The organism is Variovorax sp. EBFNA2 (assembly GCF_033802765.1).
Classification (GTDB): Bacteria; Pseudomonadota; Gammaproteobacteria; order Burkholderiales; family Burkholderiaceae_C; genus Variovorax; species Variovorax paradoxus_H.
Genome location: NZ_CP138496.1, coordinates 1 through 110,063, shown reverse-complemented (window position 1 = coordinate 110,063; position 110,063 = coordinate 1). Strand labels below are relative to the sequence as shown.

Below are 110,063 nucleotides of genomic sequence, written 5' to 3'. Positions count from 1 at the left end.
GAGCTACCCGTGGTATCGCCTCTTTGCCTCGGCCGCCTGCATCGTGCTGGCCGTGGGCCTGTACTACGTGGTGAACCGCACGCGCCTGGGCATGATGATCCGCGCCGGCGCCAGCAACCGCGACATGGTGCGCGGCTTGGGCATCGACGTGAAGCGGCTGTACCGCATCGTGTTCGCGGCCGGTGTGGCGCTGGCGGCCCTCGCCGGCATGATCGCCGCGCCGATGTCCTCGGTGTACCCGAACATGGGCGCGAGCGTGCTCATCATCTGCTTCGTGCTGGTGGTGATCGGCGGCATCGGCTCGATCACCGGGGCGCTCGTGGCCTCGCTGCTGGTGGGCTTCGTCGACACCTTCGGCAAGGTGTTCTTCGCCGACCTGGCGGGCATCGGCATCTACCTGCTGATGGCCATCGTGCTGATCTGGAAGCCCGAAGGCTTGATGGGGAGGCGGCCATGAGCCCCGTGGTTGCGTCTGTGTCTGCACCTTCGTCGCCGCGGCGTGGTGCCTTCGTCGTGCCCGTGGGGTGCGCCATCGCCCTCGCCGTGGCCGGTCCGCTGCTGGGCAACTACGCGTCGGACTTCATCGTCAAGGTGATGATTTTGTCGATCTTTGCGCTCAGCCTGGAGCTGCTGGTGGGCATGACCGGGCTCGTGAGCCTGGGCCATGCGGCCTTCTACGGCATCGGTGCGTACGTCACCGTGCTGGCCTCGGGCAACGAGGGCGGCAACTTCGCGGTGCTGCTGGTGCTGTCGATGGGCGCGGCGGCGCTGTATGCGCTGTTCGTCGGTGCGCTGAGCCTGCGCACGCGCGGCGTGTACTTCATCATGGTCACGCTGGCCTTTGCGCAGATGGCGTTCTTCGTGTTCCACGACACCAAGGTCGGCGGCGGCAGCGACGGCATCTACCTGTACGTGCGCCCGGCCCTCGGCGCGCTCGACATGGAGAACCGCCGCGTGCTGTTCTACGTGGTGCTGGCCTCGCTGGTGTTCACCTACGGCCTGCTCGCGCTGGTGCGCCGCTCGCGCTTCGGCGCGGCGCTCGCGGGCATCCGCGTGAACGAGCAGCGCATGCGCGCCGCGGGCTTTCCGGTGTACGGCTACAAGCTCGCGGCCTTCGTGCTCGCGGGCGCGCTGGCCGGGCTTGCAGGCTTTCTGCTGGCCTCGCGCGATGGCGTGGTCAACCCCGAGCTGATGGCCTGGCACAACTCGGGCGAGGTGCTGCTGATGGTGATCCTGGGCGGCCTCGGCCACCTGCGCGGCGCGGTGATCGGCGCCGTGGCCTTCACGCTGCTGAAGGAAATCTTCTCGACGCATGCGGTGATGGGGCCGCTGGCCGATCACTGGCAGCTCACGCTGGGCATTGCCATCATCGTGTTCGTGGCGCTGCTGCCGAAGGGCCTGATCGGGCTGGTGCAGCGGCTGTCGCCGAAGGGAGCTCCATGACTGTTCCCGCGTTCGGGATTTGTCCCCTCTCCCGCTTGCGGGAGAGGGTTAGGGTGAGGGCTGCGGGCCTGTCCACCGACCCGCGCTTTCAACCGCCCCATGCCCTCACCCCAACCCTCTCCCCGAGGGGAGAGGGAGCAAGACAATGAACACCTCGGCTCTTCTTTCCGTCGCCGGCCTCACCCGCCGCTTCGGCGGCCTCACCGCTGTCAACGCCGTCACGCTCGACCTGCACATCGGCGAAGTGCATGCGGTGATCGGCACCAACGGCGCCGGCAAGTCGACGCTGATCAACATGCTCTCGGGCGAGATCGAGGCCTCCGAAGGCCGCATCGCGCTCGACGGCGTGGACATCACCGCGCGTGCGCAGTCGCGCCGCGCCCGCGACGGCGTGGGCCGCAGCTACCAGCGCACGACCATCTTTCCGGAGTTCAGCGTGCACGAAAACTGCCGCCTCGCTGCGCAGGCCGCCACGGCCAAACCGTGGGCGATCTGGCAGTCGTCGCAGCGCTGCGCCACCAGCAACGCATCGGCCGACGCCGCGCTCGAAGCCGCCGGCCTCACGGCCGAGGCGCGGCGCATCGCCGGCACGCTGAGCCACGGCGCGCAACGCCAGCTCGAAGTCGCGATGTGCCTGGCCACCCACCCGCGCGTGCTGCTGCTCGACGAGCCGCTCGCCGGCATGGGCGCCGAAGAAACCGACCGCATGCTCACGCTGCTCGCACGGCTGAAGGCCACGCACGCCATCCTGCTGGTGGAGCACGACATGGACGCCGTGTTCCGCATCGCCGACCGCATCACGGTGATGGTGAACGGCACTGTCATCGCGACCGGCGACCCGAAGTCGATCCGCGAGAACCCCGAGGTCCGCACCGCCTACCTCGGCGAGGAGCAACACTGAAAATGCTGATCGTTCGCGACCTCAACACGTATTACGGCAACAGCCACATCCTGCGCGGCGTGCACGCCGGCATTCCGGCGGCGACCTCGGTCGGCCTGCTCGGGCGCAACGGCATGGGCAAGACCACGCTGATCCGCACGGTCATGGGCTACGTGCGCCCGGCCTCGGGCGAAGTGCAGGTCGACGGCCGCACCGTCACCGGCCTGCCGCCCGAGAAGATGGCGCGCCTGGGCATCGGCTACGTGCCCGAGGGGCGCGGCATCTTTCCGAACCTGTCGGTGCGCGAGAACCTTGTGATGAGCGAACGCGCCGGCGTCGACGGCCTGCGCGCCTGGACCTTCGACCGCGTGATGGCCACGTTTCCGCGCCTGTCGGAACGGCTCTCGCACGGCGGCCAGCAGCTGTCGGGCGGCGAGCAGCAGATGCTGTCGATCGGCCGCGCGCTCATGACCAACCCGCGCCTCTTGATCCTCGACGAGGCGACCGAAGGCCTCGCGCCGCTGATCGTGGCCGAGATCTGGCGCGTGATCAGCGAGATCCGCAGCACGGGCATCGCCACGCTGATCGTCGATCGCGACTACCGCAAGGTGCTCGCGCACACGGACCTGGCGGTGGTGATGGAGAAGGGGCAGATCGTGCGGCATGGCGCGTCGGCGGACCTGCTGGCGCAGCCGAAGGTGCTGGAAGAACTGCTGGGCGTGTGAGCTTGCGTGGCGGGACTCACCCGGTCCGCTGCGCCATCAGGAAATCGATGAACACCCGCATGCGCAGCGGCACGTGGCGCCCGTCCGGGTACAGCAGCGTGTAAGGCCGCGAACGGCCGGCGAAGGGTTTCAGCACCTCGACGAGCGAGCCGTCCGCCAGTTCCTTTTCCACGACGAAGCGGTAGGTCTGGAACAACCCGGCGCCGCTTTTCGCGAGCGTGACGCCGCCGAGCACGTCGTCGGAACAGCTGTAGGCGCTGTCCGCAAACACTTCACGGTCCTTGCCGTTCTCCTTGAAGAGCCATGAGATGCGGCGCCCGCTGCTGGGCAGCTCGAACTGGATGCACTCGTGCGCGGCGAGATCGTCCAGCGTGCGCGGCGTGCCGGCCTTCCTCAGGTATTTGCGCGTGGCGACCACGACCAGGTCCGCATCCTCGAGGTGCCGCGCGATCAGCGTGGAATCGGGCTGGGCCCGCACGCGCACGGCCATGTCGTAGCCCTCTTCCACGAAATCGATGTTGCGGTTGCTCAGGTGCACGTGCAGCCGGATGTCGGGAAAGCGTTCGCGAAACGCCGGCAGCATCGGCAGGATGCGGTGGTGGCCGTAGGTGGTCGGCACGCTGATGCGCAGCGTGCCCGAAGGCAGCGCCTGCTGGCCCATCACCTCGCGCTCGGCCTCGGCGAGCTGCGCCAGCGCCTGTCGGCACTGCGCGAAGTAGACACGGCCCGCGTCGGTGAGCCGCACGCTGCGCGTGGTGCGCACGAACAGCCGCAGCCCCAGCCGCTTCTCGAGCCGCGAGATCGACCGGCTCACGGCCGCAGGTGTCACGCCGGCCGCGAGTGCCGCCGAGGTGAAGCCGCCGCTCTCCGCAGCGAGGCAGAACAACTCGATGCTGCCCAGGAGGATGTCGCCGAACTGCCGCTGCATGGATTGATTACCTCACGTATCAAGTGAAGTGCGAGTCTAGTGATTTATCTATCGATGCGTCATCAATACAGTTCTCCTCACGTCATCAACTTCCCTGGAGAACCGACATGCAGGACAACTCTTCCCTCACCGTGGTCATCACCGGTGCTTCGAGCGGCATCGGCCTGGGCCTTGCGCAGGCGTACCTCGCGCGCGGCTTCAACGTGGTCGCGAACGCGCGCACCGAAGAGCGGCTCGCAGCCGCCGCGAAGCAGCTCGGCAACCCGGCGCGCCTTCTCGGCGTGGCGGGCGACATCGGCCGCCGCGACACGGCGCAGCAGCTCGTCGACCGCGCCGTGGCGCGCTTCGGCCAGGTCGACGTGCTCATCAACAACGCGGGCATCTTCAACGCGAAGCCTTTCGTCGACTACACCGAAGACGACCTCGAGCACATGGTGGCCACCAACCTCAAGGGCTTCGTCTACGCCTCGCAGGCCGCGGCGAAGCACATGGTCGCGCGCCGCCGGGGACACATCGTGAACATCACCGCGAGCATCGCGCTGCAGCCGAACCAGCAGGTGCCGGCCGTGTTGCCGGTGCTGATCAAGGGCGGCATCAATGCCGCGACGCGCGCGCTGGCGCTCGAACTCGCACCGCACAACGTCAAGGTGAATGCGGTGGCGCCCGGCATCGTGGACACGCCGCTGTACACGCCCGAGCAGCACGGTTTTCTCAACGGCCTGGCACCCGCCGGGCGCATCGCGACCGTGCAGGAGATCGCCGATGCGGTGCTCTACCTCACGAGCGCCGATTTCACGACCGGCGTCGTGCTGCCCGTGGACGGCGGCATGAGCACCGGCAAGTGGTAACCACCTCAGTCATTCACCCCAGGAGCACACCATGCCTTTCATCAACCTGAAGATCACCCGTGACGGCGTCACGCGCGAACAGAAGACCCAGGTCATCGCCGAGTTCACGGAAACGCTTGAGCGGGTGCTGAAGAAGCCGCCCGAATGGACGCACATCGTGATCGAGGAGATCGACACCGACGACTGGGGCTTCGCAGGCCTGACGACCACCGAGTACCGCAAGCGGCTGGCCGAGCGCGCGAAGCCGCCGCAGTGAAGCCACGGCGGCGGATCGGGCGGCATGGCCCGCGCTGTGAGCGGGAGTAACACGTCCGTTCCACCGGGTTTCACCTCTGTCCTGCGACAGTGCGACAGCCGAATCATGTCCGGCTGCGCAGCCTCTCCCCGAGCCGCGCCCACCCACGCACGAGGCTGCGCATGACGTCCCTGCAATCGCGCCACATCGACAACGTCTATTCGATCGCCACCGGCACGGCGTTGCTGGCCGATCCGGCGGCGAGCCTGGTGCACAAGTCGTGGGCGCGCTGCGTGCGCGACCACGGGCTCGACCCGTCGCGGCCGACGCCCGCGCGCATCCTGCCGGCGCAGGAGGTGCGCGTGCACCAGCAGCAGCTCGAGCACTTCCTGCGCGCGGCGCGGGCGGGCATGGAAGACATCTACCGCCGCGTGGCCGAGCTGGGCTACATGGTGCTGCTGACCGATGCCGAGGGCATCACGGTCGACTACATCGGCAACCCGGCCTGGGACGACCAACTGCGGCGCGCCGGCCTGTACCTGGGCGCGGACTGGAACGAGGCGCACGCCGGCACCTGCGGCGTGGGCACCTGTCTCGTCGAGCGGCAGCCGATGACCTGCCACCAGACCGAGCACTTCGACGCCACGCACATCGCGCTCACCTGCACGACGGCGCCGCTGTTCGACCACAGCGGCAAGCTCACGGCCATCCTCGACGTGTCGGCCCTGCGCTCGCCCGAGGCGCGCGAGAGCCAGCACCTGGTGCGGCACCTGGTGTCGATGTACGCGCGGATGATCGAGGACGCCGACTTTCTGCGGCACTTTCGCGGCCACTGGATCCTGCGGCTGGGCAGTGCCTTCGGGCTGGTCGACGTGGCGGGCGAAGTGATGCTGGCCTTCGACGATGGCGGCACGCTGGTGGGCGCCAACGGCGGCGCGCGCGAGGTCTTCTCGGGGCTTCGGCAGCCCCTGCTGGGCGGTGCGGTGTCGGAGCTGCTGCACCTGCCGATGGACGCGATCTGGCGCCTGGGCAATGGCGGCGCGTCGGCGCTGCCGTTTGCGCACACGGTGCTGCTGCCCGGCGGCGGCGAATACCACGCCTCGCTGATCGCGCCACGCCTGCGGCGCTCGCCAGTCACTGCGCCCGCCTCGCCGGCGCCCCAACCTTCGGACCACCTGCCGCCGCTCGAGCGCATCGCGGGCGACGACGACCCCGCCATGCAGCAGCTGATTGCGCAGGCACGCCGTCTGGTGGACCGCGGCATCCATGTGCTGGTCGAGGGCGAGACCGGCAGCGGCAAGGAGGTGCTGGCGCGCGCGCTGCATGGCGCGAGCCGGCGCGCGGCCCTGCCCTTCGTGGCGGTGAACTGCGCGGCCATTCCCGATTCGCTGATCGAGAGCGAGCTCTTCGGCTACACGCCCGGCAGTTTCACGGGCGGACGCGCCAAGGGCATGAAGGGGCTGATCGCGCAGGCCGACCGCGGCACGCTGTTTCTCGACGAGATCGGCGACATGCCGATGGCGCTGCAGACGCGGCTGCTGCGCGTGCTGTCCGAAGGCGAGGTGCTGCCGCTGGGCGCCGAGTCGCCGCAGCGCGTGGACCTTGCGGTGGTGGCGGCCACGCACCGCGACCTGTCGGCACTGGTCGCGGCCGGGCGCTTTCGCGAGGACCTGTACTACCGGCTGTGCGGCGCGGTGCTGAAGCTGCCGCCGCTGCGCGCGCGGCGCGACCGGCGCTACCTGATCGAAGCGATGTTCCGCGAAGAAGCGGCGGCGATGGGCTCGACCGCGCGGCTGTCGGAGGCCGCGATGCTGCGGCTGATGGCGCATGACTGGCCGGGCAATCTGCGCGAGTTGCGCAATGTGCTGCGGTTGGCGCTGGCGCTCTGCACGGGCGCGTGCATCACGCCCGAGGAGCTGCGCCTGGCGCCGCATCGTCCGTCGCTCGACCACCATCGCGATGCCACGCCTGCGCCGGTCGACGACGAAGACAGCGCCGCCGATGCCACGCGCCTGCTCGACGCACTGCAGCGCCACCGCTGGCATGTGGCACGGGCCGCGCAGGCGCTCGGCATCAGCCGCGCCACGGCGTACCGCCACATGAAGCGCTTCGGCATCGTGGCGCCGCAGCGCGGCTAACGCCTCAGGATCTGCTCGATGGCGCGCACGGCCGTGCCCAGGCCGTCTTCCGCGCGCATGCGTTCGCCCAACGCCCGGGCCCGCGCGCGCACCTGCGGGTCGTGCGCGAACGCGATGCCGCGCGCCAGGTCGTCGGCGCCGAACCGGGCACCCGCCACCGCGGGCGGTGCCACGCCCGCCTGCGCGAGGTGGTGGGCCCAGAACGCCTGGTCGCCCGCGAAAGGCACGACCACCGAGGGCACGCCCGCGCGCGCGGCCGAGTGGCTGGTGCCCGAGCCGCCGTGGTGCACCACCAGCGCCATCTGCGGAAACAGCCAGTCGTGTGGCGTGTCGCCGATGGCGTGGAAGTTCGGCGGCAGCTGCTGCACATCGAGACCGCTCCATCCGGGATGCAGCACCGCGCGCCGGCCGGCCACGCCGTCGACGAGGGCCGCGAGCAGCCGCGCCTTGTCGAAGCCCGTCATGCTGCCGAAGCCGATGTAGACGGGTGCCTCGCCGGCCGCGAGAAAGTCGCGCAGCGCGGGCGGCGGCTGCCAGTCGGGCGCGGGCGCAAGCCACTGGCCGCACACGGCGGCGTTGGCGGGCCAGTCGACGGGACGCGGCAGCAGGCTCGGCGAATAGCCGTAGAGCACGGGGTGCGTGGTCCACAGGCGCCGCCGCGGCGGCAGGCCACAGACCTCGGCGCGCGCGGCATTCACCGCCGGCCGGAACGCGCGCCAGAGCAGCCCGTTGACAAGGTGATGGCTCGCGCGGTTCAAAAAGCGCGGCACGCGGGCGGGCGGCAGAAAGGGCGAGGCGAACGCAGCCGTCGGCGTGAGCGGGAACATGCCCGCGCCGATGGCGGGCACGCCCAGCGCCTCGGCCGCCGACAGGCCCACGAAGGCCGCGAGCCCCGCACAGACGACCGCGTCGCAGCCCTGCGCGGTCTCGACGGTCTGGCGCAGCCAGGGCGTGGCGTTGGCATTGGCGATGTCCGCGAGCGCCTTCGCGGCGGCGGCCGGCTTGTCGCCCTGCGCGATGACGCCGCCGAGCGCCTGCCGGATGTCGCCGGCCAGCGCCTGCGAGCGCACGCCGAGCCGTTCGGCCGCGCCGAGCGTGGTCGCGTCCGCCAGCAGCACCGACGCATGGCCCGCGTCGTCCAGTGCGCGGCACAGCGCGGCGAGCGGACGCGCATCGCCCTCGGTGCCGTAGGTGAGCACGGCGATCTTCATGAGGTGCGCCTCCTCGCAGCGGGTTTGGGGGCTGGCCGTGCGCCGCCGACGAAAAGGTCGACGACCACGGCGAACTCGTCGCGCAGCACGAGGCCGGGCAGCGTGAGCCAGCGCATCAGCGCGCCGAAGTACAGGTGGTGCAGCAGGCTCGCGAGGTGCGCGGCCGACACGTCGGTGCGCAGCGTGCCGGCTTGCTGGGCGGCTGCGATGAGCGCCTCGAACAGCCCCGACAGGTCGCGCGGCGTGCTGCGGTCGCCACCGCCGCCGAGTTCGCTCTCGATGTTGAGAAAGCGAAAGCGGAAGTAGTCGAGCAGGTAGACCCGGTAGCGCTCGGACCATTCGGCCGAGGCATCGAGCAGGCCGGTGAGCTGCGCCGTGAAACCCGCCTTCGGGTCGATCGACGCGTGCAGGCGCTGCGCATCGACCACGAGCTCGAGGTGCACCCAGTGCGCCAGGATCGCTTCCTTGGTCGGGAAGTGGTTGTAGAGCGTGCCCTTGGCCACGTCGGACTGCTGCGCGATCTGCTCCATGGTGGTCGCGTCGTAGCCCTGGGCTTCGAACAGGCGCATGGCGGTGGACGCGACGTGGTCGAGCGTGTGGGTGCGGCGGCGCTCGCGGCGGCCGGGGGGATCGGGTTCGGTCACGGTACGGGCCCTTGAATTTGAACGTCGTGCAATTTTATACGTCGTTCAAATTTTCATGCTCCAGCTTTTTCCGTAGCCCATGAAAAAGCCCGCGGCGCCGGTCTCGGCGCGCGGGCTTTGGAGGTCAGCGCGGGGTTACTGGACCACGCCGATGTGCAGGTAGCCGCGCGTCGGCGACGAAGGACCCCGGTTGCCGATCAGAACATCGAGCTTGGTCGAACGCATGGCGAAATACTGATGCGATGCATCCGCACGATCGAAGGCCATCCGCATGCCGTCAGGGGTGTCGGCGATGATGCTCAACGTCAACGACTTGGTGATCACCGGCCCAGCGGGCGCCGTCAGCGAATACAGCCCGGTCGACACGGTCGAGAGATTGATGTCCCCGTCCGTGGCCCAACCCGAGGCGTTGAAGTTCGCATAGGTCGCGGCAGCGGGCACACCGATGGCCATCACCTGGTTGGCCAAGGCTGTCGAGGTGCCGGCGCTCAGGTAGATCTTTTCGCCTTCCACCATGGCGATGCCGAACTTGCCGATGACCGCGCCACTGGCGTCCTTCAGCGTCCACAGACCGGCTTCCGTGTCGGCCGCGACCACCGAGGTCACCACGCTGCCGCTCGGGCAGTTCTCGATGCGATAGATCTTCTGGTCGACGCACTGCTTCATCACCGTGCCGCCATCGGAAATCCGGATCTGTGCGGTCGCGGAGTTGCGGTCTGCGCTTGTGTACTCGACGCGCGCGCGGTCGTACGTGCCGTCCAGCTTGGCCTGCGTGGTGACGAAGGCGCGCGTCGCGATGAACGGCGCATTCTTGTAGGTCACCGGTGACGAGAAGGGCACGGCGAACGGGAACCCGCCGGCGAAGCTGTCCTTCAGTGGCAGGAAGGTCGCGTTGTTGGGAATGCCGGGAACGCGGCTGTTGGAAAAGACCCAGCCGGTGCCGTTCGCACCGAAGGTGCCCGAGGTCTTGTCGCCCGCCGCATCGGTCACGTCGTAGGTCTTCGCATCGAAGTCGATGTGCAGCTTCTGGCGCGAGCCGTTGGCGGCGAACACCATGTAGTCGCCGTTGTCGTAGCTGCCGGTCTGGACCGCGAAGTTCACCTGCTTCGTGCGGCCTTCCGAAGCGGAGGCTTCGAGCTTGTAGCTGGCGGCGTCCGTCTTGCTGCTGTTCGCGAAGCGCGAGACCCACTGCGTGGCGCCGGTGTCGACGTCGTTGGTGAGGGTGGCCGTGCCGCCGCCACCGCTGGCGGCCCAGCCGACGCTGTCGCTCGCCTTGACCACCACTTCCTGGCCCGGCCGCACGCTGTACGTGCCCGCGCCGTCGGGGGTGGCCACGCTGCCTGCGATTTCGACGGTGAGCTTCAGCTCTGCCGCCGGGGGCGGCGTGGGTGCGGGCGCCGGAACGAATCCGATCGGCAACCCGCCGCCACCGCCTCCTCCTCCTCCACCGCCGCATCCGGCCAGTCCCAAGACCACTGCCGCGGCAAGCGCGGTTCTGATGTTTTCCCTCATGTGTCCCTCGTCCTTTGTATGGATTTTTTGTGCGCTCCCGGCGGCGCCGAAAGGCTTCACGAATGTATCGAAAGCTTTGGATTCATAACCAAAAGTTCACGCGGGAGTGGTCGCTGCACCACAGCTTTCGCGGCGCGGCGGACATCGGCACAGAAAAGTTAATTCAAAAGTTTTCTTCTTCTGTTCACTGGGATCGCCGGGCCGTCGCAACCACGTCTCAGGTGCGTCGCACGGCGCATGCGACGCGCCCGCCCATTGCGACAAAACCTCCGCCAACCCCTTGATCCTTCGTCGCGTCCCGCACGGCACGAAAGCTGCGCCACGAACTCCGCGTGCGCCTTGCCGCGCCGCGATTCGTTCAACGACACAACGGAGACATGCAATGACAGACCCGACCACCGGCCCCACCCAGGCCGCCGCCCAATGGCTGGCCGACTTCGCCGCCGCGCTCGCACGCGGCGACATCGACGCGGCCGTTTCGCGGTTCGAGGCCGACAGCTACTGGCGCGACCTCGTCGCCTTCACCTGGAACATCCGCACGCAGGAGGGTGGCGATGCCATCCGCGCGATGCTGCAGGCGCGCCTGGCCGACACGCAGCCCACGGCCTTTGCGCTCGAAGGCGAGGCGACCGAGGCCGACGGCGTGGTCGATGCATGGTTCACCTTCGAGACGCGCGTGGCACGCGGGCGCGGCCACCTTCGCTTGCGCAACGGCAAGGCCTGGACGCTGCTCACCACCATGACCGAGCTGAAAGGCTTCGAGGAAAAGACGGGCGAGAACCGCATCAAGGGCGCGGAGCACGGCGTGCACAAGGGCCGCAAGAACTGGCTCGAGAAGCGCCGCGACGAAGAGGCTGCGCTGGGCTACACCGAGCAGCCCGAGGTGGTGATCATCGGCGGCGGCCAGGGCGGCATCGGGCTGGGCGCGCGGCTGCGGCGGCTGGGCGTGCCGACGATCATCGTGGAGCGCAATGCCAAGGCCGGCGACTCCTGGCGCAAGCGCTACAAGTCGCTGTGCCTGCACGACCCGGTCTGGTACGACCACCTGCCCTACATGCCCTTCCCCGACGACTGGCCGGTGTTCGCGCCCAAGGACAAGATCGGCGACTGGCTCGAGATGTACACGAAGATCATGGAGCTCAACTACTGGAGCTCCACGAACGCGACCAAGGCGCGCTTCGACGAGGCCACGCAACGCTGGGAGGTGCAGGTGGAGCGCGAAGGCAAGCCCGTGACGCTGCGCCCCAAGCAGCTGGTGTTTGCGCTCGGCGTGTCGGGCTACCCGAACGTGCCGAAGGTGGCAGGTGCCGAGAACTTCCTGGGCGACCAGCACCACTCCAGCCAGCACCCCGGGCCCGAGGCCTATGCGGGCAAGAAGTGCGTGGTGCTGGGCTCGAACAACTCGGCGCACGACATCTGCGCGGCGCTGTGGGAGCACGGCGCCGACGTGACGATGGTGCAGCGCTCGTCCACGCACATCGCACCCTCGCAGTCGCTCATGGAGCTGGCGCTGGGCGGCCTGTACTCCGAGCAGGCGCTCAGGAACGGCATCGACCACCACAAGGGCGACCTGATCTTCGCCTCGGTGCCCTACAAGATCATGCACACCTTCCACATCCCGGTGTACGAGGAGATGAAGAAGCGCGACGCCGACCTGTACGCGCGGCTCGAGAAGGCCGGCTTCCTGCTCGACTTCGGCGTGGACGGTTCGGGCCTGTTCATGAAGTACCTGCGGCGCGGCTCGGGCTACTACATCGACGTGGGCGCCTCGGAGCTGGTGGCCAACGGCAGCATCCACCTGAAAAGCGGCGTGAACATCGAGCGCGTGAACGCGCGCTCGGTCACGCTCACCGACGGCACCGAGCTGCCGGCCGACCTGCTGGTGTATGCCACGGGCTACGGCTCGATGAACGGCTGGCTCGCCGACCTGATCTCGCCCGAGATCGCCGACAAGGTCGGCAAGTGCTGGGGCCTGGGCTCCGACACGCCGAAGGACCCGGGTCCGTGGGAAGGCGAACTGCGCAACATGTGGAAGCCGACGCAGGTCGAGAACCTGTGGTTCCACGGCGGCAACCTGCACCAGTCGCGCCACTACTCGCAGTTTCTGGCGCTGCAGCTGAAGGCGCGCATGGAAGGGATTGATACGCCGGTGTACGAGCTGGCGGCATCGCACCACAAGCGCTGAGCGGGCGTTGCCCTCTTGCTCCCTCTCCCGCTTGCGGGAGAGGGTTGGGGTGAGGGCAGGTGCGATTGATGAGGCGCGGCGCTTGACCTAAGGCCGCCACCCTCACCCCAACCCTCTCCCCAAAGGGAGAGGGAGTGGCTCCTTCATTCCTGGATGAAGCGCCGCAAGCCTTCGAGATCGGTCACCGTGATCCCGCCGTATTCGATGTGCAGGAAGCCCGCCTCCTTCAACCGGTTCAACGCCGCATTGCACCGCTGCCGCGACACACCCGACAGGTTCGCGATCTCTTCCTGCGAAGTCTGCAGGTGCGACTCGCTGCCCGGATGCAGCCACGGGTGGAACAGCCCGGCCAGCGCGCGCGCCACCTGGCTGTCGGCGTCGAGCAGGCGGTGCGCGGCGTAGCTGCCCATGAACCAATGCAGCCGCTCGTTGATCTGCTGCAGCAGAAAGTGATCGAAGCCGCGCTGCGTGCGGTGCAGCCACTCGAAAGTCTCCAGCGGCAGCTGCGCCACGCGGCTGGGGCGCAGCGCAATGATGTCGGCCGAGCGCGGCACGGCGCGCAGCAGCGTGCCTTCGCCGAACCAGCTGCCCACCGACAGCCCGCCCAGCGTGACCGAGCGGCCGTCGCTGGAGGTGATCGACCACTTGAGCAGCCCTTCGAGCGCGCCGTACCAGTGCAGCGGCGTGTCGCCGCGCCGGCACAGCGCGGCGCCGGCCGCCACCTCGACCTCGCGCATCTCGTCGAGCACGCGCTCGCCCGCGCCCACGTCGAGCAGCGGGAACCAGGCCGAGCCTTGCAGCAGCTGGGCAATGGTCAGGGAGGCTGCGGAAATCGGCGGCTTCGTCGGGGGCATGCGGTCTTCTTTGCTTGTTACTGCGCGGCCTTGCGCTGCTGCAGCCCGGCCTGCGCCTCGTGCAGCTTCTTCTCGCGATCGGCGACCCACACGAGAGGCAGTAGTTTCATGGCGTGAACCTGGGTGCGCAGGAGGTGCAAAGGGCAACTTTAGCGCCTGCGCCGCGTAAACCCTGCCCCCGAATGTCGTCGCGATGACTGAGTCCAAACGCACGCCAAAAAATAATGGCGCGCCCCCATGAAAGACACCAGGAGTTCCCGAGCATGTCGAAGCGCAAAGTGATCGTGACCATCGCCCCCACCGGCGGCATGGCGCACAAGTCGCAGAACCCCCACCTCCCCACCCAGCCCGCCGAGATTGCCGCCGACGTGCTGCGCTGCTGGAACGCCGGCGCCAGCGTGGTCGCCATCCACGCGCGCCGCCCCGACGACGGCGCCACCTGCAATGCCGAGGTGTATCGCGACATCAACAGCCGCATCCGCGCGGCCGGCTGCGACATCGTGCTCAACAACTCCACCGGCGGCGGCGTGCACGGCGACATGGTGAAGCCGCTCGCAGGCGACCGCTGGGAAATTGCATGGGAAGAACGCATCAAGGGCATGGACGCCGGCGCCGAGATGTGCACGCTCGACGCCACCACGCTCAACCTGAGCTTCGAGGGCAAGCAGATCCTCATGGACACGCCCATCACCCGCGGGCGCGAGCTGGCCGCCGGCATGAAGGCGCGCGGCATCAAGCCCGAGTGGGAGGTGTTCAGCCCCACGCACATCCTGCAGGACACGACCACGCTGATCGAGGAAGGCCACGACGACGCGCCGTACTTCATCAACCTGGTGATGAACGTGCACCGCAACTTCCAGAACGCGATGCCGTATTCGCCGCGCAACCTGCAGATGATGGTCGACACGCTGCCCCAGGGCGCCATCTTCGGCGTGAGCGGCATCGGCATGTCGCAGCTCGAGGCCAACGTGGCGGCGCTGCTGCTGGGCGGCCATGCGCGCGTGGGCCTGGAAGACAACCTCTACTTCCGCCACGGCGAGCTGGCCACCAACGTGCAGCTCACCGAGCGCATCGTGCGCGTGATCCGCGAGCTCGATATGGAAGTGGCCACACCGGCCGAGGCGCGGCAAATCATGGGCCTGCCGCGTGTGGGCGGTCCGCGGCCCGAGTTCGCACTCGGCTGACAAGACAACAACGACAACGAACGGAGACACGACACATGAACACTTCCCGCACAGCACTGGCCCTCGCGCTGGTCGCAGCCTTCTCGGCCAATGCCTTCGCCCAGGTGTCCGACGACACCATCCGCATCGGCTTCATCAGCGACATGTCGGGCATCTACCGCGACTACGACGGCCCGGCCGGCGCCGAGGCGATCCGCATGGCCATCGCCGACATGGGCGGCGCCATCGACGGCAAGAAGATCGAGCTGGTCACGGCCGACCACCAGAACAAGCCCGACATCGCCGCCGCCAAGGCGCGCGAATGGTTCGACGTGACCAAGGTCGACATGCTGATCGGCGGCGTCAACTCGGGCGCGGCCATTGCCATGGCAGGCGTGGCGGCCGACAAGAAGAAGCCGTACTTCGTGGTCGGCTCGGGCGCATCGAGCCTCACCAACGAGTACTGCTCGCCCTACACGGTGCACTACGCCTACGACACGGTGGCGATGGCACGCGGCACCGCAAGCGCGGTGGTCAAGGCCGGCGGCAAGAGCTGGTACTTCGTGGCGGCCGACTACGCCTTCGGCGCCGCGCTGCAGAGCGACGCCACCAAGACCGTGCAGGCCGGCGGCGGCACGGTCGCGGGCTCGGTGAAGCACCCGCTGGGCGCGAGCGATTTCTCGTCGTTCATGCTGCAGGCGCAAAGCTCGAAGGCGCAGGTGCTGGCTTTGGCCAATGCGGGCGGCGACACGGTGAACGCCATCAAGTCGGCGGCGGAGTTCGGCATCAGCAAGAACATGAAACTCGCCGGCATGATCATCACCATCAACGACGTGCATGCGCTGGGCCTGAAGGCCTCGCAGGGCATGTACCTCACCGACAGCTGGTACTGGAACCAGAGCCCCGAGTCGCGCGCCTGGGCGCGGCGCTTCTTCGACAAGCACAAGCGCATGCCTTCTTCTTTCCATGCCGGCGACTACTCCGCCACGCTGCAGTACCTGCAGGCCGTGAAGGCCGCGGGCAGCGACGATGCCGACAAGGTGATGGCGCAGCTGCGCAAGACCAAGTTCAACGACATGTTCGTCAAGGGCGGCTGGCTGCGCGACGACGGCCTCATGGTGCACGACATGCACCTCATGCAGGTCAAGACGCCGGCCGAGTCGAAGGAGCCGTGGGACTATTACAAGGTGATCGAGAACATCCCCGGCGAAGCCGCCTGGACCACCAAGACGGAGAGCCGCTGCGCGCGGTGGAAACAAGCATGAACCCCACCACCACCAACGTGAAGCGCGTCGCCGTCGTCGGCACCGGCGTGATCGGCGCGAGCTGGGCCGCGTACTTCCTCGCGCAAGGGCTCGACGTGAACGCGACCGACCCCTCGCCCGGCGCCGAAGACCGCCTGCGCGCCGCCGTGGCGCAGCACTGGCCGACGCTGGAACGCTTCGGCCTCGCCGAGGGCGCCTCGGTCGATCGCCTGCGCTTTCACGACAGCCTGGAAGACGCGGTGGCCGTGGCCGACTTCGTGCAGGAGAACGGCCCCGAGCGCATGGATTTCAAGATCGACCTGTTCCGCCGCATGGACGCGGCGGCGCCGCCCGAGACGGTCCTTGCGTCGAGTTCGTCGGGCTTGGCGATCAGCGGCGTGCAGTCGGGCTGCGCGCACCCGCAGCGCGTGGTGCTGGGCCATCCGTTCAACCCGCCGCACCTGATCCCGCTGGTCGAAGTGATCGGCGGCGAGCAGACCTCGGCCGAGGTCATCGCCCGCACGATGGCGTTCTATGCCGCCATCGGCAAGCGTCCGATCCACGTGAAGCGCGAGGTGAAAGGCCACATCGCGAACCGGCTGCAGGCTGCCCTGTGGCGCGAGGCTTTCCACCTCGTCAACGAAGGCGTGGCGAGCGTGGCCGACATCGACACCGCCATCGCGCACGGCCCCGGCCTGCGCTGGGCCGTGATGGGGCCGTTCATGAACCTGCACCTCTCGGGCGGCGCGGGCGGCATCGCGCACCTGCTCGCGCACCTGGGCGGGCCGATCGAAGACTGGTGGAAGGACCTGGGCGCACCGTCGATGACGGACGCGTTGAAGCAGCAGGTGGTGCAAGGCGTGGCGGAAGCACTCGGCACGCGCCAGACGGCCGACCTCGAAGCCGCGCGCGACACCCTGCTGTTGAACCTGATTCGCGCCAAGGCCGAGACGGGCACGCTGGATTGACATGACCGACTTTCTTCTCGACGACACGCTGATCGCTCCGCCCCGCACGACGCGCATCGATTTCGACGACGGCTCGTTCGTGCTGCGCTCGCCGACGGTGCTGCAGCCGTATGCACGCTGCATCGGCGAATGGATCGAGCGCTGGGCGCGCGAGACGCCCGATGCGCTGGCTTTTGCCGAGCGCGATGACAGCGGCGAAGGCTGGCGCCAACTCGACTACCGCGCACTGCGCGCGGCCGTCGGCGCGGTGGCGCAGGGCCTGCTCGACCTGAAGCTGCCCGCAGGCAAGCCGGTCGTGATCCTCTCGGACAACGCCATCGACCACGCCGTGCTGATGCTCGCGACGATGCACATCGGCCGCACGGCGTGTTCGCTGTCGAGCGCCTACTCGCGCATGACCAAAGATCCGTCGCGGCTGCACGGCATGCTGCAGGCGCTGCAACCGGCGCTGGTCTACGCGTCCGACGCGAAGGTGTACGGCGCATCGCTTACCGGCTGCGGCATCGACGCGGTCACGGTGTTCAGCCACAACGCCGACACGCATCCCGGCGCGATGGCTTTCGACCGATTGCTCGCGACGAAAGAAACGCCCGCCGTCATGCAGGCCTTCGCCGCCGTGGGCCCCGACACGCACGCCAAGTACCTGCTGACCTCGGGCTCCACCGGCAAGCCCAAGGTGGTCATCAACACGCACCGCATGCTGTGCGCCAACCAGCAGATGATGGCGCAGACCTGGCGCTTCCTCGCGCAAGAGAAGCCGGTGCTGGTCGACTGGCTGCCATGGAGCCACACCTTCGGCGCGAACCACAACCTGCACATGGTGCTGTGCCATGGCGGCGCGCTCTACATCGACGAAGGACGGCCCGCACCGGGGCTCATCGAGAAGACCGCGCGCAACCTGCGCGAGGTGAAACCCACGCTGCTGTTCAACGTGCCGCGCGGCTTCGACATGCTGCTGCCCTTTCTCGAGGCCGACGACGCACTCGCGACCGAGGTGTTCTCGCGTCTGCGTCTCGCGTTCTACGCAGCCGCCGCGCTCGCGCCTTCGACCTGGCAGCGTCTCGAAGCGGTGGCGCGGCGCGTGCGCCCCACGCGCCCGCTGTGGCTCACGACCTCGTGGGGTGCGACCGAGACCTCGCCCGCCATCACTTCCGCGCACTGGCAGCTCGACGGCGCCGGCTGCATCGGCGCACCGCTGCCGGGGCTGGAACTGAAGTTCGTGCCCAACGGCGAGAAGCTGGAGATGCGCGTCAAGGGCGTCTCGGTGTTCCCCGGCTACCGCGACGCACCGCGTGAAACCGCCGAGGCTTTCGACGCCGAGGGCTACTACCGCATCGGCGACGCCGGCTTTCTGGCGAACCCCGGCGACCCCGCGCAGGGCGTGATCTTCAACGGCCGCGTGGCGGAAGACTTCAAGCTCTCGACCGGCACCTGGGTGTCGGTGGGCACGCTGCGCGTGAAGCTGGTGTCGCTGCTGGCGCCGCATGTGCAGGACATCGTGCTCACGGGCCACGACCGCGACGCGATCGGCATGCTGGTGTTCGCCAGCCCGCAAGGCACGGCGCTCGCGCCCGACGCACTGGCCGCGCGCATCGCCGGGGTGCTGCGTGCCCTGCGCGACGAGGGCGCGGGCTCGTCGCAATGCCCGGCCTGCGCGCTGGTGCTGGCCGAGCCGCCCAGCCTCGATGCGGGCGAGATCACCGACAAGGGCTACATCAACCAGCGCGCCGTACTCACGCGGCGCGCCACCGAGGTGGCGCGGCTGCATGCATCGGACGAAGGCGACACGGACGTGATCCGCGCCACGTGAACACCGCGGGGTTGGAGAACCTGGGAATGTTTTCTACGATGGCCGGATCGCCCCGCCACCTCACCTTCCCGGAGACTCTGTCATGACCACCCCGCCCTGCGTGACCTTCGATGTGGACGGCCCCGTCTGCACGCTCACGCTGAACCGGCCCGACAAACGCAATGCCGTGGACGGCGTGGTCGCCGCGGCACTGCGCGCGGCCTTCGAGCGCTTCGAGGCCGACGACGCGCTGCGCGTGGCCGTGCTGACGGGCGCGGGCGGCCATTTCTGCGCGGGCGCCGACCTGGGCGCGGTCGGCGATGCGGCGCGCCGCAACGAGCTCGACCCCGAGGGCGGCGGCGCCGGCCCGATGGGCCCGACGCGCATGGCGCTGTCCAAGCCGCTGATCGCGGCGGTGAACGGCTACGCGGTCGCGGGCGGGCTCGAACTCGCGCTGCTCGCCGATCTGCGCGTGGCCGACGACGACGCGGTGTTCGGCGTGTTCTGCCGCCGCTGGGGCGTGCCGCTGATCGACGGCGGCACCGTGCGGCTGCCGCGCCTCATCGGCATGGGGCGCGCGCTCGACCTGATCCTCACGGGCCGTCCCGTTTCCGCCGCCGAGGCGCTGGCGATGGGCCTGGTGAACCGCACCACGCCGCCGGGTGGTGCGCTCGCCGCTGCGCAAGAACTGGCGCGGCAGATCGCCGCCTTCCCTCAGCAATGCATGCTGGCCGACCGCCGCTCCGCCTTCGAGCAGTGGGACCTGCCGCTGGCCGAGGCGCTGCGCCGCGAAGGCGCGCAGGGCGTGCCGATCGTTGCGGCCGAAGGCGAGGCCGGTGCCGCGCGCTTTGCCGGCGGCGCGGGGCGGCACGGCACCTTCAAGGGCTAGTCAAGATCGCCGCCGCAGCGCGGTGCGCAGCCCCTTCGCAAAGCGCGGGTCGGCCATGGCGCCGACATTGAAGCGCGACCAGCGCGAGACCTGCGTCGAGTCGACGCTGAAGATGCGCCCCGGCGCCATCACGATCTTGCGCGGCAGCAGCTCTTTCGCGAAGGCCAGCGAGTCGTCCACGCCGGGCAGCGCGGCCCAGATGTAGAGCGACTGCGGGCTGCGCGCGAAGACCTCGGCGTCCACGGCGTCGAACAGCTTCAGCGCGTCGCGCGTGGCCTCGCCCAGCCGCTGCTGCAACCGCTTGAGGTGCCGCTGGTAGTGGCCCTCGCTCAGGATGACGTCGACGGTGCGCTCGCTGTACTCCGAACTGCTCACATGGATCAGCGCCTTCAGGTCGGCGAGGTCGCTCGCCAGGTCGGCACCGCAGGCGATGAAGCCCACGCGCAGCGCGGCCGAGAACGATTTCGAAAAACTGCCGATGTAGATCGTGCGTTCGAGCTGGTCGAGCGCCGAGAGCCGTGGCAACGCGGTCGGCTTGAAGTCGGCCAGCGGATCGTTCTCGACGATCAGCAGGTCGTACTTCTGCGCCAGCTGCAGCACGCGAAAGGCCTTGGCCGGCGAGATGTCGGAGCCCGTGGGGTTGTGCGCCAGCGACTGCGTGAAGAACAGGCGCGGCCGTTCGGCGATGAGCAGTTGCTCGAGCACCTCGAGGTCAGGCCCATCCGCCAGGCGCGGCACGGCCAGCATCTGCGCGCCCGCGAGCTTGAGCTTGCCGAACAGCGGGTAGTAGCCCGGGTCGTCCACCAGCACCTTGCCGCCGGGCGGCACGAAGTAGCGGATGACGATGTCCATCGCCTCGTTGGCGCCGTGCGTGAGCACGATCTGTCGCGGCTCCGCGCCGATGCCGAAGTCGGCGAGCTTGCGCACGAGGTGGTCGCGCAATGGCGCGTAACCGAAGCGGCTGCCGTAGCGGAACAGCGCGCCGAGCCCCGTGCGCACGACCTTCGGGTGGTACTTGTCCAGGCGCACATCGGCGAGCCACTCGACGGGCGGAAAGCCGTCGCCCACGGCCACCGCATCGGGCTGCGTCTTGAGCTGCTCGCGCATGAGCCACACGATGTCCATCGCACGGCCGAGGCTGCCGGCGTCGTCTTCGGCGGGCTTGGGGGTGGTGGTGGCCTGCGCGAGCACGTAGTAGCCCGAACCGCGTCGCGGTTCGACGAGGCCGCGCGACACCAGCAGCTCGAAGGCGGCCACCACGGTGTTCTTGGCGTAGCTGTGAAGTTGCGCGAGTTCACGCAGCGAGGGCAGCTTGTCGCCGGCCTTGTAGGCGCCGCTCGCGATCTGGCGCGCGAGGGTGTCGGCGAGCGAATCGGCGATCGTGGTCATGGGCCGAGACTTTGACACAGCAAGCGACGGCGGCGCACCACTGTCCGCACTGTCCCGCCAAACTGTGCCTTCCGCGGGCGGTACAGCCGGCCTAAATTGCCTGCTCCCGAATTCACCTTCCGAAGAGACACGCACCGATGGCCGCCGATTCCCGCATTCCCAATTTCCGCGCACTCACGCCCGCCCAACGCCTGGCCCACATCGCACAGGCCGCCTCGCTCACAGACGACGAAGTCGCGCTGCTCGCCCAACCCGGCGCGCTGAGTTTGGACCGCGCCAACGGCATGGTCGAGAACGTGATCGGCACCTTCGAGCTGCCACTGGGCGTGGCCGGCAACTTCACCGTGAACGGACGCGACTACCTCGTGCCGATGGCGGTGGAAGAACCTTCGGTGGTTGCCGCCGCCTCCTTCATGGCCAAGCTGGCGCGCGAAGGCGGCGGCTTCGAGGCCTCGAGCACCGGACCGCTGATGCGCGCGCAGGTGCAGGTGATCGGCATCACCGACCCGTACGGCGCGCGGCTCGCGTTGCTGCGTGCGCGCGAAGAAATCCTGGCCGTGGCGAACAGCCGCGACAAGGTGCTGATCGATCTCGGCGGCGGCTGCCGCGACATCGAGGTGCATGTGTTCGGCGACACGCCGCGCGGCGCGATGGTGGTGATGCATTTGATCGTCGACGTGCGCGACGCGATGGGTGCGAACACGGTCAACACGATGGCCGAGGCGGTGTCGCCGCTGGTCGAAAAGCTCACGGGCGGCACGGTGCGCCTGCGCATCCTGTCGAACCTGGCGGACCTGCGGCTGGCGCGTGCGCGCGTGCGGCTCGCACCTTCTGTGCTGGCCACCCGCGAGCGCAGCGGCGAAGAGGTGGTCGAGGGCGTGATCGACGCCTACACCTTCGCGGCCATCGACCCCTACCGCGCGGCGACGCACAACAAGGGGATCATGAACGGCATCGACCCGGTGATCGTCGCGACCGGCAACGACTGGCGCGCGGTGGAAGCCGGCGCGCATGCCTACGCCTGTCGCAGCGGACGCTATTCCTCGCTGACCACGTGGGAGAAGGACACGAGCGGCGCGCTGGTCGGCACCATCGAGATGCCGATGCCCGTGGGCCTCGTTGGCGGCGCCACGAAGACGCATCCGCTCGCGCGGCTCGCGCTGAAAATTCTCGACGTGAAGTCGGCACAGGAACTCGGCGAAGTCGCCGTGGCCGTGGGCCTCGCGCAGAACCTCGGCGCCTTGCGCGCGCTCGCCACCGAAGGCATCCAGCGCGGCCACATGGCGCTGCATGCCCGCAACATCGCGCTCGTCGCGGGCGCGACCGGCGACGAGATCGATCACATCGCCAAGCAGATGGCAGCGGAGCACGACGTGCGCACCGACCGCGCTGTGGCACTGCTCGACGCACTGCGCAAGAAATAAACAACGCGGGAGGAGCCCGCACCACGGTCCGCGGCCGACACCGCGGCGGCTGCGCACGCGGCTGTCACACAACCACAGACGGAGACACACGACTTATGAACGCAGACAGTGCAACGCCCGCCCGCTGGCGGCTGGTGGAGATATGGGGCGACACGGCCGACCTGGGCCACCTCGCGTGGTCGATCGTGATCGGCGTCGCGGTGAGCCTCACGGGCTACCTCGTCGCGAGCCGCGTGCTCGCGAGCGTCGTGAGCACGCCTGAATTGGCGCGCGCCTACGCGATGCTCGCGGGCCTCGGCGGCTGCGTCGTCTCGGGGCTGATCTGCGCGAAGCTCTTCACGCCGAAGCGTGAGGTGGTCGAAGGCACGGACCCCGATCCGCGCTGGCGCGAAGAAGTGCTGGCCGAACTGGCCGGCGAGCACGGCGACCTGGGCTCGGTGGACGACCTGCCGCCGTCGGTGGTGCGCGAGATGAAGGAGCTGGAAATCTACGACCTGTTCGCGTCGTACAAGCCCCGCGCTCGCAGCACTGAAGGAGCCGCATCGTGATCGAAGCCGCCCTGTTCAACCAGATCCTCGTCGCCACCGGCATGGGCCTCGTGGGCGCCATCGTGTTCGCGGCCATCGGCCTCGTCTCGGGCACCGACGAAACCACCACGCTCGCACCGCTCACGCTGCTGGTCGTGCTGCTCGGCGTGCCGCCCGAAGGCGTGTTCACCTTCTTCCTGGCCGCCGCCGTGGCCAAGCACATGACACACGCGGTGCCCACCGCGCTGCTGGGAATTCCGGGCGACACCATGGCCACGCCGCTGCTGCAGGACGCGAACGTGCTGCGCAACCTGGGCGTGCCGCACATCGCGCTGCGCAAGATGGTGTCGGGCGCGATCATCGCGGCCTTTCTGGCGGTGCCGCTGGCCGTGCTGTTCGCGGTGCTGCTGGCGCCGTATGGCGCGGCCATCACCAAGGCGGCGCCGTGGATCTTCGTGGTCGCGGCCGTGGCCATTGCCTACTTCTCGAGCGGACGCTGGGCCTCGGTGGCGACGCTGGTGCCGTTCGTGATGGTGATCGTGGCGCTGCAGGCGCTCACCGGCAAGTACGGCGTGAAGCTCAGCATCAGCTACTTCCTGGGCATCGCGATCGGGCCGCTGGTGGCCGACTTGTTCTCGGTGATCTCGCCCGCGGCGCGGGCGCGCATGAAGCGCGACAAGGTCCGCACCTTCTCGCTCGCGCCCGACGTGAAGGGCTGGACGGGCTACTTCCCGAACCCGTTCAAGGTGCTCGACCGCGCGCAGGTGAAGTGGACTTTTGCCACCGCCGCGATCTCCAGCGCCACCTTCGTGTTCAGCCCGGTCGCGATGACCGTGGTGCTCGGCGAACTGGTCGGCTCGCGCATCAAGCACGCGTACCACCGCCTCACGACCACGCTGGCCGCGCGCAACGGCGTGACCGAGGCCACGTACATCGCCGAAGCATTGATTCCGCTGATCGCCATCGGCCTGCCGCTGAGCCCCGTGGCCGCAGGCCCGGCTGCGCCGCTGTTCAATGCGCCGCCGGTGTTCACGATCGATTCGGCCACGGGCCAGACCCACAACCTGCACAACCTGCTGAACCACTGGGAGTTCCTCGGCTACGGCATGCTGGCCGTGGTACTCGCCGCGCTGGTGGCCTATCCGTTCACGATGAACTTCGCGCGCCGCGCGGCGCTGTTCGTCTCGCGCAAGGTGAGCCACGAAGCGATCATCGCGACCTTCGTCGGGTTGATCGTGGTGATCAGCGTGTGGGAAGGCCAGCTGCTCGGGCTGCTGGTGATCCTGACGATGGGTCTGCTCGGTGGGCTGCTGTCGCGTGCGATCGGCTTCAACACGGGCGTGCAGTTCATGGGGTACTACACGGCGGTGCTGACGGTGCCTGCGGTGATCAAAGCCTTCTCTTGATCGGTTGACGGGGCGTTCAGGGCGACGCTCCCGCCGACGGGGAACCTTGCTCCGCGAATGTCCCCCGCCTTCGGCTCCTCCTTTATTTCGCTGCGCAAGGCACCCCATCGACGTGAGCGTCATCAGAGCCTTGGTTGATCGACCAGAACAACGACCGCGCTCGGTGTGCGCAGGACACTGGGTGCTTCCCGCAGCGAAATAAAGGAGGAGCGAAGCGGGGGACATTCGCGGAGGGAAGTACCCGGTGGCCTGCGCACGCGCCCTGAACACGACGGGAGCCCGTCAACGCTGCGATGCAGGCGGCTTCGGCGCCTTCTTCTTCGCGGGCTCGTCCCCACCAAACAGCTTCTCGACCTGCTGCCCCACGCGCGCCCCGATCGCCGTGCCCACACCCGGCAGCACTGCACTGCCAACGGCCGCCCCCGCAAGCGCGCCGCCTGTCATCGACACCTCGGGCTCGGCCACGCTGCCGCTGATCTTGAGCGGCACGCCGACCACGCCGTCGACCAGATCGACCGCCATTTCGCCCGTCATCTGGCGGTTGAAGAGTCGCAGGTTGCCGCTCGCGGTGAGCACGCCCGAGCGCGCCTTGAGGTTCGTGTAGCGCATCACGATGCCGTCTTCGGTGCCTTGGGTGTCGAGCGTGCCGGTGAGTTCGTCCAGCGCCGTGGTGCCGCCGCGGCTGATGCCGACGGTGGTCACGGCCTTGGCGAGGTCGAGGCGGGTCAGCGTGGCGGGCTGCACCGAGAAGGTGGTGCGGGTGTGCAGGCCGCGGATCAGCGCGCCCAACTCGCGGGCCTCGGCCACCAGCGAGGTGTGGCCCGAGACCTTGCCGGCCACCGCCGAGCGGCGCCCGAAGGCCTGCACCAGCCCTTCGATGTCGACCTGCCGCGGGTCGAGCTCGGCCGACACGCGCAAGCCCCGCCCCTCGGGCAGCACCTCGAGCCGCGATTCGCCGTTCCACGTGCCGCCGCCGGCGTCGATGCGGGTGCGCCAGCGGTCCTCGCCGCCCTCGCGGTCCAGCCGCAGCCGCACGGGCGACGCGGCGCCGGCGCGCTCCAGGCGCAGGTTGCGCGGGCGCCAGTTGTCGTCGAAGGTCACGTCGCCGTCGTAGGCCAGCGCGATCTCGCGGCGGTCGATCCAGACCACGTCGCGCCAGCGCACGCGCTCCACCGGCACGGGCGCCAGCGCCCAGGGCGCCGGCAGCACCATGATGCGGTCACCCTCCTGCGGCTCGGGGCCCTTGCCGCGGAAGGCGCGCACCGAGGCGCGCGGCAGCACCAGGCTCTCCAGTTCGATCTCGTCGATGGCCACCACGCGGTGCAGCAGCAGCGGCCACAGGTGCAGCCGCACGCTCAGGCGGCGCAGGGTGATGGGCTGGGGCTGGTCGGTGGCCAGCTCGGACAGCGCCAGCACAGGCACCGGCCACAGCGACCAGTGGGCGCCGCCCACGGTCAGGTCGACGCCGTAGCGCTGCGAGAAGCCGGCGGCGATGCGGGCGGCCACCTCCTCGTCGTCGGGCAGGCGCGCGGCCACCACGAGCACCAGCGCGCCGAAGCCCAGCAGCAGCACCGCCACCGTGCCCAGGAGCCAGCGTCGCACCGAAGGGAAGGTCATCGGGCCAAGGTAGCACGCAAAGGCGACTGTCCCTGTCAGCCGTCGTCGCTATAGTGCCCTCGCACCCCCTGTATCTCGGAGACTCCCGCATGCGTATCTGGAAGAAAGACATCTCGGTCGAATCGCTGACCGCCAACCACGTGGGCACGGCCGTGGCCGCGCTGGGCATCGAATTCCTGGAGGTGGGCGACGACTTCATCCGCGCCCGCGTGCCGGTGGACGAGCGCACCCGCCAGCCCTACGGCATCCTGCACGGCGGCGTGTCGGTGGTGCTGGCCGAGACGCTGGGCTCCTGCGGCGCGCACTACTCGGCCCCCGAAGGCGACCGGGCCGTGGGCCTGGACATCAACGCCAACCACATCCGCTCGGCCACCAGCGGCTGGGTCATCGGCACGGCGCGCCCGGTGCACCGCGGGCGCACCACGCAGGTCTGGCAGATCGACCTGACGAACGAGGCGGGCGAGCTGACCTGCGTGTCGCGCATCACCATGGCGGTGCTGCAGCCGCGCTGAGCGCGGGCGCCCCCTTCGGGCCGTTTTCTTCCCCTCGTTTTCTTTCTCCCGCTGGTACGTCTCTTGCGGGTGGAACCCGTGTTCAGCACGGGGTGGATCGACCACAATCTCGCCCCAGGGAGCGCGTCGACCCCCCACACACACCAACCGAGGAGAAGAAAACACATGTTCAACTGGACTGAAAAGCCGGTGTCCACACTGGCCAATGGCGCCGTCATCGCGCCCGACGAGCGGCTGCCCTGGCTGCAGACCGGCGCCATGGGCATCCAGCACGTGATCGCCATGTTCGGCGCCACGGTGCTGGCGCCGATCCTGATGGGCTTCAATCCCAACATCGCGATCCTGATGAGCGGCATCGGCACGCTCATCTTCTACTTCGTGACCGGCGGCAAGGTTCCCAGCTACCTGGGCTCGAGCTTCGCCTTCATCGGCGTGGTGATCGCGGCCAGCGGCTATGCGGGCAAGGGGCCCAACGCCAACATCGCGGTGGCGCTGGGCGGCATCGTGGCCTGCGGGGTGGTCTACATCCTGATCGGGGCCATCGTGCAGGCGGTGGGCACGGGCTGGATCGAGCGCTTCATGCCGCCCGTGGTCACGGGCGCCGTGGTGGCAGTCATCGGGCTGAACCTGGCCAGCATTCCCATCAAGAACATGGCGCCCACCAACTTCGACGCATGGATGCAGGCCGTGACCTTCCTGTGCGTGGGCCTGGTGGCGGTGTTCACGCGCGGCATGGTGCAGCGCCTCTTGATCCTCATCGGCCTGATCCTGGCCACGCTGGTGTACGCCGCGCTCACCAACGGCATGGGCCTGGGCAAGCCGGTCGACCTGAGCGGCATCGCCAACGCGGCCTGGTTCGGCCTGCCGACCTTCACGGCGCCGGTGTTCACGACCAACGCGATGCTGCTGATTGCGCCCGTGGCGATCATCCTGGTGGCGGAAAACCTCGGCCACCTGAAGGCGGTGACGGCCATGACCGGCCGCAACCTCGACCCCTACATGGGCCGCGCCTTCATCGGCGACGGCATCGCCACGGTCATCAGCGGCGCCGCGGGCGGCACGGGCGTGACCACCTACGCCGAGAACATCGGCGTGATGGCGGCCACGCGCATCTACTCGACGGCAGTGTTCGTGGTGGCGGCGGTGATTGCGCTGGTGCTGGGCTTCAGCCCCAAGTTCGGCGCGCTGATCCAGGCGATTCCGCTGCCGGTGATGGGCGGCGTGAGCATCGTGGTGTTCGGCCTGATCGCCATTGCGGGCGCCAAGATCTGGGTCGACAACAAGGTCGATTTCTCGCAGAACAAGAACCTGATCGTGGCCGCGATCACGCTGATCATCGGCACCGGCGACTTCACGCTGAAGTTCGGCGACTTCGCGCTGGGCGGCATCGGAACCGCCACTTTCGGGGCCATCATCCTCTACGCCCTGCTCGGCCGTTCGCGCAACGCCTGAGGGCAGACAAAGTGAAACCTCGTGCAATAACTGTTGTGCGGGGTCAGTGAACACGGCGCCGGCCATCGGGCTTTGGCCGGCGCCCGTTAGACTCCAACGCTTTTCGCACCGACGTTCACACACGTTTTCCAATGGCCGATGTTTCCGCCGCTCGTACCAAGGCGGTTTTCGAATTCAAGAGCGCCACACTGCCGCTGATCGCAGTGATCCTCAAGACAGCCGACCTCGACGTGCTGGCCGAGGCGCTCGACGCCCAGTTGGCGGATTCGCCCGACTTCTTCGAGCAGGAGCCGGTGGTGATCGACCTCTCGATGCTGCAGGAGCTGGCGGCCGAGGCCGACACTCCCGCCCCCGAGATCGACTTTGCCGCCCTGCGCAGCCTGCTGGCGCGCCACCAGACCCAGCCGATCGCCGTGCGCGGCGGCAGCCCCGGGCAGCATGCCGCGGCCCGTGAAGCCGGCCTGTCGGTGGCCGCCATGCCCTCGGCCCCTGCGCCCCGGTCGCCGGCCCCGCCCGCCGAGGCGCCTGCGGCCTCCGAGGCCCCGCAGATCGTGCGCGAGCTGCCGGTGCCGGCCAACGGCACGCTGCTGATCGACAAGCCGCTGCGCTCGGGCCAGCAGATTTATGCGCGTGGCGGCGACGTGGTGGTGACGGCCATCGTGAGCTTCGGCGCCGAAGTGATCGCCGACGGCAACGTGCATGTGTACGCGCCGCTGCGCGGCAAGGCCATTGCCGGCGCGCGCGGGAACACCGAGGCGCGGATCTTCTCGACCTGCATGGAAGCGCAGCTGGTGGCCATTGCCGGCATCTATCGCACGAACGAAGTGCCGCTGCCCGAGCCCGTGCTGGGCAAGCCCGCCCAAGTTCGCCTGGACGGCAAAAAGATAGCGATCGACGCGATTCCCTGATGAAAAACCAGGAACGCGGCAGCGCTGAGCATCAATCGACAACTGAATCGAAACAAGAAGGAATGGCGATGGCCAAAATTGTGGTGGTGACCTCGGGCAAGGGCGGCGTCGGCAAGACGACCACGAGCGCCAGCTTCGCGTCGGGCCTTGCGCTCGCCGGCAAGAAGACGGCCGTGATCGACTTCGACGTGGGCCTGCGCAATCTCGACCTGATCATGGGCTGCGAACGCCGTGTGGTGTACGACCTGATCAACGTGATCCAGGGCGAGGCCAACCTGAGCCAGGCGCTCATCAAGGACAAGCAGTGCGACAACCTGTTCGTGCTGGCCGCCTCGCAGACGCGCGACAAGGAAGCCCTGTCGCAGGAAGGCGTCGAGAAAATCCTGAACGACCTGTCGGCCATGGAGTTCGACTACATCATCTGCGACTCGCCCGCGGGCATCGAGACCGGCGCCATGATGGCCATGCACTTCGCCGACGAAGCGCTGATCGTCACCAACCCCGAAGTCTCTTCGGTGCGCGACTCGGACCGCATCCTGGGCATGCTCAGCAGCAAGACCAAGCGCGCCAAGGACGGCGGCGAGCCGATCAAGGAACACCTGCTGATCACCCGCTACAACCCGAACCGGGTGGCCGGCGGCCAGATGCTCTCGCTGGAAGACATCCAGGACATCCTGCGCATCAAGCTGATCGGCGTGATCCCGGAGTCGGAAAGCGTGCTGCACGCCTCCAACCAGGGCGTGCCCGCCATCCACGACAAGGACACCGACGTGGCCCAGGCGTACAGCGACGTGGTCGCGCGCTTCCTTGGCGAAGACAAGCCGATGCGCTTTGTCGACGCCGAGAAGCCCGGCTTCTTCAAACGGATCTTCGGGAGCAAGTAGGCATGTCGTTTCTTTCGTTCCTGCTTGGTGAGAAGAAGAAGACTGCGAGCGTCGCCAAGGAGCGCCTGCAGATCATCCTCGCTCACGAGCGCTCCAGCCTCAGCGGCAAGAAGCGCCCCGATTACCTGCCCGAGCTCCAGCGCGAGCTGGTGGCAGTGATTTCCAAGTACGTGTCGATCAACGCCGACGACATCAAGGTGCACCTGGAAACCCAGGACAACCTCGAAGTGCTGGACATCAAGATCGAACTGCCCGATCCGGTTCCGGCGCGCTGAGCGCCAGCACCCGGCAGCCGCCCTGAAGCCTCAGGGCGGACCCGCTCACTCCGGTTGGGCCGCGGGCAACGCCTCCAGCCGCTGCGCCCACTCACGGGCCTTGTCCTCGTCGAAGAGCGGGCTGTCGGGGTCACCGTAGAACGTCTGCGCCAGAACCTCCGTGCAGGCACGCTGGCTCTCCAGGTTCTCTTCGCAGTCATCGAGCGCGGCGCCGGTGAGCAGCCAGCGCTCGGCGGCCGCCGCGTCTTCCGGCGCGCCCTGGCCCTGAAAGCGCATCCAGCCCAGCTCGTAGCAGGCCCAGCCCTGCTGGCGCTTGGCGCTGTCTTCCGCCACCTTCTGCAGCGCGTAGAGGGCCTCGGCGTACAGGACGTTCACTTCCGCTTCTGCGTGGCCTTGTTCGGCCAGCGCCCCTGCGTGCAGGCACAGCGTGCGGCCGAGCTGCATCGTGGCGCTGGTGTCGCCGGCTTCATGGCCGCGGCGGAAATAGCCGATTGCGCGCGCCAGGTCGGGCTCTCCGGGTTCGCCGAGCTTGTGCGCCAGGCCGAGGTTGTAGAGCGCCATCGTCTGGTTGTGCTCGGCGGCCCGTTCGTAGTGCCGCATGCCGCCTTCCAGGTCGCGCTCGCCCCCCTCGCCTTCGCACAGCATGTAGCCGAGATGGCCGTGCGTGGCGGCATCGGCGCCGTCTTCACCGCCATGGGCGATGGCGTGCAGCAGCCATGCGCGCGCCAGGGCGGGTTCGGCGCCGAGGCCGGCTGTGTCCCAGCGCAGCATCTTCGAGAGCTCGCACATGGCCACGGGCAGGCCGTCAGGTGACGCGGTCGCGGGGGCGTCGCCGGGCGCGCGAACGCCGGCGGCGCGCGCCATCCAGCGCAGGGCTTCGCGCGGATCGGCCTCGACGCCTTCGCCGTCGCGCAGGTGGCAGGCCAGCTCGTAGGCCGCCTGCAGGTCACCGGCGGCATGGCGCGCGGCCATGTGCTCGGTGTGCGCCTGCTCGCGGCCGTCGGCGTGCAGCCAGACGTACAGGCCGGTGTCGTTGCGCACGGCCTTCACCGGCTCGCCCGCGCTCCAGCGCTTGCACAGGTCCGAGCGGACCACCGTGGACATCCAGCCGTCAGCGACGGACACCGCGGCGCTGATCCACGGATAGGCCTGCGGATGCAGCACGGCGCCATCGGCGCGCAGCACGCCCACGGCGAGTTGCCCCTTCTCCGCCTTCGCGCTGCGCGGCACCGGATCGGCGACCAGCCAGCCGATGTCCTGCGTGCCCCAGGCCAGCGGCTGGAGCGTGCGGTGCCGGCACGGCACCAGCTCGCGGCCGGCGGCCACGTCGTAGATGCCGCGCAGCCACGGCGCGTTCTTCGCCGTGCGCCCGCCCTTGGACGCCACGCGCACCAGGTCGCGCCGGACCATGGCGTGCGCGCGCTCCTCCCCGGTCAGCGGCTCCAGCGTTTCGAAGCGGCCGTAGTCGAAGGGCACGAGCACGCGGCCCTGCCCGTCGATGAGGCCGCACAGGCCGTCGGCGCGTTCCACGGCGAAGCGCTTCGGCCGGGCCGGCGCGCCGCGCTCGTTCGACGGATCGTTGTCTTCGCTCGTCAGGCTGTCGATCGGGTATTCCTCGAGCAGGTCGACCTGTTCGTACACCGGCTCGATCACGACGCGGCCTTGCGGATCGAGCAGCCCGGCCTTGCCGTCGCGCGTGGCTTCGAAGCCCTCCCAGTCGTGGCGCCACTGAAGGCTTTCGAAGTCCGGCGGCACGGCCCATTCGCCGTCCGCGCGCACCAGCCCCCAGCCGCCCGCGTCGGCGCGCGCGGGCGCGAGGCCGAAAGGCGTGAAGTCTTCGGCCTCTTCGAACCGCGGCGCAATCGTCCATTGGCCCTGCAGGTCGACGTACCCGATGCGTTCGCCCACGCGGGCGCGCACCCGGCCTTCGACAAAGCTCCAGACCTCGTCGACCGAGGGCGGGAGCAGCCAGCTGCCGTCGGTGCGCAGCAGGCCGACGTGGTCGCCGACCAGGGCCGTGGCGATGTCGTCCTCGAAGGCCCAGACCTCGTCGAGCTGCGGTTCGAGCAGCACGCGCGGTGCCTCGGCGTCGGCGAGCAGCAGGCCGGATTGCTCACCTTGCGAGATCCAGAGCAGGCGCGGATCGCTCCCGCCGGCGTAGCGGATGTCGTCCCACGCGGGCTCGACCACGGTGGTGCGCTGGCTGGCGCCCTCGTCGTCGTACACCAGGCGCATCACGCCCCAACGGCCGTCGACCTCGAAGCGCCAGAGGTCGCCGCCCAGGTGGTTGTCGTAGTCCGGACGCTCGTCGTCGTCCTCGTCTTCTTCGGGCTCGAAGTCGGCAAAGCGCTCGTCGCGCGGCGCTTCGTAGCCGTCAAAGTAGGGATGCGACAGGCTGCCGAAGCCGAACTGCCAGGCCCAGGCCTCCCAGTCGGCGAAACGCTGGATGCCCAGCGCCGCATCCACGCCCGGGTGGTTGCCGCTGTCGATGCAGCGCCGCACCTCGGCCCACAGTTCATTGCACTCGCGGCGGTTGCGTTCGATGAAGCCTTCGCCTTCCGTGTCCCCGCCCAGCCAGGACAGTTCGTCGAGGTTGGCAGAGAAGCGCGGCGCACTGTCGTCCGGCGTTTCGTCGATCAGTTCGGCCAGATGCAGCGCCACCGCCTCGAACTGCAGTGCGATCTGCGGCAGCGTGTGCAGCATCGGATGCCGTTCGACAAAGGCCTGCAGCTGCCGGATGCGCGCGAGCGCGGCATGCGCGTCGCTCGCGAGGTTGTCGGTGCCCGCGTCGCCGAAGACGCGCTGGTGGTCGATAGCGTCGCCTGCCGCGCCATCGGCCAGCAGGAGCTGCCAGAGCACGGGGAAGTTGTTGTTGGCTTCGGCGATTTCGTCGGCCGAAGTTTCTTCGGGGTCAGCGCCGTCGTCGTCGCCGGAAAGTCTGTGTTCGAGATAGAGCCAGGAACGATTGCCCATGTGTGGTCGCGTGTGTCGTCCACGGCGAAGGCCATGGGTGGCGCCCAGTTTAGAGGCGCCGTTTCACGCGCATGCGACCGTCGCAGGCTATGCCAGAAACTGCGTGACCTGCGCGAGCACGGCCTGCTCTTTCAGGATGCGGCGGTGGCCCCAGCCCTGCGTGGGAAAGAGCCGCGCGCCGGCGATCGCATCGCGAAACGCCTCGGCGTCGGCGAAGCGATTCACGCGGTCGTCGCGGTCATGCACGATGAGCGTCGGCTGTGCGATGCGCGGGCCCACCGCGGCAGGCTCGAGCTGCTGCATCAGGATGCCCTCGCGCGCTTCGATCAGGCGCTGCATGCCCGCGCGCGTGCGCTCGCTGAGGCCGAACACCTGCGCGAAGTAGCGCGTGTACTCGCGCGGCGAGGCCGGCGGTGCGAGCAGCACCAGCCTCTCGGCCGGCAGCCCGCGTCCCGCCGCATAGGCCAGCGCATTGGCGCCCAGCGAATGCGCGACCGCCGCGCGCAGCACATGCCCGTCGGCGCCGAGCCGCGCTGTCACGTAGTCGATGGCGCGCGCGAACTGCGGCAGGTTGCTGGCGGTGCCCGCGCTGCGGCCGTGGGCCGGCATCTCGAGCAGCACCGGCCGCAGGCCTTCGGCGGCGATGGCCTGCGCGAGCGGCAGCATCTGGCCCGCGTGGCCGCCCCAGCCATGCACCAGCAGCACGACCGGTGCCGACTCGGCGCCCGAGTCCTGCGCGGCGAGGTGATAGATGCCGAGGTTCGCGTCCTCGAATGACCAGGCCTCGCGGTGCCAGTCGGTGCCGGGGTGCTGGCCGCGGTACAGCCATTTGGGCGGCAGCGGCGTGCCGAACACACGGTACGCGGCGCGCACGCCGAGCGCGGGCCACAGGCGCTGCGAGGCGCCGAGGCCGAAGCGCATCGCGCGCATCAGCGGGCTGGCGCTGTAGTAGCCCACGGGGGCGGTGGTGGGGGCGGTGGTCGTCATGAGGAAGGCTTCTTTCAGAGGCTCAATACCAGACCCAGTCCCGGTTGCTGCGCGGCAGGCTGTGCAGCGTGTCCCGCACGCCGCGCACACCGAGAAGGGCCGCGTAGGCGGCGAGAAAGAGGGCAATGATCAGCATGGTGCTTCTCCTTTTTTATCGCACGATGGTGCGAAATTAAGGCAGACGAAGAGGCAAAGGTCGTCGTCTGCGGGCGCGCTCAAGCGCGGTAGCTGGAAAGAAGGCGCTGCCAGGTCTGGCCCGCGCGCTCGGCCGCATGCCCGTCGCGCAGGAAGCGCGCGTCGTGCAGCTGGTTCATCATGATGCCGTTGATCTCGCTCACGAGCTGGGCGGGATCGGTGTCGGCCTGGAGTTCGCCGGTCTCGACCGCCTGCAGCACCGTGCGGCGCAGCGCGGCGCGCCAGCGCGTGATCTCGTCGAACAGCAGGTCACGCAGCTCGCCTTCTCGGTCGTCGAACTCGAAGGCGCCGGCCACGTAGAGGCAGCCGGTTTGCGCTTCCACGTCGCGTGTGCGGGCGATCCAGCGCGCGACGATGTCGTTCAGGCGGTGCAGGCCCTTGGGCTTCTGCATGGCGGGCACGAACACCTCGGCCAGGAAGCCGCGGCCGTACTCCTCGATGACGGCCTTCTGCAGCGCCTCGCGCGACCCCACGCGCGAGAACACGCCGCTCTTGGACAGCCCGAGCCGGCTCGCCACGGCCTGCAGCGAAATGGCTTCCAGCCCTTCGGCCAGCGCGAGGTGCATCGCCGCGCCGACGATGGCGGCGCGGGTGAGTTCGCTTTTCTGGGTCTTGGCGTCCATTCGGCAGACTTTAGCACAGCCGTGCGAAACATCAACTCCCCCATGCAGAAGGGCCTCATAGATGTTTTGCGCATGTGAAACCAACAAACGCATCGTTCCCCGCATCGCCGCTTCTGCCGAGAATCGCCGATCGGCCCCGTCCGGGGTCCGGACCTTTCTCCTCCTGCGCGCTCGATGAACTTTCAACAACTGCGCTCGGTACGCGAGGCCGTTCGTTGCGGCTTCAACCTGACCGAGGTCGCCCACACCCTTCACACCTCGCAGCCCGGCGTGAGTCGGCAGATCCGCGAGCTCGAAGAAGAGCTCGGCATCGAGCTCTTCGTGCGTGCCGGCAAGCGGCTCACGGGCCTCACCGAGCCCGGCGGCCACGTGCTGCCGATCATCGAGCGCATGCTGATGGAAAGCAGCAACCTCAAGCACGCGGGCCAGGAGTTCGTCGCGCAGCAAAGCGGCCTGCTCTCGGTGGCGGCCACGCACTCGCAGGCGCGCTATGCGATGCCGGTGGCGGTGCAGGAATTTCGTGCCCAGTTCCCGAACGTGAAACTGCACCTGCACCAGGGCTCGCCCAAGCAGATCGCGCAGATGCTGCTCGATGGCGAGGCCGACGTGGGCATCGCCACCGAGGCGCTGGGCGACTACCCGCAGCTGGTCGCCCTGCCCTGCTACCGCTGGACGCACTCGGTGATCGTGCCGCCGGGGCATCCGCTGCTCGATGCGCCGCTCACGCTGGAGGCGCTCACGCAGCACCCGCTGATCACCTACGACACCGGCTTCACCGGCCGCTCGCGCATCGACGAGGCGTTCGAGCAGCGCGGTCTGCAGCCCAACATCGTGCTCGCCGCGATGGATGCCGACGTCATCAAGACCTATGTGCAGCTGGGCCTGGGCGTGGGCATCGTCGCCGGCGTGGCCTACGAAGCCGAGCGCGACACGCAGTTGCGCGCGCTCGATGCGGGGCGGCTGTTCGGCATCAACCTCACCAAGCTCGCCGTGCGGCGCGGCAACTACCTGCGCAAATACGTCTACGCGTTCATCGAGTCGTTCGCACCGACGTTGACGCGCGCGATTGTCGAGAAGGCCTTGGGCGACGAGGTCAAGGTTTCTCACTACGAGATTTAGCTCAAGCGCAACGAAATCGACACTTCCGGCTCCAGGGTTGAAAAGAATGCGCGCGGCTTCACACAAGCGGCGTACATTCGGGTTAATTCCTTGGCTCCCGGAACGGATCAGCAATGGCATCGACTTCGCAGCAGCAGCAGAAACTACAGGCCACCCGGGCCGCCCAAAAGGCGGCCGATGCAGCGGAGAAGCGCGAACGCCTGAAACGTGCCCTGCCCGCCACCGTTGAACTGCTGCAAAGCCGCCAGGCCGATCGCATCGACGATCGCGACATCGACGCTTATGTCGATCTCAACTGGCTCGAATGGCATGGCGGCGGCCTGCGCCTCACCATCACCGGGCGCAACGTGTGCGCCCAGTCGGCCGCCACCGCGGTGGCCTGACAAACCACCCGCCAGGCTCCCCAAAGAAAAACCGCCACAGTCTCCTGTGGCGGTTTTTGCATGTGCGGGGTGTGAACGCGGAGCGAAGGCTTACTGGCCCGCGATGATCTGCGCGATGAGGCCGGTGGCAATGGCTGCGAGCACGTAGTCACCGCCCACACCCACCCACTGGTAGCCGCGCGGCGGCTGCTGCAGGCGGTAGGCGCGCCAGTCGTTCACCACGTAGTTGCGGCCCCGGTATTCGGTCGGCACGCGGCCACCACGGCGCCACTCGCTGTGCGGCTGCGGGAAGCCCCGGCGGTCGAACTGGCGACCGTCGCGGAAGTCCTGGTCGCCGCGGTAACCGGCGTGAGGGCCGCGGTGCGAGCGGTGGTCGTTGCGCTGTTCGTAGCGGCCTGCACCGCGATGGTCCCCACGGTGGTCATCGCGCTGCTCGTAGCGGCCGCCGCCCGGACGGTGGTCGTCGCCCCGGCGATCTTGCGCCAGCGCGCTGCCTGCTGCCAGGGACATTGCGAGCGCCGCAACGGCGGCAGTGGTGAGGCGCTTGGTACGAAAGATCATCTGGAACTCCTTTGGTGTGTCTGTGATGACGCCTCCATTCTGGGCAGCGCATGTGTCTGCTTCGGGTGCGTCAGGTCACCGTCAGATGAAATCCCGTAAGCGCAGGTATCCCCACGGCGTGTTGTCCTGCACGCGCGTGACGTACATCACGCCGGCGCGTAACGGTTCACCACCATGCCGCAGTCGTAGGCCGTCGATCCGAGCAGGCGCAGCGCATGGCCATGGCGCGTGTCGTGGAACACCGAGCGGCCCGCGCCGACGGCCGTGGGGTTCACGAAGAACTGGAACTCGTCGACCAGGCCCGCCGACGTGAGCGACGACGCAAAGCCGACACCGCCGATGGTGAGGATGTCTTTGCCCGGCTGGCGCTTGAGCGCGTTCACTTCGTCGGCCATGGCACCGCGCGCGATGTCGGTGCGTTCCCAGCGCGAGGCCTGCAGCTTGTTCGTGAGCACGACCTTGCGTGCCTCGACGATCCTCTGGGCAAAGGCGTAGTCGGGGTTCGCAGGAAAGCGCGTGGCGGCGCGGCCCCAGTGCTCGAGGTAGCCCTCTTCGATGATCTTGCGGCTCAGCAGGATCGTGTCGATGCCCGCGAACACGGCGTTGAAGTCACGCTTGAGCGCTGCATCCCAGCGCCACCGGTCGCCCCAGCCCCACAGCTGCCAGTCGATGTCGCCATTGGCCGGCGACACGAACCCGTCGACCGACATCTGCATTTGCACGATGAGCTTTCGCATCGGAGTCTCCTGAAAGTCGCTCGCACAAACCGATCTTGAAATGCAAGCAGTTTCAGTATTCTCAAACCGATGCGAAAATGCAAGCAGTTTCTTGAACCGGCGGAATCCCGATGGCCATCCAGCAGAAGTCCCTGTGCCCGATCAACCTCGCGCTCGAAGTCGTCGGCGACCGCTGGAGCCTGCTGATCGTTCGCGACCTGATGTTTGCGGACAAGCGGCACTTCCGCGAATTCCTGCAGTCCGAGGAAGGCATCTCCTCGAACATCCTCACGGAGCGGCTGAACACGCTGGTCGAGCACGGCGTGCTCAGCAAGACCGACGACCCCACGCACAAGCAGAAGGCGCTCTACAGCCTCACGCCCGTGGGCATCGACCTGCTGCCGGTGATCACGCAGCTCGGCATCTGGGGGCGCAAGCACCGGCCGGTGACGGCCGAAAGCGGTGCGCCCGCGGCCGCGCTGGAAAAGGGCGGGCCGGCGCTGCAGAAGAAGATGCGGGCCGCGCTGCGCAAGGCGCACCTGGGCGGCCGATAGCGCCCTCCTCCTACCCACCGACGGTGCTGCTCGCCGCGTCGTTGCGCGCGCTGCCCTGCACGGCCAGCCCGTCCAGCGACGGCAGGTCGAGTTCGATCCACGCGCCGTGCGCGCGTGCGAGGTCGAAGGTGCCGGTCGATTGCGGCCGGTCGGTGTGCAGCACCAATGCGTACGGGCCCTCGCCGCGCACGGCGATGCGCTGTGCGAGCGCGTCCCCACCCAGCTCTGCCGTCGAGGCGCGGTCGCGCGGCGACGACAGCACGAGCACGCTGCTTCCCAATGCGATCACCGCCACGCGCACCTGGCTGGCGGGCACGGCCACGGGCTCGCCGATGTGCGTGCTCGTGTCGTCGGACACGGTGCCCAGCAAGGCGCGGTAGCGCGCCAGCGTGGCGTCGAGGTCGCGCACGGCGATGGCCAGGCTGGCCACACCGAGCACGCCGTTGGGATGCACGCGCGCGGCGCCTTCGGGCACGCGCAGGGCACGCCGCGTGAGGTCGCCGCACAGGAACGGCAGGTCGGCCGACGGTGCGCGCGCGGTCTGCCAGCGCAGGTGTTCGCCGTCGGGGCGCACGCGCCCGCCGTCGAGCGGGCCTTCGAGCACGAGGCCGCGCGCTTTCGCGTCGGCCACGGTGACGGCCGTGTCGCGCGGCAGCAGCGCGAAGTCGACGATGCCTTCGCCGTGCCGCTGCAGCAGCTGCCACCATCGCTCGGCGGGTGCGGGTTCACGCCACGCGATGAGTTCGAAGTAGCTGCCATCGCTGAACACGACGAGTGCGTTGTGCGTGCTGCGGCCCGGATGGTCGCCGCCGCGCAGCACATGGAAGCCGAGCGCGACGTAGTCGGCGATGGCGCGTTCGAGGTCGTGCACGGCGATCACGACGTGGTCGAGGGTCAAGGGCATGGTGAAGGCCTTCCTTCCAGCAGAGGTGGTGTTGTCGTCGTCGTCAGGAGGCTGTGCGGGCGGCGCCCTCGCCACCCAGGTAGGCATCGCGGATGCGTGCGTCGGCCAGCAGCGCGCGGGCCGGGCCCGAGAGCACGATGCGACCGGTTTGCAGCACGTAGCCGTGGTGGGCGATCTGCAGCGCGAGGCTGGCGTTCTGCTCGACCATGAAGACCGAGACGCCCTGCGCGTTGATGCGCGCGATGAGCTCGAGCACCTTGTCGACGTACAGCGGCGACAGGCCCATGGTGGGCTCGTCCATGCACAGCAGCTGCGGCCGGCCCATGAGCGCGCGCGCCATGGCCACCATCTGCTGCTCGCCGCCCGAAAGCGTGCCGGCCAGAAAGCCCAGGCGCTCCGCCACGCGCGGGAACAGCTCGAGCATGCGTTCCAGGTCTTCGGCCACGCCCGCGCGGTCGCGGCGCGCATAGGCGCCCATGAGCAGGTTCTCGCGCACGGTCATCGCGGGGAACAGGCGGCGCGCCTCGGGCACCGAGCCGATGCCCTTGCGGATGATCTGCGGCGTGCTCAGGCCGAGCGTCGATTCGCGGTTGATGCGGACCTCGCCCGAGCGCGGCTTGAGCAGGCCGAGCACGATCTTCATCGTGGTCGACTTGCCGCTCGCGTTGCCACCGAGCAGGCTGACGATCTGGCCTTTGCGCACTTCGATGTCGAGGTCGAAGTGGGCCTGCACGGGGCCGTAGAAACTGTTGATCTTCTGGAGTTGGAGCAGTGGACGCGTGGCGTTGCCGGAAGCGGGTGCCGTGGTGCGTTCGGGCAGACCCTCACCCCAACCCTCTCCCCGCAAGGGAGAGGGAGCCAGAAGGCCGGTGCGGGCGACAGTCGCGATCATGCGGGCACCGCTTCTTTCTGTGCTTCGCCGACATGGCGATGGCCGAGATACGCCTCGATCACCGCGGGGTCGTTGCGCACCGCGTCCGGCAGGCCTTCTGCGATCTTGCGACCGTCGTCGAGCACGGCCACGCGGTCGGACAGTTGCATCACGAGGTCGAGCTTGTGCTCGATCAGCAGGATCGTCTGGCCGCGCGTCTTGAGGCCGCGAATGATCTCCAGCATCTCGGCCGTCTCGCTCTCGTTCATGCCGGCCGTGGGCTCGTCGAGCAGCAGCAGGCGCGGTCGCAGCGCGAGGGCGCGCGCAATCTCCACGCGGCGGCGGTTGGCGTACGAGAGGCTGTAGGCCGGATGGTCGGTGCGCGGCGTGAGCCGTTCGCCGAAGAGCGCGATGATCTCGCGCGCTTCGTCGCGCAGCGCTTCTTCCTCGCGTCGCACGGCGCGTGGCTGCACCAGCGCAAGCGCCAGCTCGGCCAGCGCCCCGAGGCCCGGCACACCGCCCACGCGCGGTTTCACGGCGCGCAGCCGCGTGTGGGCGCCGACCAGCACGTTGTCGAGCACCGAGAGGTTCGCAAACACGCGCCCATGCTGGAAGGTGCGCGAGGCCGCGCTGCGCGAGCTGCTGCGCGGGCAGGCCGGTGATATCGTGGCCATCGAACCGCACCTGCCCGGCGTCGGGCTTGTCGAGGCCCGTGACGAGGTTGAACAGCGTGGTCTTGCCTGCGCCGTTCGGGCCGATCACGCTCAGCAGTTCGCCTTCGCCCACCTGCAGGTCGACGGCATTGACGGCCGTGAGCCCGCCGAAACGGCGCACGAGGCCGCGCACTTCAAGCAGTGGCGAGGGCATCGGCGGTGCGATCGGAAGTGAGGGCGGCCTTCGAGTTCACGAGCTTCACCTCGGCGCGGATGGCCTGCGGGTTGCGCAGCAGGTTGAGGATGGGGCAGTTGCGCTCCACCGCTTCGAACAGCGCGTCGATCTCCTCGCGGCTCGCGGGCGAATCGATGTGCACCGTGTAGCCGATCTCGTGCGGCCAGATCGGCGTCTGCTCATGGCCGGGCTTGCCGCCGCGCGGATCGATGACGCCGGTCACCTCGACCTCGAGGCTTTCGAGCGGCACCTGGCGTTCGGCCGCCTGGATCAGGAAGATGTGCGTCACGCAGGTGCCGAGCACGCCCAGCTGCAGCTCGGGCGAACTCGGCCCGAGGTTGTAGCCCGCGAAATCGGGCGGGCTGTCGCTGATGACCTGGTGCTCGCGGATGCGCAGGCGGCGCACGCCGCTGCGGCCTTCGGCGCGCACGCTGGCCTTGAGCTGCGAAGGCTGTGCGGTGCCGGCCGCGACGGCGGCGTTGCGTGCCAGCACGGCGGTGCGTTTCTCGGCGAGGTAGTCGTTGAGGTGGCTCATGGTGTGTGGTTCTTTCAGACAGTGCCGAGCAGGCCTTGGGGACGGAAGCGAATCAACAGAAGCAGCGCGACGCCGTAGATCAGCATGCGGTACTCGGCCGTCACGCGGAACAGCTCGGGCAGGCTCACGAGCGCGACCGCACCCAGCAGTGCGCCGCTGATGTTCCCGAGCCCGCCGAGGATCACCATCGTGAGCGCGAGGATCGAGATCTGCGAGCCGAAGGTCTCGTGGTTGATGTACGAGTACATGTGCGCGGTGAAGGCGCCGCTCACGCCCGCTGCGAAGCCGCCGAAGCCGAAGGCCAGCGCCTTGTAGCGGTCGGGGCTCACGCCGTAGGCGCGCGCGGCCACCTCGTCTTCGCGCACGGCGCGGAAGGTGCGGCCCAGGTGCGAGCGCAGCAGGCGCCACTGCAGCAGGGCCAGCAGCACCAGCGCACCGAACGAGGCCCAGTAGATGGCCTCGTTCGACGACGCATCGCGCCCGAACAGCGACAGCGGCGGAATGCCCGACACGCCGATGGGCCCGCGCGTGAGGCTTTCCCAGTTGAGGATGGTGAGCGCCACGATCTCGCCGATGCCCAGCGTGGCGATCGACACGTAGTGCCCGCGCAGTCGGAAGGCCGGGAAGATGAGCGCGGTGCCGATCAGCGAGGTGAGCACGCCCGCGACCACGATGCCCGTGCCCACGGGCAGGTGCAGGTCGAGCACCAGCAGCGACGAGGCATACGCACCGATGGCCAGCAGCCCCGCATGGCCCAGCGAGATCTGTCCGATGGTGCCGGCCACCAGCGTGAGGCTCAGCGCAAGCGCACCGTAGAGCCACGCATTGGTGAGCGTCTGCAGCACGTAGGGCGACGGATCGAACAGCGGCAGCAGCACGGCCGCGGCGAACAGCGCGAGCAACACGCGCGGCGGCACGCGCCACGGCTTGCTCGGTGCGATGAAGGTGCCGGTGAGCGGCTCGGGCGGCAGCGCACGCTTGCGACCGAAGAGGCCGTTGGGCTTCCACACCAGGATGACCAGCAGCAGCGCAAAGGCAAACAGATTGCGGTACGGCGTGCCGAGAATGGCCACGCCATAGCTTTCGATGAGCCCCAGCAGCAGGCTGCCGACGATGGCGCCGGGCACGTTGCCCACGCCGCCGACCACCGTGGCCACCACGCCCTTGAGCGTGGCCTGGAAGCTCATCGCCGGGCTGATGTTGTTGTAGTACATGCCCACCAGCAGGCCCGAGAGCCCGCCCAGCGCGGCGGCGATCGCGAACACGGTCTGGTTCACACGGTTCACGTCCACGCCCATCTGCTGCGCGGCGTCGCGGTCTTGCGCGGTGGCGCGCACGGCCCAGCCGAGCTTCGTGAAACGCAGGAAGCCGAACAGCACGGCGGCACTGGTGATGCCGGTGCCCGCGATCAGCAGGTCGAGCGCGCCGATGGTGCCGGTGCCGATCTGCAGGCGCCAGTCGGGCAGTTGCGTGGGCAGCGCGCGCGGGTCGGGGCTGAACACCAGCTGCACGAGGATGTCGAGCACGAAGCTGATGCCGATGGTCGCCAGCAGCGGCGCGATGCGCGCAGCGCCCTGCAATGGCCGCAGCCCCACGCGCTCGATGAGCATGCCCAGTGCGCCACTGCCGAGCACCACCAGCGCGATCGTGACCGGCAGTGGCGTGTGCAGGTAGGTGATGCTGGCCCAGCCGATGTACGCGCCCACGGTGTACACCGAGCCGTGCGCGAAGTTGATGAGGTGCGAGACGCCGAAGATCAGCGCGAGCCCGACCGCCAGCAACGCATAGATGTTGCCGATGATCAGGCCGTTGACCGTGTGGTCGAAGAAGGAGGTGAAGCTCATGCGACGCCTGCGGCCTTGCTCCCTCTCCCGCTTGCGGGAGAGGGTGGGGGTGAGGGTGCGGCGGCCGTTGCGAAGGCCTGTTGCTTGTCGAAGGCCCCAGCCCTCACCCTAGCCCTCTCCCGCAAGCGGGAGAGGGAACAATTCAAAGACCCGTTCATTTCGAAGAGGCCACAGCCGCCTTCTCGTCGATCTGCGCCCACTTGCCGTCCTTCACCACGAGGTTGACGCTCTTCACGCCGATCACGCGGCGCGTCTGTGCATCGAAGGTGGCCTTGCCGAAGATGACGCTGGGCACGTCCTTGATCTTGTAGAACGCGTCGCGCACGGCCTTGCGATCGGCCTTCGGGCCAGCCTGGCGCAGCGCGGCGGCGGCGTACACCACGGCGTCGTAGGCATAGGCGTTGAAGGCGTCGGGCTCCTTGCTGTACTTCACGCGGAAGCTCTTCACGAACGCCTGCACTTCGGCACGCGGCTCGTCGGGATAGAAGGCGGTGTTGGTGTGGATGCCGTTCACCGCCGCACCGCCGAGCTCGATGAACTTGGGCGAGTAGACCGAGCCCACGGCCGCGATCGGCTGCTTCAGGCCCACGCTGCGCACCTGGCCGGCGATGAGCGCGCCGTCGGGGTAGTACGAGATGAGCACCAGCCCGTCGGGGTTGGCGTCGCGCACGCGCACGAGGGTCGAGCGGAAGTCTTTCTCGTCGGGCTGGTAGCCCTCGGCAATGGCGAGCTGCGCGCCGCGTTCCTGTGCGGCCTTCACGAGCACGTCCTTGCTGGTGCGGCCCCAGTCGGTGTTCAGGAAGAGCACGGCGATGCGTTTGAAGCCCAGCGTCTTCACGGCGAGGTCGGCCAGCAACGGCTGCGCGTCGGCCTGGCTGATCGACGGGCTCCAGATGTAGTCGCCGCCCTTGGTGAAGTCGGGGTGCGAGTTGGTGAAGCCCAGCTGCACAAGGCCCGCGCGCTGGTAGATGGGCGAGGCGGCCATCGAAGCGGGGCTGGAGAAGTCGCCGAGCTCGATGAGCACGTGCTTGTCGTTCACGAGTTTTTGCGCAATGGCAACGGACTGGCGCGGGTCGCTCTGGCTGTCCTCGAAGTTGTAGGCCAGCGGCCGGCCGTGGATGCCGCCCTGCGCATTGATGTGATCGATCGCGAGGTCGAAGCCGGCCTTCCACTGCGCGCCGTACTGCGCGTTCTGTCCGGTGAGCGGGCCGCTCACACCGAACCACACGGGCTCGCCGCTGGCGGTTGCGGCCCAGGCCGCGAGCGGCGCGGCCAGCAAGGCGGCGGACAGTGCGACCGCATGGCGCAGGAAACGATGGCGGGTGAACAGCGGCGGCATGGGGTCGGACCTCGGTGGCAGTGAAGGGATGAGCGCATCAGCGTGAAGGCCGCGATTCTTCGCCGCTGTCCCCGTGCCGGGAACGAACAAAAACGGAGAGGCTTATGCGCTTTCCGAGCAAGCGAAGGGACAAGCGCCAAGCGATGCGCGGCCTCGTTTAAGCTGCGCGCCACATGAAGCGACGCCACCTCCTCCACATGCTCGCCGGCGTGCCGGCCACCGCCCTGCTGCTCACCGCGTGCGGCAAACGAAAGGCCTCAGCCAATGCGTTGAAGCCCGATGCCCGCGTGCTGGCGCTGGGCGACAGCCTGACCTTCGGCTACGGCGCATCGCCCGAGACGGCGTGGCCCGCGAAGCTGGGCGAGCTCACGGGTTGGCAGGTCGAGAACGCGGGCGTCAACGGCGACACGTCGGCGGGTGCGCTGGAGCGCCTGCCTGCGCTGCTGTCCGCCGGCAGCTACGACGCGATCCTGATCGGCATCGGCGGCAACGACATGCTGCGCGGCGTGTCGCCCGCCAGCACGCGCGAGAACCTCGCCGCGCTCATCGAGCAGGCGCGCGCGCACACGCCGCACGTGGCGGTGCTGGCCACGCCCGCGCCCGATGCGATGCGCGCGGTGGTCGGCTCGCTCAGCGACGCGCCGTTCTACGAAGAGGTCGCGAAGTCGGGACAGGCGCTGCTGGTCGCGGGTGTGTATTCGGGCGTGCTGTCGGATGCGGCCCTGCGCTCGGACCGCATCCATGCGAACGCGAAGGGCTACGCCAAGGTGGCGGAGCAGCTCGCCGAGCAGCTCAAGGCTGCGGGCTGGCGCTGAGGCTTGTTGCGCGGTCGTCGGAGCGCATGGGAGCGCGTGCTGCGGCACCGCGCACCGGCAGGCTCTCCAGCACGCCGAACAGCAGCTCCATCGCGGTGAAGCCGAGGATGATCAGGCTCGCGCCCTGCGTCACGGCGTAGACCTGCCAGGTCGCGAACAGGAAGCGCGCCACGGCGTCGTAACGTCCATAGCGCAGGCGCGGATCGCGGATGCGCAGCACGGCCCAGACGGTGACCACCGAGCCGAGCAGGTTGGCCATCAGCATGTGGACCGGGTCGAAGGCCGGAAAGCTACCGGGCAGCTGCAGCGTCTGGATGGTCCACAGCAGCAGGGCGTGCACTGCGGCGAAGGTCCACGGCGTGGCGAAGCCGATGGTCACCACGAGGTCGTACCAGGCGCTGGCGCGGACGATGCGTTGGTAGGTGGGAAGCGCGATCATGAAGAAGAGCCCTGCAGGGAGTGAAGAAGCCCCGGAAGCTAAAGCCTCGGGTACGCTCCAGGGTCAAGCACATTCTTCGGCGAAGGAACCACGACCATGCAGATCGGCCAGCTGGCTTCGGCGACGGGCTTGAGCCGCGACACGCTGCGTTTCTACGAAGAGCGCGGCCTGATCCGTGCGGAGCGCGGCAGCAACGGCTACCGGGTCTATGCGAAGGAAACCGTGCAGATGGTGGGCTACATCCGCACCGCGCAGAAGCTCGGCTTCAGCCTGCACGAGATCGGCGACAACCTGCCCGCAGTGTGGGAGTCGGCCGCGCCCGACGATGCAATCGCGGCGCTGCTGGCCGACAAGGTCGCGGTCATCGACCAGAAGATCGCCGAGCTGAACGCGCTGCGGCAAGACCTGCTGGCGCGCGTGCTCGCCGGCTGCCCGATCGCTCAGGCGGCCTGCGCGCGCAACAGGTCGACGTAAGCGCCCTGCACCAGCTGGCCCGCGGCCACGCCGAGCCGGGCCATGAGCGCATGGGCTTCGGCCACGCCGGCCTCGGCGGGCTCGCCCTCTTGCAGCACCACTTCGAGTTCGAGGAATTCACCGAGCCCTTCGACACGGTCGAGGTGCACGCGCGTGCGGCCCACGAGGAACAGGCGGCGCTGCTTGCGCACACGGCCGGCCTGGCCCCAGGCGAGCGTGAGCGATTCGCGCAGCGCGTGGGGCGTGGCGGTCGGCGTGATCAGGTAGAACGATTCCTTCGGGCCGCTGCTGTCGGCGCGGCGGTAGAAGATGAGCTCGCCGCGGTCGGGGGCGAAGGTGCGCAGCTTGAGGCGGTCGGCGCTTTGCTCGCAGCGGAAGAAGGTGTCGTCTTGTGCGATTTCGGTGGGGCCTTGGTCGGCGAGCGTTGCGGCGATGGCTGCGATGCGGTCTACGCTGTCGATGCGGGCTTTGATCTCTACGTTTCTTGCCATGTCTTCTCGTTTTGTTGAGGCTGTGTTCAGGGCGCGTGCACAGGCCACCGGGTACTTCCCTCCGCGAATGTCCCCCGGGCTTCGCCCTCCTCCTTGATTTCGCTGCGGGAAGCACCCAGTGTCCTGCGCACGCAGGGCGCTCTCGTTGTGCTGGCCCGATCAACGACCGCACTGAAGACGCTCACGTCGATGGGGTGCCTTGCGCAGCGAAATCAAGGGGGAGCCCGAAGGGCGGAGGACATTCGCGGAGCAAGGCTCCCCGTCGGCGGGAGCGTCGCCCTGAACAAACAGCAGCCAAGACTCAGGGCGCGTTGCCCTGCGGCCCCACAGGCGGCGGCGCCGCACGCCCACTCGAGCCGGGCGCCAGCTTGCGACCAAAAGACTCGCCCACGTTGCGCACGGGACGGCTGGCTTTTTCCGACACGTTGCTCACGCCGCGCCGCGTGGCCGCATCGGCGCGGTTGACGCCGCGGCCGGCGGCGTTGGTGCCGCGCTGCACGCTGCCCACCACCTTGCCGTTGCGCGACGGCGAGGGAATGGTGTGGGCGCGTTCGGCCTGCGGCGGGTTGTCGGCGCTCTGCGCCTGCGCGGTGACGGGCAGCCAGAGCGCAGCCGCGATGGCGGCGAGCGATGCGGTGATGTGGAAGGTTTTCATGGCGTCGTCCCCTGGGAGTGGTCTTCGGATTCGGCGGCGGCCACGCGGGCCATGCGCTCGCTCTTCCAGTACACGTCGTCGCCGCCGTTCATGCGGTTGAGCACGCGTGCGAGCACGAAGAGCAGATCGCTGAGCCGGTTGAGGTACTGGCGCGGCGCGTCGTTGAGTGCGGTGCTGGCGCCGAGCGACACCACCGCGCGCTCGGCACGCCGCGCCACGGTGCGGCACACGTGCGCGAGCGATGCGGCGCGCGTGCCGGCGGGCAGGATGAATTCGGCCAGGCGCGGCAAGGCCGCGTTGTGGTCGGCCAGTGCGTTGTCGATCTGCAGCAGCGCCTCGGGCTTGAGCAACGTGAAACCGGGCATCGAGAGTTCGCCGCCGAGGTTGAAGAGCTGGTGCTGCACATCGACCAGCAGCTCGCGCACGGACTCTGGCAGCGGCTCGCACAGCAGCACGCCGATGTGCGAGTTGAGTTCGTCCACGTCGCCCATCGCGTGCACGCGCAGGTGGTCCTTGGGCACGCGGGTGTTGTCGCCGAGGCCGGTGGTGCCGTCGTCGCCGGTGCGGGTGGCGATCTGGGAAAGTCGGTTGCCCATAGGCGCTCCTCTCGGTTCAGGTCGTGAGACTGGCGGCGTCGATCTTGCCTGCCAGCCATTGCAGTCCGGCCAGATGCTGCTGGTCGTGGCTGCACAGGTAATGGATGAGGCTGCGCATCGTGAGCGGGCCGTAGCCCTCGAACACGGCGGTGCGCGCAAGCTGCGCGTCGCTCAACTGCGAGACGATTTCCATCGTCTGCACGCGCGCCAGGCGGAACTCGGCGAGCACGGTTGCCGCGTCGGCTGCGCCGTAATTGCGTTCGATGGCGAGCGGCTCGCTGTCGATCGATGCGAGCGTCGGATGGGCTTCGGCGAGCGTGCGGCGAAAGCGCACGTGGTAGCCCTCGATCTCGATGTCGCGCACATGGCACAGCTGCTCGATGGCGGTGAAGGCCTCGCTGGGCACACCCTCCCACGAAGGCGGCGCCCAGTGCCGGAAGGCCTGGGGAATGGCCGCGTAGTGGGCTTCGAGCTGCAAGGGAAAGGCCGCAAGGGCTGCAAGGGTCGTGGGGTTCATGTCTTCTACTGAAGCGCATTATGGTGCGCGCTCCGTAAAATGACCGATCCCCCTCAGCCCCTCCAGGAGACGCCCGATGAACGCCCCGACTTCCACCTCGCACCTGATGCCGGCGCTCCATCTGCGCGATGTGCCCGCAGCCCTGATCGACGGGCTGAAGGCGCGCTTTGGCGACAACTGTTCCACGGCGATGGCGGTGCGCACGCAGCATGGCCGCGACGAGTCGTCGTTCGACGCGCCGCCGCCCTCGGCCGTGGTGTTCGCCGAAAGCACGCAGGATGTTGCCGATGCCGTGAAGCTCGCGAGCGAGCACAGCGTGCCGGTCATTCCCTTCGGCGTGGGCTCTTCGCTCGAAGGCCATCTGCTCGCGGTGCAAGGCGGCATCAGCATCGACGTGTCGCGCATGAACCGGGTGCTGTCGATCAACGCCGACGACCTCACGGTGACGGTGCAGCCGGGCGTCACGCGCAAGCAGCTCAACGAAGAGATCAAGAGCACGGGCCTGTTCTTCCCCATCGACCCGGGCGCCGACGCCTCCATCGGCGGCATGACGGCCACGCGCGCGAGCGGCACGAACGCGGTGCGCTACGGCACGATGCGCGAGAACGTGCTGGCGCTTCAAGTGGTGACGGCCGCGGGTGAAATCATTCGCACGGGCACGCGCGCGAAGAAGTCGTCGGCCGGTTATGACCTCACGCGCCTCATGGTGGGCAGCGAAGGCACGCTGGGCGTGATCACCGAGGTCACGCTGCGCATCTACCCGCTGCCCGAAGCCGTGTCGGCCGCCATCTGCTCGTTCCCGAGCATCGAGGCCGCGGTGCGCACCACCATCGAGACCATCCAGCTCGGTGTGCCGATCGCGCGCGTGGAGCTCATCGACGTGAACACGGTGCGCATGGTGAACGCCTACGCCAAGCTGGGCCTGCGCGAAGAGCCGATGCTGCTGATGGAATTCCACGGCTCGCCGGCCGGCGTGAAGGAGCAGGCCGAGACGGTGCAGGAGCTCGCGAGCGGCCACGGCGGCAATGCCTTCGAATGGGCCAGCACGCCGGAAGAACGCACGCGCCTGTGGACCGCGCGGCACAACAGCTACTTTGCGGCCGTGCAGTCGCGCCCCGGCTGCCGCGTGATCTCCACCGACACCTGCGTGCCGATCTCGCGCCTGGCCGACTGCCTGCTCGACTCGGTGGCCGAAGCCGATGCGAGCGGCATCCCCTACTTCCTCGTCGGCCACGTGGGCGACGGCAACTTCCACTTCGGCTACCTGCTCGACCCGAACATCCCCGAAGAGCGCGTGAAGGCCGAGGAGCTCAATCACAAGTTGGTGACTCGCGCGCTGGCGCTCGAAGGCACCTGCACGGGTGAGCACGGCGTGGGCCTGCACAAGATGGACTTCCTGGTGACCGAAGCGGGTGTGGGCGCGATCGACATGATGCGCACGATCAAGCGCGCGCTCGACCCGAAGAACATCATGAACCCCGGCAAGATCTTCAGCCTCTGACCGTTCTCGCTCACGCGTAAAAAAGCCCGGCGGCTCGCAAGAGCGCCGGGCTTTTTCGTGGGCCCGACGGCCCGCGGTTTTCTTCTTACCTCCGGCGACGCGCCGGTGCCGGCTCCGGCGGCACGTAGGTCTGCGACGGTGCAGCACCGCCGTCTACGCCCAAGCGACCACCGCCGCCGAGGCCCTGCCCGCGCACCGTCTGCGCCTTGTAGTTGCGCAGCGAGCGGACCATCTGGTTGAAGGCGTCCATGAAGGCCGCGGCAATCACCTTGCCCTGCGCGGTGTTCGTGTAGCCGCCGAGGCCACCAGCGCCGCTGCGACCGGCCAGGCCACCGAAGGCGCCGAAATCGGTCTTGGAGGCGCTGCCTTCCGAAGCCGCGACCTGCACGCCGGAGCGGTTGTCGATGAGCGTCAGCAGCGCGCTGGCTTCCTTGGTCTGCATGCTGCCGCCGATGGCTGCGATGGCGCGGCCGCGGCCGCCACCCACGAGACCGCCGAGCGCGCCGCCAATGCCGCCGGCATCGCTGTTGCTGAACACGATCTCGGGCGACAGGCCGTAGTCGGAGGCGACCATCTGGCCGCGGCCGAAGTTGCTGCCGCCGCGCATTTCGCCCGACTGCTGCAGTGCGCGTTCACGCGTCATCGCGTTCATGCCGGCCGCGCCGCGCTCGACCACGATGAAGCAATTCGACTGCTGCACCAGCAAACGCAACAGATTTGCAGTAGGCGGCAGACGGTACTCGCCCGTGAGGATGGTGTACCAGCCGGCGTTGACGTTCTCGATGAGCGACACGGTGCCCAGTGGCGATTCGCAGCGCTCAAGCTGGCTGCTCGCGCCCGCCGTGGCACCGCCGGCGGCGCTGCCCGTGGCCGTGGTCTTGGCGGACTGGCTGCCCATCTGCATGTCGGTGGTGGCGCAGCCGGTGAGCAGCAGCGCGCCCACGGCGACCGCGGCAAACGGGAACTTGGTGACGAAGAACGGCATGGTGGACTCCCTCGGTTCGATGGTGATGGTCTTGCAACGCTGAAAGAAAAACCGCGATCGAGGATACGCGCAAAGGATTGCAGGAATCAATCAAACGAACGCAGGGGTCCGCGTTCGCAACGCAGGCCGAACTAGGCCGTTCGACGGATGCGCTCGATGAGTCCGTTGAGTGCTTCGATGGAGCCGAAGTGGATCGCCAGCTCGCCGCTTTCGCCGCGCTTCGTGCGCTTCTTGATGCGCACCTCGACCTCGGCCGTGAGCAGGTCGGCGAGTTCTTCTTCGACGCGCTGCAGGTCGCGCGATTTCTCGCCGGCATTGCCGCGCCGCGAGGGCGTGAGCGTGAACTCGGCCGCGAGCTTCTTCACCAGCGCCTCGGCCTCGCGCACCGACATCTTCTTGGCGGCGATCTGGTTGGCGGCGGTGATCTGCGTGCCGCGGTCGAGCGACAGCAGCGCGCGGGCGTGGCCCATGTCGATGTCGCCGGCCATCAGCATGAGCTGGGCGGGCTCGGCGAGGTTCAGCAGGCGCAGCAGGTTGCTGGCGGCACTGCGCGAACGGCCGACGGCTTGGGCCGCCATCTCGTGAGTGAGCCCAAACTCTGTGACGAGGCGTTGCAGGCCTTGGGCTTCTTCCAGCGGATTGAGGTCTTCGCGCTGGATGTTCTCGATGAGCGACATGGCCGCCGCGGCCTCGTTGGGCACGTCGCGCACCAGCACCGGCACGGTGTCCAAGCCCGCGAGCCGGGCGGCACGGAAGCGCCGCTCGCCCGCGATGATTTCGTACTCGGCGTTCTTGGCCGCGGCCGATTCGGCATCGAGCCGGCGCACCAGGATCGGCTGCATGATGCCCTGCACCTTGATGCTCTCGGCCAGCTCGTAAAGCGCGCCCTCGTCCATGCGGGTGCGCGGCTGGTAGACGCCGGCGACCATCTGGTCGAGCTTCAGGGTGTTGGGGTTCTGCGGTGCGCCGCCCTCTTCTGCCGAGGTGCCGCCGAGCGGGCCGCCATGGTCGGCGGAGGGTGCGGCCGTCGGGCCGAGCAGCGCTTCGAGGCCGCGGCCCAGGCCCTTGGGTTTCTTGGTCGCCATCAGTGCGTGTCTTTCGAGAGGTCGTTCAGGAGTTGCCGGCCTTCGGGCCAGTCGCCCAGGCCGGATTCGGCGTTCAGGTGGCCGCCCTTGCCGGCGTCGACGAAGCGTGCGCCCCAGTCGCTGGCCAGCTGCTTCGAGCGCGAGGCGTCGCAGTACGGGTCGTCATTGGCGGCGATCAGCACGGCCGGAAACGGCAGCGGCTGGCGCACGATGGGTGCCCAGCCGGGAATCAGTTGGCGCAGGTCGTCGCGCTCCAAGTCGCCGGGCGCCACCAGCAGCGCGCCGCGCACCTTGTGCGTGTTGCGCGAGTGAGCGGCCCAGGCGGCGGTGAGGATGCAGCCGAGGCTGTGCGCAGCCAGCACCACGGGGCCTGGTGCGGCGAGCACTTCTTCTTCGAGGCGGATCGACCAGTCGCCGCGCAGCGGTCGCATCCATTCGTGCTGGTCGACGCGGCGGTCGCCGTAGAGCGACTCCCAGCGGGTCTGCCAATGGCCGGGGCCGCTGTTCTGCCATCCGGGCAGCAGCAGGATGCGGGGTTCACTCATGGCTGATTGCTACGAACTTGATAGCGCCTGCCGCCCGTCGGGCGAGCATCAGACGGAGTTTTGGTCGGTATCGGCGACGGAAGAAGCAGAAGGCGCAGCGGCCAGCACGTCGTCGGGAATCGGCAGGTCGGGCACCACGCGCGGTGCAGGAGTGACCGGCGGTGCCACCGCGCCCGAGGCGAAGGCGCTCGCGGGCGGCATCTTGGCGACCAGCTCTTCCGCGAAGGCGATGAAGGCCTGGCTACCGCGGGCAGACGGATCGAACACCACGCCCGGCAGGCCGTAGCTCGGCGCTTCGGCCAGGCGCACATTGCGCGGAATGACGGTGTCGAACACCTTGTCGCCGAAGTGGGACTTGAGCTGCTCGCTCACCTGTTGCTGCAGCGTGATGCGCGGATCGAACATCACGCGCAGCAGGCCGATGATCTGCAGGTTCTTGTTGAGGTTGGCGTGCACCTGCTTGATGGTGTTGACCAGGTCGGTCAGCCCTTCGAGCGCGAAGTACTCGCACTGCATCGGCACGATCACGCCGTGGGCCGCGCACAGGCCGTTGAGCGTCAGCAGGCTCAGGCTCGGCGGGCAGTCGATCAGCACGAAGTCGTACTCGGCGCCGACGGCGGCCAGCGCGGTGCGCAGGCGCTTTTCGCGGCGGTCGAGCGCCACCATTTCGACTTCGGCGCCGGCCAGCTCACGGTTGGCGCCCAGCACGTCGTAGCTGGCCTCAGCCTCGATGAGCTTGTCGGACTTCACCCGCGCCTCGGCCACGGAGGCCGATTCGAGCAGCACGTCGTACACCGTGAGCTCCAGCTGGCGCTTGTCGATGCCCGAGCCCATGGTCGCGTTGCCCTGGGGATCGAGGTCGATCATCAGCACGCGCTGGCCTACCTTGGCCAGGCCGGCGGCGAGATTGACAGTGGTGGTGGTCTTGCCGACGCCGCCCTTCTGGTTGGCGATGCAGAAAATCTTGGCCATGTGTCGTCAGTGCAGGTCGTCGGGGTCGGTCAGCGGGAGATCGCGAGCTTGATGCCGAAGGCGATCAAGAACGTGCCAGCCAGCTTTTCGAGCGTGGCCGAGATGCGGGGATTGGCGCGGATGCGCTCGGCCAGGAAGTGCGTGAGCAGCGTCGAGGTCAGGCCGTACAGGAAGGTCAGCACGGCGATGGTCACGGCCATGGCGCCGAAAGTGATGAGGCCCTGGTGGCGCGCCGGATCGACGAACAGCGGGAAGAAGGCCATGTAGAACACGATCGCCTTGGGGTTCAGCAAGGTGATCGTCAGCGCCTGGCGCAGGAAATGGCTCGGGCGGATGTTCAAGATCGGCGCCGCACCGGGCTTGGCCAGCAGCATCTTGAGGCCGAGCCACGCCAGGTAGGCGGCGCCCAGCCACTGCACGGCCTTGAAGGCGGCCGGGTAGGCAGCCAGCACGGCAGACACGCCCGCCACTGCCGCCCACATCAAGACCTGGTCTCCCAGGATCACGCCAAAGGTCGCTGCCAGGCCGCCACGAATGCCGCCTTTGCTGGTCGAAGTGATCAGCGCCAGATTGCCCGGGCCGGGAATCAGAAGGAACACGACGATGGCGGCGACGAATGCGCCGTAGTCAGCGATGCCGAACATGGGATTTGCCTCGAAAAAGAGAGCCAGGGGGAGGCTTCGAGTCTAAGGCAGGCCGGCGCTGGGAAGATTGCTCCGACACCGGCTTTTGCCGGCGCCGTCGCATCTTTTACGAAATCAGGCGGCCTCTTTGCGCGCCCAGACGATGCAGCGCTCGGCATCCAGGCCCGGCACCGTCAGTTGTTCCACGTGAAACACTGCGACGCCTGCCGGCAAAGCGGCCAGTTCGTCGGTCGGCAGCTTGCCCTTCATGGCCAGCCAGACACCGCCCGGCGCCAGCAGATGCACCGAGCCATTGAAGAAGTCGGGCAGCGATGCGAAGGCGCGCGAGCTGATCACCTCGTAGCTGCCGGCCAGCGATTCGACCCGCGCGTGCAGGCCGCGCAGGTTCGGCAACTCCAGTTCGGCCGCCACCTGTTGCACGAAGGCCGCCTTCTTGGCGACGGCGTCGAGGCAGCTGACCTCGATGTCGGGCCGCATGATGGCGATCACCACGCCGGGCAGACCGCCGCCCGAACCGACGTCGAGCAACTTGCCCTTCCCTGCCCACTCGCGCTGCAGCGGTGCGATGGCCGCGAGGCTGTCGAGCAGGTGGTGCGTCATGACGCCGGCCGGGTCGCGCACGGCCGTCAGGTTGTAGACCTTGTTCCACTTGAGCATCAGCGTGCCGTAGGCCAGCAGCTGTTCGCCCTGCGCGTCGGACAGGGTCACGCCCAGGGCGGCTGCGCCTGCGCGCAGCGTGTCGAGGGGCGTCGCGCTCATGGGGCGGTGTGCGGCTCGGCGGCAGCAGCTTCGGTGGTGGTGGCGGTATCGGTATCGGCGGCGGCGTCGCGGGCGAATGCCTTGTGCCCTCCCTTGCGCAGGTGAATCATCAGCAGCGAGATCGCGGCGGGCGTGACGCCCGAGATGCGTGACGCCAGCCCCAGCGTTTCCGGCCGGTGCTTGTCCAGCTTCTGGCGCACCTCGAAGCTCAGGGCCTTGACCTGGCCGTAGTCGAAGTCGTCCGGCAGCTTCAGGTTCTCGAAGTGGGCGGCGCGCTCTACTTCGTCGTGCTGGCGCTCGATGTAGCCGGAGTACTTGGCTGAGATTTCGATCTGCTCGATCTCGGTTTCGCCCAAGGCCGTGCTCGCAGCGTACTTGCCGCCGTCCAGCGACATCAGGGTTGCGTAGTTCACATCGGGCCGGCGCAGCAGGTCGGCCAGGTTGTATTCGTGCTCGATGGCCTTGCCCAGCACCCGCGCCGACTCGGCCGCCGGCAGGTTGCGCGGGTTCACCCAGATCGACTTGAGCCGCTCTGTTTCACGTGAAACAACGTCGCGCTTTCGGCTGAAAGCGTCCCAGCGCGCGTCGTCCACGAGGCCCAGCTTGCGCCCTGCTTCGGTCAGGCGCATGTCGGCGTTGTCCTCGCGCAGCTGCAGCCGGAACTCGGCACGGCTGGTGAACATGCGGTACGGCTCGGTCACGCCCTTGGTGATCAGGTCGTCGACCAGCACACCCAGGTAGGCCTCGTCGCGGCGCGGCAGCCAAGCGTCTTCGCCCCGGCATTGCAGCGCAGCATTGATGCCGGCGAACAGGCCCTGGGCCGCCGCCTCTTCGTAGCCGGTGGTGCCGTTGATCTGTCCGGCAAAGAACAGGCCGCGGATCGCACGCGTCTCGAAGCTGCTCTTGAGCTCGCGCGGATCGAAGTAGTCGTACTCGATGGCGTAGCCCGGGCGCAGGATGTGGGCGTTTTCCAGGCCCACCATCGAGCGCACCAGCTGGTACTGGATGTCGAACGGCAGGCTGGTCGAAATGCCGTTCGGGTAGTACTCGTGGGTCGTCAGGCCTTCGGGCTCGAGAAAGATCTGGTGGCTGTCCTTGTCGGCGAAGCGGTTGATCTTGTCTTCGACGCTCGGGCAGTAGCGCGGACCGACGCCGTCGATCTTGCCGGTGAACATCGGGCTGCGGTCGAAGCCCGAGCGAATGATGTCGTGCGTGCGCTGGTTGGTGTGCGTCACCCAGCACGGCATCTGCTGCGGGTGCATCTCGGCCCTGCCCATGAAACTGAACACCGGCATCGGCCCTGCTCCACCGGGCATGCCGTCGCCGGGTTGTTCGGCGCACTTCGAGAAATCGATGCTGCGGCCATCGAGCCGCGGCGGCGTGCCGGTCTTCAAGCGGCCCTGCGGCAGCTTCAGTTCCTTGAGGCGCGCCGACAGGCTGATCGCCGGCGGGTCGCCCGCGCGGCCGGCCTGGTAGTTGTCGAGGCCGACGTGGATGCGGCCGTCGAGGAACGTGCCTGCGGTCAGCACCACGGTGCGAGCGCGGAAAGAAATGCCCACCTGCGTGACGGCGCCGACCACGCGATCGCCTTCGATCATCAGGTCGTCGACGGCTTGCTGGAACAGGCTGAGGTTCGGCTGGTTTTCCAGGCGGTGGCGGATTGCGGCCTTGTACAGCACGCGGTCGGCCTGCGCACGCGTCGCGCGCACCGCCGGGCCCTTGCTCGAATTGAGGATGCGGAACTGGATGCCCGCCTCGTCCGTGGCAATGGCCATCGCGCCGCCGAGCGCGTCGACCTCTTTCACGAGGTGGCCCTTGCCGATGCCGCCGATCGACGGGTTGCAGCTCATCTGCCCCAGCGTCTCGATGTTGTGGGAGAGCAGCAGCGTCTTGGCGCCCATGCGTGCGGAAGCGAGCGCGGCTTCGGTGCCGGCATGGCCACCGCCAACGACGATCACATCGAATTCTTCGGGGTACAGCATTGGAAAAAGGAGCGCACCACTGGACGCGTGCGCGGCGCAAAAAAGGGCACTAATTTTAAGCGGCGATGCCCTGTCGTGCCCCCGGTGTGGACAAGCTAGGGGACCACGCCAAAAATGGCCTGAACTCGCGTCGGGATTGTGCTAGTTGCTATATATTTAATAGCAAACAACCCGCGTCAGGCGGGCACTTGCGCGGGCTTGGGCACCGGATCGGGCTTCTCGATGCCTCGCAGCTCCCCGCTGGGGGCCGGCGTGCGCGGCGGCACCGCGCGTTCGTCCTGCAGTTCCTGAATCGTGAGCTTCTTGTCGGTCATGCGCACGGCGCCGAAGATCGTGGAGAAGGCCACGTCCTTCGCATCACGCCCCGTGCCCACGCGCACCAGCCGGTCGACGGGCGCCATGCGCGTCGGATCGAACAGCACCCACTGCCCGCCCAGCCAGGCCTCGAACACGGCGTGGAAATCCTGCGGCGGCTCGTCGAACCACACATAGCCCACCACCAGCCGCGCCGGGATGTTGAGCGCGCGGCAGAAGGTGATGCCCAAGTGCGCGAAGTCGCGGCACACGCCGGCGCGCTGCACGAACACCTCGCGCGCCGTGGTGGTCGAGTCGCTGCTGCCCGGCACGTAGACGATGCTCTCGTGGATCCAGTCGGCAATCGCCTGCACGCGGCCGATGCCCGGCGGCAGGTCGCCGAAGAGCTGCTGCGCGCAACGCGCCAGCAGGTCGGACTCGCAATAGCGCGTGGGCAGCAGGTCGCCCAGCACGGCGTCGGGCAGTTGGCTGACCGGCACCTCGGGCAGGGTGGCCGGCACGTGCACCACCGGGCGCCGCACCGTCGCGCGGTAGGCGATGGTCAGCGGGCCGGGTTGGGCGTCGAAGCGCACGTAGCGATTGCCGCTGTCGGCCTCGCAGCCTATCCGCAACCGCGCGGGCGGCTCGATGGTCAGCGTTTCGGCCAGCACCGTCTGCGCGCCCGTGCGCGCGGCCTCGATGTTCAGCCGCAGGTGCGCCGGGGCGTCGACCTCGTACTCCAGGCGCAGGTCGATGTGCGACAGGTGCATGGCACGGGCCAAGGGCGCGCCGGCCGGCAGCGCGGTCAATCGATCGCTTTCTTCACCGCGCCGACGCCGAGTGCGGCCAGCACCACGAACAGCACCGCCAGCACGAGGAACAGCCCGAACAGCAGCTTGGCAATGCCCGCCGCACCGGCCGCAATGCCGCCGAAGCCCAGTAGGCCGGCCACGAGCGAGATGACCGCAAAAATGATCGCGTACTTGAGCATGGTGAACCACTCCTTTGTTGCCTTGCAGCGGCTTGTGCCGCCGTGTCGGGACTGTAGAAAGCCCCGGCCGGCCGCCCGATAGTCGGCGCGCGCGAGCCGCCGTAGGACAAAAACGCGACGCAGCCAAACCCGCTAGCATCCCCTGCGGTCGCACAGATCTTTTCCTTCTATCCATTGGAGTTTTTTCGAATGAAGCTGTACTACTCGCCCGGCGCCTGCTCGCTCTCCCCCCACATCGCGCTGCACGAAGCCGGCATTGCCTTCGAACCCGTGCTGGCCAGCACCAAGAGCCACAAGCTGCAAGACGGCACCGACTACTACGGCATCAACCCGCTGGGCTACGTGCCGATGCTCGAGCTCGACGACGGCACCCGCCTGCGCGAAGGCCCGGCCATCGTCCAGTACATTGCCGACCTCGCCCCCACCAAGAACCTCGCGCCCGCCAACGGCACGATGCCGCGCTACCGCCTGCAGGAGTGGCTGACCTTCATCGGCACCGAGATGCACAAGGGCTTCAGCCCGCTGTTCAACCCGGCCATGCCCGAAGAAGCCAAGACCATCTCCAAGGACAAGCTCAAGGCCCGCTTCGAATGGCTAGACAGCGAACTCGCCGCCAAGCAGTACCTGATGGGCGAACACTTCAGCGTGGCCGACGGCTACCTGTTCACCGTCACCAACTGGACCAAGCCCACCGGCGTGGACATCTCGGGCTTCCCCAACGTGCTGGCCTGGCACGCCCGCGTGGCCGCCCGCCCCGCCGTTCAGGAAGCAATGAAGGCCGAAGGCCTGCTGAAGTAAGCCGAAGCCCACCGATCCGGGGGAAAACCCGGATCGATTCAGCCAGAAGCCGCCTTGCGCGGCTTTTCTTTCGCCTCATAAACTCTATAAATAGAACTTTAGAGATTGAGGCCGATGTCTTCTCCTTCGCCTTCTTCCCCTGCGGACGAGCCCGGTGCCCGCGGCCCGCTCACCGGTGTGCGCGTCGTCGACATCACCACCATCTTCATGGGCCCTTCGGCCACGCAGATGCTCGGCGACCTCGGCGCCGACGTGATCAAGGTCGAAGCGCCCGAGGGCGACGTGGTGCGCGGCATCGGCGCCCAGGGCCAGCAGAAGATGGGCCCGCTGTTCCTGGGCATGAACCGCAACAAGCGCAGCATCGCGCTCGACCTGAAGTCGCCCGAGGGCCGTGCCGCGCTGCTCGACCTCGTGCGCGACGCCGACGTGCTCACCTACAACGTGCGCCCGCAGGCCATGGAGCGCCTGGGCCTGGGCTACGACGCGCTCGCCGCCCTCAACCCGCGCCTGCTCTACGTCGGCATGTTCGGCTTCTCGCAGCGCGGGCGCCATGCCGCGAGCGCGGCCTTCGACGACCTCATCCAGGCCGCCTGCGCCCTGCCCCAGGCCATGGCCATGGGCAGCCCCGACGGCACGCCGCGCTACCTGCCCATCACCATCGCCGACCGCTCGGTGGGCCTGTATGCCTTCGGCGTGATCAGCGCCGCGCTCTACGGCCGCGAGCGCACCGGCCGCGGCCAGCGCATCGACGTGCCGATGTTCGAGACCATGGTGCCGCAGGTGCTCGGCGACCACCTCTACAACCAGACCTTCGTGCCGCCGCAGGGCGACTTCGGCTACCCGCGCCTGCTCTCGCCCGAACGCCGGCCCTACCCGACGCGCGACGGCCACGTCTGCTGCCTGATCTACACCGACCCGCAGTGGCGCGCCTTCCTCGCCGCCATCGGCCAGCCCGCGCTGTTCGACAGCGACCCGCGCTTTGCCGACATCCGCGCGCGCACGCGGCACATCGATGCGCTCTACGCGATGGTCGGCGAGGCGCTGGCCACGCGCACCACCGCCGAGTGCCAGGCCCTGCTCGCGGCCACCGACATCCCGGTGTTTCCGATGCACACCTTCGACACGCTGCTCACCGACGCGCACCTGCAGGACATCGGCTTCTTCAGCGAGATGGAGCACCCCGACGTCGGCCGTATCCGCCAGATGGCCGTGCCCAGCGAATGGTCCGGCACGCCGCCCGGCCCCGCCACGCCGCCGCCGCGCCTGGGCCAGCACAGCCGCGAAGTGCTGCGCGAAGCGGGCTACGACGACGCGCGCATCGACGCCCTCATTCACAACGGCGCCGTGCGCGCATCCTGATGACCACCACCGCTTCTTCTTTCATCGCCTGCGACATCGACGGCCACGTCGCCACCCTCGCGCTCGACCGGCCCGAACGCCGCAACGCCTTCGACCTCGAGATGCGCGCGCAGATGTTCGATGCCATCCGCCATGCCGTCGAAGACCCACAGGTGCGCGCCATCGTCCTCACCGGACGCGGCGGCCACTTCTGCGCGGGCGGCGACGTCAAGGGCATGCGCGAGATCGAACGCCTCGAAGCATCCGCCGGCCGCCTGCGCATGAAGGACGCACAGGCCGGCATGCACCTGCTGATGCAGAGCGACAAGCCCGTCGTCGCGGCCGTCGAGGGCTGTGCCTACGGCGGCGGCTTCGGCCTGGCGCTGACGGCCGACATCGTGCTCGCCGCGCCGAGCGCGCGCTTCTGCATGTCGTTCATGAAGGTCGGCCTCGTGCCCGACTGCGGCGCGCTCTTCACGCTCGCGCGCAGCGTGGGCCTGAACCGCGCCAAGGCGCTGATGCTGTCGGCGCGCGAGCTCGACGCACAGACCGCGAGGGACTGGGGCATCGTCCATGAAGTGGTCGCCGCCGACGCGCTGCTGTCGCACGCACAGGCCCTCGCCGCCGCACTGGCGAACGGCCCCGCCACCGCCATCGCCCTCACCAAGCAGGGTCTGCAGCGCACCTTCGACAGCGACATGGACGCGATGTTCGAGTTCGAAGCCATGGCGCAAGGCCTGGCCTTCGCGACCGACGACCACCGCCAGGCCATCGACGATTTCACGCAGCGCCGGCCGGCGCGCTTCCAGTGGCCCGCCTCGCCCTCCTCTTCTTCCTCTTGACTCAAGGACCCACCGCATGACCGACCACGCCCCGTCCCCCACTGAACTGCGCGAGGAAATGCGCGGCGCCGTGATGTGGCTCACCATCGACCGCGAAGCGCGCCGCAACGCCATCAGCGCGGGCGTGCTCGCCGGCCTGTCCGACGCGCTGGCGCGCGCCAACCGCAACACCGACGTGCGCGCCGTCGTCATCACCGGCGCGGGCACGCGCGCCTTCTGCGCGGGCGCCGACCTGCAAAGCGGCAGCGCCTTCAAGTTCGACCACTCGCAGCCCTACCAGGGCTTCGCCAACCTGTTCCGCCAGGCGAAGCAATCGACCGTGCCGCTCATCGCGCGCGTCAACGGCGCGTGCATGGCCGGCGGCATGGGGCTCATGGGCATGTGCGACATGGCCGTGGCCAGCAGCCAGGCCGTGTTCGGCCTGCCCGAGGTGAAGGTCGGCCTCTTTCCTGCGCAGGTGCTCAGCGTGCTCGGCGACCTGCTGCCGCGCCGCGTGCTGTCCGAGATGTGCATCACCGGTGAACCCATCACCGCCGCACAGGCGCTCGAACACGGCCTCGTCAACCGCGTGAGCGATGACGTCGACGAGAGCGTCGACTGGCTGCTCGGTCGCATGCTCGACAAGTCGCCCGCCGCCATCCGCCGCGGCCTGTACACGATGAAGAAGATCGAGGCCATGGCGTTTGAAGAATCGATGGCCTTCACCGAGAGCCAGATCGCCCTCTTCGCCCTGACCGAAGACGCCGCGGAAGGCCAGCTCGCCTTCCGCGAAAAACGCAAACCGCAATGGAGTGGCCGATGAACAGCAACACAAAGAACAGCAAGGACCGCGTCGTCCGCATCGGCGGCGCCTCCGGCTTCTGGGGCGACAGCAGCGTGGGCGCGCCACAACTCGTGGCCAGCGGACAGATCGACTACCTGGTGTTCGACTACCTGGCTGAACTCACCATGTCGATCCTCGCGGGCGCACGGCTCAAGAAGCCCGAACTGGGCTACGCCACCGACTTCGTCTCGGTCGCCATGAAGGCCGTGCTCAAGGACGTGGTGGCACAAGGCATCCGTGTCGTGAGCAACGCGGGCGGCGTCAACCCGCAAGGCTGCGCCGACGCACTGGCCGCGCTCGCTGCCGAGCAAGGCATCGCGCTGAAGATCGCGGTGGTGAGCGGCGACGACGTGTCGCCGCTGCTGCCCGAGCTGCGCGCATCGCAACCGCCCGTGCGCGAACTGCAGAGCGGCGCGGCCCTGCCCGAGCGCGTGCTCACCGCCAACGCCTACCTCGGCGCGCGGCCCGTGCAGGCGGCGCTCGATGCGGGCGCGCAGGTGGTCATCACCGGCCGCTGTGTCGACTCGGCCGTCACGCTCGGCGTGCTGATGCACGAATTCAAATGGCAGCCCGGCGACCACGACCTGCTGGCGGCCGGCAGCCTCGCGGGCCACATCATCGAATGCGGCTGCCAGGCCACCGGCGGCCTGCACACCGACTGGGACACCGTGCCCGACTGGCCGCACATCGGCTATCCCATCGTCGAGTGCAGCGCCGACGGCAGCTTCGTCGTCACCAAGCCCGCGGGCACCGGCGGCAAGCTCACGCCCGCGGTGGTCGGCGAGCAGATGCTCTACGAGATCGGCGACCCCGCCACCTACCTGCTGCCCGACGTGGTGGCCGACTTCACGCAGGTGCGCATCGAACAGGCCGGCGAACACCGCGTGGCCGTGCACGGCGCGCGCGGGCGCGCACCGACCGCCACCTACAAGGTCTGCGCCACCTACGTCGAAGGCTTCAAGACCGCGGCGCAGCTCACCATCGTCGGCTTCGATGCGGTGGCCAAGGCGCGTCGCACCGGCGAGGCGATCCTCACGCGCACGAGCGAGCTGATCGCGGCCGCCGGCCTCGGGCCCTACAGCGGCACGCAGCTCGAAGTGCTGGGTGCCGAGTCCTGCTACGGACCGCATGCCCAGGCCACGCCAACGCGTGAAGCCATCCTGCGCCTCGCGGTGACGCACCCGCGCAAGGAAGCCCTGGAGCTGTTCGCACGCGAGGTCGCGCCGGCGGGCACCTCGTGGGCGCCGGGCACCACGGGCGCGGGCGGCGGGCGCGCATCGGTCTCGCCGTCCATCCGGCAGTACGCGTTCCTGCTCGACAAGGCGCGGGTGCAGCCGCACGTCACGGTCGATCGTGCGCCGGTCGAGGTGCCGCCGACGCAGGCGGGGCCGGGAGACGGCGCACCCCGTGCGGCGGTCGCTTCGGCAGACACCGTGGCCGACATCGACACCGCCGACAGCATCGAAGTGCCGCTGATCCGCCTCGCGTGGGCCCGCAGCGGCGACAAGGGCGACACCTCCAACATCGGCATCATCGCGCGCCACCCCGCGCTGTTGCCGCTGCTGCGCGCGCAGCTCACCGAGGCCCGCGTGGCCGCATGGCTCGCGCACCTGGTGCAGGGCCGCGTCACGCGCTACGACGTGCCCGGCATCGACGCCTTCAACTTCGTCTGCGAACAGGCGCTGGGCGGCGGCGGCATGGCCTCGCTGCGCAACGACCCGCTGGGCAAGGGCATGGGACAGATCCTGCTCGCGATGCCGGTGCGTGCGAGCACCGCCCTGCTGGCGCTGTTGCCATGAACGCCGCGCGCATCCGGCGACGCAGGCTGGTGCTGGGCAGCTGCGGCGCCGCAGTGCTCGGCGCGCCGCTGCATGCGCTGGCGCAGCCGGCCTGGCCGTCGCGGCCGATCCGCCTCATCGTCTCCTTCAGCACCGGCAGCGGCAACGACACCATCGCGCGTGAGCTCGCGGTTGCGATGACGCAGCAACTGGGCCAGAGCGTGGTGGTGGAAAACCGCGGCGGCGGTGGCGGCGTGATCGGCACCGACGCCGTCGCCAAGGCCGCGCCCGACGGCTACACCATCGGCCTGGGCACCAGCTCGCAGCTGGTGATGAACGTGGGCCTGTACCGCTCGCTGCCCTTCGACGTGGAGAAAGACCTGCAGGCCATCGGCCTGGTCTCACGCACACCGCTCGTGCTGGTGGCCAGCGCCGACATGCCGGGCACGCTGAAGGAACTCATCGCGCTTGCGAAAGCCAAGCCCGGCGTGGTCAGCTACGGCTCCGGCGGCCCGGGCTCCATCAGCCACGTCGTCGGCGAAGCCTTCGCCAAGGCCGCCGGCGTGCAGCTGCTGCACGTGCCCTACAAGGGCAACGGCGCTGCGCTGATCGACCTCTCGGGCGGCCATGTGAAGCTGCTGTTCGACGGCCTCATCTCGACCGCACCACTGGCGAAGCAGGGCAAGCTGAAGATGCTCGCGATCTCGGGCAACAAGCGCAGCCCGATGGCGCCCACGCTGCCGACCTTCGCCGAGCAGGGCCTGCGCGACTACGAGGCCTACACCTGGAACGAGCTGATGGCGCCCGCCGGCACGCCGCCCGAGGTGCTCGCCAGGCTCAATGCCGCGCTCAACCAGGCGTTGGCGTTGCCGGCCGTGCAGGCGCGGCTCGCGCAGGGCGCGTCCGATCCGCTGGGGCCGACCACGCCCGCGCAGGCCGAGGCCTATGGGCGGGCCGAGCGCGCGCGATGGGTACCATTCATCCGCTCGCTGCGCATCGACACTCCCTGAGGCGCAGTCCCGCCACGCAGCACAGCGCACCGCCCCCGACATGAACCTCCCCGCCGCGTCCCCTCTTCCTTCGCCCCTGGGTGGCGACCACGGCGCGGGCGTCACGCAGTACCTGCAACTGGCCAGCGTGCTGCGCCACCGCATCACCCATGGCGAACTGCAGCCCGGCCAGCAGTTGCCCACCGTGGCGCAGCTCGCGGCCGACTACAAGCTCGCGCGCGTCACCGTGCGGCAGGCCTACGGCGTGCTCGCGCGCGAAGGCCTGCTCACCAGCCAGCGCGGCCGCGGCACCTTCGTCGCGGCGCGGCCCGCCGCCTGCACGGACCCGCTGCTGCGCAACGCCATCAACGATCCGCGGGCGCGCAACATCCGTTTCGACATCCTCGAGCAGCGCCGCCAGCAGCCGCTGCCCGAAGGCCTGGCACGCGGCAGCGCCACCTTTGCGGACTACGCCTTCATCCGCAAGATCCACGTGCACGACGACGAGCCTTTCTGCCTCGTCGAGATCCATGTGGCGTCGGAGATCCACGCGCTCTTTCCGCCCGACAGCGAACAGCACCACAAGATCGCCCACCTGCTCGAACAGCATGCCGCCGAACGCATGCACAAGGTGCAGCAGACGCTCACCGTGGCGCCGGCCGACCTGCTGCTCGCGCAGTACCTGCACTGCTCCTTTGCCACCCCCATCGCGCACATGGAGCGCCGCGTGTTCGACACCCAGGGCCGCATCGCGCTCGCCGGGCGCTTCTGGTACCGGGGCGACCGCTTCGTGTCCGACATCGAGATGCCCTTCGCCACCTGGGCCAACGCCGGGGCGTCGCTGATCCCCGAGGCCCTGGCGCTGCCCTGAGAAAGTGTGAACGAACCCGCCATGCCCGCTCATCCCGCCCAGGCGCGCCCCCTCCGCGTTTCAAATGCTCGCCATAGCCCAAGCTATGGCTGCGCTTTGCGCCTTGAGGGAACGCGCCTGGGCGGGCTGCTCGGCCACGCCGGATTCATTCACACCTTCTGAGCTGACTTGCCGTCCCTAGCACCAATCGGGACAACCGTGCGACAGCAGGGTTGAGGCGGGCGGCTTAGCCTCGGGCCTGTTTCAACTCTGCCCCCTCCATCCGCGATGTCCACCCTTTTCGACCCCGTCCAGGCCGGCGACCTGCAGCTCGCCAACCGCATCGTGATGGCGCCGCTCACGCGCAACCGCTCGCCCAATGCGATCCCGCCCGACATCGCCGCCACCTACTACGCGCAGCGCGCCAGTGCCGGCCTGCTCATCACCGAAGCCACCGCCATCAGCCACCAGGGCCAGGGCTATTCCGACGTGCCCGGCCTCTACGGCACCGAACAGCTCGACGCCTGGAAGCGCGTGACCGACGCCGTGCACGCCCAGGGCGGCAAGATCGTCGTGCAGCTGTGGCACGTGGGCCGTGTCTCGCACACCGAACTGCAGCCCGATGGCGGCAAGCCCGTCGCGCCCTCGGCCATCACCGCCAAGACCAAGACCGTGCTCATCAAGGACGGCGTGCCCACCTTCGTCGAAACCTCGGAGCCGCGCGCGCTCGACGCCGCCGAGCTGCCCGGCATCGTCCACGCCTTTGCGGTGGCCGCACGCAACGCCGTCGAGACCGCGGGCTTCGACGGCGTGGAGCTGCACGGCGCCAACGGCTACCTGCTCGACCAGTTCCTGAAAGACGGCAGCAACAAGCGCACCGACGACTACGGCGGCTCCATCGAGAACCGCGCACGCCTGCTGCTCGAATCCACGCGCGCCGTGGTCGACGCCGTCGGCGGCGGCAAGACCGGCATCCGCCTGTCGCCCGTCACGCCCGCCAACGACGCGCACGACAGCGACCCGCAACCGCTGTTCACCTACGTCGTGAAACAGCTCGCACCGCTGAACCTGGCCTACATCCACATCATCGAAGGCGCCACCGGCGGCCCGCGCGAAATTGCCGACCGCCCCTTCGACTACGAAGCCCTCAAGGCCGCCTACCGCGCCGCTGGCGGCAAGGCCGCGTGGATGGTCAACAACGGCTACGACCGCCCCCTGGCCGAAGAAGCCCTGAAGGAAGGCGACGACCTCGTGGCCTTCGGCAAGCCCTTCATCTCGAATCCTGACCTGGTGCGCCGGCTGCGTGAGAACGCGCCGCTGAACGAGCTGGACAAGGCGACGATGTATGGTGGGGGCGTCAAGGGCTATACGGACTATCCGGCGCTGGGCTGAGTCCCCGACGGCCCCTGAGGGCCATGGCAAGATGCAGCGGACCTTTTCTTCATCAACGTCCGTCTGCAGGAGCGCAACGCCATGGCCCGCATCGAACAACGGCTCGCAGCACTCGGCCTCGTGCTGCCCCCGCCGGTCACGCCACCGCCCGGCGTCCTCCTCCCCTTCCAGTTCGTCCGCCTCATCGGCCGGCGCGCGATCGTCTCGGGCCATGGCCCGCTCACTGCCGACGGTCGCATCGCCACGCCGCTCGGCAAGCTCGGCGCGGAGCTGACGGTCGAGCAGGGCTACATCGCCGCGCGCCTCACCGCGCTCGCAATGCTCGGCAGCCTGCAGCGCGCGCTCGGTGATTTGGACCGCATCACCGCATGGACGCGCGTGTTCGGCATGGTCGCTTCGGCGCCTGGCTTTCAGCAGCAGCCGGCGGTGATCAACGGGTTTTCCGACCTGATCCTCGAACTCTTCGGCCCCGACATTGGCGCCCATGCGCGCAGCGCCGTGGGCATGGCCGAATTGCCTTTCGGCATCCCGGTGGAGATCGAGGGCGAAGTCGAGTTCGACGCATGAGCACCGACACAACGTCCTGGACCTTGCGCCGCGCGACCGCCGACGACGTGGCAGCCGTCACTGCCTGCGCCGTCGAGGCCTTCCGCACCTACATCCCGCGCCTGGGTCTCACGCCAAGGCCGATGACGCGCGACTACGCCGAGGCCATCGCGCACCTGCAGGTCTGGGTGGCCGAGCGGCCGGCGCAACAGATCGGCGCGGCACTGCTGCTCGATGTGACCGACGAAGGCTTCCTCATTGATGTGATCGCCGTTCACCCCGACCACCAGGGCAGCGGCGCGGGTCGCGCATTGCTCGAACTGGCCGAGCGCGAAGCGCTGCGCCAGGGCCACGGGTCGATCTACCTGTTCACGAACGAGAAGATGACCGAGAACCTCGCGCTCTACCAGCGCATCGGCTATGTCGAGTACCGGCGCGAATCGCTCGACGGCCGCACGCGCGTCTATCTGCGCAAGCCACTGACGGCCGCGTGAAACCTCAGGCGTCGTCTGCGAAGGTCACGCTCACGCGCAGACCCGCAGGCTCCGCCGCTTCGAGCCGCAACTCCGCCCCCAGCAGTTCGGCATAACGCGCCACGATCGACAGCCCCAGCCCCGCGCCCTGCCCCAGCTTCTGGCCTGCGGGACCTTGCGCCCAGCGCTGCATGAGGTCGCGCTGCGCTTCGAGGGGAATGCCGGGTCCGTCGTCGATCACGCTCAGCGTGCGGCCCGCGAGTTCGACCGTGATCGTGCGACCGCCATAACGCAGCGCGTTGTCGATGAGGTTGTCGAGGATGCCCTCCACCAGCGCTTCGTTCGCAAGCACCGTCACGCCGTCGTCGAGGCCGCGTGCGCCCAGGTCGACACCGCGTGCATCGGCACGCGCGAGGTGGCGCAGCACGGTCTGTTCGGCCAGCACATCGAGCGCCACTGGTGTGCGCTGCAGGTCGGTGCGCGCCTCGTCGGCCAGCGCGAGTGCGAGCAGCTGGTCGATGAGGTGGCTCGCGCGCGCCTGCCGTTCGGACACGCGCGTGAGCTGCTCGCGCCACACCGCGGTGTCGTGTTGCGCGAGCCCGTACTCGGCGAGTGCGCGAATGCCGGCGAGCGGCGTGCGCAGCTCGTGCGCGACGTTGCCCACGAACTCGCGTTGTGCGCGCACGCTGTAGCGCAACCGGTCGAACAGCGCATTCACCGCATCGCCCAGGCGCTGCAGTTCCTTCGAGGTCTGCGCCACGGCCACCGGCGAGAGGTCGCGCACGTCGCGCGTGTCGAGCGCACGCTGCAAGTCGCCGAGCGGTCGCAGATCGCGTCGGATGCCATGCCAGAGCCACACGGCCAGCAGCACGAGGAGCAGCACCTGCGGCGCCATGGCATAGAACAACAACCGCTGCACGAGCGCGGCGCGGCTCAGCGTGGTCTGCGCCACGATGACGCGGTAGGGCATGTGCAGGCCGGGCTCCGTGTCGTGATCGAGCACGACCGCACGCAGCACGTTCCCGTCGTAGTCGATGTCGGAAAAACGGTAGCGCGAACCTTCGTCGGGCAGCGGCGCCTTCAGGTCGACCCTGCCCGAGATGGGCGTGCCGTCGAGCCGCTGCACCGAGAAGTAGACCTTGTCGGTCTGATCGAACAGCACGGTCGCCACTTCGCGCGGCGTCAGCAGCAGCTCGATGCCGCGCTCGCCGGCCTGCACGTTGGCCGACAGCGCATAGGCGTCGTCGAGCATGCCGCGGTCGAAGGCCTGTTCGGAGAAGTAGTTGGCGATGACCAATGCGATCACCGCGCCCGCCATCCAGGTCAGCGCCAGCGGCACCAGCACGTTGCGCAGCACGCGCCGCGTGAGCGACGGCGCGGTGCGAGCGGCCGTCGGCGTTGACTCGCTCACCGGTGGCCTCACACCTCGGCTTCGAGCAGGTAGCCGATGCCGCGCAAGGTGCGGATGCCCGCGCCCGAACCGAGCAGCTTCTTGCGCAGGCGCGAGATGAAGGCCTCGAGCGCGTTGTCGCCGAGCGATTCGTCAAAGCCCGAGAGCTTGTCCGACAGCGCCCGCTTGCTCACCGTGCGGCCCGGTGGGCTCATGAGCTCCCACAGCACCTCGAACTCACGCGCGGGCAAATCGAGCGGCGCGTTCGCGACCGCGAAGCGCCGCGCCTTGCGGTCGAGCTTGAGCTGGCCGAGCACCACGATGTCTTCGGTGCCCTTGGCACGCCGCACCAGCGCACGCAGCCGCGCTTCCACCTCGGCGAGATCGAAGGGTTTTCCCAGGTAGTCGTCGGCGCCCGCATCGAGCCCGGCGATGCGCTCTTCGGTGCGACCGCGCGCCGTGAGCACCAGCACCGGCGTGCGATCGCCGCGTGCTCGCGCCTGTCGCAACGCAGTGAGGCCGCTCGCGAGGCCGCTGGTGGGGCTGGCGGTGGCAGGCAGGTTGAGGTCGAGCAGCACGGCATCGAAGGGCTGCACGCGCCACAGGTGGTCGGCGTCCTCGACGTTGGTCGACACATCGACCCGGTGGCCCGCGTCGGCGAGGCTGCGCAGCATCACGTCGCGCAGCACGGTGTCATCTTCCACAAGCAGGATTCGCATGGTGAGTGAATGAGTGGGTGTGTGATTCTGTGGATCTGCCCTGGTGAAAGACGCGTCAGCGGCCGGTCAGTCGCTCACCGCGATAAACGCGGCATGAGCATACGACACGCCTTCCGATGAGTGCACGCGATCCCTCCGATCCCTTGAGCCTGGTGTCCCCCGCCGTGCAGCGCACCGCGGTGGTTCTGCTCCATGGTTTATGCAGCACACCTGACGAGCTGCTGACCGTGCAATCGACCTTGCAGCGCCACGGGTATGCGGTGCAGCCGCTGTGCATCGTGGGCTACTCGTTCGACGTGGCCGCGCCACTGCAGCAGGCCGTGCCTTTCGAACGCTGGCTCGACACGCTCGAAGCGCACGTGAAGGCGCTGCGGCGCACGCACGACCGCGTGATGCTGGTCGGCATCTCCGCCGGCGCGTCGCTGGCCTTGGGCGGCGCGATCCGTTGCGGGCGCGAGGTCGATGCGCTCGTGCTCATGTCGACCACGCTGCGCTTCGACGGCTGGGCCGTGCCACGCACGCGCTGCCTGCTGCCGCTGGCTTTCTACACGCCGCTGGGCCGCTTCTGGCAGTACCGTGAGCGCCCGCCCTACGGCGTGAAGAACGAGCGCGTGCGCACCTGGATCGAACGCGAACTGCGCCATCGCCAGGTCTCGCGCGCCGGCAGCGCGGTGATCGGCGTGGGCCACCTGCGCGAGCACGACCGGCTCATCCGCCATGTGAGGCGACGCCTGAACGACGTGCAGTGCGAACAGGTGCTGGCGCTGCATGCGCGCGAAGACGAGGTGGCCAGCCTGTCGAACCTCGACCTGCTCGTGCGCGGGTTGCGCTGCGCCTCGCTGCGCACCGTGGTGTTGAACAACAGCTACCACATGATCTCCATCGACAACGACCGCCAGCAGGTGGTGCGCGAGACCCTCGCCTTCGCCGAAACCGTGGCCCACGGCCCGGTGCCCGAACCCGTGGTCCGCACCCGCGGACTTTCCGTTCTCCACGCCTGAAAGAAAGGAACCCCCTCATGTCTTCCTCTCCCACCTTCAACAGCATCGCCACGATCCTCGAGACCGACTTCCGCGTGGACCGCGCGAACATCTCGCCGGCCACCGCGCTGTCGGACCTCGGCCTCGATTCGCTGGCGCTCATGGAGTTCGTCTTCGCAGTCGAAGACGCGTTCCACCTGCGCATTCCGGAAGACCGGCTCGACCCGCGCGAAGCAGGCATCACGCTGCAGCGGCTGTGCGAGGTGATCGATGCCGAAGGTGAAGCAGCTGCCGCACGCAGCGAGCCGATGGCAGCCACGGCATGAGCAGCGGCGCCGCCCACGCCGTGCTCGCGGCCGCCTCGACCGCGCGCACCGCCGCCGCACCCGTGCACGTGAGCGGCCTCGGCTTCATCACGCCGCTCGGACGCAGCATCGAGGCCTTCGACGACGCACTGTTCGCCGGCCGTTCCGCGGTGCGCGCACAGACGCTCGAGATTCCGGGCATGGACCTGATGGCGATTGCTGCCGCCACCTGCGACTTCGACGCCAGCGGCGTGCGCAGCGCCTCGCGCCTGCCACTCGACCGTGGCACCGCGATGGCATTGGCCGCTGCGCAAGATGCTGCAACCGATGCCGGGCTCGATCTCGACACCATCGACCGCGACCGCCTCGGCATCTTCTGGGGCAGCGGCCTGGCCGGCGCCAGCACCTTCGACGCCACCACGCGCGCGCTCTACGGCGAACAGCGCCGCATGCGCCCCACCACCGTACTCACCGTGATGCCGAACGCGGCCGTTGCCGAACTGGCGCTGCACTTCGGCGCGCGTGGTGCGGCGCTGGCCTATGCATGCGCCTGCGCTTCATCAGCGGTCGCCATCGGCGAAGCCATGCGCGCCATCCGCGGCGGCTGGATCGACATCGCCATCGTCGGTGGCCACGATGCGATGCTCACGCCCGGGGTGATGGCCAGCTGGCATGCGATGCGTGTGATGGCACCACCGCCGGCCAATGCGCCCGCGTCCGCGTGCCGTCCGTTCTCGGCCGACCGCGCGGGCTTCGCCATCGGCGAGGGCGCGGCTGCGCTGGTGCTCGAGTCGGAGGCGCATGCGCGAGCGCGTGGTACCGGCGCGCAGCCCTTCGTGCTCAGCGGCTACGCGAGCAACTGCGACGGCACGCACATCACGAATCCCGACCCGGCCGGCCAGGTGCGTGCGATGCGTGCGGCGCTGCGCGACGCCGGGCTCACGCCGTCGGACATCGGCCACATCAACGCCCACGGCACGGCCACTGCAGCTGGTGATGCGGCTGAAGCTGCATCGATCGGTGAACTCTTCGGCGACACCGCACCGATCAGCGCGACCAAGGCGATCCATGGCCATGTGCTCGGCGGTGGTGGCGCCATCGAACTCGTGGCCGCATTGCGTGCATTGGCGCGCGAGGCCTTGCCGCCCATCGCCCACCTGCACACGCCGGATGCTGCATTCGGCAATGTCGATTTCGTGCGCGGCGCCGCGCGCGAGGCGCGGGGGTTGCGCCATGTGCTGTCGAATTCCTTCGCCTTCGGCGGCACGAATGCGGTGATCGTGGCGAGCCGGCGCTGACCTCCAGGGGACAGAAAAACCGGTGCCATCGTCGGCACCGCCTTGCTATGCTGCGCCGCATCGTTCCCACAGAAGAAGCGCGACATGCCCCTGCACCGCCTCGCCACCCCCTCCGATTTCGACGCCGTCTTCGATCTCTACATGCACGAGCGGGTCGTGCCCTACCTCGGCTATGACCCGATGCCGCGCGACGACTTTCGCCCGATCTTCCAGGGCCTGCTCGACAGCGGTGCCTTCTTCCTCTTCGACGTCGATGGCCAGGTCGCCGGTTTCTACCGCGTCACACGCTACCCGGGCCGTGCGCAGCATGTGGCGAGCCTGGGCACGCTCGCGGTCGATCCCACATTGCATGGCCGCGGCATCGCGCAGACCATGGTGACCGACGTGCTCGCGCGGCTGAAGGCCGAAGGCGTTCGCCGCGTCGAGCTGATGGCCGAGAGCGACAACGCCACGGCCCTGCGTTTCTATGCCCGGCTGGGCTTCGTGCACGAAGGCACGCTGCGCCAGTTCTACCGCCGGGCCGGTGAAGCGGACTTCATCGACGAGCACCTGATGGCGCTGCTGTTCGACTGATCCGCTGTCGGATCAATGTTGCTGCTGCTGGTGCTTCGGCTTCCAGCGCCGCAGCAGCAGCGCATTGGCCATCACGCTCACGCTCGACAGCGCCATCGCCGCGCCGGCCACCACCGGGCTCAACAAACCGAAGGCCGCAAGCGGAATGCCGGCCACGTTGTAGGCAAAAGCCCAGAACAGGTTCTGCCGGATCTTCGCCACCGTGCGGCCCGAGAGTTCGAGCGCTTCGGCCACGAGCGCGAGGTCGCCGCGCATCAGCGTGATGCCGGCCGCTTCCATCGCCACGTCGGTGCCGCCGCCCGAAGGCGCCATCGCGATGCCCACATCGGCCGCGGCCAGTGCGGGTGCGTCGTTGGCACCGTCGCCGACCATCGCGACCACGTGGCCGTTCTTGCGCAATGCGCTCACTTGCTCGGCCTTGTCGGCGGGCAGCACATCGGCGCGCACGTCTTCGGCCGGAATGCCGAGCCGCGCCGCCATCGCCTGCGCTGCGCGCAGGTTGTCACCCGAGATCATCACCACGCGCAGGCCGCGCGCACGCAAGGTGCGGATCGCTTCGGCCGCCTGCGGCTTCGGCTCGTCGGCGAAGGCCAGCAGTGCCTGCACATGCGCGGAACCGGCGTCGTCGAAGCGCAGCAGTGCGGACACCGTGGCGCCCTGCGACTGCAGGCGCTCGATGTCGGCTTCGGCCGGCATCGCATCGAGTTCGCGGCACCAGCGCAGGCTCGCGATGGCCCAGGTCGCGCCGTTCACTTCGCCGCGCACGCCGCGGCCCGGCATCGCCTGCATCGCGCCGAGCGGCGGTGCCTGCACGCCGCGTTCGGCGGCAGCGGTGAGCACAGCGCGTGCGAGCGGATGCTCGCTGCCGCCTTGCAGGCTGGCGGCCGTGGCGAGCAGGTCGTTTTCGTTGGCCAGCGCACCGGCCGCGGGCAGCAGCGCCGTGAGCACGGGGCGGCCCACTGTCAGCGTGCCGGTCTTGTCGAAGGCCACGGTGTCGACGCGGTGCGCGATTTCCAAAGCGCGCGCGTCCTTGATGAGGATGCCGTGCTTCGCGGCCACGCCCGTGCCCGCCATCACCGCCACCGGCGTCGCAAGACCCAGCGCACACGGACAGGCGATGACCAGCACCGCCACCGCATGGATCAGCGCAGTCTCGACGCCGGCACCCGCGAACATCCAGCCCGCAAACGTGACCAGCGCGATCAGCAACACGACCGGCACGAACACGGCCGCCACTTGGTCGACCATGCGCTGGATCGGCGCCTTGGCAGCCTGTGCGTCTTCGACCAGCCGGATGATGCGCGCCAGCACGCTTTCGGCGCCGACCGCGCGCACTTCGATGACCATGCGACCGTCGCCGTTCACCGCGCCGCCGGTCAAGGCATCGCCGGGGTTCTTGGCCACGGGCAGCGGTTCGCCCGTGAGCATCGATTCGTCGACCTCCGATTGCCCTTCGAGCACGCGCGCATCGGCCGGCACGCGTTCGCCGGGACGCACGGCGAGGCGGTCGCCGACCATCACGTCGGCCAGCGGCACGTCGCTTTCCTTGCCGCGTGCATTGATCAGGTGGGCCACTTCGGGCCGCAACTGCTGCAGCGCGCGGATCGCCGACGTGGCCTGGCGCTTGGCGCGCGCCTCGAGCCACTTGCCCAGCAGCACCAGCGTGATCACCACCGCCGAGGCTTCGAAGTACAGGTGCGGCACCATGCCGTGCCCCGCATGCTCGCCGGTGGCGGCGCGCCACCACAGCCACAGCGACAGGCCGAAAGCCGCGCTGGTGCCCAGCGCCACGAGCAGGTCCATGTTGCCGGTGCGGGCCTTGGCCGCATGCCAGCCCGCGCGATAAAAACGCGCGCCGAGCCAGAACTGCACCGGCGTTGCCAGCAGCAACTGCACCCAGGGCGGCAGCATCCAGCTTTGCCCGATCAGGTCGCCGAGCATCGGCGCCATCAGCGGGATCGACAGTGCCAGGCCGACGGCCACGGGCATGAAGCCGTGCCAGGGCGACATCGCCGCGGCCTCGTCTTGCGCAGTGCTTTCGGCACGCGGCTCGTAGCCGGCGGCGCGCACGGCACGGCGCAGCAGCAGCGCCATGTCCTCGCCGCCGGTGGCCACGATGCGGGCCGACTCGGTCGCGAGGTTGACGCTCACGTCCTGCACGCCGGGCACGTTCTTGAGCGCGCGCTCCACGCGCATCACGCACGAGGCACAGGTCATGCCGCCGACCGAGAGGTCCAGCGTGGCGGCGGCGGCCGATGAGGGTGGGGGCTGAATGTGTTCCATGGTGCCGAGGCTAAAGCCTGACACCATGGCAAGGTCAAGCGGCGATTTTTCAAAGCCCTTGGCTGGACGTTGACATCGTGAGAGGGTTGAAACTGGCGTTGTCCCCGATTCGGGTGTTCAATCTCTTCACCCTTCATTCAATCATCCATTCCCCCCAAGGAGCAACGACGATGAGCCAGAAATTCCAGGTCTCCGGCATGAGCTGCAACCACTGCGTGGAGGCAGTGCAAGACGCGGTACAGACGGTCGATCCGCATGCGCAGGTCACGGTCGATCTCGAAACCGGCCATGTGGACGTGCTGAGCCAGCAGCCGCGCCAGGACCTCGTGGCCGCGATCGAGAACGCCGGCTACACCGTTCAATGACGACAGCGACCACGGCCCACGGCCGCCAGGTGGCCATCGGCGAGGCCGCGCGGCTGTCGGGCGTGTCGGCGCGCATGGTGCGCCACTACGAAGGCCTGGGGCTGCTGCCGGCGGTGGCGCGCACCGAGAGCGGCTACCGCCAGTACAACGACGCCGACATCCACACGCTGCGCTTCATCAAGCGCTCACGCGATCTGGGTTTTTCGATGGAAGAGATCGCCGAACTGGTCGGCCTGTGGCACAACCGCCGCCGCGCCAGTTCGAGCGTGAAGCGCATCGCCGAAAAGCACCTCGGTGAACTGGAGCAGCGCATCGCCGACATGCAGTCGATGCGCAGCACGCTCGCGCACCTCGTGCATTGCTGCCATGGCGATGCGCGGCCCGACTGCCCGATCCTGGACGACCTGAGCCAAGTTTAGGTACTCCCCCAGGCTTCGCGCACTTCGTGTCGCTGCGCCAACCCCCTCGCCGGGGGCGATACCGGTGGCCCGGCAAAGCCGGTTCCACGGTATCCCTGGAAAAAGTCAGGCGTTCTTCACGAGCGACAGGACCTGGCTCGTGTCCAGCGTGCGCGCCCGTTCCTGGATCGCCGGCAGGTACTGCGTCTGCAGGCCCTGCCCTTCCTTCACCACATTCGAGAACGCGTCCTTCAGCATCTGCGTGGACAGCGTGCGGCCGCCCGCGTAGTAGCGCTTGGCCACATGGCCCAGCGCATAGGTCGACGCGAAGCTCATGCCCGAGCTCACGGCCTGCTTGCCGAGACCGCCCAGGAGGCCGCCGCCGACCTTGCCCAGCAAGCCGCCGAGCAGCTTGCGCCCGGCCTGCTCCAGGTACTGCGAGGTCAGGCCCACGCCCACCGTGGCCAGGAAATCCTTGATGTGGCCGGTGTCCAGCTGGTAGCCGTGCGCCTGCCCGATGCGGTAGACCAGCTTCATCTGCAGCGGAATGATCGCCATGGTCGACAGCGTCTCGGGCAGCAGCTCGAGCGCGCCGTTGAGGATGGCGGCGTTGAGGATCGCGCGGTCCAGCTCGGTGCTGTCGGGCGCCTGCGGCGCCGCGGGGGCCGCCGCTGCAACCGCAGTCGCGCCCGTGGCCGCCACAGCCGCCGGCACCGCGGCGGCAATGTCTTCCGCCCGCTGCGAGAACTGCGCCACCGAGGCGTCCAAGCCGAGCGAGCTGCGCACGTCCATCAGAAAGAGCCGCTCCGGCTCCGACTGCACGCCGTCGGCGTCGCACATGCACACCGCCATCTCGTACGCCAGCTGCCGCGACTCGGCGCTTTTCAGCTCGCCGGCCACCGAGGCCAGCGACACCCGCTTCATGAGCACGTCCTGGTAGATCGTCGGCAGGTTCACGCCGTCGGCCTGCGACAGGCCCTCGGCGATGCGCTTGATCTCGGCGCGCTCGCGTTCGTGCTTTTCGCCGTCGACGAAGGCCGCCAGCAGGCTCAGGGTGACGATCGCTTTTGTTTCAGAAGGTGTCATGTTCGAGTTTTTTCGTCATGTGAAGGAACGGATTGGGTCCGCGCCGCGCCCGAAGGTTCCGCTTCGCGTTCTCCCCACAAAACTGGGACAACTCTGTGGGTAACCCCGGCACTGCTCTGTAGGGGCGCTGCAAGTCATTGATTTACAAAGGAAATCTACAACATGCCCAAATAACAGGCACTTGATTTCTTTGTCGGAAAACCGCCTTTCGCAGAATTGTGGAAGGCTGTCAAAGGACAACTCTGGGGAGAGTTCTGGCACAAGCCATCGGTTATCCACAGGGCCGGCGGGTTACCCCATGTTGTCCAAGTTGCGGGTACACCACGGAAGCGCGGGTGCGCACAGTGACGCAGGCATGACAAGTCGTTGTCACGTCAAGGAAAAAGCGACCTTTCCACAGAAGGGTGCGACCCTTATCTACTACTACTAATTTGAATAAGAAGAATAAGAAGACAGGAAGGGGAAAAGCCGCGCCCGAAAAAAAAACCGCGAAAGGCCGCGCCGGTCCCCGGCGCCTCGGGCGAAAAACCGGGCACGGGTCGTCCTTGGCCCTCGCTAACATCGCCGGATGAGCTTCAAACCCCGGATCCTGATTGCCGAAGACGAATCGGGCATCGCCGACACGCTCCAGTACGTTCTGAGCAGCGACGGCTTCCAGCCGGTCTGGTGCGCCACGGCCGAAGAAGCCATCGCGCAGTTCGCGCAGGAACGCCCTGCGCTCGCGATCCTGGACATCGGATTGCCCGACCTGAACGGCTTCGAGCTCTTCAAACGCCTCCAGGCGCTGAATCAGTCGATGGGTGGCCCGGAGGTACCGATGGTGTTTTTGACGGCCCGCAGCGACGAAATAGACCGCGTGGTGGGCCTCGAACTGGGTGCCGACGACTACATCGCCAAGCCGTTCTCTCCCCGGGAGCTGGTCGCCCGGGTCCGAACCATCCTGCGGCGCAGCGCCAGAAACGGCGTAGGAAGCCCGCCAGTCGCCGCAGCGCCGATTCATGGGGTACCCCATCAAAACGCGCCGGCGCCGCTTCCAGCGGCGCCACAGACCCCTGCAACGCCCTTTTCGCTCGACAGCGAGCGCATGCAAATCCGTTACTACGGACGGCTGCTGGAACTCTCGCGCTACGAATACGGGCTGCTGAAACTCATGGTCCAGCGCCCGGGGCGCGTGTTCACGCGCGACGAACTGCTCCAGCTCGTCTGGGACGACGCCAGCGACAGCTTCGACCGCACGGTCGACGCGCACATCAAGACGCTGCGCGCCAAGCTCAAGACCATCGCGCCCGAGGTCGAGCCGATCCGCACCTTGCGCGGCACCGGCTACGCGCTGCACGAAGAATTGCCTGCCAGCAGGGCATGACCCGGCGCACGCGGATCTTCATCGGCATCCTGCTGATCTACACGGCAGGCATCGCTTTCCTGCTGTACCGCGTCGTCTCCGACATCGACCCGCGCTACCGCGAGTCGGCCGAAGAATCACTGGTCGAAACTTCGCAGCTCATGGCCAGCCTGGTCGAGCAGGACGTGATCGCGGGCGCCATCAACACGGCGCGGCTGGAGCCGCTGTTTCGCAGCGTCTACACGCGCGAGTTTTCGGCCCAGATCTACAACCTGCACAAGAGCCGGGTCGAGCTGCGCGTGTACGTCACCGACCGCACCGGCCGCGTGATGTTCGATTCGCTCGGCCGCCACCTGGGCAACGACTACTCGCAGTGGAGCGACGTGAAGCGCACGCTCGGCGGCCTGTACGGCGCGCGCACCTCGCGCGACGTCGACGGCGACCCGCGCACCTCCGTGATGTACGTCGGTGCGCCGATCCGCTGGAACGACGAGATCGTCGGCGTCGTCAGCGTCGGCAAGCCGGTGCAGAGCTTCGGCCAGTTCGTCGAAGACGCCCGCGTGCGCACCATCTGGGTCGGCGTGGGTTCGGCACTGGCGCTGCTGCTGCTCACCGTGATCGTTTCGGTGTGGCTGGTGCGGCCCTTCGGCCTGATCCGCGACTACTGGACCTGGGTGCGCGCGCAGCGCAGCCTGAGCCTGTCGCGCATGGCGCGGCGCGCGGTCGATGCGGTGCGCACCGGCTTCGGCGAAATGCGCGATGCGCTCACCGGGCGCAACTACGTCGCCGACTACGTGCAGACCTTCACGCACGAAGTGAAGAGCCCGCTCTCGGCCATTCGCGGCGCGGCCGAGCTGCTGCAGGAACCGCAGATGCCGCACGACCAGCGCGAACGTTTTCTGAAAAACATCGAACGCGAAACGCAGCGCATCCAGGAAATCGTCGACCGCATGATGGAGCTCACCGCGCTCGAAACGCGGCGCACCCTCGACCGCACCGAACCGGTGGCACTGGGCCCGTTGATCGAAGACATTGCGGGCAGCGCACAGCCCGCCGCGTCGCGGCGCGGCATCCGGTTGATCGTGAACATTCGGGAGCCCGCACGCGTTGAAGGCGATCCGTTTCTGCTGCGGCGCGCGATCAGCAATCTGCTCGACAACGCACTCGACTTTTCACCGCCCGACAGCGAGGTGCTGCTGACGCTGGAGACCACGTCGCGGCTGGCGCGCATCAACGTGCGCGACCACGGCCCGGGCATCCCCGACTACGCGCAGGACAAGGTCTTCGAGAAGTTCTATTCGCTCGCCCGGCCGCACAGCCAGAAGAAAAGCACGGGGCTGGGGCTCGCGTTCGTGAAGGAAATTGCGACGCTGCACCGGGGCCGCATCGACCTGGGCAACGCGACGCGCGGCGGCGCCGTGGCGACGCTCACGCTGCCGCTGCTGTCAACGCATCACTGACCGACCAGGGCGCGATACGCGTTGCGCGTCTCGGGGCTCACGGCTTCGAGCAATTGCTCGTACGAGGTCTGATGCCGCGTCAGCATGCGCGCCGAGGCCACGGCCTTCGACTTGCAGAACCAGTGGCAGGTGTGCTGCATCAGGAACAGCTCGGCCGACATCGTGAAGGCCTTCGATTTCGGTGAACGGCCCGCCGTATTTTTCGCCACGCCCGCGATGCCGCGCGCGTGAGTCCGCAGCGCTTCGCGCAGGTCGAAACTCGCGGACGGGAACAGCGTGGTGGCGAACGGCAAGGCCACCGGCAGGCGGCTCACGCGCGTGTCGGCTTCGGGTTCGCGCGCCAGGTCGGCGGCGAAGGTCTCGAACTGGGCGGCGAGCTTTTCCTCGGTGCTGTCGAGCAGGTGCCAGATCTGCTGGCGGCGCTCGGCGTCGTCTTCGCCGAGGCAGCGCAGGTAGCCCTGGGTCAGGCTCTCCATCAGCTTTTCGATCTGGTAGCGGCCCAGATGGCGGCCGAGCAGCGCGATGCGCTGGCGCTGTTCCTTGGACTTCAGGATGTAGAAGCCAGCGGCAATGAGTGCCACCAGGGTGAGGATTTCCATGGATGCGAGAAAAGGGGAGAGAAGAGAAAAGGCAAAAAAAAATCGCGGGGGCCGCGGCACCGAGTGTAGGCACCGCGCGTCCCCCGCGTTCTGGGATGGATCTCGCCGCCGGCTAGCGGAAGAAGTCCAGGATGCGGTTGCGTTCCTCGGGCGGCGGCGGTGCACCGATCGGCGCGCCCGTCAGCACCTCCACCGGCTGTATCGGCTGCTCGGCGCTTTCCAGGCCCAGGCTCGCCACGTTGTGGCCCGGCGTGAAGTCGTCGAAGTACCACTCGCCGTCGATGCTCACCACGCCGGCCGGCTCGGCCGGCAACATCACGGGCACGCCGCGCAGCGCCGACTGCATGTAGCCGGTCCAGATCGGCAGGCTCAGGCTGCCGCCGGTTTCGCCGCGCACGCCGAGCTGGCGCGGCGTGTCGTAGCCGACCCAGGCGATGCCCACGCGCGTCGGCTGGAAGCCCGCGAACCAGGTGTCGAAGGAGTCGTTGGTGGTGCCGGTCTTGCCGAAGAGGTCGTCGCGCTTGAGCGCCTGGTAGGCCTTGAAGCCGGAGCCGCCCTTCACCACGCTCTGCAGCAGCGATTCCATGACGAAGGCGTTGCGCGCGGGAATGGCGCGGCGGCTTTCGTCGAGCGCCGGGGGCTCGGTTTCCATCAGCACCTTGTCCTTGAGGTCGGTGACGCGGGTCACGAGGTAGGGGTTGACGCGGTAGCCGCCGTTGGCGAACACCGAGTAGCCCACGGCCATCTGCATCGGCGTGACCGAGCCGGCGCCCAGGCCCATCGGCAGGTTGGCCGGGTGCTTGTCCTTGTCGAAGCCGAACTTCGTGACCCAGTCTTGCGCGTAGGGCGCGCCGATCGACTGCAGCACGCGCAGCGTGACCAGGTTCTTCGACTTCATGAGCGCATTGCGCAGTGGCATCGGGCCTTCGAAGCTGCCGTCGAAGTTCTTCGGGTCCCAGGGCTGGCCGCCGTTGACGCCGGCGTCGAACACCAGCGGCGCGTCGTTCACCACGGTGGCGGGCGTGAAGCCTTTTTCGAGCGCGGCCGAATAGATGAAAGGCTTGAAGCTGGAGCCCGGCTGGCGCCAGGCCTGCGACACGTGGTTGAACTTGTTCTTGCCGAAGTCGAAGCCGCCGACCAGCGCGGTGATGGCACCGCTGCGCGGGTCCATCGCGATGAAGGCGCCTTCCACTTCGGGCAGCTGCGTGATTTCCCACGTGTTCTTCGGCGTCTTGGCGACGCGGATCACGGCGCCGCGGCGGATCTTGATGTTCGGCGGCGCCTTCGCGGCCAGGCCGGACTGCGCGGGCTTCAGGCCTTCGCCGGAAATTTCGAAGGCTTCGCCGTTGGCGCGCACCACGGTCACTTCCTTGGCGCTGGCTTCCAGCACCACGGCCGAGATCACGTCGCCGTTGTCGGGGTGCTCGGCCAGCGCTTCATCGACGGCCTCGTCGATTTCCTTCTGGCCGCTGGCCGGCAGGTCGACGAACTTCTCGGGGCCGCGGTACACCTGACGGCGCTCGTAGTCCATGATGCCCTTGCGCAGCGACTTGTACGCCGCCGCCTGGTCGGCCGCGACCAGTGAGGTGTAGACCTTCATGCCGCTGGTGTAGATGCTGTCGCCGTACTGCGCGTACATCATCTGGCGCACAGTTTCGGCCACGTACTCGGCATGCAGCCGGTTCGGATCGGCGGCATCGCGCAGGTGCAACTCTTCCTTCTTGGCTTCGGCCGCCTGCTCGGCGGTGATGAAGCCGGTTTCGTGCATGCGATCGATCACGTAGAGCTGGCGCGCCCGCGCACGGCGCGGGTTGGCCACGGGGTTGTTGGCGCCCGGCGCCTTCGGCAGGCCGGCGAGCATGGCGGCCTCAGCGATCGTCACCTGCTGCAGCGGCTTGCCGAAGTAGGCCTCGGAGGCCGCGGCAAAACCGTAGGCGCGGTTGCCCAGGTAGATCTGGTTCAGGTAGATCTCGAGGATCTGGTCTTTGCTCAGCTGCTGCTCGAGCCGGAAGGCCAGCACGATCTCCGACGCCTTGCGGCTCAGCGTGCGCTCCGAGCTCAGGTAGACGTTGCGCGCCACCTGCATCGTGATGGTCGAGGCGCCCTGCTTGCGCCCGCCCTTGAAGCTGGCCACGGCCGCGCGCGCGAAGCCCTTGTAGTCCACGCCGCCGTGGTCGTAGAAGCGCGCGTCTTCCACGGCCAGCACGGCGTCTTTCATGACCTTCGGAATGTTCGCGAAGGGCGTGAGGTTGCGGCGCTCCTCGCCGAACTCGCCGATCAGCGTGCCTTCGGTGGTGTACACGCGCAGCGGCAGCTTGGGCCGGTAGTCGGCCAGCTCGGAAATGTCGGGCAGCTTCGGGTAGATGGCGACCACCCCCACGATGGCGGCGCCCAGCAGCACGACGGCGCCGGCACCGGCGACGACGGCGCTCCAGCCGGCGATGCGTTTCCAGGGGAGCTGGCGCAGCGCACCGGCGGGTTGGGACGAACGAGGTTCTTGGGACATGGGGATGGGGCCAGGGGGCTAGCGAAGAGGTTGGAGCCGTGGCGCGCGCGGGCGTTCCGTCACCCGGGGATCGAGCGCGCCGCGCCGCACGCCTTCCAGCGCGCAGTGCATGGCATCGAAATACTTGTCGTGGTCGTAGGCGATGAGCAGCAGGTCCACCCCGGCGTCGAGTGCGCCCAGGGTGGCGTTGCAAAGACCTCGGTTGTAGGCCCCGCCCATCGTGAGGTCGTCGGTGACGAGCAGGCCCTGAAAGCCCCATTCGCCTCGAATCACCTGCCGCACGATTTTGCGTGAGAAAGAGACCGGCGCGTCTGCGTCGAGTTCCCGAAGGATGACATGGGCCAGCATGATGGCGGCATCCGAATGTTTCGACACTTCTTGAAACGGCTTCCAGTCGTGCGCGGCGAGACGGGCCACGGGCGTGCGCAGTTCGGCGCCCACGTGGTGCGTGTCCTCGGTCACGCCGGCGAGGCCGGGAAAGTGCTTGAGCGTGCCGCGCACGCCAGCCGACTCAAGGCCTTGCTCGTAAGCGAGCGCCACCTGCGCGGTGACTTCGGGGTCGCTCGAAATGGCGCGTTCCTCGATGCGGGTGTGCAGATCCCAGCGGCCCGGGGCGCGGCCGGGACGCAGGTCGACCACCGGGCTGAAGTTCAGCGTGATGCCCAGCGCGGCGAGCGCCCCGCCCTGCTGCGCGCCGTAGGCGCGGGCACGTTGCAACAGTTCGTGCGCGGGCACGTCGGCGTCGAGCAGGCGGGCGAGCGCCGGCTGGTGCGGCACCAGCGGCGACAGGCGCGAAACCCCGCCGCCCTCCTGGTCGGTCGCCACCACCAGCGGTGGCAGGCCGGCCGCCTGTCGCAGCGCCTGAAGACCGGCGATTTCCGCGCGCAAGGTGTCGGCGCTGCGGCCCTTCACGTTGCGGCCGGTGACGAAGATGCCGCCGATCAGGCCCCGGTGGGCCAGCTCGCGCAGGTCGTTCGCGTCGTCATAGCCGACGATGAAGCGCGCGCCAAGGGCCTGCGCCACCGGGCCCGCGGCCGCGTTCACTTCCATCCGGTGCTGGCGCGAGGCCAGCTCGTGGCCCAGCGCCGTCAGCGTCGCGCCGACCGTCAGGGCCAGCGCCACGACACGGCGTGCGCCGCGCGCGCTGCGCCAGGCGATCGCGCCGCTGGCGCACAGCGCGGCGAGCAGCAGAGGGAGCTCTTCCTCGCGCAGGAAGCGCAGGTGCGGGTCCTTCAGGTGCCAGGCCCAGGCGCACAGCACGGCCAGCACCAGCCAGCCGAGCACGCCGGGGATGGCGCGCAGCAGTTTCATGCGTCCACCGGTGCCGCCGGACCGGCCTCGTTGCGGCGCGACAGCGCATACCAGTCGACCTTGCGCGTCACGAGCATCAGCGTGGCCAGCATGCCGAAGATCAGCAGCGCGCCCAGCAGCAGCGCATTGCTTTCCGAGGCCAGCAGGCCGTAGAGCGCGCCGTACAAGAGCGCCACGAAGGCCGCGAACGACAGGCCGCGTTGCCAGCCGCCGAGCACCGCGCTGAAGTACACGGCCAGCAGCGCCACGCTGGCACCGGCCGCGCCCGCGTAGGCGAAGTGGAAGGCGAATTTTTCCGACAGCGCGAGCAGCAGCAAAAAGAACAGCGCAATCGACAGGCCCACCAGCCCGTACTGCACCGGATGCAGGCGCAGCTTGCGGAACAGCTCGAACATGAAGGCCGCCATCAGCACCAGGCCGATGAAGAGGGCACCGTACTTGCCGGCGCGCGTGCTCATCGAATACACGTTGACGGGCTGTGCGAGCGACACGTCGAAGGTCTGCAGTGGGCCCGAGGCATGGCGCGGCGTGGACGCCGTGCGCACGACGGCCGCCGCGGCGTTCTGCGCGGCATCGCCTTCACCGCCCGCCAGGCCGGCGCGCACCTGTTCGCGCGCCGTGGTCACGAGCGAAGACACGCGCCAGTGCGCGTCGAAGCCCTGCGGCGTCACCTGGCGCTGCGTGGCAAGAAAGCGTCCGCCGAAGCTGGGGTGCGCCCACGGCGATTTCAGGTGCGCGGTGGTTTCCTCGGCGATCGGCACCATCGAGAGCGTGTCCTGGCCCACCAGCGAGAGCTTCATGTCGAAGGTGAGCGGCTTGCCCGTCTGCCATGCGGCGAGCGCGGCGCCCGTGAGCGGCGCGTGGATGCCGTCGGCGTACGTGGCGTGGTCGGGCAGGCCGGGCACGCGCTGGCGAAAGCGCAGCGCTTCGCCTTCGATGGTGAGCGCGGGCGAGCCGTCGAGGCCGCGCAGGTCGCTCACGTGGAAGCCGACGAGCGGCGGGCGGAACTCGATCGACGAATCGCTTTCGCTGTGCGGCACGGACCGCGGGTCGAAGCCCGCGAAGCCGCCGTCGAGCGCGGCAGTGAGCGTGTAGAACGGAATGCGGAAGATGCCGCGATAGCGCTCCTGCGTGGCCATGCTGCCTTCGATGTTCAGCTTGTCGGGGAACACGGCGTGCGTCATCTCCTTGCTCTGCGGGGCCTGGCCGATCACCTTGCCCTGCGCGTCGCGCAGCGGCTCCATCCAGCGCTCCACATACGGCACCAGCAGCACCGGTCCGACCATGGTTTGCGGCCCGGCGTAAGACTCGGCAAGTTCGTGCGCGGCCTCCCGCTGGCTCTCGCCGCGGGCGCGGTTCAGGTCGTCGATCCGCGCCAGCGGAATGCACAGCACCAGCAGCAGGAAGAACAGGCCGGCCACCTTGACCAGCACCGAGGCCTGCAGGGCCTTCAACAGTTGAAGCATGGGTTTCTCCCCTCTTTTCCGGGTTTTTTCGTGATGAGGCGCCGATGCTCTGCGCCCGACCCGAAGGCCGTATGAAGCCGCCGCGCGGCGCACTTCACACAGACTTCACACAGCGGCGCATTCCCCTGTGGCGACTTCAACGCGCCTTCCAACTGCCTTCTCGCACGCTCACGACAGTGAGGGCTGTGCAAGTTCGCACGCAGAAGGACACCCGCCATGGACACCCCCACCACCCCACGCCCCGGCCGTTGGCTCTGGCTCGCCACCGTGAGCCTGGCGACCGTGGGTTTCATCGCCATGGGCGCCCGCCCGGCCCACGCGCAGGAAGCGCCCGCCGGTCCGCGCCTGAAGACCGAGAGCCCGTACTTCTTCGTCAAGAGCGACGACCCCTCGGTCGACCGTCTGCCGCTGAAGGGCACCGAGGTCTCGGTCAAGATCTCGGGCGTGATCGCCGACGTCACAGTCACGCAGACCTATCGCAACGAAGGCCAGCGCGCCATCGAGGCGAAATACGTGTTCCCCGGTTCCACCAAGGCGGCGGTGAGCGGCCTCAACGTGCGCCTGGCCGACCGGCTCATCACGGCGCAGATCCGCGAGAAGCAGCAGGCCAAGATCGAATACGACACGGCCAAGAAGGAAGGCAAGACCGCCGCGCTGCTCGAGCAGCACCTGCCCAACGTGTTCCAGATGAACGTCGCCAACATCCTGCCGGGCGACGACGTGAAGGTCGAGCTGCGCTACACCGAGCTGCTGGTGCCGCAGTCGGGCAACTACCAGTTCGTGTTCCCGACCGTGGTCGGCCCGCGCTACAACTCGCCGCAGTCGGAGAACGCGCAGGCCCAATGGCCGGCGCAGCCCACGCTGCGCGCCGGCGTGGCACCGAGCACCAGTTTCAAGCTCACGGCGAGCATCGACACGCCGATGGGCCTGAAGGAAATCCGCTCGGCCACGCACACCATCGACGTGAAGAAGCGCGACGAAAACCAGCACGCCGACATCACGCTGGGCGCCGACGGTCGCCCCGCCGACAACCGCGACTTCGTGCTCGACTACCGCCTGGCGGGTGAAAAGATCGAGTCGGGCCTCATGCTCTACAAGGGCCAAGGCGAGAACGCAGAAAACTTCTTCCTCGCGATGGTCGAGCCGCCGAAGGCCGTGGCCGCCAGCGCCATTTCGCCGCGCGACTACATCTTCGTGGTCGACATCTCGGGCTCGATGCACGGCTTTCCGCTCGACACCGCCAAGACCGTGCTCGAACGCCTGATCGGTGGCCTGCGCCCCAGCGACACCTTCAACGTGCTGCTGTTCTCGGGCAGCAACAAGATGCTGTCGCCCCAATCGGTGCCGGCCACGCGCGCCAACATCGAACAGGCGCTCGCCACCATCAAGAACTACAGCGGCAGCGGCAGCACCGAGCTGATCCCGGCGCTCAAGCGCGTGTACGCAGAACCCAAGGCCGCGAACGTGTCGCGCACCGTGGTGGTGGTGACCGACGGCTACGTGACGGTCGAGCGCGAAGCCTTCGAGCTGGTGCGCAACAACCTCTCGAAGGCCAACGTGTTCGCCTTCGGCATCGGCTCGTCGGTGAACCGCAGCCTCATGGAAGGCATTGCACGTGCCGGCATGGGCGAGCCTTTCATCATCACCGACCCGGTGCAGGCGCCCGAGCAGGCCGCGCGCTTCCGCCGCATGGTGGAGTCGCCCGTGCTCACGAACGTGAAGGCCACCTTCGGCGGCCTCGATGTGTACGACGTGGAGCCGCAGGCGCTGCCCGACGTGCTGGGCGAGCGCCCGGTGATCGTGTTCGGCAAGTGGCGTGGTGAGGCCAAGGGCCGCGTGATCATCGAAGGCCAGAGCGCCAGCGGCCCGTACCGCGAAGAAGTGCGCATCACGCCGCAGACGCGCCAGGACACGGCCGCGCTGCGCACGCTGTGGGCACGCCACCGCATCCAGGGCCTGAGCGACCAGGAAGCGCTCGAAGGCAGCGCCGCCTTCAAGGACCGCATCACCGAGCTGGGCCTGAAGTACAGCCTGCTCACGCAGTACACCAGCTTCATCGCGGTGGACAAGGTGGTGCGCAACGTGGCGCCGCAGAACAGCGTGGACGTGAACCAGCCGCTGCCGATGCCCCAGGGCGTGAGCGACCTGGCGCTGGGCGCCGAGGTGCCGAGCACGCCGGAACCGGAAACGCTGGGCGCGATCGCCGTGGTGCTGTCGATGCTGGCCATGCTGCGCCGCCGCGCACGCCGCAACGATCCGCGCCGTTTTACCGCCTGAACAGGACGCACGACCATGTCTCTGGCAACCCTGGCTCACCACCATCCGCGCGTCGTGGATTGGGCCATCCGCATCGACCGCACGCCGGCCTTCGGCTGGCTCGCGCTGCAGTGCGCCGCGCTCGCCCCCACCTGGGTCTGGATGGCCCGCCGCCTGCAGGACGGTTCCGACGATCCGCTGGGGCTCGTGGCGCTGGTCGCCTTGGCCGCGCTCGCCTGGCAGTGCCGGCGCGAACTGCGCGCCTCGCCGCGCCTGGGCTGGCTCGCGATGGCCGGCGTCGGCACTGTGCTCGCCACGCTGCTGCGCACGGGGCTGGGTGGCCTGCCCGCGTTGCCGCCGCTGGCCTCGGGCCTGGTGGCGGTGCTCTCGCTCGCGGCCGGGCTGCTGGCTTTCCTGCCGCGCGGCGTGGCGGCGCTGCCGGTGGCCGGGCTGTCGGTGCTGGCGCTGCCGTTGTTGTCGTCGCTGCAGTTCTACGCGGGCTACCCGCTGCGCGTGGTGACGGCCGAGGCCAGCCGCTGGCTGCTGGCGCCGGGCTTCGAGGTGGCGCGCGAAGGCGCGACGCTGATGGTCGACGGGCGCCTGGTGATCGTCGACGCGCCCTGCTCGGGCGTGCAGATGGTGTGGCTGGGCTACTTCACGGCCTGCGCGGTTGCGCTGTGGGCGCGGCGCGGCGACCGCGCCTTCCTTCGCCGCCTGCCAGCGGTCGGCCTGCTGGTGCTGGCCGGCAACATCGTGCGCAACAGCGTGCTGATCGCCTTCGAAGGCGCCGGCCACGCGCTCGCGCCGTGGGCGCACAACGCGCTGGGGCTGGTGCTGCTGGCTGTGGTGTGCGGCGCCATCGCGCGCCTGATGGTGCCGGCGCGTGTGGCGCCGCGCATCGACCTCGAACGCCCGCTGCCGGGCCTGATCACCGCCGAAGGAGGCCGCCGTGTCGATACCGTTCGTTGAGCGCTGGTTCGCCAACCATTTCATCAATCGCGTGGGCCACAAGAGCGCCTTCGCGCTGGCGATGCTGCTGTGCGTGCTCTGGTCGGCCGCGGCGGCGCTGCGCGCGCCGGCCGAAGAGGCCGACGCCGTGGCTTCCCACGAATGGCCGAGCCAGTGGGACGGCGTGCCGCTGCGTCCGCTGGCGCTGAGCGAGGTCGAGCAGCGATTTGCCGATCGCTTTCCGGGCGCCATCGGCCGCATGACCGACGGCCACCAGACGCTGGTGATGCGCGCCGTGAACCGGCCCACGCGCATGCTTCATCCGGCCGCCGACTGCTACCGCGCGCTGGGCTATCGCATCGAACAAGCGCGGCTGGAACGCGACGCGCAAGAGCGGATGTGGCGCTGTTTTGTGGCGCAACGGCACGGTACGGCAAATTTCCGCGTCTGCGAGCGCATCGTCGATGCCCAAGGCACGGCTTTCACCGACACTTCGGCCTGGTACTGGGCGGCGGCCAGCGGCCAGTCGCACGGTCCATGGCAAGCTGTCACCGTGGCAAGACCGATGTGATGAGAACGCGTTTGTGAAGAAGACCCTGAGATTCGTGATTTACGGGCTGCTGGCCCTCGTCCTGACAGCCCTGGCGGCCATCTTCCTGATCGCCAGGATCGCCCTCGCGCCGGCGGCGGGCGAGTGGAGCACCACGGTCAAGGCCGGCCCGCTCGACTTCGAGGTCGGCGTGCCGACCGCGGTGCGGCTGGCCACCTCGTCGTGGTTCGCGCCGCGGCTGAACGGCCATGCGCTCGACACCCGCTTCGGCACCGTGCATTTCACCTGGGACGAGAAAACCGGCCAGCAGCAGATGCGCTGCGCGCCGTGCAGCGCCGACGTGCCGGCGCTCGGCACGCAGCCGATCAAGGTCGAGCGGCTGGTGGCCACCGTGCGGCGCGACGGCAACACGCTGGCCGGCACCTTCGAGGCCACGCCCGAGGCGGCCAACGGCAACGCGCTGCTGCAGGGCACCTGGACCGGCCGCCTCACGCTGAAGAACCTGCAGCTCGATGCCCGCGTGCAGGATGCGCCCATCGCCCGCTGGTACGCCGTGCTGGTGCCGGCGCTGCCCGAGCTGCAGCGCGCCCGCATCGGCGGCACGCTGGCGCTGCAGGCGCAGCTGTTGCTGCCCGACGCCACCTTCGCGGTGCAGCCGGCCATCAGCCAGTTCACCGTCGAGGGGCTGGGCACCGAGGCCATGCTGGGCGCGCGCACCAGCTGCGGACCGTCGGCCAAACTGGCCAACGACAGCTGGCTGGCGCGCGCCGTCATCGCGGCGGAAGACCAGCGCTTCTTCAGCCACGCCGGCTACGACCTGACAGAAATCCTCGCCTCGATCGACCACAACCAGAAGCCCGGCCAGACCCGGCGCGGCGGCAGCACGCTCACGCAGCAGCTGGCCAAGCTGCTGGTCACCGGCAGCGACCGCACGGCCGAGCGCAAGCTGCGCGAGCTGCTCTACGCGGTCGAGATGGAGCAGACGCTGGGCAAGGCCCGCATCTTGCAGCTGTACCTGGACAACGCGCCGTGGGGCGGCAACCTCTGCGGCGGCGAGGCCGCGGCGCGACGCTACTTCAAGCGCAGCGCGCGCACGCTCGAACCGGCGCAGGCCGTCTGGCTCGCGGCCATGCTGCACAAGCCGCAGGCCGTGCTCGAGCAATGGCGGCGCGACGGCACGATCGATCCCGACCGCACCAAGTGGGTGGCCGAGAGCGTGCGCGGCATCAGCCGCAACCAGCGCGAGGCGCTGCTCAAGAACGTGGCCGCAGCCAAGTACGCACCGCCGGAAGCCGTGCAATGAGCATCGCCCCGCACGACATCGAAGCCATCGAGCGCGCCACCGTTGCCGCGGTGGCGCCCGAAGCCTGCGAGGAACTCGACGGCTGGCTGCTGCCCTTCGACCGTGGCACCGTCAAGCGCGCCCGCTCCGCCGTGCCGCTGCACCGCGACCCGGTCGATGCCGCCACGCTCGACCGCATCGAAGACCGCTGCGACAGCCGCCAGGTCGCGCCTGCGCTGCGGCTGGCCGACGCCGCCTGCTTTGATTCGCTGCGCGCCGAACTCGCGCGCCGTCACTACGTCGATGACAACCCGACCTGCGTGCAGACCGGCTCGGCGCGGCGCATGCGCGACCTCGTGGCGGCGGATGTCCGGCTGGCCGACGTCGATGCGACACCCGATCCGGCCTGGGCCGCGCTGTTCCTCGGGGAGGGCTTCGACCCGGTCGACGGCGTGCACCGCGTGCGCTCGCTGTCGCGCGCCACGGGCTCGCTCTTTGCCAGCGTGCGCGAAAACGGCGCCACCGTGGCCGCCGGCGCCATGGCCTTCGGCCACGGCTGGGCCAGCGTGCACGGCATGCGCACCGAGCAGTCGCAGCGCGGGCGCGGCCTGGCCCAGCGCGTGCTCGCCGGGCTGGCGCAGGCGGCGCTGGCGCGCGGCGTCGAACGCGTGTTCCTGCAGGTCGATGCGCAGAACCAGCCGGCGCTGGCGCTGTACCGCCGTGCGGGTTTCGAGACACGCTGGCAGTACCGCTACTGGCAGCGCCAGCAGTGGCCGCGCTGAGCTGAACCCCACCGGCAGTGGGCACCCCCACGGGTGGCGCGGTCGGGGCTTTGGTGCCACCATGGACGGCATGACGAACGTCCGTGCCCCCCACCACCCCACCGATCCCGTCGCCACCCCGCGCGGCATCGACCACATCGTGGCCGGTGTTTCCACCAGTGACGGCGACGGCGTCAAACTCACCCGCGTGCTGCAGCAGCCGCTGCAGAAGCGGCTCGACCCCTACCTGATGCTCGATGCCTTCGGCAGCGACAACGCGGGCGACTACATCGGCGGCTTTCCGAACCACCCGCACCGGGGCTTCGAAACGGTCACCTACATGATCGCCGGGCGCATGCGCCACCGCGACAGCGCGGGCCACGAAGGCCTGCTCGAAAACGGCGGCGTGCAGTGGATGACGGCCGGCCGCGGCCTCGTGCACAGCGAACTGCCCGAGCAGGAAGAAGGCCTCATGGAAGGCTTTCAGCTGTGGCTCAACCTGCCCGCGAAAGACAAGATGCGCGAGCCCTGGTACCGCGACATCCAGAGCAGCGAGATCCCCGAGTTCACCACCGCCGGCGGCGCGCACGTGCGCGTCATTGCCGGCACCAGCCACGGCATCGCGGGCGCGGAGCAGCGCGCGCACACCGAGCCGCTGTACCTGGACATCACGCTGCCGCCCGGCGCCGAGTTCGCGCAGCCGCTGCCTCATGACCACAACGCGCTGGTCTATGTGTTCCGCGAATCGCTGTGGATCGCGGGCAGCGAGGTGCCGACGCGGCGCATGGCGATTCTTGCGAACGACCCCGGCAGCGACGGCGTGGTGCTGCGCGCCGGTGCCAGCAACCACAGCCCGGCAAGGGCACTGCTGATTGCGGGCCGGCCGCTGAACGAGCCCATCGCGCAGTACGGCCCTTTCGTGATGAACACGCCCGAGCAGATCAAGCAGGCCGTGCACGACTTCCAGAACGGAAAGCTGGGCTGAGTCCGAAGCCGCTGTAGTCGCCCGCCTACCGAAAGTCGGCGCGACGTTCGGTTCGCTCTGGCGCGTGCGCGGCCTAGATTGCGGCCATGCCTCCCACGATACGCAAAGGACAGGCGCCGCCCACGCTGCAGCGCGCCGAGTTCCACGACCGCTTCATGCAGAGCTTTCACGACCCGGCGTTCCGGGCCGAGGCCGGGGCGCTGCAACGCTTGGAAGACATCGCCTGGAAGGCGTACGACGAGGGCCGCAAGGCGCCCGTGACCCGCCGGGCCGGGCCCGGTTATGCCGACCCCGACTACGAACTCTCGGTCGACTGGCTCGACGCCCGCGCGCGCATCGACGCGGCGCAGGACGCCTGGGGCCGGCCCGAGACGCGCTCGCGCGTGCTGCTCGTCAATGGCTCGCCGCGCAACGACGGCACCTGCCCCGGCGAGATCTCCAAGACCTGGCGCCTCACGCAGTGCGCGCGCGAGGTGCTCGAAGGCAGCGGCATCGAGGTCGACGTGCTCGACCTGAGCCGGCTCACGTCGGACTACGGCCGCCACATCCACCCGTGCAAGGGCTGCGTCTCCACTGCGATGCCGCTGTGCCATTGGCCCTGCAGCTGCTACCCCAACCACGCGCTGCGCCAGACCGGCGACTGGATGAACGAGATCTACGAACGCTGGGTGGCCGCGCACGGCGTGATCGTGCTCACGCCCACGCACTGGTACCAGGCCGCGAGCCCGATGAAGCTCATGATCGACCGCCTCGTGTGCGCCGACGGCGGCAACCCCGACCCCACCAGCACGCACGGCAAAAAGCCCGACGAGGCCAAGGCGCTCGAACTCGAAGGCTGGGGCTACCCGAAGCACCTCGAAGGCCGCGTCTACGGCGTGGTGGCGCACGGCGACGTGGCCGGCACCGAGAGCCTGCGCCGCAACCTCACGGACTGGCTCGACTGGATGGGGCTGATCGACGCCGGCGCGCAGGCCCGGCTCGACCGCTACATCGGCTACTACGCGCCCTACGCCACCAGCCACGACGCGCTCGACGCCGATGCCGACGTGCAGGAAGAAGTGCGCAACGTGGCCCGCGCCGTGGCCATCGGTGTCGCCGCGCTGCGCGCCGGCACGCTGAAGGTGCCCGACCGCACGCTGAAGCCGCCGCGGCTCAAGTAGCAGGGCCGCGCCGCGGTTCATGCTTCTTTACGCAGGCTCACGCGCGGCTCACGGACGCGTTACAGAGGCGCTCCACACTTCGCTTCACCCGCTGCCCTTTGGCGCGGACTTCTTCGAAAGGAAGCGACTCTCATGATCTCTCTTCGCCAACGCATCGTCTGGGCCAGCCTGCTGGGTTCCGCCGCCCTCGCCTCTTCGGGCGCCTTCGCCCAGGCACCGGCCGCCACCACGCCTTCGACCGCAGCGCCCACGGCCGCCACGGCACCTGCCGACGCCACCGCCGCACCCAAGGCACAGCACAAGCGCATGGACCCAGCCCAGCGCATGGAGCGCATGAAGGAACACCGTGCCAAGCGCCTGGCCGCACTGAAGGACAAGCTCAAGCTCACCAGCGCCCAGGAAGGCGCGTGGAGCAGCTTCACCGCCGCGAGCCAGCCGCCCGCCGGTGCCGCGCGCCCGCAGCGCATGGACCGCGCCGAGTTCGCCAAGCTGACCACGCCCCAGCGCCTGGAACACATGCAGGCCCGCCAGGCCGAACGCAGCGCGCGGTTCGCCAAGCGCGCCGAAGCCACGAAGGCCTTCTACGCCGCGCTGACGCCCGAGCAGCAGAAGACCTTCGACGCCGAGACCGCGAAGTTCGCGGGGCACGGCCATCGCGGGCACCGCGGCCATGGCGGTCATGAAGGCCACCACGGCGCAGCGCCTGCCAAGGGCTGACCGGGCGGCCGGCTGAAGGGGCCGGCCTCCAGAAAAAGGGCAAGAAAAAGCCCGCGACGCCTCAAGCGCCGCGGGCTTTTTCGTGGGCGCCGCATTACTGCGGCGTGCCCGTCTTCTCGGTCGGGTTGGTCGGCACCGCCGGGCGCTCACCCGGCTGGCCGAAGCGCGGCTTCACGTGCTGCGCCTCGGCGCGAACTTCCGCGCGCGAGCGCTCGCCGGTCGGCGGCGGCATCGCGTTGGGCTGGTGGTTCACCGTGGTGCTGGCCTCGCCCTTGGGCACCACGCTGTTGGCGTTGTTGCGGTTCTGAGCGCGGGCCTCGGCCTTCACGGCTTCGCGCGAGGCGGGCACCGAGCTGTCGCCCGCCATGGGTTGCTGGACGGGTGTCGGCATCTGGGCCTGGGCGGCGCCTGCGCCCAGCAGGGCGGCCAGCAGCGCGGTGGGGATCGTCAGGCGTTGCAGGGTGGTCATCATGAAAGCTCCTTTGCAAATTGAATGAAAAAGCACAAAGCCGGGCGCCATGGCATCGGCTTTGAAACCACCGTAGGAGCCCCGTTTCAGGCCGGGTGTGGGGGCGCGGCAGGCCTGCCTGTAGGAGCGCGCCGACCACGCGTGAAAGGCACGCGAAGAAGGTGGCGCGTTCCTACAGTCGGCGCGCGCGCGGCCACGTACAACAGGGCACCGATGTCCTCTTTCCCTTCTTCTCCGTTGCCCGAAGCCGCGGTGGCCGCCGCACCGGCCTCGCTCAAGGTCATGACCGTGAACACCCACAAGGGCTTCACGGCACTCAACCGCCGCTTCATCCTTCCGGAGCTGCGCGATGCGGTGCGCACCGTGGGCGCCGACGTGGTGTTCCTGCAGGAGGTGATGGGCACGCATGCGCGCCACTCGCGCACGGTGAACAACTGGCCCGAGGCGCCGCACTACGAATTCCTGGCCGACACGATGTGGCCGCAGTTTGCCTACGGGCGCAACGCGGTGTATCCGAAAGGGCACCACGGCAATGCCGTGCTGTCGAAGTTTCCGATCGTGCATTACCGCAACCACGACGTGTCCGTGAGCGGCCCCGAAAAGCGCGGCCTGCTGCACTGCGTGCTGCGCCTGCCGGGCCGCACGGTCGACGTGCATGCGATCTGCGCGCACCTCGGGCTGGCCGAGGCGCACCGCCAGCAGCAGCTGGAACTCCTGTGCCACATCGTGCGCGACGAGGTGCCGGCCGATGCGCCGCTGATCGTCGCGGGCGACTTCAACGACTGGCGCGGCCGCGCGCACGACGTGCTGGCCGAAGGCGCCTCGCTGCGCGAGGTGTTCGTGCATGCGCACGGCCGCGCGGCGCGCACCTTTCCGGCGCGCCTGCCGCTGCTGGCGCTGGACCGCATCTATGTGCGCAACGCGGGCGTGCACGCGCCCGTGGTGCTGCCGCGCCGGCCCTGGTCGCACCTGTCGGACCATGCCCCGCTGGTGGCGGACATCGAGCTGTGAACGCCGAGGCCCCCATGCACGACACCCATGAGCGTGCCGGCCACTGGACCGGCGGCAACCGCATCGAACTGCTGGAGAACGGCGAGGAGTTCTTTCCGCGCGTGTTCGAGGCGGTCCGCCAGGCGCAGCGCGAAGTGATCATCGAGACCTTCATCCTGTTCGAGGACAAGGTGGGCCTGGCGCTGCATGCGGCCATGCGCGCAGCGGCGCTGCGGGGCGTGAAGGTCGACCTGATGATCGACGGCTTCGGCTCGCCCGACCTCTCGCGCGAGTACCTCGAGAGCCTGGCCACGGCCGGCGTCAAGGTGCGCGTGTTCGACCCGGGCCAGCGCTTCCTGGGCCAGCGGCTCAATGTGTTCCGCCGCATGCACCGCAAGATCGTGGTGGTCGACGGCGTGCGTGCCTTCGTGGGCGGCATCAACTACTCGGCCGACCACCTGCTCGACTTCGGCCCCAAGGCCAAGCAGGACTACGCGGTCGAACTGGCGGGGCCGATCGTGGCGGAGATCCACCAGTTCGTGCTGCGCGCGATTGCGCTCGGCGGCAAGGGCGCCGGATGGTTCCGGCGCCGGCTGAAGCAGGCGCCGCCGGCCGAGCAATTGCAGGCAGCGGGCGAGGCCGACGCGATCTTCGTCACGCGCGACAACCGCCGCCACACGAACGACATCGAACGCCATTACCGCGCGGCGATCCGCGCCGCGCGCGAGCGCATCGTGATCGCCAATGCCTACTTCTTCCCGGGCTACCGCCTCATCAAGGAGCTGCGCCGCGCCGCGCGCCGCGGCGTCGACGTGCGCCTCATCCTGCAGGGCGAGCCCGACATGCCGATCGTGAAGACGGCCGCCAGCATGCTCTACCACCACCTGCTGCACGCGGGCGTGCGCATCTACGAGTACTGCGACCGCCCCCTGCACGGCAAGGTCGCGCTCATGGACGACCGCTGGAGCACCGTGGGCTCGAGCAACCTCGACCCGCTGAGCCTGTCGCTCAACCTCGAAGCCAACATCGTGGTGCGCGACACCGCATTCAACAACGTGCTGTGGGAGCGCATGGACCAGCTCATGCAGCACAGCTGCAAGCAGGTCGGCGCAGACGACCTGGCCAGCGAATGGAGCGGCTGGCGGCTGGTGCGCAGCTTCTTCGTCTTCCACTTCCTGCGCTGGTACCCGTCGTGGCTCAACCGGCTGCCGCGCCATGCGCCGCGCCTGACGCCGGCTGAGGCGACCGACCTCATGGCGCAGCAGCAGAAGCGGCGCGACAGCGACGAAGGCACGGCGCGCACGGAGACGGCATGAGCCGCCGGGCCGCTCCCAAGGCGAATACCGCAGCGCGCAGCGCGGAGGTGATCGAATGAGTGCTTCTTTGGCGCTCACGCACCGCCCTTGGTGGCCGTGGGTGCGGCGCGTGGCGATCTGGGCCTTCTTCGGCGGCATCGCCTGGCTGCTGCTGAAGCAGGCGCGCACCATCGACTGGGCCGAGGTGTTCGCTGCGCTGCGCGCGCTGCCAGCCCTCACATTGCTCGCAGCCGGTGCCCTGGCCGCCGCCAGCTTCGCGCTCTACAGCACCTACGATTTGCTGGGCCGCTACCTCACGAAGCACCGGCTCGGCGCTGGCACGGTCATGGGCGTGACCTTCATCAGCTACGCCTTCAACCTCAACTTCGGCTCGCTGGTGGGCGGCGTGGCGTTTCGCTACCGGCTGTACTCGCGCCTGGGGCTCGGCAACGAGACCATCACGCGCGTGCTGGGCTTCAGCATGCTGACCAATTGGCTCGGCTACCTCGTGGTGGCCGGCGCCGCGTTCTGCTTCTGGCCCATGGCGCTGCCGCCCGACTGGAAGATCGACGGTGGCGGCCTGCGCATGCTCGGCGCGGTGCTGTTGATGGTGTCGCTCGCCTACCTGGCACTGTGCGCGTTCTCCGACGGCCACGTCTGGCGCGTGCGCGGCCATGCGCTGCGCACGCCGACGGTGCCGATGGCCTTGCTGCAGCTGGCGATGTCGTGCGTCAACTGGTCGCTCATCGGCGGGGTGATCTGGGTGCTGCTGCAGGGCGAGGTCGGGTATCCGCAGGTGCTCGCGGTGCTGCTGGTCGCCGCTGTGGCGGGCGTGGTCACGCACGTGCCGGCGGGGCTCGGCGTGCTGGAGGCGGTGTTCGTCGCGCTGCTGGCGCACGAGGTGGCGGAAACGCGGCTGCTCGCCGCGCTGCTGGCCTACCGCGCGCTGTACTACCTGCTGCCGCTGGCCGTGGCGCTGGTCGCCTACCTCGTCACCGAGGCGCGTGCGCGTCGGCTGCGCGCGGATGCCGGCAACAACCATAAGAAACGTTAAATATTGCCCGCAGAAAGCGACCGACCGGTGAAATGACGGTCAGGAATTGTTGCACTGCAGCAATCTTCACTTCGCAGGCCTATAGTGGCCCTCTGTTCCCTCACGCACCCTCTTCCCATGTCGTCCTTCAGTACCACCGCCCGCCTGGCCAGTCCGCTGATGCAATGGGTCGACCTGGCCCTCAAGACCCACGAAACCCTGCTGTCGTCCGGCACGGTGATCCGCGTGCGCACCGAGCGCATGGCCAAAGCCGGGCTCACGCCCAGCGCGGCCGACCTCGCGGAGTTCCAGCTGATGGGCCACGAAAAGCTCGCCGCGGCGAGCGAATCGGGCCTGGCGATGGCCAGGCAATGGCACAGCAGCCAGGCCTCGCTGGCCCAGCGTGCGTGGCAGCAGTGGCTGCAGGGCACCACCGCCCTCTTCTCGCTGGCCGGCAGCTTCACGCCGGCGCAGGCGGCGACACACGGCGATGCGCTCGTGCAGGCCACGGCGCGCGGCGCCAGCACGATGGGTCAGTTCACGGGTGTGGCAGCGCGCATTGCGCGCGAAGGCCTGAAGCCGATCCACACCGCCGCCACGTCGAACGCACGGCGGCTGCTGGCCGAACTGCAGGCCTGAAGCCGCTGCGTTTCAGGGTTGCGCCGGGACCAGCGTCACCAGCGTGATTTCCGACGGCGCGCCGAAACGCTTCGGCGGCCCCCAGTAGCCGGTGCCCCGGCTCACGTAGATCCACATGTCGTGCAGCCGGTGCAGGCCGGCCGTGAACGGCTGCTGCATGGGCACGAACAGGTTCCACGGGAAGAACTGGCCGCCGTGCGTGTGGCCCGACAGCTGCAGCTGGTAGCCGGCCGCGGCCGCCACCGGCGCGCTGCGCGGCTGGTGCGCCAGCAGCACACGGGTGTGGACCAGCGGCGGCGCGTCGTACAGCGCCAGGTGCGGGTCGCTCGCGTGCGCGGCGTCGAAATGGCCGGCGGTGAAGTCGGTCACGCCGGCCAGCACCAGCGCGCTCTCGAACAGCTCTTCATCGGTCTGCGCGCCGCGCACGTTGCGCGTCTGCAGCACCACGTGTTCGTTCAACAGCACCTTCAGGCCGAGGCGGCGCAACTCGTCGATCCAGGCGTGCGCGCCCGCGTAGTACTCGTGGTTGCCCGTGACCACGAAAGTGCCGTGGCGTGCGCGCAGGCCCGCCAGCGGCGCGATGTGCTCGCGCAGTTCGGGCACGCTGCCGTCGACCAGGTCGCCGGTGATCGCGATGGCGTCGGCGCCGAGCCGGTTCACCGCGTCGACGATGCGCTGGATGTAGCCGTTGCGGATCGTCGGACCCACGTGGATGTCGCTGAGCTGCGCGATCGTGAAGCCCGCGAGCGCCGCGGGCAGCCCGCGGATCGGCACCTCGACCTGCTTCACGCCGGCCGTGCGGCGCGCATTGAAGAAGCCGATCAGCGACACGCCCGTGGCCAGCGCCAGCACCGCCAGCGCGCTCCAGGGCGCGATCGCGTCCCACGGCACCTGCAGGCCGCCGAGCGCGCTTGCCAGCCAGGCCAGCAGCAAGCCGAGGTCGCGCACCAGCGTCAAGATGAACAGCGAGGAAAACCAGCCCATGCTGATGAGGCCGATCCAGTGCAGCGTCTCGCCCGCCGGCTTCGCCTTGCGGTCGGCGCGGTGGCTGCGCGACACGAACGGCAGCGGCATCGTGACCGCCGACACCGCCAGCAGCACGAGGGCGAGTGGCCAGGCAGGCGTGAGCGACGCGAGCGCGGGCAGCAGGCGCAGCGCGATATAGACGTGCAGCAGCGCGGTCAGGACGCTCAGGGGACGGATCGGCATCGGGGCGGAAGAAGACGCGGGCATCGCCCGGGACACGGCATCTGCAAGGCGCATGCCGCGCATTCAAGGCACCGAAAGCTGCCTGGGTCGCTATTTTTTCTATAGCGCGCGGCAACCGGATAGCGGGCATTGTGGCGTCGCGGGCGTGGCCGGTCGGTGCCGGTCGCGGCACCGTGCCGCTGCGCCTACCGCACCGTGCGCGTGCCGGCGGAGGCCATGTCGGTGCCCGCCGGCCATTCGAACACCGCCTTGGCCGGCGCGCCCAGTGACACCAGCAGCGTTTGCTTCAGCGTCTGGCCGCCGATGCGAGCCTCCACTTCATAGCGGCCCGGTTCGAGCCGCGCCACCATGAACGGCCCGCCCGAGACGACGTTGTCGAGCAGCGCCGTGCCGTGGCTGTCGCGCACGGTGACGTGCACGCCGGCCGCGAAGTCGGCGCGGCGGCCGTCCTTGATCGCGAATTCGAAGCTCGCGGGCCAGCGCGGCGACACGGTTTCCATCAGCTGTGCCTCGTCTTGGCCGATGCCGCCGCTCATGTACTCGACGCCGTGCGCCATGAGAATCGGCGGGTTCATTGCCGCCTGGGCAGGCTGTGCCGCCAGTGCGCCGCCGAGCAGCACGAGCACGGCCGCAGCGCTCGCCGCAGCCACGGGCCGGGCGTGCGAGAACAGGAACAAGGGGGTGGTGGTGAGAGACATCGAAGCCTTCCTTTCCGGGCAATGGTGGCGACAGGCCACGCAGGCAGGCAATGTGCCGGGCACGGCTTAAGGAAGGCTTAACTGCGCGGGCCATGGTGGCCCGCCCGGGTCAGCGCGCGGTGGTTTGCGCCAGCGCCTGCGGCAGCGGCGGCGCGATCGAAGCCATGTCGAAGTTCGACGGCCAGACGAACGAGGCACGCGCCGGAATGCCGGCGATCACGACCAGCTGCTGCGTGAGCGTGAGCCCGCCGAGCGTCACGTCGACGTCGTAGGCGCCCGGATCGAGCCGCGCGAGCATGTAGGGCGCCTGGGTCTGCACTTGCATGACTGTCTGGCCCGTGTACTTCTGGCGGATCTCGATCGCCGCCTTGGCCGGGAAGCCGGCCTGCTGCGCGCCCTTGCCGTCGTTCACGCGAAGGTCGATGGTCGCGGCCCAGCGCGGCGCGACCATTTCCAGGAAGGCGGTTTCGCCCTTGGCGGCGCCGCCGCACATGTATTCGATGCCCTGCGCGACCTGGATCGGCGGGTTCGAGAACGCATGGGCCGGCGACACGGCCGCGAGGAGTGCCGCGGCGGCTGTGGCACCGCCCAGAACCAGTGCAGCCAGGGGCCGCTGGAAACGCTTGGGGTTCATTGCTCTGTGTGTCCTCGATCTTGCGTGACAGGAAATCCGTCAGGAATTTTGCTTAGCAAGAGTCGGGCTAGATATAGCGTTTACGAGGAAGCTTCTGCGTTGCGCAGGTGAATGCTATTGTTTTCATAGCTGGTGACGCCCGTGTGACGGGCGCCTCCCTCGCTTTTTGAAGCCTATTCATCGGAAACCCTGAGACGGGGCTCCGCAGCCTTGGGCCGGGGGGCCGTTCACCGGTTCGGCGCAGCCCCGTGCGCACGGGGCTCACGCCCGCGACAGGCGTTACCCCCGAATTTCTCAATTGGAATTGGCAACAGAAATTGGAAATAGTGCGCAATTGACTGGGCATACCCTAGCTATTGGAGAGCGCGCAAAGAAATTAGGCTCGACCTCTTCTTCCAAAGCGCTAAAGCCAAATGCCTCATTCAAATCACCGGTTCATTTTTTTGCTGATGGGTCTGGCGTTGGCCGCCCAGGCAAGCGCACAGCAACCCGCGCCGATCCGCATCGGCGTCATCGGCCCTTTCACGGGGCCCTCGGCCGATTTCGGCCTGCCCATGCTCAACGGCGTGAAGATGGCCGTCGATGAAATCAATGCCGTGGGCGGTTATCTCGGGCGCTCGCTCGAATTGGTGATCAAGGACGATCAGGCCAATCCGGACATCGGCCATTCGCAATCCCAGGCCCTCGTCAGCGAAAAAGTGGTGCCACCATCGGTTTCTGCAATACCGGCGTGGCGATGAAATCATTGGCCGTTTTCAATGACGCGAAATTGCCACTGATCGTGCCCTGCGCCACCGGCTCGGCGCTGACCTCGACCTATCCGCCGGCCACGAGCTATATCTTTCGCACTTCGCCCAAGGACAGCATCCAGGCGCCTTTCGTGGTCGACGACCTGATCGCGCGGGGCTGGAAACGGGTCGCCGTGCTGCACGACACCACCGGGTACGGCGAGGCGGGCGTGAAGGACGTCGAAAAAGCGCTGGCGGCCAAGAACCTCAAGCCCGTGTACGTGGGCCGTTTTCCGCTCGGCGTGAAAGACCTGACGAAGGAACTGTCGGAGGCCAAGGCGGCCGGCGCGGACGTCATCTTCAGCTACACCGTGGGCCCGGAAAACGCCGTCATTGCGCGCGGCCGGCAGGCCTTGAACTGGAAGGTGCCCCAGGTCGGTGCCTGGCCGCTGTCCTTCCCTTCGTTCATCGACGGCGCGCGCGATGCCGCCGAAGGCGCGTTGATGGCGCAGAGCTTCATCGCCGAGCCCAGCAACGAGCGCCGCTCGTCGTTTCTTTTCCACTACGTGCAGAAGTTCAACACCAAGCGCATCCCGGTCCCGATGGCCGCCGCGCAGGCGTACGACGCCACGTACCTGCTGGCCCACGCGATGTTCAATGTGCCGAACGGCAAACTCGAAGGCCCGTTCATCAAGGCCTCGCTGGAGCAGTCCAAGCGGCCGTACTACGGCGTGGTCACGACCTACGACAAGTCGTTCTCGGAGAACGACAAGGACGCGATTTCGCCCAACATGCTGGTGATGGGCGTGGTGCGCAACGGGCAGATCACCTTCGCGTACCCGGAGGACGCGAAGCGCAACCTGTTCGTGCAGCGCAAGCAGTGAATGGGGCGTTGGCAGGACGCCCTCGGCTGAGCAGATGTGGGCGCGGGTTACGTCGGAGTGCTGCCTCAAAGCGCAGCAAGTATTCTTCATGTGCTTCCCTATAGGGACGCATATGTTTTGATTTTGCTGCATCAAAGGCTATCATCCAACCACTAGATGTAAGCCTATGAGCTAGCAAAATGTCCTCTGAACTGAACCAGCTTCGACTTGAGCAACTGCAAGCCACCGTGTCCGCCTATGCCGAGATGGTGAAACGGCCCCGGCCGTCGCGCGGATGGCTGAAGCTGATTCGAGAAGCGCTGGGGCGCACGGAGCGCCAGCAAGCCCAGCGCTTGGGCATTTCAGGGCCGACATTGCACAAATCCGAGCGGTCGGAAGCGGACGACCGAATCACGCTTGGCCAGTTGCGCAAGCTCGCCGACGGACTTGACTGTGAGCTCGTCTACGCCCTGGTGCCGCGCCGCCCCCTCACGGAAATGGTCAAGGAACGCGCCCGAGCCATCGCCATCGAAGAGGTCGGCAGGGTGGCCCACACGATGAGCCTCGAAGACCAACGGCCAGCCTCGGAGCGACTTCGCAAGCAGGTGGAACGCAGGACCGAGGAACTGATGCGCGGCCGATGGTCAGAGCTATGGCGATAGACCTTGAAGCGCAGGATGGCCAGACACCCCTGGACCCTGACGAGAAGGCCGGACTTCTTCCGGAACACCTGGCCACCCAGAGCGACCTGAACGACTGGGAGCAGGAGAACATCCTGCGCGCCGTGCGCTGGCTGAAGCGCTTGCGGTCACCAGACGTCCTCAGCGAGGAGTTCTGCCGGGCGTTGCATGAACAGATGTTCGGCAAAACCTGGGCGTGGGCGGGCACGTTTCGCAAGTCGGACAAGAACATCGGCTGCGACTGGACACAGGTGGGCGTCAAGCTTGCGCAGCTGTTCGGAAACACGCGCTGGTGGGTCGACAACGCCACATTTCCCCCCGACGAAATCGCAGCGCGCTTTCACCGCGACCTGGTCTGGATTCACCCGTTCCCCAACGGCAACGGGCGGCACTCTCGCATGATGGCCGACGCGCTTCTACGCAGCCTTGGCCAGCCTGCGTTCTCCTGGGGAAACGGCGGCAATCTGGTCGCCGCCGACGACGCGCGGGTGCGGTATCTGGCCGCCCTGCGTGCCGCGGACCAAGGCGACTACCAGCTGCTGCTCGCGTTTGCTCGCACCTGAGCTCACCCGAAAACGAACGAAGGGGCCGGCAACGCCAGCGCCCTGCTGTGGCTCGGGGAGGAAGACCTCCCCGATCAGACGTCGATGTTCGACGCGCGCAGCGCGTTCTGCTCGATGAACTCGCGGCGCGGTTCCACCTCGTCGCCCATCAGCATCGTGAACACGCGGTCGGCTTCGATCGCATCGTCGATCTGCACGCGCAGCAGGCGGCGCACGGTCGGGTCCATGGTGGTTTCCCACAGCTGCTCGGGGTTCATCTCGCCCAGACCCTTGTAGCGCTGGCGCGAGGTGGCGCGTTCGGCTTCGCCGATCAGCCACTTCATGGCCTGGCGGAAGTCGTCGACCTTTTCTTCCTTGCCACGCTCGCCTTCGCCGCGCTTGACCAGCGCGCCTTCGGTGCTCAGCAGACCGCGGAAGGTGTTGGCGGCTTCGGCCAGTGCCGCGTAGTCGGCGCCGTGCACGAAGTCCTGCGTGATCACGCTGGACTTGATGTTGCCGTGGTGGCGGCGGCTGATGCGCAGCAGCGGCTTGTCGGTGCGGGCGTCGAACTCGCTGCTTACCTCGGCCGGCACACCGGTCGTGTTGAGCTCGCGCAGCTTGGCCTGCAGTGCCACGGCCGAGGCCTCGGCGGCGGGCGGCGTGTCGAGGTCGAGCGCCACGCCGTCGGCGATGGCGCGCAGCGCTTCGGCGTCCATAAAGTTGCGCAGGCGCGCAATCACGGCCTCGGCCACCTGATGCTTGCGCGCCAGCTCGGCCAGCGTGTCGCCCGACAGCGTGGTCGAGGCGGCGCCGCCGGTCTCGATGCTCGCGTCTTTCAGCGCCACCTTGAGCAGGAAGGCGTCGAGCGCGGGGCCGTCCTTCAGGTACTGCTCTTCCTTGCCGACCTTGACCTTGTACAGCGGCGGCTGCGCGATGTAGATGTGGCCGCGCTCGACCAGCTCGGGCATCTGCCGGTAGAAGAACGTGAGCAACAGCGTGCGGATGTGCGCGCCGTCCACGTCGGCGTCGGTCATGATGATGATGCGGTGGTAGCGCAGCTTGGCGACGTTGAAGTCGTCCGCGCCGCCGCCCGCCGTGGTCGCGCCGGCGCGGCCGATGCCGGTGCCCAGCGCGGTGATCATCGTGAGAATTTCGTTGCTGGTGAGCAGCTTCTCGTAGCGCGCTTTCTCGACGTTCAGGATCTTGCCGCGCAGCGGCAGGATGGCCTGGAACTTCCGGTCGCGACCCTGCTTGGCGGAGCCGCCGGCGGAGTCGCCCTCCACGAGGTAGACCTCGCACAGGGCGGGGTCCTTTTCCTGGCAGTCGGCCAGCTTGCCGGGCAGGCCCATGCCGTCGAGCACGCCCTTGCGGCGCGTCATTTCGCGGGCCTTGCGGGCCGCTTCGCGGGCGCGGGCGGCCTCGACGATCTTGCCGCAGATGATCTTGGCGTCGTTCGGACGCTCCTGCAGGTAGTCGGTGAGCAGGCGGCCGACGATGTCTTCCACCGGCGCGCGCACTTCGCTGGAGACCAGCTTGTCCTTGGTCTGGCTGGAGAACTTGGGCTCGGGCACCTTCACGCTCAGCACGCAGCACAGGCCTTCGCGCATGTCGTCGCCGGTGACCTCGACCTTCGCCTTCTTGGCGAACTCGTTCTCTTCGATGTACTTGTTGATGACGCGGGTCATCGCGGCGCGCAGGCCCGTGAGGTGGGTGCCGCCGTCACGCTGCGGGATGTTGTTGGTGAAACACAGCACCTGCTCGTTGTAGCCGCTGTTCCACTGCATCGCCACTTCGACGCCGATGTGCGTGCCGGGGATGCCGCCGTAGGTGTCGGCCGGCTTCTCGCCCGCTGCGTAGAACGAGTTCGGGTGCAGGACGGTCTTGCCCTTGTTGATGAACTCCACGAAGCCGCGCACCCCGCCGGCGCCGGAGAAGTCGTCTTCCTTGCCGGTGCGCTCGTCGAGCAGGCGGATGCGCACGCCGTTGTTCAGGAAGCTCAGCTCGCGCAGGCGCTTGCTCAGGATCTCGTAGTGGAAATCGTTGTTTTCCTTGAAGATTTCCGTGTCGGGCAGGAAGTGCACTTCGGTGCCGCGCTTGTCGGTGTCGCCGATGACCTTCATGGGCGAGACCTCGAAGCCGTTCACGGTGTCGAGCAGGCGGTTCTGCACGAAGCCGCGGCTGAATTCGAGCTCGTGGATCTTGCCTTCGCGACGCACGATGAGGCGCAGCTTCACGCTCAGCGCGTTCACGCACGACACGCCCACGCCGTGCAGGCCGCCCGAGACCTTGTAGCTGTTCTGGTTGAACTTGCCGCCGGCGTGCAGTTCGGTGAGCGCAATTTCAGCGGCCGAGCGCTTGGGCTCGTGCTTGTCGTCCATCTTCACGCCGGTCGGGATGCCGCGGCCGTTGTCGGTGACGGAGATCGAGTTGTCGGAGTGGATGGTCACGACGATGTCGTCGCAATGGCCTGCGAGCGCTTCGTCGATGGAGTTGTCGACCACTTCGAACACCAAATGGTGAAGGCCCGTGCCGTCGGAGGTGTCGCCGATGTACATGCCCGGGCGCTTGCGCACGGCTTCCAGACCTTCGAGGATCGTGATCGCGCCTTCGCCATAACTGGAGTCGGCGACAACGCCTTCGGGCGCCACGATCTGGATTTCGGGGGTGTAGACCGGCTCGGTGTGCGGCACGTCGGGCTTGTTTTCTTCAGCACTCATTCGGATATTCCTCTGTCTCTCACGGCATTCACGTGATTTTTCGGGCTCTCAAAAGCTCAATTCGCCGCCTCTTGAAAGCGCAAACCCGCGGAGGGCCGCGGGTCGTGTGCGCAAGGCGCTGTGTCTTGGGGGGTCTAGATGCGCATCGGCATCACGACGTACTTGAAAGATGCGTTCTCGGGGATGGTTAACAAGGCCGAGCTGTTGGAGTCGGCCAGGTCCAGCTTGACCATGTCCTGGTCCATGTTCGACAGCGCGTCGATCAGGTAGGTCACGTTGAAGCCGATCTCGATGCTGTCGCCGCCGTAGTCGATGTCGAGCTCGTCCTGGGCTTCTTCCTGCTCGGCGTTGTTCGACGCAATGCGCAGCGTGCCCGGCTCGATGTTCAGGCGCACGCCCTTGAACTTCTCGCTGGTCAGGATGGCGGTGCGCTGCAGGCTGGCCAGGAGCGGCGCGCGGCCGAGCGTGACGGTGTTCTTGTGGTTCTTGGGAATCACGCGGTTGTAGTCGGGGAACTTGCCCTCGACCAGCTTGGTGACGAACTCCATGCCGCCGAAGCTGAACTTGGCCTGGTTGTTCGCAAACTGCATCTCGATGGCGCCTTCGGCGTCGGACAGCAGGCGCTGCATTTCGAGCACGGTCTTGCGCGGCAGGATCACTTCCTGGCGGGGCACTTCGACATCGAGCAGGGCCGACGAGAACGCCAGGCGGTGGCCGTCGGTGGCGACCAGGCTCAGTTGCTTGCCTTCGGCCACGAACAGGATGCCGTTCAGGTAGTAGCGGATGTCGTGCACGGCCATCGCGAACGAGACCTGCGAGAGCAGGTCTTTCAGCGTTTTTTGCGGCACGCTGAACACGGGGCCGAAATTGGCGGCTTCCTGCACCAGCGGGAAGTCTTCGGCGGGCAGCGACTGCAGCGTGAAGCGGCTTTTGCCACCCTTGAGCACGAGCTTGCTGGCGCTCGATTCGAGGCTCACGGTCTGGTCGGCGGGCATGGTGCGCAGGATGTCGATCAGCTTGCGCGCACCGATGGTGGTCGTGAAGTTGCCCTCGTCGCCACCGAGCTCGGCGGTGGTGCGGATCTGGATCTCGAGGTCGCTGGTGGTCAGCTGCAGCTGGCCGCCGGTCTTGCGGATCAGCACATTGGCCAGGATCGGCAGGGTATGACGCCGTTCCACGATGCCAGCCACCGACTGCAGGGCGGCAAGAACTTTGTCTTGGGTTGCCTTCAAAACGATCATGTCTTCTTCCTCTTCTCTTATCTCTTTGAATCAGCTTTCAGGACGCCATTCTCCGCTGTCGCGAGGGGCGTTCTTGATGACATTCGGCTTCAGCCTTTGAGGGTCTGTTCGAGGACGTGGAGCTGCTGGTTGAGTTCGGTGAGCTGCTGGCGCTCGCCCGAAATCTTGCGCACCGCGTGGAGCACCGTCGTGTGGTCGCGACCGCCGAACAGTTCGCCGATTTCCGGCAGGCTCTTCTGCGTGAGCTCCTTGGCCAGGTACATCGCGATCTGCCGCGGCCGCGCAATGCTGGCCGGGCGTTTCTTGCTGTACATGTCGGCGACCTTGATCTTGTAGTAGTCGGCCACCGTCTTCTGGATATTTTCGACCGAGATCTGCCGATTCTGGATCGACAGCAGGTCGCGCAGCGCCTCGCGCGCCAGGGCGATCGAGATCTCCTTCTGGTTGAAGCGCGAGTACGCCAGGATCTTGCGCAGGGCGCCTTCGAGCTCGCGCACGTTGGAGCGCACGTTCTTGGCCACGAAGAAGGCGACTTCTTCAGGCATTTCGGCGCCCTCGACGCGGGCCTTGTTGATCAGGATCGCTACGCGCATCTCGAGCTCGGGCGGCTCGATCGCCACCGTGAGACCCGAATCGAAGCGCGACACCAGCCGCTCGTGGATGTCGGCCAGCCCCTTGGGATAGGTGTCGCTGGTCATCACGATGTGCGACTTCTTGGCGAGCAGGGCCTCGAACGCGTTGAAGAACTCTTCCTGCGTGCGGTCCTTGTTGGCGAAGAACTGCACGTCGTCGATCAGCAGCAGATCGAGCGAGTGGTAGCGTTCCTTGAACTCATCGAAAGTCTTGCGCTGATAGGCCTTGACCACATCCGACACGAACTGCTCGGCGTGGATGTAGAGAACTTTCGAATCGGGCCGGTCGGCCAGCAGCCGGTTGCCCACCGCGTGCATCAGGTGGGTCTTGCCCAGGCCGACGCCGCCGTAGATGAAAAGCGGGTTGTACAGGTGGCCCGGCATGCCGGCCACGTGCATGGCCGCGGCGCGCGCCATGCGGTTGGCCGTGCCCTCGACCAGGGTGTCGAAAGTGAGCCCCGAATTGAGGCGGTTCTTGAAGCCGGCGGCGGCCGGTTCCTCGCCCGGACCGGCCACGTCGCGTGGCACGTCCGTTTCGGCCATGAGGGTCACGGGGGCCATGCGGACGGGGGTTTCGCGTGGAGCGAGCGCTAACTCAATGGCGACCGGCTGGCCGTACATCTTCTCGGCCATGGCCGCGATCTTGCCGGCGTACTGGGCACGGATCCAGTCGAGCTTGAAGCGGTTGGCGACGAACACCGTCATGCGCGAAAGGTCGTCGGCGACCTGCGCGGTGAGGGGCTTGATCCAGGTGTTGAACTGCTGCTCGGACAGCTCCTGCGCGAGCTGGTCGACGCAGGCCTGCCACAGGCTTTCGCCGATGCCGTCAGTCGACAT

107 protein-coding genes and 2 pseudogenes (1 of these 109 running past the window's edge) are annotated in these 110,063 nt (G+C 68.3%); 61 read left to right on the top strand and 48 right to left on the bottom strand.

Annotated elements, in window-relative coordinates:
- The 4 genes from RZE79_RS00535 to RZE79_RS00520 all read left to right on the top strand — a co-directional run.
- On the top strand, positions 1 to 457 hold the 3' portion of the coding sequence (locus RZE79_RS00535) for a branched-chain amino acid ABC transporter permease (protein WP_056574660.1). 416 nt of this gene lie to the left of the window's left edge; 457 of the gene's 873 nt are visible here — the last part of the coding sequence; the start codon falls outside the window, past its left edge; it ends in the stop codon at positions 455 to 457.
- Positions 454 to 1,443, top strand: a complete 990-nt coding sequence (locus tag RZE79_RS00530; RefSeq protein ID WP_319358477.1) for a branched-chain amino acid ABC transporter permease — start codon at positions 454 to 456, stop codon at positions 1,441 to 1,443. The genes RZE79_RS00535 and RZE79_RS00530 overlap by 4 nt, the downstream gene beginning before the upstream one ends.
- A gap of 145 nt (positions 1,444 to 1,588) precedes the next feature.
- Entirely contained in the window at positions 1,589 to 2,344 is a 756-nt protein-coding gene (locus RZE79_RS00525; protein ID WP_319358475.1) for an ABC transporter ATP-binding protein, read from the top strand.
- Positions 2,345 to 2,346: 2 nt separating this feature from the next.
- The gene (locus RZE79_RS00520) at positions 2,347 to 3,048 is read left to right on the top strand and encodes an ABC transporter ATP-binding protein (protein WP_319358474.1); all 702 of its coding nucleotides are present in this window, start codon (positions 2,347 to 2,349) and stop codon (positions 3,046 to 3,048) included.
- Positions 3,049 to 3,064: 16 nt separating this feature from the next.
- Here RZE79_RS00520 and RZE79_RS00515 read toward each other — a convergent pair whose 3' ends face one another.
- Positions 3,065 to 3,976, bottom strand: coding sequence for a LysR substrate-binding domain-containing protein (locus tag RZE79_RS00515; protein ID WP_319358472.1), 912 nt, complete (start codon positions 3,974 to 3,976; stop codon positions 3,065 to 3,067).
- Between the two features lie 107 nt (positions 3,977 to 4,083).
- On the opposite strand from RZE79_RS00515, the gene RZE79_RS00510 reads away from it, so the two are divergent.
- The 3 genes from RZE79_RS00510 to RZE79_RS00500 all read left to right on the top strand — a co-directional run bounded on the left by RZE79_RS00510 (position 4,084) and on the right by RZE79_RS00500 (position 7,197).
- Complete coding sequence (locus RZE79_RS00510; protein WP_319358470.1) at positions 4,084 to 4,824, top strand: SDR family oxidoreductase; 741 nt, start codon at positions 4,084 to 4,086, stop codon at positions 4,822 to 4,824.
- A gap of 31 nt (positions 4,825 to 4,855) precedes the next feature.
- A complete protein-coding gene (locus tag RZE79_RS00505; RefSeq protein ID WP_070061404.1) occupies positions 4,856 to 5,080 on the top strand; it encodes a 4-oxalocrotonate tautomerase family protein in 225 nt (74 codons plus the stop codon).
- A 161-nt stretch (positions 5,081 to 5,241) separates the two neighbouring features.
- Complete coding sequence (locus tag RZE79_RS00500) at positions 5,242 to 7,197, top strand: sigma-54-dependent Fis family transcriptional regulator (protein WP_319358465.1); 1,956 nt, start codon at positions 5,242 to 5,244, stop codon at positions 7,195 to 7,197.
- Here RZE79_RS00500 and RZE79_RS00495 read toward each other — a convergent pair.
- From RZE79_RS00495 to RZE79_RS00485, 3 genes are all read right to left on the bottom strand, one after another.
- Entirely contained in the window at positions 7,194 to 8,408 is a 1,215-nt protein-coding gene (locus tag RZE79_RS00495) for a glycosyltransferase (RefSeq protein WP_319358463.1), read from the bottom strand. The genes RZE79_RS00500 and RZE79_RS00495 overlap by 4 nt on opposite strands.
- Positions 8,405 to 9,052, bottom strand: a complete 648-nt coding sequence (locus RZE79_RS00490) for a TetR/AcrR family transcriptional regulator (protein WP_319358461.1) — start codon at positions 9,050 to 9,052, stop codon at positions 8,405 to 8,407. The genes RZE79_RS00495 and RZE79_RS00490 overlap by 4 nt, the downstream gene beginning before the upstream one ends.
- A 135-nt stretch (positions 9,053 to 9,187) precedes the next feature.
- Positions 9,188 to 10,564, bottom strand: coding sequence for a hypothetical protein (locus tag RZE79_RS00485; protein ID WP_153281307.1), 1,377 nt, complete (start codon positions 10,562 to 10,564; stop codon positions 9,188 to 9,190).
- A gap of 382 nt (positions 10,565 to 10,946) precedes the next feature.
- On the opposite strand from RZE79_RS00485, the gene RZE79_RS00480 reads away from it, so the two are divergent.
- A complete protein-coding gene (locus tag RZE79_RS00480; protein ID WP_319358458.1) occupies positions 10,947 to 12,749 on the top strand; it encodes an NAD(P)/FAD-dependent oxidoreductase in 1,803 nt (600 codons plus the stop codon).
- Between the two features lie 143 nt (positions 12,750 to 12,892).
- Here the strand turns inward: RZE79_RS00480 and RZE79_RS00475 are convergent, their stop codons facing one another.
- Positions 12,893 to 13,603, bottom strand: a complete 711-nt coding sequence (locus RZE79_RS00475) for a Crp/Fnr family transcriptional regulator (RefSeq protein ID WP_319358456.1) — start codon at positions 13,601 to 13,603, stop codon at positions 12,893 to 12,895.
- A gap of 263 nt (positions 13,604 to 13,866) precedes the next feature.
- On the opposite strand from RZE79_RS00475, the gene RZE79_RS00470 reads away from it, so the two are divergent.
- The 5 genes from RZE79_RS00470 (at position 13,867) to RZE79_RS00450 (ending at position 19,656) form a co-directional block, all read left to right on the top strand.
- Complete coding sequence (locus tag RZE79_RS00470; RefSeq protein ID WP_319358454.1) at positions 13,867 to 14,787, top strand: 3-keto-5-aminohexanoate cleavage protein; 921 nt, start codon at positions 13,867 to 13,869, stop codon at positions 14,785 to 14,787.
- A gap of 35 nt (positions 14,788 to 14,822) precedes the next feature.
- Positions 14,823 to 16,031 carry an ABC transporter substrate-binding protein gene (locus RZE79_RS00465; RefSeq protein WP_319358452.1) on the top strand — a complete coding sequence of 403 codons (1,209 nt, stop codon included), beginning with the start codon at positions 14,823 to 14,825 and terminating at the stop codon, positions 16,029 to 16,031.
- Positions 16,028 to 16,978 (top strand): 3-hydroxyacyl-CoA dehydrogenase NAD-binding domain-containing protein, encoded by a 951-nt coding sequence (locus tag RZE79_RS00460; RefSeq protein ID WP_319358450.1) that lies wholly within the window; start codon positions 16,028 to 16,030, stop codon positions 16,976 to 16,978. Before RZE79_RS00465 ends, RZE79_RS00460 begins: the two co-directional genes overlap by 4 nt.
- Before the next feature lies 1 nt (position 16,979).
- Positions 16,980 to 18,788 carry a feruloyl-CoA synthase gene (locus RZE79_RS00455; protein WP_319358448.1) on the top strand — a complete coding sequence of 603 codons (1,809 nt, stop codon included), beginning with the start codon at positions 16,980 to 16,982 and terminating at the stop codon, positions 18,786 to 18,788.
- An 82-nt stretch (positions 18,789 to 18,870) separates the two neighbouring features.
- Complete coding sequence (locus RZE79_RS00450) at positions 18,871 to 19,656, top strand: crotonase/enoyl-CoA hydratase family protein (protein ID WP_319358446.1); 786 nt, start codon at positions 18,871 to 18,873, stop codon at positions 19,654 to 19,656.
- Here RZE79_RS00450 and RZE79_RS00445 read toward each other — a convergent pair whose 3' ends face one another.
- On the bottom strand, positions 19,657 to 21,045 hold the full coding sequence (locus RZE79_RS00445; RefSeq protein ID WP_319358444.1) for a PLP-dependent aminotransferase family protein: 1,389 nt from the start codon (positions 21,043 to 21,045) through the stop codon (positions 19,657 to 19,659).
- Between the two features lie 137 nt (positions 21,046 to 21,182).
- On the opposite strand from RZE79_RS00445, the gene RZE79_RS00440 reads away from it, so the two are divergent.
- The 3 genes from RZE79_RS00440 (at position 21,183) to RZE79_RS00430 (ending at position 24,402) form a co-directional block, all read left to right on the top strand.
- Complete coding sequence (locus tag RZE79_RS00440; RefSeq protein WP_319358442.1) at positions 21,183 to 22,469, top strand: hydroxymethylglutaryl-CoA reductase, degradative; 1,287 nt, start codon at positions 21,183 to 21,185, stop codon at positions 22,467 to 22,469.
- A gap of 95 nt (positions 22,470 to 22,564) precedes the next feature.
- Positions 22,565 to 23,017 (top strand): hypothetical protein, encoded by a 453-nt coding sequence (locus RZE79_RS00435; protein ID WP_319358440.1) that lies wholly within the window; start codon positions 22,565 to 22,567, stop codon positions 23,015 to 23,017.
- Entirely contained in the window at positions 23,017 to 24,402 is a 1,386-nt protein-coding gene (locus tag RZE79_RS00430) for a tripartite tricarboxylate transporter permease (RefSeq protein ID WP_373696585.1), read from the top strand. The genes RZE79_RS00435 and RZE79_RS00430 overlap by 1 nt, the downstream gene beginning before the upstream one ends.
- A 282-nt stretch (positions 24,403 to 24,684) precedes the next feature.
- On the opposite strand, the gene RZE79_RS00425 is transcribed toward RZE79_RS00430, so the two are convergent.
- On the bottom strand, positions 24,685 to 26,019 hold the full coding sequence (locus tag RZE79_RS00425) for a hypothetical protein (protein WP_319358438.1): 1,335 nt from the start codon (positions 26,017 to 26,019) through the stop codon (positions 24,685 to 24,687).
- Positions 26,020 to 26,108: 89 nt separating this feature from the next.
- On the opposite strand from RZE79_RS00425, the gene RZE79_RS00420 reads away from it, so the two are divergent.
- The 5 genes from RZE79_RS00420 (at position 26,109) to minE (ending at position 30,050) form a co-directional block, all read left to right on the top strand.
- Complete coding sequence (locus RZE79_RS00420) at positions 26,109 to 26,531, top strand: hotdog fold thioesterase (RefSeq protein ID WP_056574715.1); 423 nt, start codon at positions 26,109 to 26,111, stop codon at positions 26,529 to 26,531.
- A gap of 165 nt (positions 26,532 to 26,696) precedes the next feature.
- Positions 26,697 to 27,983: a solute carrier family 23 protein gene (locus tag RZE79_RS00415; protein ID WP_101490629.1), complete on the top strand. Its 1,287-nt coding sequence runs from the start codon at positions 26,697 to 26,699 to the stop codon at positions 27,981 to 27,983.
- A 131-nt stretch (positions 27,984 to 28,114) separates the two neighbouring features.
- On the top strand, positions 28,115 to 28,891 hold the full coding sequence (gene minC / locus RZE79_RS00410; RefSeq protein WP_319358435.1) for a septum site-determining protein MinC: 777 nt from the start codon (positions 28,115 to 28,117) through the stop codon (positions 28,889 to 28,891).
- 68 nt (positions 28,892 to 28,959) lie between these two features.
- Positions 28,960 to 29,775, top strand: coding sequence for a septum site-determining protein MinD (gene minD, locus RZE79_RS00405; protein WP_095747381.1), 816 nt, complete (start codon positions 28,960 to 28,962; stop codon positions 29,773 to 29,775).
- Positions 29,776 to 29,777: 2 nt separating this feature from the next.
- Positions 29,778 to 30,050 (top strand): cell division topological specificity factor MinE, encoded by a 273-nt coding sequence (gene minE, locus RZE79_RS00400; RefSeq protein ID WP_056574726.1) that lies wholly within the window; start codon positions 29,778 to 29,780, stop codon positions 30,048 to 30,050.
- 45 nt (positions 30,051 to 30,095) lie between these two features.
- Here minE and RZE79_RS00395 read toward each other — a convergent pair whose 3' ends face one another.
- From RZE79_RS00395 to RZE79_RS00385, 3 genes are all read right to left on the bottom strand, one after another.
- Entirely contained in the window at positions 30,096 to 33,023 is a 2,928-nt protein-coding gene (locus tag RZE79_RS00395) for a WG repeat-containing protein (RefSeq protein ID WP_319358430.1), read from the bottom strand.
- Between the two features lie 87 nt (positions 33,024 to 33,110).
- Complete coding sequence (locus tag RZE79_RS00390) at positions 33,111 to 34,010, bottom strand: alpha/beta fold hydrolase (RefSeq protein ID WP_319358428.1); 900 nt, start codon at positions 34,008 to 34,010, stop codon at positions 33,111 to 33,113.
- Between the two features lie 215 nt (positions 34,011 to 34,225).
- A complete protein-coding gene (locus RZE79_RS00385; RefSeq protein ID WP_319358426.1) occupies positions 34,226 to 34,828 on the bottom strand; it encodes a TetR family transcriptional regulator C-terminal domain-containing protein in 603 nt (200 codons plus the stop codon).
- 174 nt (positions 34,829 to 35,002) lie between these two features.
- Here RZE79_RS00385 and RZE79_RS00380 point away from each other — a divergent pair, with 174 nt between their 5' ends.
- Both RZE79_RS00380 and RZE79_RS00375 read left to right on the top strand, forming a co-directional pair.
- Entirely contained in the window at positions 35,003 to 35,947 is a 945-nt protein-coding gene (locus tag RZE79_RS00380) for a CysB family HTH-type transcriptional regulator (protein WP_101490634.1), read from the top strand.
- A 113-nt stretch (positions 35,948 to 36,060) separates the two neighbouring features.
- The gene (locus RZE79_RS00375; RefSeq protein WP_101490635.1) at positions 36,061 to 36,330 is read left to right on the top strand and encodes a hypothetical protein; all 270 of its coding nucleotides are present in this window, start codon (positions 36,061 to 36,063) and stop codon (positions 36,328 to 36,330) included.
- Between the two features lie 90 nt (positions 36,331 to 36,420).
- Here RZE79_RS00375 and RZE79_RS00370 read toward each other — a convergent pair whose 3' ends face one another.
- Positions 36,421 to 36,891 carry an RcnB family protein gene (locus tag RZE79_RS00370; RefSeq protein ID WP_319358424.1) on the bottom strand — a complete coding sequence of 157 codons (471 nt, stop codon included), beginning with the start codon at positions 36,889 to 36,891 and terminating at the stop codon, positions 36,421 to 36,423.
- Positions 36,892 to 37,037: 146 nt separating this feature from the next.
- Entirely contained in the window at positions 37,038 to 37,628 is a 591-nt protein-coding gene (locus RZE79_RS00365; RefSeq protein WP_319358421.1) for a dihydrofolate reductase family protein, read from the bottom strand.
- 110 nt (positions 37,629 to 37,738) lie between these two features.
- Between RZE79_RS00365 and RZE79_RS00360 the strand changes: the two genes are divergently transcribed.
- Positions 37,739 to 38,161, top strand: coding sequence for a helix-turn-helix domain-containing protein (locus RZE79_RS00360; RefSeq protein WP_062473733.1), 423 nt, complete (start codon positions 37,739 to 37,741; stop codon positions 38,159 to 38,161).
- Positions 38,162 to 38,171: 10 nt separating this feature from the next.
- Here RZE79_RS00360 and RZE79_RS00355 read toward each other — a convergent pair whose 3' ends face one another.
- The 4 genes and pseudogenes from RZE79_RS00355 to RZE79_RS34755 all read right to left on the bottom strand — a co-directional run.
- Positions 38,172 to 39,065 carry a VOC family protein gene (locus RZE79_RS00355; RefSeq protein WP_319358418.1) on the bottom strand — a complete coding sequence of 298 codons (894 nt, stop codon included), beginning with the start codon at positions 39,063 to 39,065 and terminating at the stop codon, positions 38,172 to 38,174.
- Between the two features lie 43 nt (positions 39,066 to 39,108).
- Positions 39,109 to 39,957, bottom strand: a complete 849-nt coding sequence (locus RZE79_RS00350; RefSeq protein WP_319358416.1) for an ABC transporter ATP-binding protein — start codon at positions 39,955 to 39,957, stop codon at positions 39,109 to 39,111.
- Entirely contained in the window at positions 39,954 to 40,106 is a 153-nt protein-coding gene (locus tag RZE79_RS34760) for a hypothetical protein (RefSeq protein ID WP_373696584.1), read from the bottom strand. The genes RZE79_RS00350 and RZE79_RS34760 overlap by 4 nt, the downstream gene beginning before the upstream one ends.
- Before the next feature lie 162 nt (positions 40,107 to 40,268).
- Positions 40,269 to 40,698 (bottom strand): annotated as a pseudogene (locus RZE79_RS34755) (ATP-binding cassette domain-containing protein); the annotation flags it as partial.
- On the opposite strand from RZE79_RS34755, the gene RZE79_RS34750 reads away from it, so the two are divergent.
- Positions 40,603 to 40,824, top strand: a complete 222-nt coding sequence (locus tag RZE79_RS34750; RefSeq protein ID WP_373696587.1) for a hypothetical protein — start codon at positions 40,603 to 40,605, stop codon at positions 40,822 to 40,824. The pseudogene RZE79_RS34755 and the gene RZE79_RS34750 overlap by 96 nt on opposite strands.
- On the opposite strand, the gene RZE79_RS00340 is transcribed toward RZE79_RS34750, so the two are convergent.
- From RZE79_RS00340 to RZE79_RS00330, 3 genes are all read right to left on the bottom strand, one after another.
- Complete coding sequence (locus tag RZE79_RS00340; protein WP_319358414.1) at positions 40,784 to 41,359, bottom strand: OsmC family protein; 576 nt, start codon at positions 41,357 to 41,359, stop codon at positions 40,784 to 40,786. The genes RZE79_RS34750 and RZE79_RS00340 overlap by 41 nt on opposite strands.
- A 14-nt stretch (positions 41,360 to 41,373) precedes the next feature.
- Positions 41,374 to 43,203, bottom strand: coding sequence for an ABC transporter permease (locus RZE79_RS00335; protein WP_319358412.1), 1,830 nt, complete (start codon positions 43,201 to 43,203; stop codon positions 41,374 to 41,376).
- Positions 43,204 to 43,357: 154 nt separating this feature from the next.
- Positions 43,358 to 44,542: an ABC transporter substrate-binding protein gene (locus tag RZE79_RS00330; RefSeq protein ID WP_319358410.1), complete on the bottom strand. Its 1,185-nt coding sequence runs from the start codon at positions 44,540 to 44,542 to the stop codon at positions 43,358 to 43,360.
- A gap of 173 nt (positions 44,543 to 44,715) precedes the next feature.
- On the opposite strand from RZE79_RS00330, the gene RZE79_RS00325 reads away from it, so the two are divergent.
- Positions 44,716 to 45,357 carry a GDSL-type esterase/lipase family protein gene (locus RZE79_RS00325; RefSeq protein ID WP_319358408.1) on the top strand — a complete coding sequence of 214 codons (642 nt, stop codon included), beginning with the start codon at positions 44,716 to 44,718 and terminating at the stop codon, positions 45,355 to 45,357.
- Here RZE79_RS00325 and RZE79_RS00320 read toward each other — a convergent pair.
- A complete protein-coding gene (locus RZE79_RS00320) occupies positions 45,335 to 45,796 on the bottom strand; it encodes a hypothetical protein (RefSeq protein WP_319358406.1) in 462 nt (153 codons plus the stop codon). The genes RZE79_RS00325 and RZE79_RS00320 overlap by 23 nt on opposite strands.
- Positions 45,797 to 45,892: 96 nt before the next feature.
- On the opposite strand from RZE79_RS00320, the gene RZE79_RS00315 reads away from it, so the two are divergent.
- A complete protein-coding gene (locus RZE79_RS00315) occupies positions 45,893 to 46,270 on the top strand; it encodes a MerR family transcriptional regulator (protein ID WP_319358404.1) in 378 nt (125 codons plus the stop codon).
- Here RZE79_RS00315 and RZE79_RS00310 read toward each other — a convergent pair.
- The 4 genes from RZE79_RS00310 to RZE79_RS00295 form a co-directional block, all read right to left on the bottom strand.
- A complete protein-coding gene (locus RZE79_RS00310; RefSeq protein WP_319358403.1) occupies positions 46,237 to 46,761 on the bottom strand; it encodes a class IV adenylate cyclase in 525 nt (174 codons plus the stop codon). The genes RZE79_RS00315 and RZE79_RS00310 overlap by 34 nt on opposite strands.
- A 301-nt stretch (positions 46,762 to 47,062) precedes the next feature.
- Positions 47,063 to 47,416: a hypothetical protein gene (locus RZE79_RS00305; RefSeq protein ID WP_153281335.1), complete on the bottom strand. Its 354-nt coding sequence runs from the start codon at positions 47,414 to 47,416 to the stop codon at positions 47,063 to 47,065.
- A complete protein-coding gene (locus RZE79_RS00300; protein WP_319358401.1) occupies positions 47,413 to 48,012 on the bottom strand; it encodes a cob(I)yrinic acid a,c-diamide adenosyltransferase in 600 nt (199 codons plus the stop codon). Before RZE79_RS00300 ends, RZE79_RS00305 begins: the two co-directional genes overlap by 4 nt.
- A gap of 16 nt (positions 48,013 to 48,028) precedes the next feature.
- Positions 48,029 to 48,529 (bottom strand): DinB family protein, encoded by a 501-nt coding sequence (locus RZE79_RS00295; RefSeq protein ID WP_319358399.1) that lies wholly within the window; start codon positions 48,527 to 48,529, stop codon positions 48,029 to 48,031.
- 76 nt (positions 48,530 to 48,605) lie between these two features.
- Here RZE79_RS00295 and RZE79_RS00290 point away from each other — a divergent pair, with 76 nt between their 5' ends.
- A complete protein-coding gene (locus RZE79_RS00290) occupies positions 48,606 to 50,030 on the top strand; it encodes an FAD-linked oxidase C-terminal domain-containing protein (protein ID WP_319358397.1) in 1,425 nt (474 codons plus the stop codon).
- A gap of 85 nt (positions 50,031 to 50,115) precedes the next feature.
- On the opposite strand, the gene RZE79_RS00285 is transcribed toward RZE79_RS00290, so the two are convergent.
- From RZE79_RS00285 to RZE79_RS00245, 9 genes are all read right to left on the bottom strand, one after another.
- Positions 50,116 to 51,015, bottom strand: coding sequence for a CsgG/HfaB family protein (locus RZE79_RS00285; RefSeq protein WP_319358395.1), 900 nt, complete (start codon positions 51,013 to 51,015; stop codon positions 50,116 to 50,118).
- 131 nt (positions 51,016 to 51,146) lie between these two features.
- Complete coding sequence (locus tag RZE79_RS00280; RefSeq protein ID WP_101490652.1) at positions 51,147 to 52,100, bottom strand: ParB/RepB/Spo0J family partition protein; 954 nt, start codon at positions 52,098 to 52,100, stop codon at positions 51,147 to 51,149.
- Positions 52,100 to 52,645, bottom strand: coding sequence for an alpha/beta hydrolase (locus tag RZE79_RS00275; RefSeq protein ID WP_319358392.1), 546 nt, complete (start codon positions 52,643 to 52,645; stop codon positions 52,100 to 52,102). Before RZE79_RS00275 ends, RZE79_RS00280 begins: the two co-directional genes overlap by 1 nt.
- Before the next feature lie 48 nt (positions 52,646 to 52,693).
- Positions 52,694 to 53,617, bottom strand: a complete 924-nt coding sequence (locus tag RZE79_RS00270; RefSeq protein WP_319358390.1) for a ParA family protein — start codon at positions 53,615 to 53,617, stop codon at positions 52,694 to 52,696.
- A gap of 29 nt (positions 53,618 to 53,646) precedes the next feature.
- Positions 53,647 to 54,261, bottom strand: coding sequence for a LysE family transporter (locus tag RZE79_RS00265; protein WP_153281341.1), 615 nt, complete (start codon positions 54,259 to 54,261; stop codon positions 53,647 to 53,649).
- Positions 54,262 to 54,375: 114 nt separating this feature from the next.
- Complete coding sequence (gene rsmG / locus RZE79_RS00260) at positions 54,376 to 55,020, bottom strand: 16S rRNA (guanine(527)-N(7))-methyltransferase RsmG (RefSeq protein ID WP_319358386.1); 645 nt, start codon at positions 55,018 to 55,020, stop codon at positions 54,376 to 54,378.
- The gene (mnmG, locus tag RZE79_RS00255) at positions 55,017 to 57,002 is read right to left on the bottom strand and encodes a tRNA uridine-5-carboxymethylaminomethyl(34) synthesis enzyme MnmG (protein WP_319358384.1); all 1,986 of its coding nucleotides are present in this window, start codon (positions 57,000 to 57,002) and stop codon (positions 55,017 to 55,019) included. The genes rsmG and mnmG overlap by 4 nt, the downstream gene beginning before the upstream one ends.
- 176 nt (positions 57,003 to 57,178) lie before the next feature.
- Entirely contained in the window at positions 57,179 to 58,066 is an 888-nt protein-coding gene (locus RZE79_RS00250; RefSeq protein ID WP_319361347.1) for a transglutaminase family protein, read from the bottom strand.
- Between the two features lie 35 nt (positions 58,067 to 58,101).
- The gene (locus tag RZE79_RS00245; RefSeq protein ID WP_056574793.1) at positions 58,102 to 58,287 is read right to left on the bottom strand and encodes a DUF1328 family protein; all 186 of its coding nucleotides are present in this window, start codon (positions 58,285 to 58,287) and stop codon (positions 58,102 to 58,104) included.
- Between the two features lie 189 nt (positions 58,288 to 58,476).
- Here RZE79_RS00245 and gstA point away from each other — a divergent pair, with 189 nt between their 5' ends.
- The 10 genes from gstA to RZE79_RS00195 all read left to right on the top strand — a co-directional run bounded on the left by gstA (position 58,477) and on the right by RZE79_RS00195 (position 68,137).
- The gene (gene gstA / locus RZE79_RS00240) at positions 58,477 to 59,085 is read left to right on the top strand and encodes a glutathione transferase GstA (RefSeq protein WP_319358381.1); all 609 of its coding nucleotides are present in this window, start codon (positions 58,477 to 58,479) and stop codon (positions 59,083 to 59,085) included.
- 114 nt (positions 59,086 to 59,199) lie between these two features.
- Positions 59,200 to 60,444, top strand: coding sequence for a CoA transferase (locus RZE79_RS00235; RefSeq protein WP_319358379.1), 1,245 nt, complete (start codon positions 59,200 to 59,202; stop codon positions 60,442 to 60,444).
- Positions 60,444 to 61,265, top strand: coding sequence for an enoyl-CoA hydratase/isomerase family protein (locus tag RZE79_RS00230; protein WP_319358377.1), 822 nt, complete (start codon positions 60,444 to 60,446; stop codon positions 61,263 to 61,265). Before RZE79_RS00235 ends, RZE79_RS00230 begins: the two co-directional genes overlap by 1 nt.
- 16 nt (positions 61,266 to 61,281) lie before the next feature.
- On the top strand, positions 61,282 to 62,067 hold the full coding sequence (locus tag RZE79_RS00225; protein WP_319358375.1) for an enoyl-CoA hydratase/isomerase family protein: 786 nt from the start codon (positions 61,282 to 61,284) through the stop codon (positions 62,065 to 62,067).
- Positions 62,064 to 63,887, top strand: coding sequence for an acyclic terpene utilization AtuA family protein (locus tag RZE79_RS00220; protein ID WP_319358373.1), 1,824 nt, complete (start codon positions 62,064 to 62,066; stop codon positions 63,885 to 63,887). Before RZE79_RS00225 ends, RZE79_RS00220 begins: the two co-directional genes overlap by 4 nt.
- Positions 63,884 to 64,876: a tripartite tricarboxylate transporter substrate binding protein gene (locus RZE79_RS00215; protein WP_319358371.1), complete on the top strand. Its 993-nt coding sequence runs from the start codon at positions 63,884 to 63,886 to the stop codon at positions 64,874 to 64,876. Before RZE79_RS00220 ends, RZE79_RS00215 begins: the two co-directional genes overlap by 4 nt.
- 40 nt (positions 64,877 to 64,916) lie before the next feature.
- A complete protein-coding gene (locus tag RZE79_RS00210; protein WP_319358369.1) occupies positions 64,917 to 65,726 on the top strand; it encodes a GntR family transcriptional regulator in 810 nt (269 codons plus the stop codon).
- A 267-nt stretch (positions 65,727 to 65,993) separates the two neighbouring features.
- Entirely contained in the window at positions 65,994 to 67,097 is a 1,104-nt protein-coding gene (locus RZE79_RS00205; protein WP_319358367.1) for an alkene reductase, read from the top strand.
- 81 nt (positions 67,098 to 67,178) lie between these two features.
- The gene (locus RZE79_RS00200) at positions 67,179 to 67,664 is read left to right on the top strand and encodes a RidA family protein (RefSeq protein WP_319358365.1); all 486 of its coding nucleotides are present in this window, start codon (positions 67,179 to 67,181) and stop codon (positions 67,662 to 67,664) included.
- Positions 67,661 to 68,137 carry a GNAT family N-acetyltransferase gene (locus tag RZE79_RS00195; RefSeq protein ID WP_319358363.1) on the top strand — a complete coding sequence of 159 codons (477 nt, stop codon included), beginning with the start codon at positions 67,661 to 67,663 and terminating at the stop codon, positions 68,135 to 68,137. The genes RZE79_RS00200 and RZE79_RS00195 overlap by 4 nt, the downstream gene beginning before the upstream one ends.
- Before the next feature lie 4 nt (positions 68,138 to 68,141).
- On the opposite strand, the gene RZE79_RS00190 is transcribed toward RZE79_RS00195, so the two are convergent.
- A complete protein-coding gene (locus RZE79_RS00190) occupies positions 68,142 to 69,527 on the bottom strand; it encodes a sensor histidine kinase (protein ID WP_319358361.1) in 1,386 nt (461 codons plus the stop codon).
- Positions 69,528 to 69,535: 8 nt separating this feature from the next.
- Complete coding sequence (locus RZE79_RS00185) at positions 69,536 to 70,225, bottom strand: response regulator transcription factor (protein WP_056574813.1); 690 nt, start codon at positions 70,223 to 70,225, stop codon at positions 69,536 to 69,538.
- Positions 70,226 to 70,341: 116 nt separating this feature from the next.
- Here RZE79_RS00185 and RZE79_RS00180 point away from each other — a divergent pair, with 116 nt between their 5' ends.
- From RZE79_RS00180 to RZE79_RS00165, 4 genes are all read left to right on the top strand, one after another.
- On the top strand, positions 70,342 to 71,226 hold the full coding sequence (locus RZE79_RS00180) for an alpha/beta fold hydrolase (RefSeq protein ID WP_319358356.1): 885 nt from the start codon (positions 70,342 to 70,344) through the stop codon (positions 71,224 to 71,226).
- A gap of 17 nt (positions 71,227 to 71,243) precedes the next feature.
- Positions 71,244 to 71,531 carry a phosphopantetheine-binding protein gene (locus RZE79_RS00175; protein ID WP_319358354.1) on the top strand — a complete coding sequence of 96 codons (288 nt, stop codon included), beginning with the start codon at positions 71,244 to 71,246 and terminating at the stop codon, positions 71,529 to 71,531.
- Positions 71,528 to 72,808, top strand: coding sequence for a beta-ketoacyl-[acyl-carrier-protein] synthase family protein (locus RZE79_RS00170; RefSeq protein ID WP_319358352.1), 1,281 nt, complete (start codon positions 71,528 to 71,530; stop codon positions 72,806 to 72,808). Before RZE79_RS00175 ends, RZE79_RS00170 begins: the two co-directional genes overlap by 4 nt.
- Before the next feature lie 84 nt (positions 72,809 to 72,892).
- Complete coding sequence (locus tag RZE79_RS00165; protein WP_319358350.1) at positions 72,893 to 73,381, top strand: GNAT family protein; 489 nt, start codon at positions 72,893 to 72,895, stop codon at positions 73,379 to 73,381.
- Between the two features lie 12 nt (positions 73,382 to 73,393).
- Here RZE79_RS00165 and RZE79_RS00160 read toward each other — a convergent pair whose 3' ends face one another.
- On the bottom strand, positions 73,394 to 75,664 hold the full coding sequence (locus RZE79_RS00160) for a heavy metal translocating P-type ATPase (protein ID WP_319358348.1): 2,271 nt from the start codon (positions 75,662 to 75,664) through the stop codon (positions 73,394 to 73,396).
- Between the two features lie 170 nt (positions 75,665 to 75,834).
- Here RZE79_RS00160 and RZE79_RS00155 point away from each other — a divergent pair, with 170 nt between their 5' ends.
- Together RZE79_RS00155 and cueR are read left to right on the top strand one after the other, a co-directional pair.
- Positions 75,835 to 76,029, top strand: a complete 195-nt coding sequence (locus tag RZE79_RS00155; RefSeq protein ID WP_153281364.1) for a heavy-metal-associated domain-containing protein — start codon at positions 75,835 to 75,837, stop codon at positions 76,027 to 76,029.
- Entirely contained in the window at positions 76,026 to 76,448 is a 423-nt protein-coding gene (cueR, locus tag RZE79_RS00150; protein ID WP_319358345.1) for a Cu(I)-responsive transcriptional regulator, read from the top strand. Before RZE79_RS00155 ends, cueR begins: the two co-directional genes overlap by 4 nt.
- 105 nt (positions 76,449 to 76,553) lie before the next feature.
- On the opposite strand, the gene RZE79_RS00145 is transcribed toward cueR, so the two are convergent.
- Positions 76,554 to 77,513 carry a TerB family tellurite resistance protein gene (locus RZE79_RS00145; RefSeq protein ID WP_319358343.1) on the bottom strand — a complete coding sequence of 320 codons (960 nt, stop codon included), beginning with the start codon at positions 77,511 to 77,513 and terminating at the stop codon, positions 76,554 to 76,556.
- Between the two features lie 568 nt (positions 77,514 to 78,081).
- On the opposite strand from RZE79_RS00145, the gene creB reads away from it, so the two are divergent.
- Both creB and creC read left to right on the top strand, forming a co-directional pair.
- On the top strand, positions 78,082 to 78,876 hold the full coding sequence (creB, locus tag RZE79_RS00140; protein ID WP_319358341.1) for a two-component system response regulator CreB: 795 nt from the start codon (positions 78,082 to 78,084) through the stop codon (positions 78,874 to 78,876).
- Positions 78,873 to 80,315 (top strand): two-component system sensor histidine kinase CreC, encoded by a 1,443-nt coding sequence (gene creC, locus RZE79_RS00135; RefSeq protein WP_153281367.1) that lies wholly within the window; start codon positions 78,873 to 78,875, stop codon positions 80,313 to 80,315. The genes creB and creC overlap by 4 nt, the downstream gene beginning before the upstream one ends.
- Here creC and RZE79_RS00130 read toward each other — a convergent pair.
- The 4 genes from RZE79_RS00130 to creD all read right to left on the bottom strand — a co-directional run bounded on the left by RZE79_RS00130 (position 80,309) and on the right by creD (position 86,197).
- On the bottom strand, positions 80,309 to 80,914 hold the full coding sequence (locus RZE79_RS00130) for a hypothetical protein (protein WP_319358338.1): 606 nt from the start codon (positions 80,912 to 80,914) through the stop codon (positions 80,309 to 80,311). The genes creC and RZE79_RS00130 overlap by 7 nt on opposite strands.
- 112 nt (positions 80,915 to 81,026) lie before the next feature.
- Positions 81,027 to 83,420 (bottom strand): penicillin-binding protein 1A, encoded by a 2,394-nt coding sequence (locus RZE79_RS00125; RefSeq protein ID WP_319358336.1) that lies wholly within the window; start codon positions 83,418 to 83,420, stop codon positions 81,027 to 81,029.
- Between the two features lie 18 nt (positions 83,421 to 83,438).
- Positions 83,439 to 84,731, bottom strand: a complete 1,293-nt coding sequence (locus tag RZE79_RS00120; protein WP_319358334.1) for a glycoside hydrolase family 3 N-terminal domain-containing protein — start codon at positions 84,729 to 84,731, stop codon at positions 83,439 to 83,441.
- Positions 84,728 to 86,197: a cell envelope integrity protein CreD gene (gene creD, locus RZE79_RS00115; RefSeq protein ID WP_319358332.1), complete on the bottom strand. Its 1,470-nt coding sequence runs from the start codon at positions 86,195 to 86,197 to the stop codon at positions 84,728 to 84,730. The genes RZE79_RS00120 and creD overlap by 4 nt, the downstream gene beginning before the upstream one ends.
- A 216-nt stretch (positions 86,198 to 86,413) precedes the next feature.
- Between creD and RZE79_RS00110 the strand changes: the two genes are divergently transcribed.
- The 8 genes from RZE79_RS00110 to RZE79_RS00075 all read left to right on the top strand — a co-directional run bounded on the left by RZE79_RS00110 (position 86,414) and on the right by RZE79_RS00075 (position 94,856).
- Positions 86,414 to 88,474, top strand: coding sequence for a VIT and VWA domain-containing protein (locus RZE79_RS00110; protein ID WP_319358330.1), 2,061 nt, complete (start codon positions 86,414 to 86,416; stop codon positions 88,472 to 88,474).
- A gap of 15 nt (positions 88,475 to 88,489) precedes the next feature.
- Positions 88,490 to 89,422 (top strand): exosortase Q, encoded by a 933-nt coding sequence (xrtQ, locus tag RZE79_RS00105; RefSeq protein ID WP_319358328.1) that lies wholly within the window; start codon positions 88,490 to 88,492, stop codon positions 89,420 to 89,422.
- A complete protein-coding gene (locus RZE79_RS00100) occupies positions 89,403 to 89,972 on the top strand; it encodes a hypothetical protein (RefSeq protein ID WP_319358326.1) in 570 nt (189 codons plus the stop codon). Before xrtQ ends, RZE79_RS00100 begins: the two co-directional genes overlap by 20 nt.
- A 13-nt stretch (positions 89,973 to 89,985) precedes the next feature.
- Positions 89,986 to 91,254: a biosynthetic peptidoglycan transglycosylase gene (locus RZE79_RS00095; RefSeq protein WP_319358324.1), complete on the top strand. Its 1,269-nt coding sequence runs from the start codon at positions 89,986 to 89,988 to the stop codon at positions 91,252 to 91,254.
- Entirely contained in the window at positions 91,251 to 92,015 is a 765-nt protein-coding gene (locus RZE79_RS00090; protein WP_319358322.1) for a GNAT family N-acetyltransferase, read from the top strand. Before RZE79_RS00095 ends, RZE79_RS00090 begins: the two co-directional genes overlap by 4 nt.
- Positions 92,016 to 92,076: 61 nt before the next feature.
- The gene (locus RZE79_RS00085; RefSeq protein ID WP_373696522.1) at positions 92,077 to 92,979 is read left to right on the top strand and encodes a pirin family protein; all 903 of its coding nucleotides are present in this window, start codon (positions 92,077 to 92,079) and stop codon (positions 92,977 to 92,979) included.
- An 86-nt stretch (positions 92,980 to 93,065) separates the two neighbouring features.
- Positions 93,066 to 94,139 (top strand): flavodoxin family protein, encoded by a 1,074-nt coding sequence (locus RZE79_RS00080; protein ID WP_319358318.1) that lies wholly within the window; start codon positions 93,066 to 93,068, stop codon positions 94,137 to 94,139.
- Between the two features lie 132 nt (positions 94,140 to 94,271).
- Positions 94,272 to 94,856, top strand: coding sequence for a Spy/CpxP family protein refolding chaperone (locus tag RZE79_RS00075; RefSeq protein ID WP_319358316.1), 585 nt, complete (start codon positions 94,272 to 94,274; stop codon positions 94,854 to 94,856).
- Between the two features lie 94 nt (positions 94,857 to 94,950).
- On the opposite strand, the gene RZE79_RS00070 is transcribed toward RZE79_RS00075, so the two are convergent.
- Complete coding sequence (locus RZE79_RS00070) at positions 94,951 to 95,325, bottom strand: serine/threonine protein kinase (protein WP_153285881.1); 375 nt, start codon at positions 95,323 to 95,325, stop codon at positions 94,951 to 94,953.
- Positions 95,326 to 95,538: 213 nt separating this feature from the next.
- Between RZE79_RS00070 and RZE79_RS00065 the strand changes: the two genes are divergently transcribed.
- The 4 genes from RZE79_RS00065 (at position 95,539) to RZE79_RS00050 (ending at position 99,282) form a co-directional block, all read left to right on the top strand.
- Entirely contained in the window at positions 95,539 to 96,336 is a 798-nt protein-coding gene (locus tag RZE79_RS00065) for an endonuclease/exonuclease/phosphatase family protein (protein ID WP_319358313.1), read from the top strand.
- 14 nt (positions 96,337 to 96,350) lie between these two features.
- Entirely contained in the window at positions 96,351 to 97,631 is a 1,281-nt protein-coding gene (gene clsB, locus RZE79_RS00060; RefSeq protein ID WP_319358311.1) for a cardiolipin synthase ClsB, read from the top strand.
- Between the two features lie 55 nt (positions 97,632 to 97,686).
- A complete protein-coding gene (locus tag RZE79_RS00055) occupies positions 97,687 to 98,664 on the top strand; it encodes a lysylphosphatidylglycerol synthase domain-containing protein (protein ID WP_319358309.1) in 978 nt (325 codons plus the stop codon).
- A 117-nt stretch (positions 98,665 to 98,781) separates the two neighbouring features.
- Positions 98,782 to 99,282: a polyhydroxyalkanoate granule-associated phasin gene (locus tag RZE79_RS00050; RefSeq protein WP_319358307.1), complete on the top strand. Its 501-nt coding sequence runs from the start codon at positions 98,782 to 98,784 to the stop codon at positions 99,280 to 99,282.
- 12 nt (positions 99,283 to 99,294) lie between these two features.
- Here the strand turns inward: RZE79_RS00050 and RZE79_RS00045 are convergent, their stop codons facing one another.
- The 3 genes from RZE79_RS00045 to RZE79_RS00035 all read right to left on the bottom strand — a co-directional run bounded on the left by RZE79_RS00045 (position 99,295) and on the right by RZE79_RS00035 (position 101,823).
- Positions 99,295 to 100,554 (bottom strand): metallophosphoesterase, encoded by a 1,260-nt coding sequence (locus tag RZE79_RS00045; protein ID WP_319358305.1) that lies wholly within the window; start codon positions 100,552 to 100,554, stop codon positions 99,295 to 99,297.
- Positions 100,555 to 100,676: 122 nt separating this feature from the next.
- On the bottom strand, positions 100,677 to 101,189 hold the full coding sequence (locus RZE79_RS00040; protein WP_319358303.1) for a hypothetical protein: 513 nt from the start codon (positions 101,187 to 101,189) through the stop codon (positions 100,677 to 100,679).
- A 109-nt stretch (positions 101,190 to 101,298) separates the two neighbouring features.
- Complete coding sequence (locus tag RZE79_RS00035; RefSeq protein ID WP_319358301.1) at positions 101,299 to 101,823, bottom strand: hypothetical protein; 525 nt, start codon at positions 101,821 to 101,823, stop codon at positions 101,299 to 101,301.
- Positions 101,824 to 102,236: 413 nt separating this feature from the next.
- On the opposite strand from RZE79_RS00035, the pseudogene RZE79_RS00030 reads away from it, so the two are divergent.
- The 3 genes and pseudogenes from RZE79_RS00030 to RZE79_RS00020 all read left to right on the top strand — a co-directional run bounded on the left by RZE79_RS00030 (position 102,237) and on the right by RZE79_RS00020 (position 104,657).
- Positions 102,237 to 103,435 (top strand): annotated as a pseudogene (locus RZE79_RS00030) (ABC transporter substrate-binding protein).
- Positions 103,436 to 103,614: 179 nt separating this feature from the next.
- Entirely contained in the window at positions 103,615 to 104,076 is a 462-nt protein-coding gene (locus RZE79_RS00025) for a mobile mystery protein A (protein ID WP_319358299.1), read from the top strand.
- The gene (locus RZE79_RS00020) at positions 104,067 to 104,657 is read left to right on the top strand and encodes a mobile mystery protein B (RefSeq protein WP_153281389.1); all 591 of its coding nucleotides are present in this window, start codon (positions 104,067 to 104,069) and stop codon (positions 104,655 to 104,657) included. The genes RZE79_RS00025 and RZE79_RS00020 overlap by 10 nt, the downstream gene beginning before the upstream one ends.
- A gap of 74 nt (positions 104,658 to 104,731) precedes the next feature.
- Here the strand turns inward: RZE79_RS00020 and gyrB are convergent, their stop codons facing one another.
- The 3 genes from gyrB to dnaA all read right to left on the bottom strand — a co-directional run bounded on the left by gyrB (position 104,732) and on the right by dnaA (position 110,063).
- Positions 104,732 to 107,353, bottom strand: a complete 2,622-nt coding sequence (gene gyrB, locus RZE79_RS00015) for a DNA topoisomerase (ATP-hydrolyzing) subunit B (RefSeq protein WP_153281390.1) — start codon at positions 107,351 to 107,353, stop codon at positions 104,732 to 104,734.
- Positions 107,354 to 107,487: 134 nt separating this feature from the next.
- A complete protein-coding gene (gene dnaN / locus RZE79_RS00010; protein ID WP_099794246.1) occupies positions 107,488 to 108,594 on the bottom strand; it encodes a DNA polymerase III subunit beta in 1,107 nt (368 codons plus the stop codon).
- Positions 108,595 to 108,683: 89 nt separating this feature from the next.
- Complete coding sequence (dnaA, locus tag RZE79_RS00005) at positions 108,684 to 110,063, bottom strand: chromosomal replication initiator protein DnaA (protein WP_153281391.1); 1,380 nt, start codon at positions 110,061 to 110,063, stop codon at positions 108,684 to 108,686.

Coding starts and splice junctions, on each gene's coding strand:
- RZE79_RS00530 (WP_319358477.1), top strand. CDS start 454: ATGAGCCCCGTGGTTGCGTCTGTGTCTGCACCTTCGTCGCCGCGGCGT.
- RZE79_RS00525 (WP_319358475.1), top strand. CDS start 1,589: ATGAACACCTCGGCTCTTCTTTCCGTCGCCGGCCTCACCCGCCGCTTC.
- RZE79_RS00520 (WP_319358474.1), top strand. CDS start 2,347: ATGCTGATCGTTCGCGACCTCAACACGTATTACGGCAACAGCCACATC.
- RZE79_RS00515 (WP_319358472.1), bottom strand. CDS start 3,976: ATGCAGCGGCAGTTCGGCGACATCCTCCTGGGCAGCATCGAGTTGTTC.
- RZE79_RS00510 (WP_319358470.1), top strand. CDS start 4,084: ATGCAGGACAACTCTTCCCTCACCGTGGTCATCACCGGTGCTTCGAGC.
- RZE79_RS00505 (WP_070061404.1), top strand. CDS start 4,856: ATGCCTTTCATCAACCTGAAGATCACCCGTGACGGCGTCACGCGCGAA.
- RZE79_RS00500 (WP_319358465.1), top strand. CDS start 5,242: ATGACGTCCCTGCAATCGCGCCACATCGACAACGTCTATTCGATCGCC.
- RZE79_RS00495 (WP_319358463.1), bottom strand. CDS start 8,408: ATGAAGATCGCCGTGCTCACCTACGGCACCGAGGGCGATGCGCGTCCG.
- RZE79_RS00485 (WP_153281307.1), bottom strand. CDS start 10,564: ATGAGGGAAAACATCAGAACCGCGCTTGCCGCGGCAGTGGTCTTGGGA.
- RZE79_RS00480 (WP_319358458.1), top strand. CDS start 10,947: ATGACAGACCCGACCACCGGCCCCACCCAGGCCGCCGCCCAATGGCTG.
- RZE79_RS00475 (WP_319358456.1), bottom strand. CDS start 13,603: ATGCCCCCGACGAAGCCGCCGATTTCCGCAGCCTCCCTGACCATTGCC.
- RZE79_RS00470 (WP_319358454.1), top strand. CDS start 13,867: ATGTCGAAGCGCAAAGTGATCGTGACCATCGCCCCCACCGGCGGCATG.
- RZE79_RS00465 (WP_319358452.1), top strand. CDS start 14,823: ATGAACACTTCCCGCACAGCACTGGCCCTCGCGCTGGTCGCAGCCTTC.
- RZE79_RS00460 (WP_319358450.1), top strand. CDS start 16,028: ATGAACCCCACCACCACCAACGTGAAGCGCGTCGCCGTCGTCGGCACC.
- RZE79_RS00455 (WP_319358448.1), top strand. CDS start 16,980: ATGACCGACTTTCTTCTCGACGACACGCTGATCGCTCCGCCCCGCACG.
- RZE79_RS00450 (WP_319358446.1), top strand. CDS start 18,871: ATGACCACCCCGCCCTGCGTGACCTTCGATGTGGACGGCCCCGTCTGC.
- RZE79_RS00445 (WP_319358444.1), bottom strand. CDS start 21,045: ATGACCACGATCGCCGATTCGCTCGCCGACACCCTCGCGCGCCAGATC.
- RZE79_RS00440 (WP_319358442.1), top strand. CDS start 21,183: ATGGCCGCCGATTCCCGCATTCCCAATTTCCGCGCACTCACGCCCGCC.
- RZE79_RS00435 (WP_319358440.1), top strand. CDS start 22,565: ATGAACGCAGACAGTGCAACGCCCGCCCGCTGGCGGCTGGTGGAGATA.
- RZE79_RS00425 (WP_319358438.1), bottom strand. CDS start 26,019: ATGACCTTCCCTTCGGTGCGACGCTGGCTCCTGGGCACGGTGGCGGTG.
- RZE79_RS00420 (WP_056574715.1), top strand. CDS start 26,109: ATGCGTATCTGGAAGAAAGACATCTCGGTCGAATCGCTGACCGCCAAC.
- RZE79_RS00415 (WP_101490629.1), top strand. CDS start 26,697: ATGTTCAACTGGACTGAAAAGCCGGTGTCCACACTGGCCAATGGCGCC.
- minC (WP_319358435.1), top strand. CDS start 28,115: ATGGCCGATGTTTCCGCCGCTCGTACCAAGGCGGTTTTCGAATTCAAG.
- minD (WP_095747381.1), top strand. CDS start 28,960: ATGGCCAAAATTGTGGTGGTGACCTCGGGCAAGGGCGGCGTCGGCAAG.
- minE (WP_056574726.1), top strand. CDS start 29,778: ATGTCGTTTCTTTCGTTCCTGCTTGGTGAGAAGAAGAAGACTGCGAGC.
- RZE79_RS00395 (WP_319358430.1), bottom strand. CDS start 33,023: ATGGGCAATCGTTCCTGGCTCTATCTCGAACACAGACTTTCCGGCGAC.
- RZE79_RS00390 (WP_319358428.1), bottom strand. CDS start 34,010: ATGACGACCACCGCCCCCACCACCGCCCCCGTGGGCTACTACAGCGCC.
- RZE79_RS00385 (WP_319358426.1), bottom strand. CDS start 34,828: ATGGACGCCAAGACCCAGAAAAGCGAACTCACCCGCGCCGCCATCGTC.
- RZE79_RS00380 (WP_101490634.1), top strand. CDS start 35,003: ATGAACTTTCAACAACTGCGCTCGGTACGCGAGGCCGTTCGTTGCGGC.
- RZE79_RS00375 (WP_101490635.1), top strand. CDS start 36,061: ATGGCATCGACTTCGCAGCAGCAGCAGAAACTACAGGCCACCCGGGCC.
- RZE79_RS00370 (WP_319358424.1), bottom strand. CDS start 36,891: ATGATCTTTCGTACCAAGCGCCTCACCACTGCCGCCGTTGCGGCGCTC.
- RZE79_RS00365 (WP_319358421.1), bottom strand. CDS start 37,628: ATGCGAAAGCTCATCGTGCAAATGCAGATGTCGGTCGACGGGTTCGTG.
- RZE79_RS00360 (WP_062473733.1), top strand. CDS start 37,739: ATGGCCATCCAGCAGAAGTCCCTGTGCCCGATCAACCTCGCGCTCGAA.
- RZE79_RS00355 (WP_319358418.1), bottom strand. CDS start 39,065: ATGCCCTTGACCCTCGACCACGTCGTGATCGCCGTGCACGACCTCGAA.
- RZE79_RS00350 (WP_319358416.1), bottom strand. CDS start 39,957: ATGATCGCGACTGTCGCCCGCACCGGCCTTCTGGCTCCCTCTCCCTTG.
- RZE79_RS34760 (WP_373696584.1), bottom strand. CDS start 40,106: ATGCAACTGTCCGACCGCGTGGCCGTGCTCGACGACGGTCGCAAGATC.
- RZE79_RS00340 (WP_319358414.1), bottom strand. CDS start 41,359: ATGAGCCACCTCAACGACTACCTCGCCGAGAAACGCACCGCCGTGCTG.
- RZE79_RS00335 (WP_319358412.1), bottom strand. CDS start 43,203: ATGAGCTTCACCTCCTTCTTCGACCACACGGTCAACGGCCTGATCATC.
- RZE79_RS00330 (WP_319358410.1), bottom strand. CDS start 44,542: ATGCCGCCGCTGTTCACCCGCCATCGTTTCCTGCGCCATGCGGTCGCA.
- RZE79_RS00325 (WP_319358408.1), top strand. CDS start 44,716: ATGAAGCGACGCCACCTCCTCCACATGCTCGCCGGCGTGCCGGCCACC.
- RZE79_RS00320 (WP_319358406.1), bottom strand. CDS start 45,796: ATGATCGCGCTTCCCACCTACCAACGCATCGTCCGCGCCAGCGCCTGG.
- RZE79_RS00315 (WP_319358404.1), top strand. CDS start 45,893: ATGCAGATCGGCCAGCTGGCTTCGGCGACGGGCTTGAGCCGCGACACG.
- RZE79_RS00310 (WP_319358403.1), bottom strand. CDS start 46,761: ATGGCAAGAAACGTAGAGATCAAAGCCCGCATCGACAGCGTAGACCGC.
- RZE79_RS00305 (WP_153281335.1), bottom strand. CDS start 47,416: ATGAAAACCTTCCACATCACCGCATCGCTCGCCGCCATCGCGGCTGCG.
- RZE79_RS00300 (WP_319358401.1), bottom strand. CDS start 48,012: ATGGGCAACCGACTTTCCCAGATCGCCACCCGCACCGGCGACGACGGC.
- RZE79_RS00295 (WP_319358399.1), bottom strand. CDS start 48,529: ATGAACCCCACGACCCTTGCAGCCCTTGCGGCCTTTCCCTTGCAGCTC.
- RZE79_RS00290 (WP_319358397.1), top strand. CDS start 48,606: ATGAACGCCCCGACTTCCACCTCGCACCTGATGCCGGCGCTCCATCTG.
- RZE79_RS00285 (WP_319358395.1), bottom strand. CDS start 51,015: ATGCCGTTCTTCGTCACCAAGTTCCCGTTTGCCGCGGTCGCCGTGGGC.
- RZE79_RS00280 (WP_101490652.1), bottom strand. CDS start 52,100: ATGGCGACCAAGAAACCCAAGGGCCTGGGCCGCGGCCTCGAAGCGCTG.
- RZE79_RS00275 (WP_319358392.1), bottom strand. CDS start 52,645: ATGAGTGAACCCCGCATCCTGCTGCTGCCCGGATGGCAGAACAGCGGC.
- RZE79_RS00270 (WP_319358390.1), bottom strand. CDS start 53,617: ATGGCCAAGATTTTCTGCATCGCCAACCAGAAGGGCGGCGTCGGCAAG.
- RZE79_RS00265 (WP_153281341.1), bottom strand. CDS start 54,261: ATGTTCGGCATCGCTGACTACGGCGCATTCGTCGCCGCCATCGTCGTG.
- rsmG (WP_319358386.1), bottom strand. CDS start 55,020: ATGAGCGCGACGCCCCTCGACACGCTGCGCGCAGGCGCAGCCGCCCTG.
- mnmG (WP_319358384.1), bottom strand. CDS start 57,002: ATGCTGTACCCCGAAGAATTCGATGTGATCGTCGTTGGCGGTGGCCAT.
- RZE79_RS00250 (WP_319361347.1), bottom strand. CDS start 58,066: ATGCACCTGTCGCACATCGACCTGCGCCTGGAGTACGAGGTCGACGCC.
- RZE79_RS00245 (WP_056574793.1), bottom strand. CDS start 58,287: ATGCTCAAGTACGCGATCATTTTTGCGGTCATCTCGCTCGTGGCCGGC.
- gstA (WP_319358381.1), top strand. CDS start 58,477: ATGAAGCTGTACTACTCGCCCGGCGCCTGCTCGCTCTCCCCCCACATC.
- RZE79_RS00235 (WP_319358379.1), top strand. CDS start 59,200: ATGTCTTCTCCTTCGCCTTCTTCCCCTGCGGACGAGCCCGGTGCCCGC.
- RZE79_RS00230 (WP_319358377.1), top strand. CDS start 60,444: ATGACCACCACCGCTTCTTCTTTCATCGCCTGCGACATCGACGGCCAC.
- RZE79_RS00225 (WP_319358375.1), top strand. CDS start 61,282: ATGACCGACCACGCCCCGTCCCCCACTGAACTGCGCGAGGAAATGCGC.
- RZE79_RS00220 (WP_319358373.1), top strand. CDS start 62,064: ATGAACAGCAACACAAAGAACAGCAAGGACCGCGTCGTCCGCATCGGC.
- RZE79_RS00215 (WP_319358371.1), top strand. CDS start 63,884: ATGAACGCCGCGCGCATCCGGCGACGCAGGCTGGTGCTGGGCAGCTGC.
- RZE79_RS00210 (WP_319358369.1), top strand. CDS start 64,917: ATGAACCTCCCCGCCGCGTCCCCTCTTCCTTCGCCCCTGGGTGGCGAC.
- RZE79_RS00205 (WP_319358367.1), top strand. CDS start 65,994: ATGTCCACCCTTTTCGACCCCGTCCAGGCCGGCGACCTGCAGCTCGCC.
- RZE79_RS00200 (WP_319358365.1), top strand. CDS start 67,179: ATGGCCCGCATCGAACAACGGCTCGCAGCACTCGGCCTCGTGCTGCCC.
- RZE79_RS00195 (WP_319358363.1), top strand. CDS start 67,661: ATGAGCACCGACACAACGTCCTGGACCTTGCGCCGCGCGACCGCCGAC.
- RZE79_RS00185 (WP_056574813.1), bottom strand. CDS start 70,225: ATGCGAATCCTGCTTGTGGAAGATGACACCGTGCTGCGCGACGTGATG.
- RZE79_RS00180 (WP_319358356.1), top strand. CDS start 70,342: ATGAGTGCACGCGATCCCTCCGATCCCTTGAGCCTGGTGTCCCCCGCC.
- RZE79_RS00175 (WP_319358354.1), top strand. CDS start 71,244: ATGTCTTCCTCTCCCACCTTCAACAGCATCGCCACGATCCTCGAGACC.
- RZE79_RS00170 (WP_319358352.1), top strand. CDS start 71,528: ATGAGCAGCGGCGCCGCCCACGCCGTGCTCGCGGCCGCCTCGACCGCG.
- RZE79_RS00165 (WP_319358350.1), top strand. CDS start 72,893: ATGCCCCTGCACCGCCTCGCCACCCCCTCCGATTTCGACGCCGTCTTC.
- RZE79_RS00160 (WP_319358348.1), bottom strand. CDS start 75,664: ATGGAACACATTCAGCCCCCACCCTCATCGGCCGCCGCCGCCACGCTG.
- RZE79_RS00155 (WP_153281364.1), top strand. CDS start 75,835: ATGAGCCAGAAATTCCAGGTCTCCGGCATGAGCTGCAACCACTGCGTG.
- cueR (WP_319358345.1), top strand. CDS start 76,026: ATGACGACAGCGACCACGGCCCACGGCCGCCAGGTGGCCATCGGCGAG.
- RZE79_RS00145 (WP_319358343.1), bottom strand. CDS start 77,513: ATGACACCTTCTGAAACAAAAGCGATCGTCACCCTGAGCCTGCTGGCG.
- creB (WP_319358341.1), top strand. CDS start 78,082: ATGAGCTTCAAACCCCGGATCCTGATTGCCGAAGACGAATCGGGCATC.
- creC (WP_153281367.1), top strand. CDS start 78,873: ATGACCCGGCGCACGCGGATCTTCATCGGCATCCTGCTGATCTACACG.
- RZE79_RS00130 (WP_319358338.1), bottom strand. CDS start 80,914: ATGGAAATCCTCACCCTGGTGGCACTCATTGCCGCTGGCTTCTACATC.
- RZE79_RS00125 (WP_319358336.1), bottom strand. CDS start 83,420: ATGTCCCAAGAACCTCGTTCGTCCCAACCCGCCGGTGCGCTGCGCCAG.
- RZE79_RS00120 (WP_319358334.1), bottom strand. CDS start 84,731: ATGAAACTGCTGCGCGCCATCCCCGGCGTGCTCGGCTGGCTGGTGCTG.
- creD (WP_319358332.1), bottom strand. CDS start 86,197: ATGCTTCAACTGTTGAAGGCCCTGCAGGCCTCGGTGCTGGTCAAGGTG.
- RZE79_RS00110 (WP_319358330.1), top strand. CDS start 86,414: ATGGACACCCCCACCACCCCACGCCCCGGCCGTTGGCTCTGGCTCGCC.
- xrtQ (WP_319358328.1), top strand. CDS start 88,490: ATGTCTCTGGCAACCCTGGCTCACCACCATCCGCGCGTCGTGGATTGG.
- RZE79_RS00090 (WP_319358322.1), top strand. CDS start 91,251: ATGAGCATCGCCCCGCACGACATCGAAGCCATCGAGCGCGCCACCGTT.
- RZE79_RS00085 (WP_373696522.1), top strand. CDS start 92,077: ATGGACGGCATGACGAACGTCCGTGCCCCCCACCACCCCACCGATCCC.
- RZE79_RS00080 (WP_319358318.1), top strand. CDS start 93,066: ATGCCTCCCACGATACGCAAAGGACAGGCGCCGCCCACGCTGCAGCGC.
- RZE79_RS00075 (WP_319358316.1), top strand. CDS start 94,272: ATGATCTCTCTTCGCCAACGCATCGTCTGGGCCAGCCTGCTGGGTTCC.
- RZE79_RS00070 (WP_153285881.1), bottom strand. CDS start 95,325: ATGACCACCCTGCAACGCCTGACGATCCCCACCGCGCTGCTGGCCGCC.
- RZE79_RS00065 (WP_319358313.1), top strand. CDS start 95,539: ATGTCCTCTTTCCCTTCTTCTCCGTTGCCCGAAGCCGCGGTGGCCGCC.
- clsB (WP_319358311.1), top strand. CDS start 96,351: ATGCACGACACCCATGAGCGTGCCGGCCACTGGACCGGCGGCAACCGC.
- RZE79_RS00055 (WP_319358309.1), top strand. CDS start 97,687: ATGAGTGCTTCTTTGGCGCTCACGCACCGCCCTTGGTGGCCGTGGGTG.
- RZE79_RS00050 (WP_319358307.1), top strand. CDS start 98,782: ATGTCGTCCTTCAGTACCACCGCCCGCCTGGCCAGTCCGCTGATGCAA.
- RZE79_RS00045 (WP_319358305.1), bottom strand. CDS start 100,554: ATGCGCGGCATGCGCCTTGCAGATGCCGTGTCCCGGGCGATGCCCGCG.
- RZE79_RS00040 (WP_319358303.1), bottom strand. CDS start 101,189: ATGTCTCTCACCACCACCCCCTTGTTCCTGTTCTCGCACGCCCGGCCC.
- RZE79_RS00035 (WP_319358301.1), bottom strand. CDS start 101,823: ATGAACCCCAAGCGTTTCCAGCGGCCCCTGGCTGCACTGGTTCTGGGC.
- RZE79_RS00025 (WP_319358299.1), top strand. CDS start 103,615: ATGTCCTCTGAACTGAACCAGCTTCGACTTGAGCAACTGCAAGCCACC.
- RZE79_RS00020 (WP_153281389.1), top strand. CDS start 104,067: ATGGCGATAGACCTTGAAGCGCAGGATGGCCAGACACCCCTGGACCCT.
- gyrB (WP_153281390.1), bottom strand. CDS start 107,353: ATGAGTGCTGAAGAAAACAAGCCCGACGTGCCGCACACCGAGCCGGTC.
- dnaN (WP_099794246.1), bottom strand. CDS start 108,594: ATGATCGTTTTGAAGGCAACCCAAGACAAAGTTCTTGCCGCCCTGCAG.
- dnaA (WP_153281391.1), bottom strand. CDS start 110,063: ATGTCGACTGACGGCATCGGCGAAAGCCTGTGGCAGGCCTGCGTCGAC.